95 protein-coding genes and 1 riboswitch (2 of these 96 cut by a window edge) are annotated in these 114,689 nt (G+C 64.3%); of the genes, 58 read left to right on the plus strand and 37 right to left on the minus strand.

Annotation, left to right across the window (positions count from 1 at the left end):
- The 6 genes from G5S35_RS27390 to G5S35_RS27415 form a co-directional block, all read left to right on the plus strand.
- Positions 1-262, plus strand: partial view of an FAD-dependent oxidoreductase gene (locus tag G5S35_RS27390; RefSeq protein WP_183039504.1) — the 3' end only. It extends 1,523 nt beyond the left edge of the window; 262 of the gene's 1,785 nt are visible here — the last part of the coding sequence; its start codon lies off the left edge, out of view; the stop codon is at positions 260-262.
- Positions 263-285: 23 nt separating this feature from the next.
- Positions 286-621: an NIPSNAP family protein gene (locus G5S35_RS27395; protein ID WP_074982156.1), complete on the plus strand. Its 336-nt coding sequence runs from the start codon at positions 286-288 to the stop codon at positions 619-621.
- 384 nt (positions 622-1,005) lie between these two features.
- Positions 1,006-1,554: an acyloxyacyl hydrolase gene (locus G5S35_RS27400; protein WP_065061482.1), complete on the plus strand. Its 549-nt coding sequence runs from the start codon at positions 1,006-1,008 to the stop codon at positions 1,552-1,554.
- A gap of 416 nt (positions 1,555-1,970) precedes the next feature.
- Positions 1,971-2,792 (plus strand): acetoacetate decarboxylase, encoded by an 822-nt coding sequence (locus tag G5S35_RS27405; RefSeq protein WP_080180891.1) that lies wholly within the window; start codon positions 1,971-1,973, stop codon positions 2,790-2,792.
- A 46-nt stretch (positions 2,793-2,838) separates the two neighbouring features.
- Complete coding sequence (locus G5S35_RS27410) at positions 2,839-3,621, plus strand: 3-hydroxybutyrate dehydrogenase (RefSeq protein WP_065061481.1); 783 nt, start codon at positions 2,839-2,841, stop codon at positions 3,619-3,621.
- An 18-nt stretch (positions 3,622-3,639) separates the two neighbouring features.
- Positions 3,640-4,911, plus strand: a complete 1,272-nt coding sequence (locus tag G5S35_RS27415) for a DUF3734 domain-containing protein (protein ID WP_183039505.1) — start codon at positions 3,640-3,642, stop codon at positions 4,909-4,911.
- 53 nt (positions 4,912-4,964) lie between these two features.
- Here G5S35_RS27415 and G5S35_RS27420 read toward each other — a convergent pair whose 3' ends face one another.
- From G5S35_RS27420 to G5S35_RS27440, 5 genes are all read right to left on the minus strand, one after another.
- Entirely contained in the window at positions 4,965-6,197 is a 1,233-nt protein-coding gene (locus tag G5S35_RS27420) for a mechanosensitive ion channel family protein (protein WP_183039506.1), read from the minus strand.
- Positions 6,198-6,376: 179 nt separating this feature from the next.
- Positions 6,377-7,255 (minus strand): crotonase/enoyl-CoA hydratase family protein, encoded by an 879-nt coding sequence (locus G5S35_RS27425; RefSeq protein WP_074981789.1) that lies wholly within the window; start codon positions 7,253-7,255, stop codon positions 6,377-6,379.
- A complete protein-coding gene (locus G5S35_RS27430; RefSeq protein ID WP_074981788.1) occupies positions 7,252-8,115 on the minus strand; it encodes a crotonase/enoyl-CoA hydratase family protein in 864 nt (287 codons plus the stop codon). Before G5S35_RS27430 ends, G5S35_RS27425 begins: the two co-directional genes overlap by 4 nt.
- A 31-nt stretch (positions 8,116-8,146) precedes the next feature.
- On the minus strand, positions 8,147-11,497 hold the full coding sequence (locus G5S35_RS27435; protein ID WP_237181480.1) for an acetyl-CoA carboxylase family protein: 3,351 nt from the start codon (positions 11,495-11,497) through the stop codon (positions 8,147-8,149).
- Positions 11,494-13,185: an AMP-binding protein gene (locus G5S35_RS27440; protein WP_183039507.1), complete on the minus strand. Its 1,692-nt coding sequence runs from the start codon at positions 13,183-13,185 to the stop codon at positions 11,494-11,496. The genes G5S35_RS27435 and G5S35_RS27440 overlap by 4 nt, the downstream gene beginning before the upstream one ends.
- A 284-nt stretch (positions 13,186-13,469) precedes the next feature.
- Between G5S35_RS27440 and G5S35_RS27445 the strand changes: the two genes are divergently transcribed.
- From G5S35_RS27445 to G5S35_RS27465, 5 genes are all read left to right on the plus strand, one after another.
- Positions 13,470-14,432, plus strand: coding sequence for a cyclase family protein (locus G5S35_RS27445; protein ID WP_074981784.1), 963 nt, complete (start codon positions 13,470-13,472; stop codon positions 14,430-14,432).
- 149 nt (positions 14,433-14,581) lie between these two features.
- On the plus strand, positions 14,582-16,285 hold the full coding sequence (locus G5S35_RS27450) for a class I adenylate-forming enzyme family protein (protein WP_183039508.1): 1,704 nt from the start codon (positions 14,582-14,584) through the stop codon (positions 16,283-16,285).
- Positions 16,286-16,416: 131 nt separating this feature from the next.
- A complete protein-coding gene (locus tag G5S35_RS27455) occupies positions 16,417-17,166 on the plus strand; it encodes an electron transfer flavoprotein subunit beta/FixA family protein (protein WP_183039509.1) in 750 nt (249 codons plus the stop codon).
- A 14-nt stretch (positions 17,167-17,180) separates the two neighbouring features.
- The gene (locus G5S35_RS27460; RefSeq protein ID WP_183039510.1) at positions 17,181-18,113 is read left to right on the plus strand and encodes an electron transfer flavoprotein subunit alpha/FixB family protein; all 933 of its coding nucleotides are present in this window, start codon (positions 17,181-17,183) and stop codon (positions 18,111-18,113) included.
- On the plus strand, positions 18,103-18,978 hold the full coding sequence (locus G5S35_RS27465; RefSeq protein ID WP_080180888.1) for an HpcH/HpaI aldolase/citrate lyase family protein: 876 nt from the start codon (positions 18,103-18,105) through the stop codon (positions 18,976-18,978). The genes G5S35_RS27460 and G5S35_RS27465 overlap by 11 nt, the downstream gene beginning before the upstream one ends.
- Before the next feature lie 460 nt (positions 18,979-19,438).
- Here the strand turns inward: G5S35_RS27465 and gstA are convergent, their stop codons facing one another.
- Positions 19,439-20,050 (minus strand): glutathione transferase GstA, encoded by a 612-nt coding sequence (gene gstA, locus G5S35_RS27470; RefSeq protein WP_183039511.1) that lies wholly within the window; start codon positions 20,048-20,050, stop codon positions 19,439-19,441.
- Between the two features lie 141 nt (positions 20,051-20,191).
- Here gstA and G5S35_RS27475 point away from each other — a divergent pair, with 141 nt between their 5' ends.
- A complete protein-coding gene (locus tag G5S35_RS27475) occupies positions 20,192-20,557 on the plus strand; it encodes a winged helix-turn-helix transcriptional regulator (RefSeq protein ID WP_065058621.1) in 366 nt (121 codons plus the stop codon).
- Between the two features lie 19 nt (positions 20,558-20,576).
- On the opposite strand, the gene G5S35_RS27480 is transcribed toward G5S35_RS27475, so the two are convergent.
- Both G5S35_RS27480 and G5S35_RS27485 read right to left on the minus strand, forming a co-directional pair.
- A complete protein-coding gene (locus tag G5S35_RS27480; RefSeq protein WP_183039512.1) occupies positions 20,577-23,330 on the minus strand; it encodes a cation-transporting P-type ATPase in 2,754 nt (917 codons plus the stop codon).
- Between the two features lie 311 nt (positions 23,331-23,641).
- Positions 23,642-25,153, minus strand: a complete 1,512-nt coding sequence (locus G5S35_RS27485; protein ID WP_110328809.1) for a CoA-acylating methylmalonate-semialdehyde dehydrogenase — start codon at positions 25,151-25,153, stop codon at positions 23,642-23,644.
- 219 nt (positions 25,154-25,372) lie between these two features.
- On the opposite strand from G5S35_RS27485, the gene G5S35_RS27490 reads away from it, so the two are divergent.
- The 4 genes from G5S35_RS27490 (at position 25,373) to G5S35_RS27505 (ending at position 30,196) form a co-directional block, all read left to right on the plus strand.
- The gene (locus G5S35_RS27490) at positions 25,373-26,314 is read left to right on the plus strand and encodes a LysR family transcriptional regulator (RefSeq protein ID WP_176082088.1); all 942 of its coding nucleotides are present in this window, start codon (positions 25,373-25,375) and stop codon (positions 26,312-26,314) included.
- 80 nt (positions 26,315-26,394) lie between these two features.
- Positions 26,395-26,592: riboswitch (cobalamin riboswitch) on the plus strand.
- A gap of 91 nt (positions 26,593-26,683) precedes the next feature.
- A complete protein-coding gene (locus tag G5S35_RS27495; protein WP_183039513.1) occupies positions 26,684-28,630 on the plus strand; it encodes a TonB-dependent receptor domain-containing protein in 1,947 nt (648 codons plus the stop codon).
- A gap of 241 nt (positions 28,631-28,871) precedes the next feature.
- Complete coding sequence (locus G5S35_RS27500) at positions 28,872-29,270, plus strand: DUF4148 domain-containing protein (protein WP_074986962.1); 399 nt, start codon at positions 28,872-28,874, stop codon at positions 29,268-29,270.
- A gap of 125 nt (positions 29,271-29,395) precedes the next feature.
- On the plus strand, positions 29,396-30,196 hold the full coding sequence (locus G5S35_RS27505) for an alpha/beta fold hydrolase (protein ID WP_110328807.1): 801 nt from the start codon (positions 29,396-29,398) through the stop codon (positions 30,194-30,196).
- Between the two features lie 86 nt (positions 30,197-30,282).
- Here the strand turns inward: G5S35_RS27505 and G5S35_RS27510 are convergent, their stop codons facing one another.
- Together G5S35_RS27510 and G5S35_RS27515 are read right to left on the minus strand one after the other, a co-directional pair.
- Positions 30,283-31,002 (minus strand): YceH family protein, encoded by a 720-nt coding sequence (locus G5S35_RS27510; protein WP_183039514.1) that lies wholly within the window; start codon positions 31,000-31,002, stop codon positions 30,283-30,285.
- 76 nt (positions 31,003-31,078) lie between these two features.
- Positions 31,079-32,131, minus strand: coding sequence for a histone deacetylase family protein (locus G5S35_RS27515; protein WP_183039515.1), 1,053 nt, complete (start codon positions 32,129-32,131; stop codon positions 31,079-31,081).
- Between the two features lie 284 nt (positions 32,132-32,415).
- Here G5S35_RS27515 and G5S35_RS27520 point away from each other — a divergent pair, with 284 nt between their 5' ends.
- The gene (locus tag G5S35_RS27520) at positions 32,416-33,825 is read left to right on the plus strand and encodes a purine-cytosine permease family protein (RefSeq protein ID WP_065058632.1); all 1,410 of its coding nucleotides are present in this window, start codon (positions 32,416-32,418) and stop codon (positions 33,823-33,825) included.
- A gap of 47 nt (positions 33,826-33,872) precedes the next feature.
- Positions 33,873-35,285 carry an aspartate aminotransferase family protein gene (locus G5S35_RS27525; RefSeq protein ID WP_183039516.1) on the plus strand — a complete coding sequence of 471 codons (1,413 nt, stop codon included), beginning with the start codon at positions 33,873-33,875 and terminating at the stop codon, positions 35,283-35,285.
- A 60-nt stretch (positions 35,286-35,345) separates the two neighbouring features.
- On the opposite strand, the gene G5S35_RS27530 is transcribed toward G5S35_RS27525, so the two are convergent.
- The gene (locus G5S35_RS27530) at positions 35,346-36,269 is read right to left on the minus strand and encodes a LysR family transcriptional regulator (protein WP_074986959.1); all 924 of its coding nucleotides are present in this window, start codon (positions 36,267-36,269) and stop codon (positions 35,346-35,348) included.
- A gap of 242 nt (positions 36,270-36,511) precedes the next feature.
- Between G5S35_RS27530 and G5S35_RS27535 the strand changes: the two genes are divergently transcribed.
- The 7 genes from G5S35_RS27535 (at position 36,512) to G5S35_RS27565 (ending at position 45,298) form a co-directional block, all read left to right on the plus strand.
- Positions 36,512-37,183 (plus strand): DUF1028 domain-containing protein, encoded by a 672-nt coding sequence (locus G5S35_RS27535; RefSeq protein WP_065058636.1) that lies wholly within the window; start codon positions 36,512-36,514, stop codon positions 37,181-37,183.
- A gap of 89 nt (positions 37,184-37,272) precedes the next feature.
- Positions 37,273-38,787, plus strand: a complete 1,515-nt coding sequence (locus G5S35_RS27540; protein WP_080180887.1) for an aldehyde dehydrogenase — start codon at positions 37,273-37,275, stop codon at positions 38,785-38,787.
- A 52-nt stretch (positions 38,788-38,839) separates the two neighbouring features.
- A complete protein-coding gene (locus tag G5S35_RS27545) occupies positions 38,840-40,513 on the plus strand; it encodes a GMC family oxidoreductase (RefSeq protein WP_183039517.1) in 1,674 nt (557 codons plus the stop codon).
- 190 nt (positions 40,514-40,703) lie between these two features.
- A complete protein-coding gene (locus G5S35_RS27550; protein WP_065058639.1) occupies positions 40,704-41,126 on the plus strand; it encodes a RidA family protein in 423 nt (140 codons plus the stop codon).
- 82 nt (positions 41,127-41,208) lie between these two features.
- The gene (gene argE / locus G5S35_RS27555; protein ID WP_183039518.1) at positions 41,209-42,402 is read left to right on the plus strand and encodes an acetylornithine deacetylase; all 1,194 of its coding nucleotides are present in this window, start codon (positions 41,209-41,211) and stop codon (positions 42,400-42,402) included.
- A 113-nt stretch (positions 42,403-42,515) separates the two neighbouring features.
- Positions 42,516-43,919, plus strand: a complete 1,404-nt coding sequence (locus tag G5S35_RS27560; RefSeq protein WP_065058642.1) for a purine-cytosine permease family protein — start codon at positions 42,516-42,518, stop codon at positions 43,917-43,919.
- A 29-nt stretch (positions 43,920-43,948) separates the two neighbouring features.
- Entirely contained in the window at positions 43,949-45,298 is a 1,350-nt protein-coding gene (locus tag G5S35_RS27565; protein WP_065058644.1) for a flavin-containing monooxygenase, read from the plus strand.
- Between the two features lie 73 nt (positions 45,299-45,371).
- On the opposite strand, the gene G5S35_RS27570 is transcribed toward G5S35_RS27565, so the two are convergent.
- From G5S35_RS27570 to frmR, 5 genes are all read right to left on the minus strand, one after another.
- The gene (locus tag G5S35_RS27570; protein WP_082991777.1) at positions 45,372-45,866 is read right to left on the minus strand and encodes a lytic transglycosylase domain-containing protein; all 495 of its coding nucleotides are present in this window, start codon (positions 45,864-45,866) and stop codon (positions 45,372-45,374) included.
- 22 nt (positions 45,867-45,888) lie between these two features.
- Positions 45,889-46,230, minus strand: a complete 342-nt coding sequence (locus tag G5S35_RS27575) for a hypothetical protein (protein ID WP_183039519.1) — start codon at positions 46,228-46,230, stop codon at positions 45,889-45,891.
- Between the two features lie 4 nt (positions 46,231-46,234).
- The gene (locus G5S35_RS27580; protein ID WP_065058858.1) at positions 46,235-46,612 is read right to left on the minus strand and encodes a hypothetical protein; all 378 of its coding nucleotides are present in this window, start codon (positions 46,610-46,612) and stop codon (positions 46,235-46,237) included.
- Between the two features lie 300 nt (positions 46,613-46,912).
- Positions 46,913-48,025 carry an S-(hydroxymethyl)glutathione dehydrogenase/class III alcohol dehydrogenase gene (locus G5S35_RS27585; protein ID WP_074986954.1) on the minus strand — a complete coding sequence of 371 codons (1,113 nt, stop codon included), beginning with the start codon at positions 48,023-48,025 and terminating at the stop codon, positions 46,913-46,915.
- A 128-nt stretch (positions 48,026-48,153) separates the two neighbouring features.
- Positions 48,154-48,429: a formaldehyde-responsive transcriptional repressor FrmR gene (frmR, locus tag G5S35_RS27590; protein WP_065058649.1), complete on the minus strand. Its 276-nt coding sequence runs from the start codon at positions 48,427-48,429 to the stop codon at positions 48,154-48,156.
- A 257-nt stretch (positions 48,430-48,686) separates the two neighbouring features.
- On the opposite strand from frmR, the gene G5S35_RS27595 reads away from it, so the two are divergent.
- The 7 genes from G5S35_RS27595 (at position 48,687) to G5S35_RS27625 (ending at position 59,575) form a co-directional block, all read left to right on the plus strand.
- Complete coding sequence (locus G5S35_RS27595) at positions 48,687-51,653, plus strand: type VI secretion system Vgr family protein (protein ID WP_080180885.1); 2,967 nt, start codon at positions 48,687-48,689, stop codon at positions 51,651-51,653.
- The gene (locus G5S35_RS27600; RefSeq protein ID WP_183039520.1) at positions 51,653-54,124 is read left to right on the plus strand and encodes a phospholipase D-like domain-containing protein; all 2,472 of its coding nucleotides are present in this window, start codon (positions 51,653-51,655) and stop codon (positions 54,122-54,124) included. Before G5S35_RS27595 ends, G5S35_RS27600 begins: the two co-directional genes overlap by 1 nt.
- Complete coding sequence (locus G5S35_RS27605) at positions 54,124-55,137, plus strand: T6SS immunity protein Tli4 family protein (protein WP_176081769.1); 1,014 nt, start codon at positions 54,124-54,126, stop codon at positions 55,135-55,137. Before G5S35_RS27600 ends, G5S35_RS27605 begins: the two co-directional genes overlap by 1 nt.
- Positions 55,138-55,276: 139 nt before the next feature.
- Entirely contained in the window at positions 55,277-56,431 is a 1,155-nt protein-coding gene (locus G5S35_RS27610) for a T6SS immunity protein Tli4 family protein (RefSeq protein WP_074986951.1), read from the plus strand.
- Positions 56,428-57,477: a T6SS immunity protein Tli4 family protein gene (locus G5S35_RS27615; protein WP_237181492.1), complete on the plus strand. Its 1,050-nt coding sequence runs from the start codon at positions 56,428-56,430 to the stop codon at positions 57,475-57,477. Before G5S35_RS27610 ends, G5S35_RS27615 begins: the two co-directional genes overlap by 4 nt.
- A complete protein-coding gene (locus G5S35_RS27620; RefSeq protein ID WP_124263267.1) occupies positions 57,474-58,526 on the plus strand; it encodes a T6SS immunity protein Tli4 family protein in 1,053 nt (350 codons plus the stop codon). Before G5S35_RS27615 ends, G5S35_RS27620 begins: the two co-directional genes overlap by 4 nt.
- The gene (locus G5S35_RS27625) at positions 58,523-59,575 is read left to right on the plus strand and encodes a T6SS immunity protein Tli4 family protein (protein WP_124263268.1); all 1,053 of its coding nucleotides are present in this window, start codon (positions 58,523-58,525) and stop codon (positions 59,573-59,575) included. Before G5S35_RS27620 ends, G5S35_RS27625 begins: the two co-directional genes overlap by 4 nt.
- Before the next feature lie 37 nt (positions 59,576-59,612).
- Here the strand turns inward: G5S35_RS27625 and G5S35_RS27630 are convergent, their stop codons facing one another.
- Positions 59,613-60,206: a putative pterin-binding protein gene (locus tag G5S35_RS27630; RefSeq protein ID WP_074986947.1), complete on the minus strand. Its 594-nt coding sequence runs from the start codon at positions 60,204-60,206 to the stop codon at positions 59,613-59,615.
- Between the two features lie 317 nt (positions 60,207-60,523).
- On the opposite strand from G5S35_RS27630, the gene G5S35_RS27635 reads away from it, so the two are divergent.
- A complete protein-coding gene (locus G5S35_RS27635) occupies positions 60,524-61,036 on the plus strand; it encodes a cytochrome P460 family protein (RefSeq protein ID WP_065058656.1) in 513 nt (170 codons plus the stop codon).
- 69 nt (positions 61,037-61,105) lie between these two features.
- Here G5S35_RS27635 and G5S35_RS27640 read toward each other — a convergent pair whose 3' ends face one another.
- The 3 genes from G5S35_RS27640 to G5S35_RS27650 form a co-directional block, all read right to left on the minus strand.
- Positions 61,106-62,311, minus strand: a complete 1,206-nt coding sequence (locus tag G5S35_RS27640) for a cytochrome P450 (RefSeq protein ID WP_065058658.1) — start codon at positions 62,309-62,311, stop codon at positions 61,106-61,108.
- Positions 62,312-62,374: 63 nt separating this feature from the next.
- Positions 62,375-63,268 (minus strand): ketopantoate reductase family protein, encoded by an 894-nt coding sequence (locus G5S35_RS27645; RefSeq protein ID WP_074986945.1) that lies wholly within the window; start codon positions 63,266-63,268, stop codon positions 62,375-62,377.
- A gap of 88 nt (positions 63,269-63,356) precedes the next feature.
- Positions 63,357-64,274 carry a LysR family transcriptional regulator gene (locus tag G5S35_RS27650; RefSeq protein WP_183039522.1) on the minus strand — a complete coding sequence of 306 codons (918 nt, stop codon included), beginning with the start codon at positions 64,272-64,274 and terminating at the stop codon, positions 63,357-63,359.
- A 169-nt stretch (positions 64,275-64,443) separates the two neighbouring features.
- Here G5S35_RS27650 and G5S35_RS27655 point away from each other — a divergent pair, with 169 nt between their 5' ends.
- Positions 64,444-65,226: a response regulator gene (locus tag G5S35_RS27655; protein WP_074986944.1), complete on the plus strand. Its 783-nt coding sequence runs from the start codon at positions 64,444-64,446 to the stop codon at positions 65,224-65,226.
- Positions 65,227-65,244: 18 nt separating this feature from the next.
- Here G5S35_RS27655 and G5S35_RS27660 read toward each other — a convergent pair whose 3' ends face one another.
- On the minus strand, positions 65,245-66,213 hold the full coding sequence (locus tag G5S35_RS27660) for a quinone oxidoreductase family protein (RefSeq protein ID WP_074986943.1): 969 nt from the start codon (positions 66,211-66,213) through the stop codon (positions 65,245-65,247).
- A 201-nt stretch (positions 66,214-66,414) separates the two neighbouring features.
- The gene (locus G5S35_RS27665) at positions 66,415-67,230 is read right to left on the minus strand and encodes a response regulator (protein ID WP_080180902.1); all 816 of its coding nucleotides are present in this window, start codon (positions 67,228-67,230) and stop codon (positions 66,415-66,417) included.
- A gap of 415 nt (positions 67,231-67,645) precedes the next feature.
- Here G5S35_RS27665 and G5S35_RS27670 point away from each other — a divergent pair, with 415 nt between their 5' ends.
- From G5S35_RS27670 to G5S35_RS27680, 3 genes are all read left to right on the plus strand, one after another.
- Positions 67,646-68,926: an epoxide hydrolase family protein gene (locus G5S35_RS27670; RefSeq protein ID WP_074986942.1), complete on the plus strand. Its 1,281-nt coding sequence runs from the start codon at positions 67,646-67,648 to the stop codon at positions 68,924-68,926.
- A 258-nt stretch (positions 68,927-69,184) separates the two neighbouring features.
- A complete protein-coding gene (locus G5S35_RS27675) occupies positions 69,185-69,844 on the plus strand; it encodes a response regulator transcription factor (RefSeq protein WP_065058664.1) in 660 nt (219 codons plus the stop codon).
- 268 nt (positions 69,845-70,112) lie between these two features.
- Entirely contained in the window at positions 70,113-71,078 is a 966-nt protein-coding gene (locus G5S35_RS27680; RefSeq protein WP_110328785.1) for a sensor histidine kinase, read from the plus strand.
- Between the two features lie 36 nt (positions 71,079-71,114).
- Here the strand turns inward: G5S35_RS27680 and G5S35_RS27685 are convergent, their stop codons facing one another.
- Positions 71,115-71,564: a universal stress protein gene (locus G5S35_RS27685; RefSeq protein ID WP_237181500.1), complete on the minus strand. Its 450-nt coding sequence runs from the start codon at positions 71,562-71,564 to the stop codon at positions 71,115-71,117.
- Between the two features lie 353 nt (positions 71,565-71,917).
- Between G5S35_RS27685 and G5S35_RS27690 the strand changes: the two genes are divergently transcribed.
- A complete protein-coding gene (locus G5S35_RS27690; protein ID WP_074986940.1) occupies positions 71,918-73,387 on the plus strand; it encodes an aldehyde dehydrogenase in 1,470 nt (489 codons plus the stop codon).
- Positions 73,388-73,423: 36 nt separating this feature from the next.
- The gene (locus G5S35_RS27695; protein WP_065058668.1) at positions 73,424-74,377 is read left to right on the plus strand and encodes an AraC family transcriptional regulator; all 954 of its coding nucleotides are present in this window, start codon (positions 73,424-73,426) and stop codon (positions 74,375-74,377) included.
- A gap of 8 nt (positions 74,378-74,385) precedes the next feature.
- On the opposite strand, the gene G5S35_RS27700 is transcribed toward G5S35_RS27695, so the two are convergent.
- The 3 genes from G5S35_RS27700 to G5S35_RS27710 all read right to left on the minus strand — a co-directional run bounded on the left by G5S35_RS27700 (position 74,386) and on the right by G5S35_RS27710 (position 76,596).
- A complete protein-coding gene (locus G5S35_RS27700) occupies positions 74,386-75,384 on the minus strand; it encodes an anti-sigma factor family protein (protein ID WP_183039523.1) in 999 nt (332 codons plus the stop codon).
- Between the two features lie 31 nt (positions 75,385-75,415).
- A complete protein-coding gene (locus G5S35_RS27705) occupies positions 75,416-75,931 on the minus strand; it encodes an RNA polymerase sigma factor (protein ID WP_074986938.1) in 516 nt (171 codons plus the stop codon).
- Positions 75,932-76,179: 248 nt separating this feature from the next.
- The gene (locus tag G5S35_RS27710; protein WP_065058673.1) at positions 76,180-76,596 is read right to left on the minus strand and encodes an organic hydroperoxide resistance protein; all 417 of its coding nucleotides are present in this window, start codon (positions 76,594-76,596) and stop codon (positions 76,180-76,182) included.
- A gap of 198 nt (positions 76,597-76,794) precedes the next feature.
- Here G5S35_RS27710 and G5S35_RS39595 point away from each other — a divergent pair, with 198 nt between their 5' ends.
- Both G5S35_RS39595 and G5S35_RS27715 read left to right on the plus strand, forming a co-directional pair.
- Complete coding sequence (locus tag G5S35_RS39595) at positions 76,795-76,995, plus strand: hypothetical protein (RefSeq protein ID WP_074986937.1); 201 nt, start codon at positions 76,795-76,797, stop codon at positions 76,993-76,995.
- Positions 76,992-77,195 (plus strand): hypothetical protein, encoded by a 204-nt coding sequence (locus tag G5S35_RS27715; protein ID WP_065058678.1) that lies wholly within the window; start codon positions 76,992-76,994, stop codon positions 77,193-77,195. The genes G5S35_RS39595 and G5S35_RS27715 overlap by 4 nt, the downstream gene beginning before the upstream one ends.
- 179 nt (positions 77,196-77,374) lie before the next feature.
- Here the strand turns inward: G5S35_RS27715 and G5S35_RS27720 are convergent, their stop codons facing one another.
- Positions 77,375-77,860: a BON domain-containing protein gene (locus tag G5S35_RS27720; RefSeq protein ID WP_237181503.1), complete on the minus strand. Its 486-nt coding sequence runs from the start codon at positions 77,858-77,860 to the stop codon at positions 77,375-77,377.
- A gap of 198 nt (positions 77,861-78,058) precedes the next feature.
- Entirely contained in the window at positions 78,059-78,427 is a 369-nt protein-coding gene (locus tag G5S35_RS27725) for a response regulator (protein WP_237181505.1), read from the minus strand.
- 357 nt (positions 78,428-78,784) lie between these two features.
- On the opposite strand from G5S35_RS27725, the gene G5S35_RS27730 reads away from it, so the two are divergent.
- The 8 genes from G5S35_RS27730 (at position 78,785) to G5S35_RS27765 (ending at position 95,184) form a co-directional block, all read left to right on the plus strand.
- On the plus strand, positions 78,785-79,480 hold the full coding sequence (locus G5S35_RS27730) for a helix-turn-helix domain-containing protein (protein WP_183039525.1): 696 nt from the start codon (positions 78,785-78,787) through the stop codon (positions 79,478-79,480).
- Positions 79,477-80,130, plus strand: coding sequence for a response regulator transcription factor (locus G5S35_RS27735; protein ID WP_183039526.1), 654 nt, complete (start codon positions 79,477-79,479; stop codon positions 80,128-80,130). Before G5S35_RS27730 ends, G5S35_RS27735 begins: the two co-directional genes overlap by 4 nt.
- 197 nt (positions 80,131-80,327) lie before the next feature.
- Positions 80,328-80,984, plus strand: coding sequence for a response regulator transcription factor (locus G5S35_RS27740; protein ID WP_065058684.1), 657 nt, complete (start codon positions 80,328-80,330; stop codon positions 80,982-80,984).
- An 11-nt stretch (positions 80,985-80,995) separates the two neighbouring features.
- Positions 80,996-87,037: a trifunctional serine/threonine-protein kinase/ATP-binding protein/sensor histidine kinase gene (locus tag G5S35_RS27745; protein WP_183039527.1), complete on the plus strand. Its 6,042-nt coding sequence runs from the start codon at positions 80,996-80,998 to the stop codon at positions 87,035-87,037.
- Positions 87,034-92,319 carry a trifunctional serine/threonine-protein kinase/ATP-binding protein/sensor histidine kinase gene (locus tag G5S35_RS27750; protein WP_183039528.1) on the plus strand — a complete coding sequence of 1,762 codons (5,286 nt, stop codon included), beginning with the start codon at positions 87,034-87,036 and terminating at the stop codon, positions 92,317-92,319. The genes G5S35_RS27745 and G5S35_RS27750 overlap by 4 nt, the downstream gene beginning before the upstream one ends.
- A 266-nt stretch (positions 92,320-92,585) precedes the next feature.
- Complete coding sequence (locus G5S35_RS27755; RefSeq protein WP_074986933.1) at positions 92,586-93,032, plus strand: DUF3331 domain-containing protein; 447 nt, start codon at positions 92,586-92,588, stop codon at positions 93,030-93,032.
- A gap of 288 nt (positions 93,033-93,320) precedes the next feature.
- Positions 93,321-94,088 carry a class II aldolase/adducin family protein gene (locus G5S35_RS27760; RefSeq protein WP_183039529.1) on the plus strand — a complete coding sequence of 256 codons (768 nt, stop codon included), beginning with the start codon at positions 93,321-93,323 and terminating at the stop codon, positions 94,086-94,088.
- Between the two features lie 76 nt (positions 94,089-94,164).
- Positions 94,165-95,184, plus strand: coding sequence for a 2-dehydropantoate 2-reductase (locus tag G5S35_RS27765; RefSeq protein ID WP_110328773.1), 1,020 nt, complete (start codon positions 94,165-94,167; stop codon positions 95,182-95,184).
- Between the two features lie 54 nt (positions 95,185-95,238).
- Here the strand turns inward: G5S35_RS27765 and G5S35_RS27770 are convergent, their stop codons facing one another.
- Entirely contained in the window at positions 95,239-96,387 is a 1,149-nt protein-coding gene (locus G5S35_RS27770) for a branched-chain amino acid ABC transporter substrate-binding protein (protein WP_065058863.1), read from the minus strand.
- Positions 96,388-96,908: 521 nt separating this feature from the next.
- Between G5S35_RS27770 and G5S35_RS27775 the strand changes: the two genes are divergently transcribed.
- The 3 genes from G5S35_RS27775 to G5S35_RS27785 all read left to right on the plus strand — a co-directional run bounded on the left by G5S35_RS27775 (position 96,909) and on the right by G5S35_RS27785 (position 99,777).
- On the plus strand, positions 96,909-97,706 hold the full coding sequence (locus G5S35_RS27775) for a PhzF family phenazine biosynthesis protein (RefSeq protein ID WP_065058691.1): 798 nt from the start codon (positions 96,909-96,911) through the stop codon (positions 97,704-97,706).
- A gap of 91 nt (positions 97,707-97,797) precedes the next feature.
- Positions 97,798-98,580 (plus strand): DeoR/GlpR family DNA-binding transcription regulator, encoded by a 783-nt coding sequence (locus G5S35_RS27780; protein ID WP_110328772.1) that lies wholly within the window; start codon positions 97,798-97,800, stop codon positions 98,578-98,580.
- A 51-nt stretch (positions 98,581-98,631) separates the two neighbouring features.
- The gene (locus tag G5S35_RS27785) at positions 98,632-99,777 is read left to right on the plus strand and encodes an MFS transporter (RefSeq protein WP_074986928.1); all 1,146 of its coding nucleotides are present in this window, start codon (positions 98,632-98,634) and stop codon (positions 99,775-99,777) included.
- Positions 99,778-99,807: 30 nt separating this feature from the next.
- Here the strand turns inward: G5S35_RS27785 and G5S35_RS27790 are convergent, their stop codons facing one another.
- The 4 genes from G5S35_RS27790 to G5S35_RS27805 all read right to left on the minus strand — a co-directional run bounded on the left by G5S35_RS27790 (position 99,808) and on the right by G5S35_RS27805 (position 105,207).
- Positions 99,808-101,547, minus strand: coding sequence for a hypothetical protein (locus tag G5S35_RS27790; protein ID WP_183039530.1), 1,740 nt, complete (start codon positions 101,545-101,547; stop codon positions 99,808-99,810).
- Positions 101,548-101,751: 204 nt separating this feature from the next.
- Positions 101,752-103,236 carry an aldehyde dehydrogenase family protein gene (locus tag G5S35_RS27795; protein ID WP_183039531.1) on the minus strand — a complete coding sequence of 495 codons (1,485 nt, stop codon included), beginning with the start codon at positions 103,234-103,236 and terminating at the stop codon, positions 101,752-101,754.
- Positions 103,237-103,297: 61 nt separating this feature from the next.
- Entirely contained in the window at positions 103,298-104,248 is a 951-nt protein-coding gene (gene speB / locus G5S35_RS27800; RefSeq protein ID WP_065058795.1) for an agmatinase, read from the minus strand.
- A gap of 116 nt (positions 104,249-104,364) precedes the next feature.
- Positions 104,365-105,207 carry a helix-turn-helix transcriptional regulator gene (locus tag G5S35_RS27805; protein ID WP_183039532.1) on the minus strand — a complete coding sequence of 281 codons (843 nt, stop codon included), beginning with the start codon at positions 105,205-105,207 and terminating at the stop codon, positions 104,365-104,367.
- Positions 105,208-105,456: 249 nt separating this feature from the next.
- Here G5S35_RS27805 and G5S35_RS27810 point away from each other — a divergent pair, with 249 nt between their 5' ends.
- From G5S35_RS27810 to G5S35_RS27830, 5 genes are all read left to right on the plus strand, one after another.
- Entirely contained in the window at positions 105,457-105,804 is a 348-nt protein-coding gene (locus tag G5S35_RS27810; protein WP_074986924.1) for a cupin domain-containing protein, read from the plus strand.
- Between the two features lie 282 nt (positions 105,805-106,086).
- Entirely contained in the window at positions 106,087-107,523 is a 1,437-nt protein-coding gene (locus tag G5S35_RS27815; RefSeq protein WP_237181758.1) for an NAD(P)/FAD-dependent oxidoreductase, read from the plus strand.
- 19 nt (positions 107,524-107,542) lie between these two features.
- Positions 107,543-108,466 carry a LysR family transcriptional regulator gene (locus tag G5S35_RS27820; RefSeq protein WP_183039534.1) on the plus strand — a complete coding sequence of 308 codons (924 nt, stop codon included), beginning with the start codon at positions 107,543-107,545 and terminating at the stop codon, positions 108,464-108,466.
- Between the two features lie 157 nt (positions 108,467-108,623).
- On the plus strand, positions 108,624-110,165 hold the full coding sequence (locus tag G5S35_RS27825) for a purine-cytosine permease family protein (RefSeq protein WP_080180882.1): 1,542 nt from the start codon (positions 108,624-108,626) through the stop codon (positions 110,163-110,165).
- 209 nt (positions 110,166-110,374) lie between these two features.
- Positions 110,375-111,235 (plus strand): mechanosensitive ion channel family protein, encoded by an 861-nt coding sequence (locus G5S35_RS27830; RefSeq protein ID WP_183039535.1) that lies wholly within the window; start codon positions 110,375-110,377, stop codon positions 111,233-111,235.
- Between the two features lie 4 nt (positions 111,236-111,239).
- On the opposite strand, the gene G5S35_RS27835 is transcribed toward G5S35_RS27830, so the two are convergent.
- Positions 111,240-112,634, minus strand: a complete 1,395-nt coding sequence (locus tag G5S35_RS27835) for a DHA2 family efflux MFS transporter permease subunit (RefSeq protein WP_183039536.1) — start codon at positions 112,632-112,634, stop codon at positions 111,240-111,242.
- Positions 112,635-112,789: 155 nt separating this feature from the next.
- Here G5S35_RS27835 and G5S35_RS27840 point away from each other — a divergent pair, with 155 nt between their 5' ends.
- Positions 112,790-113,185 (plus strand): hypothetical protein, encoded by a 396-nt coding sequence (locus tag G5S35_RS27840; protein ID WP_065058873.1) that lies wholly within the window; start codon positions 112,790-112,792, stop codon positions 113,183-113,185.
- 16 nt (positions 113,186-113,201) lie between these two features.
- On the opposite strand, the gene G5S35_RS27845 is transcribed toward G5S35_RS27840, so the two are convergent.
- The 3 genes in view from G5S35_RS27845 to G5S35_RS27855 are tightly spaced (at most 58 nt apart) and all read right to left on the minus strand, a layout consistent with a single transcriptional unit that may run on beyond the window.
- Positions 113,202-113,483 carry a DUF971 domain-containing protein gene (locus G5S35_RS27845; protein WP_074986921.1) on the minus strand — a complete coding sequence of 94 codons (282 nt, stop codon included), beginning with the start codon at positions 113,481-113,483 and terminating at the stop codon, positions 113,202-113,204.
- Positions 113,480-114,460 carry a HEAT repeat domain-containing protein gene (locus G5S35_RS27850; protein ID WP_183039537.1) on the minus strand — a complete coding sequence of 327 codons (981 nt, stop codon included), beginning with the start codon at positions 114,458-114,460 and terminating at the stop codon, positions 113,480-113,482. The genes G5S35_RS27845 and G5S35_RS27850 overlap by 4 nt, the downstream gene beginning before the upstream one ends.
- Positions 114,461-114,518: 58 nt before the next feature.
- On the minus strand, positions 114,519-114,689 hold the 3' portion of the coding sequence (locus G5S35_RS27855; RefSeq protein ID WP_065058806.1) for a 4Fe-4S dicluster domain-containing protein. Its footprint extends 75 nt past the window's final position; only the last 171 of its 246 coding nucleotides appear in the window; its start codon lies off the right edge, out of view — the gene reads right to left on this strand; the stop codon is at positions 114,519-114,521.

Genomic DNA, 114,689 nt, shown 5'->3' on the forward strand with positions numbered 1-114,689 from the left:
GATGGGCGACCTCGGCACCTTCGACGGTTTGCGCACGAGCGTGGAGGGCGCCGTACTCGCCGACGACGGCCGCGCCATCGCCGGCCTCTACGCGGTGGGCAACGACCGCGCGAGCATCATGGGCGGCAACTATCCGGGCGCGGGCATCACGCTCGGCCCGATCATGACCTTCGGCTACCTCACGGGCCGCCATCTCGCCGGACTCGACAACGCCGTCGATTCCTCCGCAGACGCTGCGCGCGCGACGCGCGTAGCGGCATGACTTTTCATCAGGCGGAGAGCCGCATGAGCAAGCCTTTTATCGATCACCGCACCTACACGATCCGTGCGCGCGGCATGGCCGAATTCATCGACGTATTCGACCGCCTCGCCATGCCGATCCAGCTGAAGTATCTGGGCGCGCCGGCCGGTTTCTATATGAGCGACATTGGCGCGCTGAATCAGGTCGTGCATCTCTGGGCGTACGAAAGCATCGCCGATTACGACGCGCGCCGTACCGCACGCGATGTCGATCCGCATTGGCCCGCGTATTTGCAGGCGTCCGCGCATTTGATCGTGGCGCAGGAAAGCCGCATCATCCGGCGCGTGGAATTCAAAAGTCTTACGCGTTTTGCGGACTGACTCGCGTAACGACCTGCTTAACAAAGCCGCATTGCTGCTGCATTCGAAAAGGATTGATGCGCGGTGCCGCGTTTATCGCAAGCGTTTCGCGCATTAAGATTGGCACGCGTCGTTCAGGCGATGAACGATGCTGGTCTCCAAACCGACTTGACCTCCGTTTGCGCAAAACGGAGGTCTTTTTTTATCGAATTTATTTCGCGAAACGCAATAGCGCATTGTGCTTTCCGGCGGTAAGGATTTTGCCTGTTTTGGTAATGCTTCATTGCATTGATGCAACGTTAACAAATGTGATTCAGCTCTTATAATCCGCGAGCATTCGATTCAGCGCACTCCTTATTCAAGGCATGCGCGGACCCACAATCGAATAACGAAAAGAGAGAAGAAATGCGAAAACGAAAGCTGCCGGTAGCGGTTCTCTTCGCAGGACTGCTCGCGGGCTCGACGGCGGCGCACGCCGATCAATGGGGCATTCAGTTCGCGGGCGGCGTTGCGGATCATGACGTGAAGAAAGCGGATCTTGGCATCGTGTGGGATCCGGGCTGGCAATGGTGGGCGATAGGCGGCTATCACTTCACCGTGGTAGGTGAAGGACACGTGGCGTACTGGGACACGCGGGAGAATCCGGCGTCGCATGCGAACATCTGGGAGTTCGGTTTTACGCCGGTTCTCCGCTTCGTGAAGAACTCAGGCTTCATTCGCCCGTTCATCGAAGCGGGCGTGGGCGTGCGTCTGCTGTCGCACGTCGACGAAACGCCGGACCGCAGCTTTTCGTCGTCGTTTCAATTCGCGGATATGGTGGGCGTGGGCGCAATCTTCGGCGAGCACCAGAACTATCAGGCGGGCTTTCGCTTCCAGCATCTGTCGAATGCGGGACTCAAGCATCCGAACCCCGGCATCAACTTCAGCCAGGTCTACGTACAGTACAACTTCTGACCGGGCAGGTCCGGTTCGATATCTCGCAGGCGCTTCGCCGCACGGTCGCTCGACTCGTTGCGCGACGCGCCTTTTTCATTGGAATTTCGCTACTCGCATTACCGCCGCGCGGGCGCATTGCAAACATTGCAAGCGCCGTGTTGTTGCGACGTTCGACATCAATCTATTGCGTCATTTGAATCGTAAGCAAAATGTGGGGTGCGCCGCTTACAGAAATGCCATGAAATGCCGATGAAGAAAGGCTTTCGGAATGACCGGTTCATCTCATAAAAACCCGAACTGTTAATTAATGCTTTCAGATGGCTTGTTAATTAACGGAATCGCAACGGTGTATATTCACCAAAAATGCGAACGCGCTACCGTTTGCCTCTATGATTAGTCGCGACGTTTTACCGCAGCTCAGCCATGAGGACAAAATGGATCTAGCCCAAATCCGCCGCGAAGCCTTCGCGATGCCTGTGCACAATCCCGCGTATCCGCGCCCGCCGTTCCGCTTCGTCAATCGCGAATACTTCATCATTTCCTACGAGACCGATTCCGACGCGCTGCGCGCGATCGTGCCGGAACCGCTCACGCCGGAAAACAATCTCGTCCATTACGAGTTCATTCGCATGCCGGACTCGTCGGGTTTCGGCGATTACACCGAAAGCGGCCAGGTCGTCTCGGTGCGCGACCCGCAAGGCCGCCTCGGCAACTACACGCACTCGATGTATCTCGACGACGAAGGCCCGATCGCGGGCGGTCGCGAAATCTGGGGTTTCCCGAAGAAGCTCGCGCGCCCGGTGCTCGCCGTGGACGGCAACGACACGCTGCTCGGCACGCTCGACTACGGCACGCAGCGCATCGCCACGGGCACGATGGGCTACAAGCATCACGTGCTGAACAACGAAGACGAGCGCCGCAAGCTCGCCGACACGCCCAACTATCTGCTCAAGGTGATTCCGCACGTGGACGGCAGCGCGCGCATCTGCGAACTCGTGCGTTTCTATCTGCGCGACGTGACGGTGCATGGCGCGTGGAGCGGTCCGGCCGCGATCGAACTGCATCCGCATGCGCTCGCGCCGGTCGCTGACCTGCCGGTGCGCCGCGTGGTGGGCGCGCGTCATGTGATCGCCGACCTCACGCTCGATATCGGCGAAGTGGCGTACGACTATCTCGCGGAACCGGCCGGCCATGCGAATGCCGCTGCGTCCACGCGCCAGACCGGTCTGGACGAACGCGAAGCCGAACTGGCCTGATGCACTGTGCATTTCTAACATTTGTCTAAACCAATAAGGATTACTTATGTCGTTGCAGAACAAGGTTGCAGTCATCACGGGGGCCGCGAGCGGCATCGGCGAACATTGCGCGCGGACGTTTGCCAGCCAGGGCGCGGCGGTCGTGATCGCCGACCTGAACCTCGCGGCGGCGGGCAAGGTGGCCGACAGCATCGTGTCGGCCGGCGGCAAGGCGCTTGCCGTGGCGATGGACGTGACCAATGAAGAAGCCGTGAACGCGGGCATCGAAGAAGCGGTGAAGGTGTTCGGCGGCATCGACGTGCTGGTGTCGAACGCGGGCATCCAGATCATCAGCCCGGTCGAGGACTTTCCGTTCGCCGACTGGAAGAAGATGCTCGCGATCCATCTGGACGGCGCGTTTCTCACCACCAAAGCGGTGCTCAAGCACATGTACGGCAGCGGCAAGGGCGGCTCGATCGTCTATATGGGTTCGGTGCATTCGCACGAGGCGTCGAAGCTGAAGTCGGCCTACGTGACCGCGAAGCACGGCCTGCTCGGCCTCGCGCGCGTGGTGGCGAAGGAAGGCGGCCCGCGCGGCGTGCGCGCGAACGTGGTGTGCCCGGGCTTCGTGCGCACGCCGCTCGTCGACAAGCAGATTCCCGAGCAGGCGAAGGCGCTCGGCATTTCGGAAGCCGACGTGGTCAGGAACGTCATGCTCAAAGACACCGTCGACGGTGAATTCACCACGCTCGACGACGTGGCGAACACGGTGGCGTTCCTCGCCGGATTCGGGTCGGCCGCGTTGACGGGGCAGTCGGTGCTCGTCACGCACGGCTGGTCGATGCACTAAATCACGCGAGGAGAACGTATGCGCAGCAGCACGAAAAAAGACGCAACCGCACGCAAGGAGCGCAAGCCGGTCGAGCTGCCGCGCTACGACGAAATCGCCCTTGTTTTGCAGGGCGGCGGCGCGCTCGGCTCGTATCAGGCCGGAGTGTTCGAAGGGCTCGCCCAGTCGGGCGTGGAACCGCATCGCATCGCGGGCGTGTCGATCGGCGCGCTCAACACGGCGATCATCGCGGGTAACGAACCGGGCAAGCGTGTCGCAGCGCTGCGCGGATTCTGGGAGTCGATCTGCCATCCGCTCGACTGGTTCGGCAACCTCGGCGCACTGGCGCTGCCGCTGTTCGGTCATCAGGCGCTGTCGCGCCGCTGGGCCAGCATGTGGGCCGCGAGCCGCGCGCTTACCGAAGGCCAGCCGGGCTTCTTCGCGCCGCGCCTGCCGCTGCCGGTGGCGGGCTGGCACAAGGCGCCGCCCACGGCCGTGAGCTATTACGACACGGCCGCGCTCAAGGCCACGCTGCAACGTTTCGCCGATTTCGACCGCATCAACGACGGCCCGATCCGCGTGTCGGTCGGCGCGGTGAATGTGCGCAGCGGCAATCTGATCTATTTCGACAATGCGAAGATGCGTCTCGAACCCGAGCACTTCATGGCCTCGGGCGCGCTGCCGCCGGGCTTTCCGGCCGTGGAGATCGACGGCGAGTTCTACTGGGACGGCGGACTCGTCTCGAACACGCCGCTCACCGAAGTGCTGCGCGACGCCGATCACAAGGACACGCTGGTGTTTCAGGTCGATCTATGGAGCGCGAACGGCAGCGTGCCCGCCGACTTTCTCGACGTGGCCGAACGCGCGAAGGACATCCAGTATTCGAGCCGCACGCGCGCGATCACGAACATGCTCGCCGATCGCCAGAAGCACGCGCGTTTCATCAAGGAACTGCTCGAGCATGTGCCGCCCGAAACGCGCCGCGGCGACCCGCTGTTCCGTCTCGCCGAGCGTGTGGCCGACGGTTCGTCGATCAACGTGGTGCATCTGATCTACAAGAACAAACCGTATGAAGGCCACTACAAGGATTACGAATTCAGCGTCGATACGATGGAAGAGCACTGGGCGAGCGGACTCGAAGATATCCGCGCGTCGTTTGCGCATCCAGACTGGTTCGCGGTGCCTAGCCGCGAACAGGGTTTTGTCACGCACGATATCCATCGCCGCGCAGGCGAAGTGCCGGAGTCGGACCGCGACGAACTGACGACCGGTGCGAGCGGCCAGACCGAAACGCCGCGCGTGACGGCTTGATCGTTCGAGGCAGGCAGCGGGCGCGCGAACTGTCGCGGGAACCGCTGCCTGCCTCACGCGGCGAGCGAAGTCTCGCGCGCCGCCTGCCAACCCTGCTGCATGTCGTAGCCCGACGGCTGCTGATAAACGCGCAAGCCGAACTCGGGCAGCACGGCAATCAGGTGATCGAACAGGTCGGCCTGAATCGCCTCGTAATCGCTCCACTTCGTGGTGTTGGTGAAGCAATAGAGTTCGAGCGGAATGCCGTCGGCGCCGCTCGCCAGTTGCCGCACCATGCAGGTCATCTCGTGATGAATCTGCGGATGGCGTTCGAGATACGCCTGCACGTAGGCGCGGAACGTGCCGAGATTGGTGAGCTGCCGACGGTTCGCCGCGCAGTCGGCCGCGCTGCCGAGCGCGCCGTTGAACTGCGTCAGTGCGTGGCGCTTGTCGTTCAGATAATTGGTGAGCAGCGTGAGGCGTTCGAGCCGCGCGATTTCGCCGGCGTCGAGAAAACGCACGCTCGTTGCGTCGAGCATGAGCGCGCGCTTGATCCGCCGCCCGCCCGATTCCGTCATGCCGCGCCAGTTCTGGTAGCTCTCGGTGATGAGTTTCCACGTCGGAATCGTGATGATGGTGTTGTCGAAATTCACCACTTTCACGGTGTTCAGCGTGATGTCGACGACGGTGCCGTCCGCGCCCGAGCTTGGCATCGTGATCCAGTCGCCGATGCGCAGCATGTCGTTCGACGAAAGCTGCACGCCCGCCACGAGCCCGAGCAGCGTGTCCTTGAAGATCAACATGAGCACCGCCGACATCGCGCCGATGCCCGAGAGCAGCAGGCCGATCTGCTTGCCGGTGGCGTCGCCGATCACGACCAGCGCCGCGGTGATGAACATCACGAGCTTGACGAGTTGCATCGCGCCCTTGAGCGAGAGGCGCGGCTGATCCTGGCGCGCAGTGCGATGACTGTGTTCGAGCGCGGAGAGCGTGGCGCTGATCGTCATCGTGACGAGGAAGACGATCAGCGCGAAGACGATCTTGTCGGCGAGTTGCAGCGCGTTGTCGGGCAGACCCGGCACCAAGCCGAGACCGAGCTTGATGACGACGAAGGGCGCGACGCGGCTGAGCCAGGTGAACGCGCCGAATTCGAACAGGGCGTCGTCGATGCGGGTGGTGGAGCGCCGCGCCAGACGCGCGACCACGCGGAACAGCAGGAAGTGAGCGATGGCGGCCACGGCGAAGGCGGCGGCCAGCAAGACGAGCGCGCCGACCAGCGGCGCAAACCAGATTTCATGCACGGTCATGGGGTAATGCGGGTTCCTTTTTCAAGCGTTGAAACAAGCGTTCAAACACGCGCCGCGCGCGGCGCCTGCCCTGCGGGCAGACCCGTAGGGTACTTGAAAGGGACATCGCGTGCGAGTCGGGGCTCCGCGCGCCGCGTGCGCCTCGCTCACAGGCGCAGGCGCACGGCAGGCCGCATCGATCAGATAAACGGCGGCTCGCTCTGCCAGTCGAAGAAGTCCGGCATGTCGGTGGAGACGCGGTTGGGGAACGCCGCCGCGCGCTTGTCGAGGAACGCGCTCACGCCTTCGGCCGCATCCGCCGAGCGCCCGCGCGACTGGATCGCGCGGCTGTCGAGGCGGTGCGCTTCCATCGGATGCTGCGCGCCCGCCATGCGCCAGATCATCTGCCGCGCAATGGCGGCGGACACCGGCGCGACGTTGTCGGCGATCTCGCGGGCGAGCGCGTAGGCCGCGGGCAGCAGGTCCTCCGCGGCGTGAACGGAGCGCACGAGCCCGCGCGCCAGCGCTTCCTGCGCGCTGAACACGCGTCCTGTGAAACACCATTCGAGCGCCGACGAGATGCCCACCACGCGCGACAGAAACCACGACGAAGCCGCTTCGGGCGTGATGCCGCGCCGCCCGAACACGAAGCCGAATTTCGCGTCGGCGGACGCGAGGCGGATGTCCATCGGCAACTGCATGGTCACGCCGATGCCGACCGCCGCGCCGTTGATCGCGCCGATCACCGGCTTGAGGCTGCGGAAGATGCGCAGCGCGACGCGGCCACCGCCGTCGCGATGCACGGTGTCCACGCTCGTGCCGAGGCGTTTCGCGTAGTCGAAGGTTTCGCCGCCCGAGGACAGGTCCGCGCCCGCGCAGAACGCGCGTCCCGACCCGGTGACGATCACGCAGCGCACGGCGTCGTCGGCGTCGGTAGCGTCGAAGGCGGCGATCAGCTCCTGCATCATCGTCGCGGTGAATGCGTTGAGTTTTTCCGGCCGATGCAGCGTGATCGTGGCGATGCCGTCCTCGACCGCGTAGCGCAGCGTTTCGAATTGCGGCAATTGCGGTGCGTTCATGACGGTTCCTCCACGCGATGCGGCGTGGCCGCGACGAAGCGCGGCGCGCGTTGCTCGACGTTCGCGAGCACGGCTTCACGCTGATTCGCGCCGCCGATCAGCGCATCCTGCTCGACCGATTCGGCGATCAGCGTGGCTGCCGCGTCGCCGCGCGAGGCCACGTGCAACAGACGCTTCGCGGCGCGGATCGCGTCGGGGCTTTTCTGCGCGATCTCGCGCGCCGTTTGCAAAGCGAGCGCAAGCGGATCGTCGCTCACGCGCGTGGCGAGACCGATCTCGACGGCCTCCGGTCCTGCCACCACACGCGCCGTATAGATCAGCTCGCGCAGACGGTCGTCGCGCACGAGGTCGCGCGTGAGCACCATGCCGCCCATATCGGGCACGAGGCCCCACTTCATTTCCATCACGGAGAGCCGCGCGTCGGGCGTCACGTAGCGCATGTCCGCGCCCAGCGCGAGTTGCAGCCCGCCGCCGAACGCCACGCCATGCACGGCCGCGATCACCGGCACCGGCAGCTCGCGCCAGAGCGTGCAGATGTACTGGAAGTCGTTGCTCAGCCCGCGCGTGCGCACGGCGATGGGCGTCGTGCGCGTGGTCTGCGCGAGCGCGGCCATGCTTTGCATGTCGAGGCCCGCGCAAAACGCCTTGCCGTTGCCCGAGAGCACGACGGCGCGCAGATCGGCTTCGCTCGCGAGCCGCTCGCCCGCGGCGATGAGCGCCGCGAACAGGCCGGGGTTCAGCGCGTTCATCTTTTCCGCGCGATTGAGCCGCACGTCGGCGACGCCGTCCGCGATGGCGATCTGCACGAGTCCTTCGCCGCTCTCTGCGCCTGCTGCGTCTACTTTACTGCCTGGATTCATTGCCCTTGCTCCTTGAGTGAAGATTCGCGCGTCACCACGTATCGACGAAACGCCGCTTCGCGTCGTGCGCCGCCGCCGTCGAACCGTTCGCGGGCGGCGGGCTCGCGTTGAGTCCGCGCATGAGCCAGCGGCGCGTGTCGGCGGGATCGATCACGCCGTCGATTTCGAGGAAACTCGCCATGTTGATGGCCTTGCCGTTGCGATACGCGTCGGCGACCATGCGTTCGAACAGCGCTTGCCGTTCGGCGGGATCGTCGATGGCCGCGAGTTCCTTGGCGTAGCCGAGCCGCACCGCGCCTTCGAGCCCCATCGCGCCGAACTCGCCGCTCGGCCACGCGATGGTGAACAGCGGCGCGTGGAAGCTGCCCGCCGCCATCGCCTGCGCGCCCAGCCCGTAGCCCTTGCGCAGCACGACGGTGAAAAACGGCACACGCAGGCTCGCGCCCGCGACGAACATGCGCGATACGTGGCGCACCGTGGCCTGCTTTTCCGAATCGGGGCCGACCATGAAACCGGGCGTGTCGCACAGCGAGACCAGCGGGATGCCGAAGGTGTCGCACAACTGCATGAAGCGCGCGGCCTTGTCGCCCGCCTGCGCGTCGATCGCGCCGCCCAGATGCATCGGATTGTTGGCGAGCAATCCGAACGGCTTGCCTTCGATGCGCACGAACGCGGTGATGAGGCCCGGCGCAAAGTCGCGACGCAGTTCGAGCACGGAGCCGGTGTCGGCGAGCGTGTCGATCACGCGGCGGATGTCGTAGACGCGCAGCCGGTTCTCCGGAATCGCCTCGCGCAGCAGCCGCTGATCGGCGCAATCGCCATCGCCTTCCTGTGCGAATGACGCAAACGGCCCCTGAAAATACGAGAGATACTGCTTCGCGACGCGCACGGCGGCTGCTTCGTCGTCGACCAGAATATCGATCACGCCGTTGGGCGACTGCACGCTGGTCGGGCCCACTTCCTCGGGCGAAAACTTGCCGAGGCCGCCGCCTTCGATCATCGCCGGACCGGCCATGCCGATGCTCGCGTTGCGCGTGGCGATGATCACATCGCAGCAGCCGAGCAGCGCCGCATTGCCCGCGAAGCAGCGTCCCGACACCACGCCGACGAGCGGCACCTGGCCCGAGAGCCGCGCCATGCTCGCGAAGGTGCGGCAGTCGAGGCCCGCGACGCCCACATGGTCGGTGTCGCCGGGACGCCCGCCGCCGCCCTCCGCGAACAGCACGAGCGGCAGCCGCCATTGCTCCGCGAGTTGCAGCATGCGGTCGGTTTTCTTGTGGCTCATCATGCCCTGCGTGCCCGCGAACACCGTGTAGTCATAGGCGATCGCCATGCAGCGCGCGGCCTGCGCGCCGAAGCGCGCGGCGTTCACGGTGCCGATGCCGGCGATCAGGCCGTCGGCGGGACTCTGCGCGATGAGATCGTCGAGCGGACGGCGGCCGCGTTGCGCCGCGAGCGCAAGCGCGCCGTATTCGACGAAGCTGTCGGCGTCGAGCAGATCGTCGAGATTTTCGCGCGCGGTGCGCTGGCCGGTCTTGCGCCGCTTCGCGACCGCGTGCGGACGGCGTTCGTCGCGCGTGAGCGCATGGCGTTCGAGCACTTCGGCGAGGTCGGCGCGAATGTGCGCGAGGTCGCGGCTCGCTTCGGTCTCGATGCCGGCCGCGGCCACCTCGGCGGGTTCGATGAACAGCAGCGGCGCGCCTTCGAACACGCTGCCGCCCGGTTCGAGCGCGAGCGCGCGCACGATGCCGCTTTGCGTGGCCTGCACGACGAACTCCATCTTCATCGCTTCGAGCACGGCGACTTGCTGGCCGACGGCGACAGCGTCGCCGGGCTGCACGTCGAGGCTCACCAGCACGCCCTGGCTCGGCGCGACGAGCGGCACGCAGCCTGGCGGCGCGCTATCTGCGCTTTGTGCATCGATGTTGGATGGCGAATGCGCGCCGCCCGGCTGATCGGCGCGGAAATGCAGCTGCGGGTGCGCCTGCCCGCCCGACGCGATCAGTTCGCCGATATGACGTTCGATGAAGCGCGTATCGATGTCATAGCCCGGCAGTTCGGGGCGCTGCAACACCGTCTGCAGAAACGGCAGCGTGTTCGCCACGCCTTCGAGCCGGAACTCGCACAGGCCGCGATACGCGCGGCGCAGCGCGCCCGCGAAGTCGTCGGCGTGCGCGATCACTTTCGCGAGCAGCGAGTCGTAGCTCGGGCTCGTCGTGTAGCCCGCATAGCCGTAGCCGTCCACGCGCAGTCCCGCGCCGCTCGGCGGCTCGTAGGCGCTCAGCGTGCCGCCCGCCGCGCGCGCGCTGCCGTCGGCCTGCATCGTTTCCAGATTGACGCGCGCCTGCACCGCGAAGCCGCGCACCGGCGGCGGATCTTGCAGCCGGAGGTCGGCGAGCGTCGCGCCTTCGGCGAGGCGCAACTGCGTGCGGACGAGATCGACGCCGGTGACGGCCTCCGTCACGCAATGCTCGACCTGCACGCGCGGATTCGCCTCCATGAACACGAAGTCGCCGCGCGCGGTATCGACGAGAAATTCGAACGTGCCGATGCCGCGATACTGCACGGCGCGCGCGAGCGTGAGCGCCGCGTCGATGATCTTGCGCCGCAGCGTGCCGTCCAGATGCGGCGCGGGCGCGATCTCGATCACCTTCTGATGACGCCGTTGCAGACTGCAATCGCGCTCCCAGAGATGGCTCGCGTGCGTGCCGTCGCCGACGATCTGCACTTCCACATGACGCGCGTGCTCGATCAACCGTTCGACGTACAGCGCGCCGTTGCCGAAGGCCGCGCGCGCTTCCGATTCGCAGCGCGCCCAGGCGTCGGCGAGACTGGCCGCGTCGCGCACGGCGCGCATGCCGCGTCCGCCGCCGCCCGCGAGGGCCTTCACCATGATCGCGCCGTGTTCGGCGAGCAGGGCGCGCGCTTCGTCGAGCGTGGCCGCGCGATTGCTGCCCGCCGCGAGCGGCACGCCGCAGCGCGTCGCGAGTTCGCGCGCGCGGGCTTTGTCGCCGAAAGTGTCCAGCACGAGCGGCGACGGCCCGACGAAGCGCAAACCGGTCGCCGCGCAGGCGCGTGCGAATTCGGCGCTTTCGCTCAGGAAACCGTAGCCGGGATGCACGGCGTCGCAGCCGTTCGCGCGCGCGGCCTCGACCAGTTGCGCGATGTCGAGATACGCGGCGGCGCCGCGTCCGGCGAGCGGCACGGCGAGGTCGGCGCGGCGCACGTGCAGCGACTGCGCGTCGTCTTCGGCATAGACCGCGACGCTGCGCAGATTCGCTTCGGCGGCGGCGCGCGCGATGCGCACGGCAATCTCGCCGCGATTGGCGATCAGCAGTGAGCGCAGCGCAGCGTGGGGAGCAGGGGAGGCGGAGTTCGTCACAGCAGCTTGTCCAGTTCCTGTTTTCTGACCTTGCCGGTCGCGGTCATCGGCAATGCGTCGATCACGCGGATTTCCGGCACCTTGTAGACGGCCATCGAGGCGCGGCACCACGCGGCGAGTTCGTCGCCGCTCGCTTCGCTGCCCGGTTTGAGCACGACGAAGGCAACCGGCTGCTGACCGCGCGCGGCGTCCGCCTTGCCGATCACCGCGCTGCCCGCAATCGCCGGATGCTGGCCGAGCAGCGCTTCGAGTTCGCTCGGAAATACGCTCATGCCGTTCACCTTGAGCATTTCCTTGCGCCGTCCGAGATAGCGGATGAAGCCTTCTTCGGTGATCGTGGCGAGGTCGCCGGTATGCAGCCAGCCGTCGTGCAGCGCGTCGGCGCTGGCCGCCTCGCGCTGCCAGTAGCCTTTGAACAGCGACGGCGAGCGCACGCACAGTTCGCCTTCGCCGCCCGGCGGCAGCAGCGCGCCGCTCGCGAAATCGCAGACCTTGAATTCGGTGCCCGGCACCGGCAGACCGACGAAGGTCGGCTGCGCGCGCAGGTCGCGGTCGTCGTCCTGAAGGCCGAGCGTGAAGGTGTCGCAGGTGTGCGTCTCGGTCATGCCGTACGCGAATTCGTAGAGCGTGCAGCCCGTGAGTTCGCGCCAGCGGCGGCGGTAATCGGGCGTGAGCTTCTTGATGAACGAGATCGCGCCCACGCGTTGCAGCGAGCCGTAATCGAAGTCGCGCACGGTCGGTTGATCGAGCACGTCGGCGACGCTGTCGACGAGCATGCCGCAATGCGTCACGCGATAGTGCTGCACGGCGCGCATCCAGGCGAGCGCGTCCCAGCGCGCGAGCAGCACGAGCGCGGCGCCCGCGAATACCGGAAACAGCAGGCCCGCGTTTTCGCCCGCGATCCAGAACTCGGGCAGGAAGTTGAGGAAGACGGTGTGCTCGTCGGCGTGCAGCGCGACCGGCGTGAAGCTCGCGCAGGTGTAGAGCATGTCGCCGTGCGTGTGGATGCAGCCCTTCGGCAAGCCCGTCGTGCCGCCCGTGTAGTTGAGTGCGGCGATGTCGTCGAGTTGCGGTTCGTCGTCGGGCACCGGGCCGTTGGCCGCTTCGAGCGCGGGCAGGAAGTCGATGGCGCGAGCGCTCGTCACCTTGGGCGCGAGCACGATATCGGGCAGCGGCACCGCCGATTGCGCGCCGCGCATCTCGCCCACGCTGGTCGCGATCACCTCGCGCAACGCGCACTCGTCGCGCACCTGATCGACCACGGACAGCAGCTGATCGGCGCAGATCACCACGCGCGCGCCGCTGTCCTTGAGCTGATAACCAAGTTCGAGCGCCTTCGAGAGCGGGCTCACGGGCGCATGCACGGCGCCGAGCTTGAGGATGCCGTAGAACGCCACGTGCATCTGCGGACAGTTGGGCATGAAGACGGCGACGCGGTCGCCGCGCTGCACGCCGAGCGACGCAAGCAGCGCCGCGCAACGGTCGCTCAGGCGGTCGAGTTCGCCGTAGCTGAGCGTGCGGCCATAGAAGTGCACGGCGGGACGTTGCGGCGCGCGACGCGCCCACTCGCGCAGATAGGCCGTCAAAGGCCGCTGGCCGAGCGGATACTGCGGCTCGCGCGGCGCATCGGCGGGCCAGGCGTGCGCCCACTTTCGATGCAGATCGTCCAGATACTCGCGTTCGTTCATGGAAAGCCTCGCGGAACGCACCCAGGTGCGCCGGTTTGCAATGCGCATTGAATCGCGGCGCGGAAACGACACAACCCTGAATCGGTGATTCAGCGCGCCGCGCGGGAGAGAGAGGTCGCCGACCGTCCATGATGTGCAGGAACGCACTTTTCTGCGCCTGCTGTTTTTCCCGGTTGACTTTACCGCACGGTCGTGCGATTTATTTCGATACCCCGAACGCGCACCGCGTTCGCGTCGTTCCATCTGCATCACCCATCAACGTGTGAGAGGAAAGGAGACAGCGCATGGAGTCGAAGAACGTTCCGGAAGTGGCCGAACTGCTGCAGGATTCGCCGAAGAATTGGGGCAAGTGGGGCAGCGACGACGAAGTGGGCTCGCTCAACTATCTGACGCAGGCCGAGGTGTTGCGTGGCGTGGCGTCGGTGCGATCGGGCAAGACCTTCACGCTGCAGATCCAGATGGGGCATCCGAAGGGCGATCCGGTCTGGCCGGGGCGTTCGCAGGCGCGCCGCATGAACGTGATGGACAAGGGCCATTACCTGTGCGGGAAAGGCCCGCTGTTTCCGGGGCTCGCCGAATACGCCGACGACATGATGATCATGTATCTGCAAGGCTCGACGCAGTACGACGCGCTCGGCCACGTCTGGTACGACGATCAGCTCTGGAACGGCTACGACGCGAAGTCGACCATCGGCGGGCTGGAAAAAGCGAGCGTGCTGCCGATCGCCGAGCGCGGCGTGGTGGGGCGCGGCGTGCTGATCGACATGGCGCGCCATCGCGGCAAGGCCGTGCTCGATCCGGGCGAAACCTTCACGCACGAAGACCTGCTCGCGGCTGCGAAGGCGCAGGGCGTACAGATCGAAAAGCGCGACATTCTGGTGATCCGCACGGGCTGGATCGGTTCGTTCTACGAGCGCGATCAGGCCGAGTTCTATCAGAACTTCGTCGAGCCGGGGCTCACGTACAGCCGTGAACTCGTCGAGTGGTTCCATCGCATGGAGATCCCGAATCTCGTCACCGACACGATTGCAAACGAAGTCACCGTCGATCCCGTTTCGGGCGTGGCGCTGCCGCTGCACAACGCGCTGATGCGCAATCTGGGCGTGACGCTCACCGAAATCGCGCAACTCGATCCGCTCGCCGCCGATTGCGCCGAAGACGGCCAGTGGAATTTCCTCTACACCGCCGCGCCGCTGAAAGTGGTGAACGGCAGCGGCGCGCCGGTGAATCCGGTGGTGGTGAAGTAGGCGTAGCATCGCCTGCATCGCTTCCGCTGCGGCATCTTTCGTCGATTGATTGAGAACCGGTCCGCCTGCGCGGCGCCGCGATGCCGTCGTGTCGCGTTGAAAAATCGCTGCACGGCGGCCGTTTTCTTGCTGGAATTGCTGGAGCGCTCATGACGCCCTATGAAAGCAAACCGTGGCTCGCGCATTACGCGGCGGGTCACGCGGCCACCATCGACCCGCAATACGGCGATGCCCTGAGTCTCTTTCGCGCGGCTGTGGCGCGCGCGCCCGAGCGGTCCGCGCTGCTGTATTTCGACGGCGCGCTCACCTACGCCGAACTCGATGCGCAATCGGACGCGCTCGCCTGCGCGTGGCGCGAACGCGGCGTCGCGCGCGGCGAGCGCGTGGCGATCTATCTGCAGAACGTGCCGCAATTCGTGATCGCGCTGGTGGCCGCGTGGAAACTCGGCGCGATTGCGGTGCCGGTCAATCCGATGAATCGTGCGCGCGAATTGCGCGTGCTGCTCGCGGATTCGGGCGCGCGTCTGCTCGTGTGTCATGGCACGCTGCACGACGAGGTGGTGCATCCGCTGCTGGCCGAAGAAGACGCGCGCGTGGCGAACGGCGAGATCGCGGCGAGTGCGCGCGTGCACCCGCAGGTGATGACGACTTCGGCGCTCGATTATCAGCAACGCCACGACGAGCGCCTGTTCGCGGGCATGGACCGCGCGCGCGAAACTCAACCGCGCGACGACGCCGAAGACTTCCGCACCGTCATCGACGCGTATCGCGGCCAGACGCCGCCCGCGATCGACCTCCACAGCGACGACGTCGCCATGCTCGTCTACACCTCGGGCACCACGGGCGTGCCGAAGGGCGCGATGAACACGCACGGCAACGTGGCCTTCAACGCGCAGGTCTATCGCGACTGGGTGGGCTTGCGCGAAGGCGCGCCGCTGCTCGGCGTCGCGCCGCTCTTTCATATCACCGGGCTGGTCGGCCATGTGGGCGCGGCCTTCATCTGCGCCGCGCCGCTCGTGCTGGCGTTCCGCTTCGAACCGGGTGTGCTGCTCGACGCCATCGCCGAACACAAGCCGGAGTTCACCATCGGCGCGATTACGGTGTTTATCGCGCTGATGAATCATCCGCGCGCAACGCGCGAACACTTCGCCTCGCTGCGCCGCATCTATTCGGGCGGCGCGCCGATTCCGCCGAGCGTGATCGAAGCGTTCCGTTCGCGCTTCGGCCACTACATCCACAACGGCTACGGTCTGACCGAAACGAATTCCCCCACGCACGTCGTGCCGGTCGGCAGCGAAGCGCCCGTCGATGCCGCGTCGGGCACGCTGGCCATCGGCGTGCCGGCGTTCAACGTGGAGTCGTATATCGGCGACGATGCGGGTCAGCCGCTGCCGGCGGGCGAAGTGGGCGAGATCATTTCGCGCGGGCCGATGATCGTGCCCGGCTACTGGAACAAGCCGCAGGAAAGCGCGAAGGCGATCGTCGACGGTTACTTCCGCACCGGCGACGTGGGCTTCATGGATGCGCAGGGCTGGTTCTATCTCGTGGATCGCAAGAAGGACATGATCAACGCGGGCGGTTACAAGGTCTGGCCGCGCGAAGTGGAGGACGTGCTGTACACGCATCCGGCCGTGCGCGAGGCGGCCGTGGTGGGCGTGCCGGACAGTTATCGCGGCGAGACCGTGAAGGCCGTGGTGAGTCTCAAGCCGGGCGCGAACGTGACGCCCGACGAGCTGGCCGCATACTGCAAGGAACGCATGGCGGCGTATAAATATCCGCGCATCGTGACGATCATCGACGAGTTGCCGAAGACCGTGACGGGCAAGATTCTGCGCCGCGAGTTGCGGGGTTGAAACCGCGTTGAGACCTCGCCAATAGGTCTGGGCTATGACCGGTAGAGTTAATCGATAGTGGCCGATTTCGCTGATCCCACGTGTAATGCGTCAATCGTGCAATTCGAATGATGCAATGGAGGAGATCGAAAGTGAAAATCGTGGTGCCGGTCAAACGCGTGGTCGATTACAACGTGAAGGTTCGTGTGAAGTCGGACGGCACGGGCGTGGATGTCGCGAACGTCAAGATGTCGATGAATCCGTTCGATGAAATCGCGGTCGAGGAAGCGGTGCGCCTGAAAGAAGCGGGCATCGCGACCGAAGTGATTGCGGTTTCGGCGGGCGTTTTGCAAGCGCAGGAGACGCTGCGCACGGCGCTGGCGATTGGTGCGGATCGTGCGGTGTTGATCGAGTCGAATGAGGAATTGCAACCGCTGGCTGTCGCGAAGCTTTTGAAAGCGCTCGTCGATAAAGAGCAGCCTTCGCTGGTGATTCTCGGCAAACAAGCTATCGACGACGATTCGAATCAGACCGGTCAGATGCTTGCCGCTTTGGCGGATCTGCCGCAAGCGACGTTTGCTTCGAAAATCACGGTTGCGGATGGCAAGGCGACGGTGGCGCGTGAAGTCGATGGCGGCGCGGAAACCTTGGCGTTGACATTGCCCGCTGTCGTGACGACGGATTTGCGTTTGAACGAGCCGCGCTACGTCACGCTGCCGAACATCATGAAGGCGAAGAAGAAGCCGCTCGAAACGATCACGCCGGAAGATCTCGGCGTGGATGTCGCTCCGCGTTTGAAGACGCTGAAAGTTTCGGAACCGCCCAAGCGCAGCGCAGGCGTGAAAGTGCCTGACGTGAAAACGCTGGTCGAAAAGCTGAAGACCGAAGCCACGGTGCTGTGAGGAGCGAATCGAAAATGACGAACCTGGTAATTGCAGAACACGACAATGAGTCGATTAAAGCCGCAACGCTGAACACGATTGCAGCGGCGCAGAAAATTGGCGGCGATGTGCATGTGCTGATTGCTGGCCACAACGCGAAAGCGGCTGCGGATGCAGCGGCGAAAATCGTCGGCGTTTCGAAGGTGCTCCTCGCCGATGCGCCGCAACTCGAACACAGTCTCGCGGAAAACGTCGAAGCGACGGTGCTTTCGATTGCGAAGAACTACTCGCATATTCTCGCGCCTGCTACTGCAAGCGGTAAAAACGTTACGCCGCGTATTGCCGCCAAGCTCGACGTTGCGCAGATCAGCGATATCACTGCGGTTGAAAACGCCGATACGTTCGAGCGTCCGATTTACGCTGGCAATGCGATTGCGACCGTGCAATCGGCTGATCCGGTGAAAGTCATCACCGTTCGCACCACCGCATTCGATGCCATCGCTGCGGAAGGCGGCAACGCATCGGTAGAAAAAATCGAAGCGGCAGCGGATAACGGCAAAGCGCAATTCGTCAATCGCGAAGTCACGAAACTTGATCGCCCCGAACTCACCAGCGCAAAGATTATCGTGTCAGGCGGTCGCGGTCTGGGCAGCGGCGAAAACTACACCAAAGTGCTTGAACCGCTCGCGGACAAACTCAACGCAGCACTCGGCGCATCGCGCGCGGCGGTGGACGCAGGCTACGTGCCGAACGATTATCAGGTCGGCCAAACCGGCAAGATCGTCGCGCCGCAGCTTTACGTCGCCATCGGCATTTCAGGCGCGATTCAACATCTCGCGGGCATGAAAGATTCGAAGGTGATCGTCGCGATCAACAAGGACGAGGAAGCGCCGATTTTCACCGTAGCCGATTACGGTCTCGTCGGCGATCTGTTCGCGGCCGTGCCGGAGCTTGCCGATGCACTTTGAGCCCAACACCGCGACGCCCGTCCGCGACGACGCCGCCAAAGCCGCGTTCTCGCCGCAATCGTTCCTGTTCGTGCCGGGCAGCCGCCCCGAGCGTTTCGAACGCGCGCTCGAGAGCGGCGCGGACGCGGTCATCATCGACCTCGAAGATGCAGTCGAGCCCGCCGCGAAGGACGCGGCGCGCGAGAACATCGCGAACTGGGTCTCGCGCCGCCATCCCGTGCTGGTGCGCATCAATGGCCGCGCCACGCCGTGGTTCGAGGCCGATGCGAAACTTGGCGCGCTCGACGGCGTCGCGGGCATCGTGCTGCCGAAAGCCGAACACGGCACCGACGTAAGCGCGACTGTCGCGCTCGCGCGCCGCCGCGTGCCGGTGTTTCCGCTGATCGAAAGCGCGCTCGGCATGTGGAACGCGATGGACGTCGCGCGCGCGCCGTTCGTGAAGCGCTTGATGTTCGGCACGCTCGACTTCATCGCCGAAATGGGCATGCCCGACGACGGCGAGCCGCTCAATCACTATCGCTCGCAACTGGCGCTGATCTCGCGCGTGGCGGGCATCGACGCGCCGGTCGATGGCGTGACGCCCGACATTCAGGATCTCGCGCGCATCGAGGCCGACGCGCTCAACGGCAAGCGGCTCGGCTTCGGCGCCAAGCTCTGCATTCATCCGAAGCAGATCGACGCCGTGCACCGCTGCTATCGCCCGAGCGAAGCGGAACTCGCGTGGGCCGCACGCGTGGCGCAAGCTGCGCGCGAGGCGCAGGCGGGCGCGATTACCGTCGACGGCAAGATGGTCGACCGCCCCGTGATCCTGCGCGCGCAGCAACTGCTCGCGCTGGCCGCGGCGGTGGCGCAGCAGGGCGCGTGAAATCAGCGCGCGCGGCGTCGGGCGTCGAGCCCGGCGCTTTCTGCCTGACGCTTTTATCCTGATGCAACCGCCGCGCCCCGCGCAGCTTCGCGACGAGTGGCGCGAACACTTCCATCAACTCGGTCGTGCCGGAGCGCCGCTCGGGCTGACCGAATTCCACGTCGATTTTCCCCGCGTTGTGCACGTCGTAGAGATCGGTGATCAGACGCGCGTGCGCGTCGCTGAGTCCGGCGAGCTTTAGCGCGGGCGTCCATGGCTCGTGCGGCAACTCGCGCGCGGCGATGTCGCGTACGCGCGTCTGCCGCATCTCGCCTGGGCGTTGATCGCGGAACTCGAAGCGCTGGCGGAACTCAGCACGCCGCATTTCAAGGCGCTGTTTCGTGCGACGGTCGGCTTGCCGGTGCATCACTACGTGGTGCGGCGGCGGGTGCGAACGCACGGCGTGCCGCGTGCAGCGTACTCACCCGCCCACGAGACCTTCGGCGACGAGCGCGGCGCGAACGTGCGGCCGGCTTGCGACGCGCTGCTGAAACGCCGTGAGCGCGGGCAGATGCGAAAGATCGACGCCGACGTGCGGCGCCCAGTTCGTCACCGTGAACAGATAGGCGTCGGCGGCCGAGAAGTGATTGCCGAGCAGCCAGGCCTGCGGCGTCAGGATCTCTTCGAGCCACGCATAATATTTGCCGAGCGCGGCTTGCCGTTCCGCGCGAACCTCGGCGGGCGTCGCCGGATTGAACAGCGGCGAATAACTCTTGTGCACATCGGAATTGATGAACGCGAGCCACTCCTGCAAGCGGTAGCGCGCCATCGATTCATGGGCCGGCGCGAGTTCGGCTTCGGGCGCACTGTCCGCGAGAAACTGGAGGATGGCGGGGCCTTCGGTCAGGATCGTCCCGTCGTCGAGTTCGAGTGTGGGCACGTTGCCCTTCGGATTGATGTTGAAGAAGTCGACGCCGCTTTGCGTGCGTTTCGTCGCCAGGTCGACTTTTTCGAGTGCGATGGGAATGCCGCATTCGCGCGCGACGATATGGGCGGCAAGCGAGCACGCACCCGGCGAGTAATAGAGCTTCATGTCGGTTCCTGACTGGAGTGAAAACGGTCGCGGGCCACACGGTCCGCGCTACGCATGGTAGCGGCACGGCGCGGCGATGTGGCAAGTGCGCCGATATAATCCGGTTACTCCGCAGTTACCGTTTGACGAGGACGATCGACGATGGGTTTGGCGGTCCGCAAGAACAGGGCACCCGCGCCGCCCGCGTGTCAGGTGACCGACGCGCTGGGTTTTTTGCGCGGCGCATGGGCATTGAACGTGATCTGGCAGTTGCGCGACCAGGCGCGCCGGTTCGGCGAATTGCGCCGCGATTTGCCGGGCATTTCGGCGCGCGTGCTCAGCGTGCGTCTGCGCGAACTGGAGACGCGCGGGCTCGTCGCGAAACACAAGCTCGACAGTTCGCCGCCGTCGGCCGAATACGTGCTGACCGATCTCGGGCGCGAATTGCTGCCGGCCATCGACATCTTCGCGGCCGTGGGGCAGAAGGTGCTGGCGGCGTGGCAAGCGTCGCCAGCGGCTATCGCGTAACCCAGGTAAGCCGCCCGGCTCATTCCTCACCGCCGAGCCGTCGCGCCAGCCCGCTCGTGCGCACGACCCACTTCTCCAGTTCCGCGCCGAGAAACACCACGAGCCCCGCGCCCAGCACCTTGAGCCATTCCTGCGGGACGAGCGCCGCCGAGCCGAACAGATGCTGCATGAAGGGCGCATACGTGAACGCGATCTGCATCAGCGCGCACGCGCCAATCGCGAGCAGCGCGTAACGGTTGCCGGTGAGCCCCTGCCAGCTCAGCACGGAGTGGAAGATCGAGCGGCTGTTGATGAGGTAGAGCATCTCGGACATCACCACCGCATTCACGGCGATCGTGCGTGCGCGCTCGATCCCGGTGCCCGCGCTCAACTCCCAGTAAAACAGGCCGAACGCGCCGATCATCATCAACACCGAGACCATCGCCACGCGCCACATAAAGAAGCCCGAGAGCAACGATTCGCCGGGCGCGCGCGGCTTGCGGCGCATGATACCCGGTTCGGCGCGCTCGAACGCGAGCGCGATGCCGAGCGTGCTCGCCGTCACCATGTTGACCCACAGCACCTGCGCGGGCGTGAGCGGAATGCCCAGACCCGTGAGCGCGCCCGCGAGCACGACGAGCGCTTCGCCGCCGTTGGTCGGCAGCGTGAACAGGATGAACTTCTTGAGGTTGTCGTAGACGGCGCGGCCTTCGCGCACGGCGCGCGCGATGGTGGCGAAGTTGTCGTCGGCGAGCACCATGTCGGCGGCTTCCTTGGCCGCTTCGGTGCCTTTCGCGCCCATCGCCACGCCCACGTCCGCGCGCTTGAGCGCGGGCGCGTCGTTCACGCCGTCGCCGGTCATCGCCACCACCTGGCCGTCCTGCTGCAAGGCTTCGACCAGACGCAGCTTGTGCTCGGGACTCGCGCGCGCGAACACGTCGATATCGAGCGCCACGCGGCGCAGTTCCGCATCGTCCATCAGCGCGACCTCCGCGCCCGTAACGGCCGGCTTGCCCACGCCGATCGCCAGTTGCGCGCCGATCGCGCGCGCGGTTTCCGCGTGATCGCCGGTGATCATCTTCACGCGGATGCCCGCGCGATGGCAGTCGGCCACGGCCTGGATCGCCTCGTCGCGCGGCGGGTCGATGATGCCCGCGAGCGCGAGCAGCGTGAAGCCCTGCGCGACAGCGTCGAAATCGAGCGTGTTGTGCGCGGGCGCGCCGCGCCGGTACGCGAGCGCGAGCACGCGCAAGCCCTGCGCGCCGAGGTCGGTCTGCATGCGCCGCCAGTAGTCGGGATCGATGCGTTCTTCCACGCCGTGCGCGAGTTGCGTCGCGCACATGTCGAAGAGGCGTTCGGGCGCGCCTTTCACGAAGATCCATGCGTGGCCTTCGGCGTCCGTGTTCCAGCTCGCCATGAAGCGATGCTGCGACTCGAACGGAATGCTGTCGCGGCGCGCCCACGGCGTGCCCGCGCGCGCCTGCGGTTCGTGCGCGATGCCCGCCTTCGCGCCGAGCACCAGCAGCGCGCCTTCGGTGGGATCGCCTTCGACGTGCCACAGGCCCGCTTCGTCGCGACGCATCTGCGCGTCGTTGCAGAGCACGCCCGCGCGCACCGCGAGCGCGAGTTCGGGGCAGCGCGCGGGCCATTGCGCGGCGTCGAACGCGTGTTGATCGATCGTGAAGGCGCCTTCGGGCGCGTAGCCCACGCCGCTCACGTCGATCACGTCGCGCGCGCACACTACGCGCTGCACGGTCATCTCGTTGCGCGTGAGCGTGCCGGTCTTGTCGGAGCAGACGACGTTGACTGCGCCGAGCGCTTCCGCGGCGGGCAGGCGACGCACGATGGCGTGGTGCCGCGCCATGCGCTGCACGCCGAGCGCGAGGATGATCGTCATGATCGCGGGCAGGCCTTCCGGAATGCCGGAGGCGACCAGCGCGACGACGATCAGGAACATGTCGCTCGCGCTTTCGCCGCGCCACAGCGTGCCGAGCGCGAAGGTGAGCGCGCCCAGCGCGAGGATCACGACGGCGAGCACGCGGCCGAAGCGGTCGATCTGGCGCAGCAGCGGCGTGGCCATCGTATCGACATCGGCGAGCATGCGGTTGATGTGGCCGATCTCGGTGTCCGCGCCCGTGGCCACGACCACGCCGCGCGCCTGGCCGTACACCACCAGCGTACCCGAATATGCCATGCCCCAGCGGTCGCCGAGCGGCGCGGCGGCGTCGACGCTCGCGGTCTGTTTATCGACGGGCAGCGACTCGCCGGTGAGCGCCGCTTCGTCCACGCGCAGTTCGCGCACGGCGATCAGCCGCAGGTCGGCGGGCACGCGGTCGCCCGATGCGAGCACGACGATGTCGCCAGGCAAGAGCTGCGTGGCGTCGACGGTCACGCGCTCGCCGTGGCGAATCGCGGTGGCGTGCGGCGAGAGCATCGAGCGGATCGCTTCGAGCGCCGATTCGGCCTTGCCTTCCTGAATGAAACCGATGGCCACGTTGACGAGCACCGCCGCGAGCAGCACGCAGGTGTCGAGCCAATGCCGCAGCACGGCCGTGACGAGCGCGCCCGCGAGCATGACGTAGATCAGCACGTTGTGGAATTGCAGCGCGAGGCGCAGCAGCGGGCCGCGGCGTTTGGGCGGCAGCAGACGGTTCTCGCCGTAGCGCGCGCGGCGGCGCGCCACTTCGGCGTCGTCGAGACCTTCGGGCGTGGTGCCGAGATCGGCGAGCGCCTGATCGGCATCGACGTTGTGCCACGCGCGCGGCGCGGCGGCGGCAGGCGGCTGATCGGGCATCGTGCGGTCCTCCGTCGTGCGGGTTCGCACGATGGCGGTCGATTGCAGGGGCAACGAAGCGCACCGTCGAACGTCTGCGGAAAAAATCAGTACGACGGTACCGGAATTGGCGTGCGCGTGCGCCGGACGTGCGTGCGGCGATGCGGCGCGCGACATGGGTGGATCGCGCGCGCGGCGAACGTGGTGAACGTGGAAATGCACGCACGCAAAAAAACCGCGCCGCCGTCCGCAAGAAGCGGAACGGCGGCGCGGCTGATAATTGATTCGATATCCGAATTATTTAAAAACGATATCGCGTTCGGATCAATGCATCACTTCGCGACCGGCATCGTGAATTCCGCACCCTTTTCGGTGCTTTCCGGCCAGCGCTGCATGATCGACTTCTGCTTGGTGTAGAAGCGCACGCCTTCCTCGCCATACGCGTGCATGTCGCCGAACAGGCTGCGTTTCCAGCCGCCGAAACCGTGCCACGCCATCGGCACCGGAATCGGCACGTTGATGCCCACCATGCCCACTTCGATCTGGCGGCCGAATTCGCGCGCCACGTTGCCGTCGCGCGTGAAGCAGGCCACGCCGTTGCCGAACTCGTGGTCGTTGATCAGCTGCACGGCTTCGGAGAAGTCCTTCACCCGCACGCAGGCGAGCACCGGGCCGAAAATCTCTTCCTTGTAGATGCGCATGTCAGGCGTGACGTCGTCGAACAGCGTGCCGCCGGTGAAGAAGCCGTTTTCGTGACCCGGCACCGTGAGGCCGCGGCCGTCCACGACGAGCTTCGCGCCTTCCTCGATGCCCGTGGCGATATAGCCTTCGATGCGTTCCAGCGCCTGTTTCGTGACGATCGGGCCCATTTCGGCGTCGGCTTCCATGCCGTTCTTCACCTTGAGCGTGCGTGCGCGCTCGGCCAGACGGGGCACGATCTTGTCGGCGACATCGCCGACCAGCACCGCCACCGAGATCGCCATGCAGCGCTCGCCCGCCGAACCGTAGGCCGCGCCGATCAGCGCATCGACGGCCTGGTCGAGATCGGCGTCGGGCATCACGACCATGTGGTTCTTCGCGCCGCCCAGCGCCTGCACGCGCTTGCCGTGCTTCGCGCCGGTTTCGTAGATGTAGTTCGCGATGGGCGTGCTGCCGACGAAGCTCACGGCCTTCACGTCGCGATGCGCGATCAGTGCGTCGACCACGATCTTGTCGCCCTGCACGACGTTGAACACGCCATCGGGCAGGCCCGCTTCGGTCAGCAGACGCGCCATGAACAGCGCGGCCGACGGATCGCGTTCGCTCGGCTTGAGCACGAAGGTGCAGCCCGCCGCGAGCGCGACCGGGAACATCCAGCACGGCACCATGCACGGGAAATTGAACGGCGTGATGCCCGCGACCACGCCCAGTGGTTGGCGCACGGTCCAGTTGTCCATGCCCGTGGAAACCTGCTCGGTGTAGTCGCCCTTGAGCAGTTGCGGAATGCCGCAGGCGAATTCGATCACGTCGATGCCGCGGGCGACTTCGCCTTGCGCGTCGGCGAACACCTTGCCGTGCTCGGCGGTGATGATCGCCGCGAGTTCGTCCTTGTGGCGGTTCATCAGTTCGAGGAAGCGCAGCATGACGCGCGCGCGGCGGATCGGCGGCGTGTCGCGCCAGGCCGGGAACGCGGCTTTCGCGCTCGCCACGGCGGCGTCGACGTCGGCGACTTCGCCCAGCACCAGACGGCGCGCGGCGGCGCCGGTCGCCGGATTGAAGACGGATTGCGTGCGGTCGCCCGCGCCGCGTTCGCGCTTGCCGCCGATGTAGTTGACTACGTCCGCGGAATCGGTAAAGGGCTGCATGTCATCTCCTCGAAGTTGGGTATCGATTGAGTATCGATTGAGCATCGGTTGATCATCACTATGACGGCCAGTGTACGGAGGCGGCAGGCGTCTGCACAGCCACGCAGGCTGAATTGATTGTTTTCCAGCGTGAACAATCGCCATGCGCAGCGCTGAAAGATACGCGGGCGCGGTGCTATCATCGGCGCATCTTTGAGGATTCGGGGCGGGAGTCATTTCGTGGATACGCAGAACGTCGAAGCGCTCTGGACCCATTTGCACTGGCTGAACGTGCTGGCGGCGCAGGGCAGTTATACGGCGGCCGCTGCGCGGCTCGGCGTGAGCAAAGCCGCGATGAGCCAGCGGATCGCCGAACTGGAACGCGTGGCGGGCGTCGCGCTGGTGCAGCGCACCACGCGCAGCGTGCGCTTCACGGAAGCGGGGCGGCGGCTCGTGGAGGACACGCGCGCGCAGTTCGAGCGCATCGCCACGAGTTTCGCGAGCGTGCGCGAAATGGCCGACGTCGCGCGCGGCACGGTGCGCGTGACCGCGCCCGTGGCCTTCGCGCGTCAGCAACTGGTGCCGCGTCTCGCGCAGTTCGCGCGCGCGAATCCCGAGGTGCGCGTGCAGCTCGAATTGTCCGACCGGCTCACGTCGATCGCGAGCGAGGGTTTCGATCTCGCGATCCGCCACAGCGCGCAGGTGCCGGAAACGCATGTGGCGTTCAAGCTCTGCGACACGCGTTCGGTGATCGTCGCCACGCGCGCGTATCTGAAGCTGCGCGGCACGCCGCAAACGCCCGCCGATCTCGCGCAGCACGACTGTCTTTACTATCCGCGCACGCTCGGGTCGGGCGCGTGGTCGTTCGAAAAAGCCGGGCGGCGCGCCGAGCAGTCGCGCGTGAACGTGACCGTGAACGGGCCGGTGTCGGCCAATAACAGCGAGGCGCTGCGCGACGCCGCGCTCGAAAATCTGGGCATTGCGCTGCTGCCCGATTTCAGCGCGCAGGCCGCGTTGCAGGCGGGCAAGCTCGTCGTGCTGCTGCCGGCGTGGCGGCCGGTGGGGGCGTTCGCGTCGCAGTTGCACGTGGTGCGGCCCTATGGCGCGCATGTGCCGCGCGCGGTGACGCTGTTCGCCGATTTTCTGCGTCAGACCTTCAGGCAGGGCTTTCCGCTCGAATGAGCGATGCGGGCGGCGAGTCGCATCTGACGTTTTTTCGCATCGCCCGGCGCGCCGGAGGTTGACGCGCGGAACGCGCCGCCTTTACGCTCGCGCGCTGATGGTTCCCGGCGACGGGATCAAAAGGGAACGCAGTAACGGCGCGCGCGCCGGAAGTCTGCGGCTGTCCCCGCAACTGTGAGCGGCGAGTCCATGCCAGCGAGGGCCACTGGGAAACCGGGAAGGCCGGCATCGGGCGACGACCCGCGAGCCAGGAGACCTGCCATCGACCGAGGTCCAAGCAGCCGCAAAGGGCGGGGTGTCCCGATGCGCGCGCGCCGCCCGCGCGGCCGCCCGTTGCAAGGACAGTTCGACCTCTGGATCTGTCTGCTCATGAAGTATCGTCAATTCGCTTCCACCGTTCTCGCGTCCGCCGTCGCGGCCTGCGCCTGGCAGGGCGCTTATGCGCAAACGTCACCGCAAAGTGCTGAAGAAAGCGCTGAACCAACCCAGGCCGACGCCACGTTGCCGAACATTCTCGTGGTTGGCGACACGCAGCATCTGCCGCAATCGTTCGATCAGCGTTACGCCAGCACGCAGGTGCTCACGCGCGCCGATCTCGACCGGCTCGACCCGATCGACCCGAGCATCACGCAGGCGCTCGCCACGCTGCCGGGCGTCAGCGTTTCGCAGAGCGGCGGTCCCGGCGCGACGGCGTCGGTCAGCATTCGCGGCTCGGCGGCCAATCAGGTGGCCGTGTTCATCGACGGCATCCGCGTGGGCTCGGCGACCACGGGCACGGCCGCGTGGGCCGATCTGCCGACCTCGGCGTTCGATCGCGTGGAAGTGATTTCCGGCCCGGCGGCGGCGTCGTTCGGCGCGGATGCGGTGGGCGGCGTCGTGCAGCTCTTCACGCGCCACGCCTCGAATCAGCCGAACCAGACCACGGTGTCATTCGGCGGCGGCTCGAACAAGACCTTCGACACGCAGCTGCGCACCTCGGGCACCGTGCCGTCGAGCGGGCCGCTCGCGGCGCTCGGCGGACTCACGTATTCGCTCGGTCTGCACGACTACAACACCGCGGGCATCGACGCGACCAAGCCGTGGGCCTACGGTCACGAGGACGGCCGCAATCCGTATCACGCGCAGGACGTGGACGCGCGTCTTGGCTACGCGCGCGAGAACTGGTCGATCTCGACCTTCGCGCTCTATCACCGCTCGGATCTCTCGTACGACAACGCGGGCTACGCGGATCGCCAGCGCGATCATCAGCTCACGACCGGCGTGGCGTTTCATCTCGACATCACGCCGACCACGCAGTTCGACCAGTCGTTCGGCTATGCGTACGACCGCCAGTTCCTCTACGCGAACGACCCCGGCATGCCGACCGACGAAATCGATTCGACGCGCCTGAGCACGTCGACGTCGATCACGCATCAGGAAACCGGTCACACGCTGTTCGGTCACGCGCTCTCGGGCGAGACCAAGCTCGCGTACGACTTCACGCGCGAGCAGGCGTATCTTCCCGTCGATGTGCCGGACGGCCTGCCCGCGCGCAACGATTCCGCCGTCTCGCTGCATCAGTCGGCGACGCTCGGCGACTGGACGCTGTTCCTCGCCGGGCGCCACGAGATCGTACAGGGGCAAAGCGTGAACACGGGCAACGCGGCGCTCGCGTGGGCGATCACGCCGGTCTATACCGCGCGCGTGTCGTACGGCAACGCGTTCCGTCTGCCGACCTTCAACGACCTCTACTATCCGGGCTACGCGAATCCGAATCTGCAACCCGAGCGCAGCGACACGGTGGAAGTGGCGCTCGACGCGGCGACGTCGATCGGCACCTTCACGGCGGCGCTCTACGACACGCGCGTGCACGACCTCATCACCTACGATTCGCAGACCTTCCTGCCCGTCAACGTGGGCCGAGCGCATATTCAGGGCATCGATCTCTCGTACAAGGGCACGCTTGGGGCGAACACGCTGGTCAGCGTCGCGGCGGGGCTGCTCAATCCGCAGGACGTGAGCGATCAGACCTGGTTGAACCGGCGTCCGCGTCAGACTGTGAATCTGAGCGTCGATCACACGTGGGACGCGTTTCATCTGCACGCGCTGAGCACGGGCATTTCGCTGCTCTACGGTGGCTCGACCTTCGACGACCAGTACAACACGACGTATCTGCCCTCGTACACGACGGTCAATCTGCGCGCCACGTACAAGATCAATGCGCATCTCGCGCTGTCGGCCACGCTCTCGAACCTGTTCAATCGCGACTACTCGACCGCATACGGCTACAACTCGCTGGGCCGCACGGCGTTCGGCAAGATCACGTACACGTTCTGAGCGCGTTCGAACGGCGATTCGTTAGCAATCGTTGAGCGGAGTTGAGCGGAAACGTCTCGCGGCGGCGCGCGGTTTTGTACCGCAATGTATCTGCGCCGCCGCGGGAAAAACTCGCTTGCAATAAAGGGGGACGACGGAAACAAGCCAGATACGTCCAGCGGTTCAAATATCTCCAACGCAAGGTTGAACACAGACAACAGTGCGCCGACCGACTCACTCACTCATCGACTGGAGATTGACCATGAACCTCGTTCGTACCCTCGTTGCTGCCGCCGTCGTCGCCGTTCCCGCGCTTTCGTTCGCCGCCCAGCCGGCCCAGCAAGGCCTCACCCGCGCCCAGGTGCGCGCGGAACTGGTCCAGCTTCAGCAAGCCGGCTATCGCCAGTCGAGCGATAACAACCAGTATCCGGTTCACCTCCAGGCCGCGCTGGCGCGCATCGCCGCGAGCCAGGACGTCGCGCACGTCAACGCGCCTTCGCATGACGCCGATGCCAACGCCGTGCAGACCTCGTTCGGCGGCGTGACGAGCGGCAGCTCGGCTTCGGGCTCGCACGTCAAGCCCGCGCATGCGACGCTGCACGACTTCTCCGGCGCGCAGGCGGATCAGGTCGGCCTCGAACCGATCTACGCCCACTCCTAATGCGCCGGCCGTCGCGAGGCGCGTGCTTGAAACAAGCCTGAATCACGCTTGAATCACGCGCGCCTTCGCCCGGCGTTCTGCCGACCATTCCTCTCTTTTCCACACTCATTCCACGGAGTCAGACGATGCTTCGTCTTCTTCGCAAGTCCCTCGCGTTCGCCGGTCTGCTGGGCGGACTCTTCGCCTTGCCCGCCGCGCATGCCGCACAACCGGCGGCTCAAGCCGCCGCATCCGCCGATCTGCAAGGCAAGAACGTCGTGCTCGTGCACGGTGCATTCGCCGACGGTTCGAGTTGGGACAAGGTGATCCCGCTGCTCGAAGCGCGCGGGCTGCATGTGGTGGCGGTGCAGAATCCGCTCAGTTCGCTCGCCGACGACGCGGCCGCAACGAAGCGCGTAATCGATCAGCAGACTGGGCCGGTGGTGCTGGTCGGCCATTCGTGGGCGGGCGTGGTGATCAGCGAAGCCGGTAACGACGACAAGGTGAAGGCGCTCGTCTACGTGGCCGCGTTCGCGCCCGACGACGGCCAGTCGATCAGCGACATCACGAAGGGACTGCCGCCGCCCGTGTGGGCGAATGCGCTGCGCAAGGATTCGGCGGGCTATCTGACGCTCTCGACCGAAGCGGTGCTCGACGACTTCGCGCAGGACTTGCCGCTCGCGCAGCGCCGCCTGATTGCGGCCACGCAGGCGCCGTGGTTCTCGGGCTGCATCGATCAAAAGGTGGATCAGGCCGCGTGGCGTGGCCGTCCGTCGTACTTCGTGATTCCCACGCACGACCGCATGATCGACCCGCAATTGCAGGCGAAGATGGCGGCGCATATCGGCGCGACGGTGACGCACGTGAACGCGAGCCACGTGGCGATGGCGGGTCAGCCGCAGCAAGTGGCCGACGTGATTATCGAGGCGGCGCGCAAGGCGCAGTGAGTGCCGCCTGAGGTTCATACGAGGTGGCACGATGCAGCACGGTGGATCCGGAAATCGAATCCATCGTGCGCGCTATCGTTGCCGCCTTACTCGGACGCTTCCAGCTTGTCGATTGCGATGCCGAGTTCGCCGGCCATGCGCTCGACGAGCTGTTGCAGACGCGCGACTTCATCGGCGAGACGCTGATGATCGGCGCGCAACGCCTCGAAATCCTCGGAGGAAACGCTGCCTTCCGCCACGCTGTCGCGCTCGCCCGCATAGGACGTGGGCACGCTCAGACTGACTTCGCCGCACAGCAGATGCATCCAGCGGCTCTCGCGCTCGCCGGGCGCGCGCGGCAGCTTGACGACGAGCGGCGGCTCGCGTTCGGCGAGTTCGCTGAGAAACGCTTCCACCGACGACACATCGGCGAAACCATGTAGACGCGCGGAGTTCAGCCGCAGTTCGGCGGCCGTCTGCGCGCCGCGCAGCAGCAGCACCGTGAGGAGCGCGCCGGCCTGCGTCGGCACGCCGAGCACGCGGTTCAGGTTGTGCTCGAAGCGCGGCACGCGGCTGCTGCTGCCTTCGAACACGAGGCTCAGGTGCTTGAGGTCTTCGATGGCGCTGAGCACCTCGGCTTCGCTCACGTTCATCACGGGCGCGCGCGCCGTCTTCTGGTTGCAGCCCGAGGTGAGCGAGTTCAGCGAGAGCGGATAGGTGTCGGGCACCGTATGCTGCTTCTCGACCAGCACGCCGACGATGCGCGCTTCGAGCGGCGTGAGCGCGCGCAACGCGCGCGGCGAGGAACCTTCGGCGGGAGAATTCATAGGCGGGTCAGGCAAGAGTTTTGCACGGGATTCGATCATACCCGCCCCGAGCCGCTTGCCGGAACCCTCGTGCGTGCTAGCGCGCCGCCCGCGCGAGCGCGTGCTCCTCGAAACCGGCCAGCACGTTGACCACGTTCACACCGATTTCTTCGACCGCATAGCCGCCTTCCATCACGAACAGCGTGGGCAGACCGAGCCCGGCGATACGCGCGCCGATACGCGAAAAATCCGCTGATTTCAGCTTGAAACGCGAGATCGGATCGCCCTCGAAGGTGTCGACGCCCAGCGAGACGACGAGCGCGTCGGGGCCGAAGCCCGCGATGCGCGCGCCCGCGTGATCGAGCGCCTGCGCGTAGCGGCTCCAATCCGTCCCCCACGGCAGCGGATAGTTCAGATTGAAGCCTTCGCCCGCGCCGCGTCCGGTTTCATCCGCGTGACCGAGCAGATACGGATAGTCGAGCAGCGGGTCGGCATGCAGCGAGGCAAACAGCACGTCGTCGCGATCGTAGAAGATCGACTGCGTGCCGTTGCCGTGGTGATAGTCGATGTCGAGAATCGCCACGCGCCGCGCGCCTTGCGCGAGCCAGTGCGCGGCGGCGAGCGCCGCGTTGTTGAGGTAGCAGTAGCCGCCCATCACGTCGCGGCCCGCGTGATGGCCGGGCGGGCGGCACAGCGCGAACGCGGCCTGTGCGCCGTCGTGCACGCGCTGCGCGCCCGTGAGCGCGAGATTCGCCGACTCCTCGACCGCGTCCCAGGTGCCCGCCGTGATCGGCGCGCCCGCGTCCATCGCATAGAAGCCGAGCTTGCCGTCGATGCTGTGCGGAGCGCGGTCGCGGCGCAGACCGCGCGCGGGCCAGATGGTCGGCAGCGCGTCGTGCGTGCGGCCCAGCGCGGTCCATTCTCCCCACGCGCCGTGCAGGAAGTCGAGATACGCATCGCTGTGCACGCGGCGCAGCGCGTCGACGCCGAACGCATCGGGCGCGATCGTCTCGTCGAAACCGGCTTCGGCCAGCCGCGCGCGCACGATATCGACGCGCTTCGGCATTTCGAAACAGGGCTTGAGTTCGCCGTCGATCAGTTCGCTACGGCCGTGATGCAGGCGATGGCGCTCGCCGAGGATGGTCAGCATGCAGGTCTCCCGTCGTGAATGTGTCGCGAACGTGAGGCGCTCATGCTGCGCACACGTTCGGTGCATGCAGCGACTATGGCCGCACGCCGATTTTCTTTCCAAGAAGAAATATCCGATTCACAAGCAAGCCCGCGGCTATGCAGGCGTGAGAACTGCATAAGAAAAAGCTATTCACTAGCAAAGAATTTCGTTCTTTTCCGCGCAATATTGGCGGTCGAAAGTGCGTCATCACAACGCACTTTCGTGCGTCTACGTCACGCACTTTCCTTTCGCAGGAGCCGCCGATGAGCCAATCCGATACCGTCGCTCGCCTCGAGCAGAGCACGATCCAGCCCATACCCGACGCCGAGCGTCACGGCCGCGCGAGCGACCTGTTCACGATCTGGTTCGGCTCGAACATCATGTTGCTGACCATCGTCACGGGCGCGCTGGCCGTGACCGTGTTCAAGCAGCCGTTCTGGTGGGGCGTGCTCGGCATCGTGATCGGCACGCTGGTGGGCGCGGTGTTCATGGCGCTGCATTCGGCGCAAGGTCCGCAACTCGGCGTCCCGCAGATGGTGCAGACGCGCGGCCAGTTCGGCTCGCTCGGCTCGCTGCTGGTGGTCGGCCTCGTCGTGGTGATGTATCTGGGCTTCTTCGCGTCGAACCTCGTGCTGGGCGGTCAGGCGCTGCACAGCCTCACCACGCACGTGAGCGTGAACGACGGCGTGCTCGTGGTGGGCGCGCTCAGTCTCGTGGCGACCATCTTCGGCTACAACCTGATCCATGCCTACACGCGCCTGATGACGTGGTGCTCGGGCGCGGTGCTGCTGCTCGCGTTCATCTGGATCGTGGGCGTGCACGGCCTGCCCGCCGACTTCTTCGCACGCAACACCGCGAACGCCACGGGCTTTCTCGGCACGATTTCGATCGCGGCACTCTGGCAGATCGCGTACGCGCCGTATGTCTCCGACTACTCGCGCTACATGCCGCGCGCAACCGGCGCACGCGTGGCGTTCTGGTCGAGCTACTGGGGCTGCTCGCTCGGCTCGATCTTCCCGATGGTGCTGGGCGCGATGGTCGGCCTGATGGTCGCCGACGGCGACGTGGTCAACGGCCTCACCACGCTCACGCACGGCATCAGCGGTCTGGTGGTGATCGTGCTCTCGGTGGGCATTGCCGCGACCAACGCGATGAACCTGTACTGCGGCGCGCTCTCGTCGATGACGATCGTGCAGACGCTGTTTCCCTCGTGGTCGGGCCAGGCGCGCGCACGCGCCGTGACGGCGGTGATCCTGTTCGCGATCTCGCTGGCCATCGCACTGTTCGGCCAGAGCAACTTCCTCGCCGAATACACCAACTTCATTCTGCTGCTGCTCTACGTGCTGGTGCCCTGGACGGCGGTGAACCTGATCGATTACTACCTCGTCTGCCACGGCGACTATCACATCGACTCGTTCTTCCGCCAGGACGGCGGCATCTACGGACGCTTCAACGGCGTGGCGATCTTCGCCTACCTGTTCGGCATCGCCGTGCAACTGCCGTTCGTCGCGACCGATCTGTACACCGGCCCGATCGCCAAACGCCTCGGCGGCGCCGATATCTCGTGGATCGTCGGGCTGATTCTCACTTCGGTCGTGTACTACGCGGGTTGCAAACGCTTCTCGCGCGCGGGCGCCGCGCAAAATCAGACCGACGTTGCCGTGGGCATCTGACACGCACGATTAAAGCAAACGCATTCCGTACAGAGGAGACACCGCGCATGAACGCACCTGAATTCGCCCACGCCAGCACGTCCGGCGGCAAAGCACGCAGCACCGAAGACTGGCAACGCAGCGACGCCGCCCATCACCTGCACGCTTTCGTCGATCAAAAGGCGCTCAACGCCGAAGGTCCGCGCGTGATGGTGCGCGGCGAAGGCGTGTATCTGTGGGACAACGACGGCAAGCGCTATATCGACGGCATGTCGGGCCTCTGGTGCACCAACGTCGGTTATGGCCGCGCCGAACTCGTCGAGGCCGCCGCGCGCCAGATGAGCACGCTGTCTTACTACAACATGTTCTTTCACACCACGCATCCGGCCGTGATCGAATTGTCGGAGCGGCTGTTTGCGTTGCTGGGCGATCGCTTCAGTCACGTGGTGTATACCAATTCGGGATCCGAATCAAATGAAGTGCTGATTCGCACGGTGCGCCGCTTCTGGGACGTAATGGGCCAGCCGAACAAGAAGATCATGATCGGCCGCGTGAACGGCTATCACGGTTCGACGGTCGGCAGCGCGTCGCTTGGCGGCATGGCGTTCATGCACGAAATGGGCGATCTGCCGATTCCGAATATCACGCACGTGGACGAGCCGTACTGGTACGCGAACGGCGGCGACCTTACGCCCGAGGCGTTCGGCTTGCAGGCCGCGCAATCGCTCGAACGCAAGATTCTCGAACTGGGCGCGGAAAACGTGGCGGCGTTCGTCGCCGAGCCGTTCCAGGGCGCGGGCGGCATGATCTTCCCGCCCGAAGGCTACTGGCCGGAAATCGAGCGCATCTGCCGAAAATACGACGTGCTGCTTTGCGCGGACGAAGTGATCGGCGGATTCGGCCGCACGGGCGAATGGTTCGCGCATCGCCATTTTGGCTTCGAGCCGGATCTCGTGTCGATCGCCAAGGGGCTCACGTCGGGTTATGTGCCGATGGGCGGTCTGGTCATGAGCCGCCGCATCGGCGAGGCGCTGGTGGAGCGCGGCGGCGTCTACGCGCATGGGCTCACGTATTCGGGCCATCCGGTGGCCGCGGCCGTGGCGCTCGCGAATCTCGACGTGCTCGAACGCGAGCAACTGGTCGCGCGCACGAAGGAAGACACCGGTCCGTATTTGCAGCGCGCGCTACGCGAGGCGTTCGCGGATCATCCGTTGATCGGCGAGATTCAAGGCGTGGGCGCGGTGGGGGCGATTCAGTTCGCGAAGGATAAGACCACGCGTGAACGCTACGCCAACGAGGCTGATCTCACGTGGCACAGCCGCACCGAAGGATTCGAGCGCGGGGCGATCGTGCGTTCGACCAATGGCCGTTTGATCGTTGCGCCGCCGCTCGTGATCGACCATGCGCAGATCGACGCGTTGATCGGCACGATGCGCGATGCCGTGGAGGCGACGTGGCGGCATATTCAACGCGCTGGCTGAAGCGCGCGCTCTACGCTGCGCGCCGCGCGCCCATTCGCGGCGCGCGGCGTGTCGACCCATTTACTTCGTCCACGCGCGCGAGACTTCGTCGTAGCAGAACGCGGTGAAGTCGCGAATCAGTTGCCGCGGATGCGAACGCGTCGAACGCGCGACGCCCAGCACCGTCGGCTTCACTTTCTCCTTGATGGCGCGCGCGACGAAGCGGCCGCCGTCCACCGTCTGCGAATTGCGCAGCGGAAAATTGTGAATGCTGTAGCCGAGTCCGTTGGCGACCATGCCGCGCACGACTTCCGGCTGCGAAGAACTGAACGCCGCCACCGGACGATTGCCATAGCGATCGAACAGCGACGCGAAATATTCCTTGCTGTGCGCGAGATCGAGCATCACGTAAGGCTCATCGAGCAGATCCTTGAGGCTCACCTGTTCACTGGCGGCGAGGCGATGCTTCGCGGGCAGCAGCACATAAGGTGGAAATTCGACGATGGGCGTGAAGTCGATCGTGTCGTCGATATCGATATCGTAAGTGAGCGCCACGTCGAGCGTGCCGTCGCGCAGGCCCACGAACAGCGTTTCCTGATCGCCTTCGCGCGTCTGGAATTCCACACCCGTACGCGCATTCAGAAAGCGGCTCATGAGCCACGGCATCAGCGGCGGCGCGACCGACGTCAGGCAGCCGAGCGAGATGGTACCCGCGATGCCGGTATCGGAATGGCGCGCGGCGATCTGCAATTCCTCCGCGCTTTTCAGCAGGTCGCGCGCGCGCCCGAGCAGATCGCGGCCCGCCTGTGTCAGCGAAAGTCCATGTGCGTGATGGCGGATGAACAGCTGCAGCCCGAACGCGTTCTCCAGCTCCGACAAGGCCGACGAAATCGACGGCTGCGAAACGTGCAGACGCTTGGCCGCCGCCGTAAACGACAGTGCTTCCGCCGTGGCGACGAAGTATCTCAACTGGCGCAGCGAATAGTGAAGAGGCGTGTTTTCCATGGCCAACCGAAGGGTCAGAGGCAAGAGTCGAATGCGACCGGGCGGGGAGTGCAAGCGCCTGCGCGAGCAACGATGAACAGCGGCGAGGCGCGTCGCTTGCATAGTCTAAGCCTTTTCAATACATAGACAAACAATGTTTTTCGAATGAATTTTGGCTCGATAGATTTTAGGCTCGACGCGCTGGCGGCCCATTTTGGCGCGCCGCGCGAGCATGAAAGCATTGAATCTACAGGAGTCCGTTCATGACCTTTTCGATTGCAGGCCGTTGCGCGCGTACCGGTGCCGTAGGCGGCATCGTGACGAGTTCGAGCATCGCCGTGCCGAGCCGCTGCCTCTGGGCGAGCCGCGACGGCGTGGTGCTGAGCCAGAACGTGACCGATCCGCGCCTGGGCCAGATCGGTCTGGGCGAACTCGCGCAAGGCTATGGCGCGCAGGCGGTGCTCGAACGCATCGCGGGCGCGCGTCCGTATACGGAGTGGCGTCAGCTGGCGGTGCTCGACGCGGCGGGTTTCTCCGCGTGGCGCACGGGTGAGCGCGGGCTCGGGCTGCATGCGGGTGCGAGCGGCACCGATTGCGTGGCGGTCGGCAATCTGCTCGCAAACGACAGCGTGCCCGCCGCGATGATCGAAGCCTTCGCGGAGCACGCCGCGCGCGCGTTGCCGGACCGCCTGTTGCGCGCGCTCGAAGCGGGACTCGCGGCGGGCGGCGAAGCCGGGCCGGTGCATTCGGCGGGGCTGTGCGTGTTCGACGGCGCGAGCTGGCCCGTGGCCGACTTGCGGGTGGACTGGAGCGATCAGCCGATTGCCGATCTGCGCGCGCTGTGGGAGCGCTACGAACCGCAAATGAAGGACTACGTGCTGCGCGCGACCGATCCCACGCGCGCGCCGTCGTACGGCGTGCCCGGCGACGAATAAGGCGGCGCGCCGCCATCGAGGCAAGACGAATCGCATTCACCCGAATCGACGCGAATTTATCCGAAACCACGCGAACCCAGGAGCCCACCTTGAGTGCCACCGACGCGAACCACGCGCAGCAACCCGATTACTCGCAATGGCGCGATCTGGCCGCGCGCGTGACGCCGCGCGCCCAGGCGTTCATCGACGGCCGCTTCGTGCCCGCGCGCAGCGGCAAGACGTTCACGGCGACCAATCCGGCGACGGAAGCCGCGATCGCTGAGGTCGCCGCCTGCGATGCGCAAGACGTCGACCTCGCCGTGCGTGCCGCGCGCGCCGCCTTCGAAGCCGGGACGTGGTCGCGCTGCGCGCCCGGCGAGCGCAAGAAAGTGCTGCAGCGTCTCGGCGCACTGATCGCCGCGCATCGCGAGGAATTCGCGCTGCTCGATTCGCTGAACATGGGCAAGCGCGTCGCCGACGCGTGGCAGTTCGACGTGCCCGCATCGGCGGAATTGTTCGCGTGGTACGGCGAGGCGATCGACAAGCTCTACGGCGAAGTCGCGCCCACGGGACCGGGCAATCTCTCGTTCGTGACGCGCGAAGCGCTGGGCGTGGTGGGCGCGGTCGTGCCGTGGAATTTCCCGCTCGACATGGTCGCGTGGAAAGTCGCGCCTGCGCTCGCGGCGGGCAACAGCGTCGTGCTCAAACCGGCCGAGCAGTCGCCGCTTTCGGCGCTGCGTCTCGCGGAACTCGCGCGCGAAGCGGGCGTGCCCGACGGCGTGTTCAACGTGGTGCCGGGTTATGGCGAAACGGCGGGCGCGGCGCTCGGCCTGCACGCCGACGTGGACGTGCTCGCGTTCACCGGATCGACGGCGATCGGCAAGCGCTTCATGGAATACGCCGCGCGCTCGAACATGAAGCAGGTGTGGCTCGAATGCGGCGGCAAGAGTCCGAACCTCGTGTTCGACGATGCCGACGATCTCGATCTGGCCGCGCAAAAAGCCTGCTTCGGCATCTTCTTCAACCAGGGCGAAGTGTGCTCGGCGAACTCGCGTCTGCTCGTGCAGCGTTCGATTTACGACACCTTCGTCGAAAAGCTCGCCGAACACGCGCGCGGCTGGTATCCGGGCGATCCGCTCGATCCCGCGAGCGGCATGGGCGCGATGGTCGATGCCACGCAGCACGCGCGCGTGATGGCGTTTATCGAACGCAGCCGCCGCAGCGCGTCGCTCGTCAGCGGCGGTCAAGCGGCGCGCGTGAACGGCAAAGGCTGGTTCATCGAGCCGACGATTTTCGCGGGCGTGCGTCCCGATGCGGAACTCGCGCGCGACGAAGTATTCGGCCCCGTGCTGGCGGTGATGCCGTTCGACACCGAAGACGAAGCCGTTCGCATCGCCAACGATTCGATCTATGGACTCGCGGCTTCGGTCTGGAGCGGCAGCCTCAAGCGCGCGCATCGCGTGGCAGCGAATCTGCGTGCGGGCACGGTCTCGGTGAACACGGTGGACGCGCTGAGTATGCAGACGCCGTTCGGCGGCTTTCGCCAATCGGGCTTTGGCCGCGATCTGTCGCTGCACGCGCTCGACAAATTCACGGGTCTGAAAACGACCTGGATTCAATACTGAGCGCCTTGAATCAGCGTTCCACAGTGTGCTTCAGAAGCACGGGGATACGAATATGCCGACTGCAACACAAGTGCTCGATTTCGATTATGTGATTGTCGGGGCGGGTTCGGCGGGCTGTGTGATGGCGAACCGCCTGAGCGCGGATCCGGCTGTGCGCGTCTGTCTCGTCGAAGGCGGCGGCGATGATCGCTCGGCGCGCATTCAGGTGCCGGCCGGCACGATCACGCTCTACAAAAGCCCTAAATACAGCTACAACTTCGAGTCGGCGCCGCAGACGCGCCTGAACGGCCGGCGGCTGCATTGTCCGCGCGGCAAGATGCTGGGCGGCTCCAGTTCGATGAACAGCATGATCTATATTCGCGGCATGCCCGCGGATTACGATCGCTGGGCCGAACTGGGCTGCGAGGGCTGGTCGTACGCGGACGTGCTGCCGTTCTTCCGCTGCTCCGAGCGCAATCTGCTCGGTCACGACACGCGCGTGCACGGCGAATCGGGCGAGTTGTGCGTGGATCAGCCGCGCGACCCGAATCCGCTTTCGCATCGTTTCATCGACGCGGCGAAACGCATCGGTCTGCCGCACAACACCGACTTCAATAGCGGCGACGCCTTCGGCGCGGGCATTTACGACGTCACGCAGAAAGACGCGCATCGGCTTTCGAGTTATCGCGCATTCGTGCATCCGGTGTTGTCGCGGCCGAATCTCACCTTGTTTACGGACACGCGCGCACTGTCGCTCGATATCGCGGATCAAACGGCGCGCGGTGTGTTTGTCGAGCGCGAAGGTCAGGTCGTGCTGTTGCGCGCGCATCGCGAGGTGGTGCTCAGTGCGGGCGCGATCGGCTCGCCGCATCTGCTGATGGTGTCCGGTATCGGCGACGAAGCCCAATTGCGCGCGGCGGGGATCGCGCTGCGTCATCACTTGCCAGGCGTGGGGCGCAATTTGCAGGATCATCTGGACGGTCTCGTCACGGTCCGTTCTTCGAGCGCGCAAACGCTGGGCTTTTCGCTGCGTTCCTTGCCGAGCGTGCTCGGTGCACCCGGCGCGTACTGGCTGAAAAAGAAAGGCTGGCTGACGACGAACTACGTGGAAGCGGGCGGATTCGCGCGCACGCGTTACGCGGGCGACGGCGACCCGGACGTGCAGTTTCATTTCGTGCCCGGCTATCGCAGCCATCGCGGCCGTCTGTTCGAATTCGGTCACGGTTATGCGATTCACACCTGCGTGCTGCGGCCCAAAAGCATCGGCCGCATTCTGCTCACCGACGACGGCCAGCGCGCGCCGCTCATCGACTACAACTTTCTCGAACGCGAAGAAGATGCACGCGTGCTGATCGAAGGCATCAAGCTCGCGCGCGCGATTCTCGCCGGGCCGGAATTCGAAACGATTCGCGGCAAGGAAATGCTGCCAGGCGCGCAGGTGCAATCGGACGACGCGCTGTTCGATTACGTGCGCGACTACGCGGCGACCGTGTTCCATCCGTCCGGCACCTGCAAGATGGGCGTGGACGACGCCAGCGTGGTGGACCCGCGTTTGCGCGTGCGCGGCCTACGCGGATTGCGCGTGGCCGACGCTTCGATCATGCCTTTGCTCGTAAGCGGAAACACCAACGCGCCCTCAATCATGATCGGCGAAAAAGCGGCGCAGATGATGCTCGAAGACGCCGCGCAAACGCATTCGAATCGCGCAACGAAGCACGAAACGAGTCGCGCAACACTGGCGGCCTGAAAGCGGAGCGACGGCCGTGCTTCCTTGCCGCTCGTTGCATAAGAAAAAGCTATGCAATGAATATGAAAACGATGTTTCGCAAATAATTCGAGCGAAGGTAAATTCGATTTCAGGCGATGCGCTAGCGCCTTTTCGCATCGATTTTCGCCGACCCCATTCAGTCATCACGCACACGCAAGCAGAGGCAACCATGAGCCACAAACGCATCCGCAAATTCAACACTCGCGAAACCTATCCCGAGCAGAAACTTGATAACGATCTGTGCCAGGCCGTGGTCGCCAACGACACGGTGTACGTGCGCGGCCAGATCGGTCAGGACCTCGACACGCGCGAATCGGTCGGTATCGGCGACGTGACGGCGCAGGCCGAAAAGGCGATGTCGAACATCGCGATGCTGCTGGAAGAATCGGGCAGCCGTCTTGAAGACATCTGCAAGATCACGATTTTCCTCGTGGACGTGCGCTATCGCGAAGCGGTCTATAACGTGGTCGGCAAATGGCTCAAGGGCGTGTTTCCGGTTTCGACGGGCCTCGTGGTGTCCGCGCTCGCGCGTCCCGAATGGCTGGTGGAAATCGACGTGATCGCCGTGATTCCGCGCGATCGCCAGCAATAAGACGGGGCATCCGCCTCAGCCACAAGCCGCCATGCGCGGCGCGCAACAACGCATGCGCCGCGCCGCTTCACAAGGAGACGCCATGTCCCACACACGACTCGATTCGACACTGTCGCTGCTGCAAACGCTGGTCGAATTCGACACGCGCAGCGCGCGCTCGAATCTGGAATTGATCACGTTCGTGCGAGAGTATCTCGCGGGCTTCGGCGTCGAGGCTTCGTTGAATTACAACGCGAGCGGCGACAAGGCGAATCTCTACGCGACGATTGGGCCGCGCGATCGTGCGGGACTGTGTCTGTCCGGTCACACGGACGTCGTGCCGGCAGACGGCCAACCGTGGACCGTGCCGCCGTTCGCGCTCACGCGCGAAAACGCTCGCGTGCTCGGCCGCGGCACCGCCGACATGAAGGGATTTCTCGCCTGTGTGCTCGCGAGCGTGCCGTACTTCGTCGAACATTGCCGCACGCTGCCGATCCATCTCGCGTTCAGCTACGACGAGGAAGTGGGGTGCCGTGGCGTGCGCGGCTTGCTCGACGAACTGGCGCGCGCGCCGTTCAAGCCGCTCGCGTGCATCATCGGCGAGCCGACCAGTATGCAGGTGGCGATCGCGCATAAGGGCAAGCGCGCGTATCGCTGCTGTTTCAAGGGCCTCGCGGGCCATTCGGCGCTCACACATCTCGGCGTGAACGCGGTGGATTTCGCGGCGGAATTCGCGGTGCATCTGCGCCGCACGAGCCGCGCGCTGCGCGAATCGGGCCAGCACGATGCGCGTTTCGAGCCGCCTTATACGACCGTGCACACGGGCAAACTCAATGGCGGCATTGCACTGAATGTGATTCCCGATCGCGCGGAACTCGAATTCGAAGTGCGCAATCTGCCAGGCGATTCGATCGATGCCATCGTGCAGGCGGCGCGCCGTTTCGCCGAAGACGAACTCGAAGGCGAGATGCAGGCAACGCACGCGGACACCGGCATCGAATGGCAGGAACTCGTCGATTACCCGGCGCTGGCCGCCGATTCCGACGCGAACTGGCTGCGCGATATGGCCTGTGAACTCACGGGCGACGAAACGCTGCGCACGCTGTCGTTCGGCACCGAAGGCGGTCTGTTTCAGCGCATCGGCATTCCGACCGTGGTGTGCGGGCCGGGTTCGATCGAGCAAGGTCACAAGGCCGATGAATACGTGGAAATCGCGCAGCTCGAACGCTGCCTCGGCTTCCTCGAAAGGCTAGCGATGAATTTGCCCACGCGCGTGCCCGGTTACGCGAACGCATAACGCGATAAACGCCGCACGCACAACACACACGCTTTTTCACAACAGACGGACGCCGCGAATCGCGAGCGCCCACGCACGATACGCGCGCACGCGCGCGGGATGGGAGAGTTGTCATGTCAGCAGAGCGCGGGACCGTCCCGCTTATCGAAAAGCACACGATCGGCTATGTGCCGCCCGAGGACCGCCACGGCAAGGTGCGCGATCTGTTCACGCTGTGGTTCGGCGGCAATATCGCGCCGCTGCCCATCGTCACGGGCGCGCTGGGCGTGCAGATCTATCACCTCAATCTGTTCTGGGGCATCGTCGCCATCGTGATCGGCCAGGCGGTGGGCGGCGTGCTGATGGCGCTGCATTCCGCGCAAGGTCCGCAGATGGGCATTCCGCAAATGATTCAGAGCCGCGCCCAGTTCGGTTCGTGGGGCGCGCTGCTCGTGACCGTGATCGCGGGCGTCATGTACGTGGGCTTCTTCGCCTCGAACATCGTGCTCGCGGGCAAGTCGCTGCACGGCATCGCGCCGACCGTGCCGGTGCCGGTCGGCATCGTGATCGGCGCGGTGGGCTCGGGTTGTATCGGCATCATCGGATATCGCTTCATACACGTGCTCAATCGCATCGGCACGTGGGTGCTCGGCATCGGCATCGTGGTGGGTTTCTGGATGATGCTCTCGCACGTGCAGAGCGCAGACTTTCTCACGCGCGGCGGCTTCAATCTCGCGGGCTGGCTCGCGACGGTGTCGCTTTCGGCGTTGTGGCAAATCGCGTTCGCGCCGTACGTTTCCGACTATTCGCGCTATCTGCCCGAGGACGTGGGCGTGGCGTCGACCTTCTGGGCCACGTATCTGGGTTGCGCGCTCGGTTCGACGCTCGCATTCGTGTTCGGCGCGGTCGCGGCGCTCGCCGTGCCGCCGGGCGTGGACACGATGGACGCCGTGAAGCAGGCCACCGGCGTGCTCGGCCCCGTGATGCTCGTGCTGTTCCTGCTGAGCGTGATCAGTCACAACGCGCTCAATCTCTACGGCGCGGTGCTCTCGGTGATCACCTCGCTGCAAACCTTCGCGTATCGCTGGATTCCCACCTCGAAAGCGCGCGCCGTGCTCTCCGTCGTGATTCTCGTGGCGTGCTGCTTCGCGGCGATTGGCGCGTCGAGCGATTTCGTCGGTCACTTCGTCGACCTGGTGCTCGCGCTGCTCGTGGTGCTGGTGCCGTGGACGGCCATCAACCTGATCGACTTCTATGTGATTCACGCGGGCCGTTACGACATCGATTCGATCTTTCGCGTGGATGGCGGCATTTACGGCCGCTTCAATCCGCAGGCGCTGATTGCGTACGCGGTGGGCATTGCGGTGCAGATTCCGTTCATGAATACGCCGATGTACGCGGGCCCGGTGGCGGCGCATATCGACGGTGCGGATCTGTCCTGGCTCGTCGGCCTCGTGGTGACGTCGCCGCTCTATTACTGGCTGGCTTCGCGCGACAGCGCGTACCGGCGTCGCCAGCACGCAGGCGTGCCGGTGTGAATGCAAACTTTTCGCAGAAGGAAACCGCAATGACTCTCGAAACGACAACCATCGATACGCTCGTGGTGGGCGCGGGCCAGGCCGGCGTGGCCATGAGCGAACATCTCGGCAAGCTCGGCGTGCCGCATCTCGTGCTGGAGCGCGACCGCATTGCCGAACGCTGGCGCACGGGCCGTTGGGACTCGCTGGTCGCGAACGGTCCCGTCTGGCACGACCGTTTTCCGGGCATGGCCTTCGACGATCTCGATCCCGATGCCTTCGCTTCGAAAGAACGCGTCGCCGACTATTTCGTCGATTACGCGAAGCAGATTAACGCGCCCATTCGCACCGGCGTGGAAGTGAAGAGCGTCGAGCGCAAAAGCGGCGAGGCGGGTTTCGTCATCGAAACGAGCGAAGGCACGATCGAAGCGCGCCGCGTGGTGGTGGCGACGGGACCGTTTCAGCGTCCGGTGATTCCGCCGATCGCGCCGCAAACAGAAGGGCTCCATCAAATCCATTCCGCCGATTACAAGAACCCGCAGCAGCTTCCCGCAGGCGCGGTGCTGGTGGTGGGCGCGGGCTCGTCGGGCGTGCAGATTGCCGACGAACTACAGCGCTCGGGGCGCCAGGTGTATCTCTCGGTGGGCGCGCACGATCGTCCGCCGCGTGCGTACCGGAATCGCGATTTCTGCTGGTGGCTGGGCGTGCTGGGCGAGTGGGACGCGGAGGTCGCGCGCCCCGGCCGCGAACACGTGACGATCGCGGTGAGCGGCGCGCGCGGCGGCCAGACGGTGGACTTCCGTCTGCTCGCGCAACAGGGCGTGACGCTGGTCGGTCTGACGAAGGCCTTCGATAACGGCGTGGCGACGTTCCAGGCGGATCTCGTGGAAAACATCGCGCGCGGCGACGAAAACTATCTCTCGCTGCTCGATGCCGCCGATGCGTATATCGAACGCAACGGGCTCGATCTGCCGGAAGAGCCGGAAGCGCGCCGCGTGTATCCGGACCCGGTGTGCATGACGCAACCGATTCTCGAACTCGATCTTGCGCAGGCAGGCGTCACGTCGATTATCTGGGCAACGGGCTATGCGGTCGATTACAACTGGCTGCACGTGAATGCGTTCGACGAGAAAGGCAAGCCGAAGCATCAGCGCGGCGTGTCGAGCGAGCCGGGCATTTATTTCCTGGGTTTGCCGTGGCTGTCGCGACGTGGATCGAGTTTTATCTGGGGCGTGTGGCACGACGCGAAACACGTCGCGGATCACATCGTCACGCAGCGCAAGTATCTGGCGTATCAGGACGCCACGCAGCGCGAAGCGCAAGTTCTGCGCGATGAAGCGACGCAACGTGAAGCGACGCAACGCGAAGCGCGCGCGCTCAGCGGCGTGGGCGTGAATTGATGAAGTGATTTGTCAATGCGCCGGTGTTCGCACTCAATTGATAACGCGAACACCGGCGCGTTGTATCGCGCATTCAATGCCCGCGCTGTAATTGACCCCAGCTGACCAGAATCGCCTGAATGCTGCGCGCGTAGGCATCGCGTTCGTGCGGCGATTCCGAGTGATAGGCGCCAATCGCGCGCCACGTATTGCCGTATCGCACCATCTTCTGTTTGAGCAGCCACGCGGCCACGAAGATATTCACGCACGGATCGATGAGCGCGCGATGCGGAATGCCCTGACGCGCCAGTTCCGAAAAATGTATGGAATTGATCTGCAATTGGCCGACGTCGATCGAGCCATTGGTGTTGTGATTGATGGCGGCGGCGTCGCCTTTCGATTCGCGCCATGCAACGGCGCGCAGCACCAGCGGATTGACGCCTTGATAGGCGCCGGCCTTTTCGAAACATTCATCGGCGGTTTCGGCCGCGCGCGCGACGCCCGGATTGCCGAGCGCGGTGCACAGCGCGAATGCGCACGCCAGCACGCATCGCACGCGACTGACCAATGAAGCGGGTGGCGTCTGCATTGTATGTTCTCCGCTGACGCGCTTAATGCGCAAGGGCGACATCGAGTTGCCGCTCGACATCCTTCAAATACGCGCGCGATGCGTCCGAGACCACCAGCCGCGGCGCGGGCATCGTGCAATGACAATCGCACACGCGCGATGCTTTCTTCTTGCGCGCGCTGTGCGTCGGCGCAGGCGATTCGTCGTCGTCATTGCTCGAAGGCGGCAGCATCGCGAGTGACGGCAACGGCGGATAAACGGCGGACGGCGAGGCCGAAGGCGCAGCCGATGCGAGCACGGTGGCGCCAGCCGATTCGGCACACGCCTCGGAGGCGAAGTGCGCGCAGAGCGCGAGCATGGCCGCCGCGAAAATCGTCGTACGCATGCGTTCAGCTCCCCGTCTTCGGCGGCTCGATCGCCACGCTGTACGTCTGGTTCGCGCCCGCGGTGAGATTCTCCAGCACCGGCTTTTGCGCCTGCCGTGCAGGCACGCCCTTCCAGATCGCTTCGTTGATATAGCGGAGATCCTGACCGAGCGCGGTCACGCGAATCACCGTGGGTTGCTTCTGCGCGGCGGCGAGTGCGCCCGCTTTCGCGAGCACGGCGCTCAATTGCGGATCGCGCGCGCCGAGTGCATCGGCGGGAATGTCGAAGCGCAGGACCGAAGCCGATGCCGGCGCGTTGCCGCTTTGAGCGGTATTGCCCTGGGGCAGTTGTGCGCAGCCAGTCACGGCAAGTACGGCGAGAAGGAAAGCGAAGCGCAACACGTCCAGCTCCAAAGTTTCGTGGCTATGTGCGCGTTGTCGGCCAATGGCGGATCGACTTGAGAGTCTGGCGGCAAACGTTTGCCAAAAAGAAAGAGTTTGCTCGCGAAAGGCGGCTTGCCGGAATGCGGCTGCGATGTCGCGCGCGTTCGCGCACGGAATTGCTTCGTCGATTTCGCGCGATTACATCTGAAGAATAAGGTAAATCGCGCGATTCGTATGATGGATGCGTTTAAATGAAAATGCCCGCGCGCCGTGATCGGACGCGCGGGCATTCGCGTCATGGCATCAGATTAATTCACATCATGCATAGTGAACGACGGTGCGGATCGACTTGCCTTCGTGCATCAGATCGAAAGCCTCGTTGATGCCCGCGAGATCCTTCGTATGCGTGACGAACGGCGCGAGCTGGATCTTGCCTGCCATCGCGTCCTGCACCATGCCAGGCAGTTCCGAGCGGCCCTTCACGCCGCCGAACGCGGTGCCGAGCCAGCGGCGGCCCGTGACGAGCTGGAACGGACGCGTGGAGATTTCCTGACCCGCGCCCGCCACGCCGATGACCACCGACTGACCCCAGCCGCGATGCGCGCATTCGAGCGCCGCGCGCATGACGTTGACGTTGCCGATGCACTCGAAGCTGTGGTCCACGCCCCAGCCCGTCATCTCGACGATCACTTGCTGGATGGGCTTTTCATGATCCTTGGGATTCACGCAGTCGGTCGCGCCGAACGCCTTCGCGAGCTCGAACTTGCCCGGATTCGTGTCGATGGCGATGATGCGGCCTGCCTTCGCGAGCTTCGCGCCTTGAATGACCGCGAGGCCGATGCCGCCGAGACCGAACACGGCGACCGTATCGCCTTCCTGCACCTTGGCCGTGTTCTTCACCGCGCCGAGGCCGGTGGTCACGCCGCAACCGAGCAGGCAGACCTGTTCCGGATTGGCTTGCGGATCGATCTTCGCGAGCGAGACTTCGGCCACGACCGTGTATTCGCTGAACGTCGAGCAGCCCATGTAGTGATAGACCGGCTGGCCGTTGTAGCTGAAGCGCGTGGTGCCGTCGGGCATCACGCCCTTGCCTTGGGTGGCGCGCACGGCCACGCACAGATTGGTCTTGCCGCTCTTGCAGAACAGACATTCGCCGCATTCGGCCGTGTAAAGCGGAATGACGTGATCGCCGGGCTTCACGCTCGTCACGCCTTCGCCGACTTCCACGACGATGCCCGCGCCTTCATGGCCCAGCACGGCGGGGAACAGGCCTTCCGGATCGTCGCCGGACAGCGTGAAGGCGTCGGTGTGGCAGACGCCCGTGTGGGTGATCTTCACCAGCACTTCGCCCTTGCGAGGCGGTTCGACGTCGATCTCGACGATTTCCAGGGGCTTGCCCGGGCCGAATGCAACAGCAGCACGTGATTTCATAGCAATCTCGGTATCGGTTAGGAAAGGAGTCGACCAGTCGACCTTGGGGCCGCGCGGGCGGCCGGATGTTGAAACGGATTGAACGCGCGCTCATGCGCGTGTTTAGCGTACGGGTTTAGCGCGGCTGTTCAACGTAAATACGAACGCACAAGAGAAACCACCTCTTCGATGGGTTTGTCGGGCGTGCCGTTCGCTGCCGCGAGATGGGAAAACTCCTCGCGCAGATGACTCTCCAGTACCCCGGCCATCAGCCCGTTGATCGCGCCGCGCACCGCCGCGATCTGCTGCAGGACCGGACCGCAATCCGCGCCTTCCTCGAGGGCGCGCTCGAGCGCGTCGATCTGCCCGCGCACGCGGCGTACGCGGGCGAGAACGCGCTTCTTCTCTTCGGGGCTATGGGGCATAACGAGTCCAGGTGGGATACTGCACGGGAGTATCCTAGCATACTCGGTGGGAGTATGTTGGACAAACCCGTGCTTTAGCTGCCGACGCCTCGGCGCTAAGCCAAGCATAGTCAATGCGCATGGAGCGCGCTTATTCGACACGTCTGCTTACATTTAAAGCGCCGGACTGCGCGTCGATTATTCATACAAAGCGTGACCGGAAATCGACATAACAGTAAGATTACGCATTCAAGAAATAACGAATAACAGAGGCGAAGATGGGGGTGGGGAATATAAGCAGTCTGATAAGCGGGGCCGCATTGCTGCAGGACGGCCGCCTGCTCAAACTCGATACACCGCTCGGCGATAATGTATTGCTGCCGCAGCGTGCCATCGGCCATACCCGTATTGGCCGCGATTACGGCTTTACGATTGACGCCGTCGCTACGGACGAAAACGTCGATCTGAGCAAGCTGATCGCGCAGCCCGTCACGCTGTGGCTGCAGCAGGCCGACCAGACGTATCTGCCGTATCACGGCTACGTCCACACGGCCCGCCGGCTGGGCGCGGACGGCAGTTTGACGAGCTATCAGCTGGAATTCGCCTCGTGGCAGCACTTCCTCAAATTCCGCTCGGACGCCCGCATCTGGCAGGACAAAACCGCCGACGCCATTCTCACCGACGTCTTCAATGCGCATCCGCAAGCGCAGGGCGCATTCCGCTTTGTTATTCAAAATGCATTGCCTTCGCGCTCGTTTTGCGTGCAATACGAGAGTGACTGGAATTTCTGCCAGCGGATTATGGAATCCGAAGGCCTGTTCAGCTATTTCGAACAAGCCACTGATGGGAAATCGCACACGGTCGTAATTACCGACAATATCGGCGCATTGCCCGCTTTAAATCCGCAATCGGTTAATTTTTACCGATCGGGCGTGAATAGCGAAACCCATGCGCTGGTGCAATGGAGCGGTACGCGCACATTGCAAAGCGTGACGCTGGCTACGCGCACATTCGACTACAAGTCGCCTTCTACGTCGGTGAATCCCAAAGGCACGTCGGTGCCGACGCTGGCCACGCAGGGCAATCTGCCGCAGCAGGCCGAAGTCTACGAATACACGGGCGCGTACACCTACGGCGAGCAGTCGCGCGGCGACACGCTCAGCGAAATCCGCATGCAGGAGTGGGAGTCGCGCGCGAAACGCTTCGAAGGCGCGGGCGCCGTGCGCAATCTCGACGCCGGGCGCTGGTTCGAACTCGACGGCCATCCGGTGCACGATGCGGACAGCCAGCAGGATCGCCAGTTTGCGGTGATCGACGCGCGCTGGTTCATCGAAAACAATCTGCCTGCAACGACCACGCAGACGCAATCGTTTCCGCACAGTCTGCAAAGCGAACTGGCCGCGATCAAGAGCGCGAATCAGGGCGACAGCGACGCGCTGATGGTGAAAGCCTCGGACGGCAGTGAAGGTTTTCTTTTGGTGAAGATCGAGGCGCAGCGCAAGGCGGTGCCGTATCGCAGTCCGCTTGACCATCACAAGCCGGAAATGCGCATGCAGACGGCTATCGTGGTCGGGCCGTCGAACGAAGAGGCGTATACCGATTCGCTCAATCGCATCAAGGTGCATTTCCATTGGGACCGCCTCAATGCGGGCGATGAAAACGCGTCGTGCTGGATACGCGTGGCGATGTCCGATTCGGGCAGCAGTTATGGCGGCGTGCATGTGCCACGTGTGGGCGAGGAAGTGATCGTGAACTGGCTCGACGGCGATTGCGATCGACCGTTGGTGACGGCGCGCGTCTATAACGGCGCGACCACGCCAAACTGGCACTCGAACGGCATTCTCTCGGGCTACAAGTCGAAGGAATACGGTGGCAGCGGCTATAACCAGCTCGTGATGGATGACGCCACCGGCCAGAATCGCGCGCAACTGTACAGCACAAGCGCGAATTCGCAACTGCATCTGGGTTATCTGGTCGCGCAAAACGCGAATTCGCGCGGCGCGTATCTGGGCAGCGGCTTCGATCTGAAGTCGGATGCGTTCGGTGCGATCAACGCGGGCCAGGGCCTGTATGTGAGCACGTACGCGAAAAGCACGACGAGTCAGCAACTCGATGTTGCCGAAGCGCACTCGCAATTGACGAACGCGCAGGAGACGATCGACGCGCTTTCGCAGGCGAGCGAATCGCACCAGGCCGAGACCTTGCAGGACGGCACGAATGCGCTCAAGACCTTTGCGAGCGCCACGCAATCGACGAAACAAGGTGCGAGTGCGAGCGGCGGCAATACGGCTGGCGGCGGCACCGGTAGCGCGAACGCATTCACCGATCCGGTGATGCTGATGGCGAGCCCTTCGGGGATTGCGCTGTCTACGCAGCAGTCCGCGCATGTGACCGCCGCACAGCAAATATCGGTTATTAGCGGACAGAGCGTGCAAATCGCGAGCGGTAAATCGCTGATTGGCGGCGCGGTGGAAAAGATCAGTCTCTTCGCGCAGCGCTCCGGCATCAAACTGTTCGCGGGTAAAGGCAAAGTCGAAGTGCAGGCGCAATCAGATAACGTCGAACTCGTTTCGCAGAAAGCCACACGTCTGATTTCGGCGACTGAAAACGTCGAGATCGCGGCGAAGAAAGAAATCGTGTTGACGTCCGGCGGCGCGTATATCCGCATCAAGGACGGCAACATTGAAATTCACGCGCCCGGCACGATCGACGTAAAAGGCACGCAACATAGTTTCGCCGGCCCGGCGCAGCAGAATTATCCGCTGCCGGTATTCGCTCAGGCCGAAACGCAAGGACCGGTCGCCTTCAATATGGTGCTCGCGGATATGCCGGGACCGAACGGCCATCCGTACATCAATATGCCGTGGCGCATCGTCTCCGCGCGGAGCGCGAACGACGCGCACATGTCATCCGATTTCATACTCAGCGGCAAGAGCGATTCGACGGGCAAAGTCGCGTTGTCCGCCGCCGATCAGAAGACGCTGCACGACGCCTGGAACGCCACGCCCGGACAGATCTGGCTCGCCTACGGTGGACAGGTGCATTCGCTCGCATTGAGCCGCCAGACCGCGGACTGGACGGAGAGCGACCGCTTCTACGAAGCACTCGACGCAATGGGCTATAGCCAGCGCATGTACGTCACGGAACAGGGCGATGTCGATCAGGGCTTTGCGAAACTCGCGCGCCAGGAATGGCAGACCGAAAGCGATGGCACGTTGTTGGACAAGTTGAAAGGAGAGGCTTGATGGAGGCCACATCGCTCGAGGGAAGCACGGGGTTGCTTTTCGACGCGTCGCCGATTAAAACGCTGCGCCAGATTATCGATGAAGCCGGGAACGCGTTGACGTCCAACGCAGCGGACAACCGTTGGGTGCTCTCCGATCAGTCGTTCTCCTGGCCGCGCGCGGGCAACACCGTCACACCGTTTACGACCGGCAAGAGCTATTTCAAGAAACTGGCGGAGGAGCTCGAAGGCGCGCAGAAGTCGATTTATATCGGCGGCTGGCAGGTGAACTGGGACGCGCAATTCGCTCCTGGCGGCCTGCGCCTTTTCGACGTGTTGCTGAAAGCCGCGCGCGCCAATGCCGGGCTGAAAATCTACGTGATGCCGTGGAAGCATTCGCCGCCGATCCAGACGTACGACAAGCAGACCGTGCCGGTGCTCGAGGCGATCAACGAACTGGTTGGGCGCAAATGCGTGACGGTCACGCTCGCTGCCTCGTTAGCCGATGAGGATCCGGGTTTCTTCAGCCATCACCAGAAGTTCGTGGTGATTGACGAGCACAAGGCGTTTATCGGCGGCATGGATGTGTGTTACGGCCGTTTCGATGACGAAACCTACGATCTGCACGCGGATGCGGAAGGACGCGAGGGCCTGAATCGCTACAACGGCTGCATACCGCATTTGGGACATGTGAAGCCGGAGAAGCTTGTCGATCCGGATTTGCTCACCGGCGCCTATGACAATCACCCTACGTTTGGTGGACTCTGGACGTCGAATCGCACCGAGATTCTGAAGAAAATCGAAAATGGCGCGGTGCAGACGGACTATAGCGGCGAGACGCCCTACTGGTCGGCGATGTCGCGTCCCACCGGTCTTTCCCCCAGCGACGCCACGCTCGACGCCACGCGGCAGCCGCGCATGCCGTGGCAGGACGTGCACGTGCTCATTGAAGGACCGTCCGCTGCGGATATTGCGCGCAATTTCGTCTATCGCTGGAACAGCGAGGGCGGAGAGAAGACGCCGCTCGATTTGCCGGCGGAGCCTGAGTTCGTTTCGGGGGGCTGCACGGTGCAGGTCCTGCGCAGTGCGCCGTTCAAGATGCGCAAGGCTGAATATGCCGCCTTGAAGGACGATGCGAAGAAAGACGTTACGCAGCCGACTGGAAAACAGTGCGAAATCGCGCTGGCCATGAAGAACCTCATCGAAGGTGCAACGTCGTTTATTTATATCGAGAATCAGTTTTTTGTTTCGGCGTTTGGGGTGGAGCATACCGACCCGAGCAAGACTGCGGCGGATTTGAAGTCGACGGATCCTTTGTCCGGTCCGGCCGCCAAGGTCAAAGCAAGTGGTTTCCAGGAATGGGCAACGCATCTTGTCTCGGACAAACCCAACGAAGCGCCGAAGAATTTCATCTGCGAGGCGCTGGGGGAGAGGATCGGCAAGGCGATCATGTCGGGCGCGAAGGAGAATTTCCACGTCATCATTACGCTGCCGGTTCACCCGGAAGGGAAACTGAGCGACGGCAATATCATGGCGCAGGTCCACTGGACCATGCAGACGCTGGTGTTCGGCCCGTTCAGCTTGCTGAATCGCGTGCGACGCTATATCAAAGCCAGGGAGTTGCGCGACAAGAAGGTCGCCGACTGGAAGAAGGTGACGACGGATGCGAACGATCGTCGGTACGAAGACGTGGATATGGAGCGCTGCAATGACTATGTCACGCTGCTCAATTTGCGCAATTGGGCAAAGTTGGGTGATCGCTATGTGACGGAGCAGATCTACATCCACACCAAGATGATGATCGTCGATGACCTGTTTGCGCTTCTGGGCAGCGCGAATATCAATGACCGCAGTATGCTGGGATCGCGCGATTCGGAAATCGCCGTGCTCATCTCGGATTCGGCGAAAGAAAAGCACGATATCAGTGGGAATGGGGACGTCCGGATCACCCGCAATTTCGCGCGCGAATTGCGCAAAGGCGTGTGGAGCAAGATATTCGGTCTCACGGGGAAAGTGAGGCCGGCTGAAGCGCTGAGGAGCGCGGTGGATCAGCCCGCGAATCCGGAGAACTGGAAGAAGATTCAGCAGGTGGCGGACGCGAACCGGCTGATTTACGAGGCGGCGTTTGATTTTATTCCGCGGAATACGGCGGCGGATGCAGTTGGTGGCGCCGAGCCTGTGTATGCCTCGATTTGGCCGACGTGGGAAGCGGGCAAAAAATCAACTGGCGGTAGAATGCCATTCGACGAAGAATTCTGGTCAAAACCGCAACATACTAATGCCGCGAGCCAGTTGACTGGAGTGCTGGGTTTCATGGTGGCATTGCCGATTTATTGGACCAGAAACGAAAACAATAACCTCGGTTATGCCATTTCTCTTGTGGCAGATAACAACGCGGTGCCCGTGAATCCGGTCGATTTTTCGTCGGATCGACATACGGAACTATCACAGGCCTCGCAGGCCACGGATCAGTCTGCTGGGGAGCAAGTTTAATGACGAAAGTAAGTCGAGGTAGGTTTGTCGCGTTGGCTATCGCAATAGCGTTGAACCCATCGCAGGCCTTTTCAGCTCCGCAACAAGAGTGTGTAGGTCGATACCGCTTGACGTTACCTGGCGAAGCTGACACCGCTCTAACAACGGCAAAGGCGTTTCGCGAACCGCAGGCTGCGAATATTCGATTCTCCGATGGGTTGGCGGCACCGTTATCCTCGTTTATCTACAACGGGACGTTCTATATCACGGATGCCATCACGCACGATGGCTATGAGGCGCTCGTCAATACGATGAAGAGTCGTGTCGCGGCGAGTCGGGACAGGCCGTTTCAGGATCAGCGGCTCTCGGTGTTGCCGGTGCAGGATACTGCGTCGTTTGCCTGGTCTGGACGTGGTGGTGCGGCTTTCTACGCCTTCAAGGACGGCAGAACCATCACGTTTCTCACAAAATCGGAGGACGTACAGCAGGCGAGTAACGACGCGCTCGAAGTTCTGGCTCATTTGGAACCACGTAGCGCAGGAGATGTTCCAGTTGAGCCGGGCGTTTGTCTTCCCAGTCTGTTCGTCCAAACGAGTCAGGCAGACAAGAGCCGCATAGTTGGCTCAACCTACCGGTTGAAAAGCCACCCGGATGTGCTGATTTTCTTCCGGGATTCCAAAGCGTTAAAGGACCAACCGAAGCTAACTTCGCGTCAGGAAAACGAATTCGTGTGGACCAGCGAGTTCGGCGTGGGCAAAGCCGTCAAACTGCACGGTGCGCGCCCGTGGCGCACAGTCAAGCTCGATGGCCGAGAAGGCGTGGGATCATTCGGTACAATCACGAGAAACGACGATTCGACCGATTACGGCTATCTCGTGACGGTGCAAGGCGATCCAGAGGCCTCAACCGACACACCCGACTTGCTCTTGTACGTCGAACGCAACGCCTCCGCATCCCAAGGAAAAACTCCCGTCACCGCCGACGAACTCGAAAAAATCGGCGAAGAAATTGCCGCTTCGATCAGGCGTCGTTAGCGCGATCTGCCTGCAATGCGGCCACGACACACGACTACCCGTCATTCGCCTGCACGTGATAAACCGCCCACGGCAGATCACAAACCGCTCCTTCAGTGGTTTGCTGGCCTGCTCGCGAACAAAGTCATCGAATGGCGCAATGCCATTCGATGACGAGTTTTGGTCTAAACCCCGTCAATGCGAAGACGCCGACAAACTCAAAAATCTGACTGGATTTACTGTGTCATCGCCAATCTATTCTGATGCAGACGACAAGTTCGCGAAGTGGGTCGATCGGGTGAAGAATATTATGGTGGAGAACTTCAGGATGATGTGTCGAAGTGCTGTTTTGCTTATGGTCGCCATGCAATTTTCGCAAGCACAGGGCGCACAGCAGCAAGAATGTGTAGGGCGTTATAGTTTGACTTTGCCCTCAGAAACCGACGTTGCCATGACCACCAGGACAGCATTCATCGGCCAACAGATTTCGCCTATACGGTTCGGGGATGACAAGACTGCGCGATTGTCGTCCTTTATATACAACGGCACCTTTTCGATCAGTAGGAGCGTGTCTCGAAGCGAATTCGACCAATTTATCAAGGAGGCGAAAGCAAACGCGGCGGCAAGCGCCACCAAGCCTTACGCCAGTCAGAGGTTTAGTATCGTCGTTAGAAGCGACCCAAATAGTCTGGTGTGGAAGGGGCCAAAGACGTCTGGTTTCTATACGTATATTGACGGAACGGCAATCGAATTTGTAGGAATATCGTCTTCCGGGCAAAGCGCTGTCGAAACACTTGAGCACAGCAAGGCGCGCGGCGATGGCGAAGCGCCTCACGTTCCGGGAGTATGTTTGCCTGGTATATTTGTGATGAGCGATCAACCCGATTATGTGCGCGACGTTGGCGTGACATTTCGCCTGAAGTCGCATCCTGATGTGTTGATCTTCGTTCGAGACTCGAAAGCCTTCCCGAATCAACCTAGGCTCACATCGCGTCAACAGCGTGAGTTGCTTTGGACGGGCGGCTTGGGCGTTGGCAAAAAAGTGAAACTACATGGCGTATTGCCGTGGAGTGGCGTCAAGCTCGATGGACGAGAAGGCGTGGGCTCGTTTGGCACGATAACGAGAAGTGACGATTCGATGGACTACGGCTATCTCGTTGCTGTACAGGGCGATTCCGATGCAATTACCGACACCCCCGACCTGGTGCAGTACGTCGAGCGCAACCCCTCCGCATCTCAGGGAAAACCGCCTGTCAGCGCCGATGAGCTCGAAAAGATTGGCGAAGAAGTAGCCGCTTCGATCAGGCGTCGATGAGCATGCCGGCCCCATTCTCACTTGCGAGCGCGGCAAGCACCAAGACAGCAAAGTTCGGCGCGATGCGAGGATTATCAATCTTGCTTCTCTTCATGCTGAAGACAACGCACGCGCTAGCCGTGCCGCAAGAAGAATGCGTAGGCCGGTATCGTTTGGAGTTGCCTTCTGAGGCCGAGGCCGCGATGACCACGGAAAAAGCATTCATCAGCGGGCAGGACGTGCCGATTCGGTTCTCGGACAAATTGGTCGCACCACTGTCCTCGTTTGCGTATGACGGAGCGTTCAAGATCAGTAAAGACGTTTCGCAGAGTGATTTTGACGCGAAGCTAAAGCGCGCCAAAGAGAAGGTGTTGGCGAGTGAAAAGGATCCTGCTGCGGCTCAGCATTTCACCCTATTGCCCGTGAGTGATGAGCGAAGCGTCGCATGGAGTAGCGAAAAGGGCGCAGGTTTTTACACCTACAAGATTGGAACCGCAGTTTCATTCACGATCGATTCGATGTCGCCACAGCGAGCGCTCGATATTCTGGCAAATGTCAGCACGCGTAAAGATGGACAAATACCTGCTTCACCCGGTGTATGCATGCCGGGCTTATTTGTCGCTAGCAGTCAACCTGACGACGTGCGCAACATAGGCGTCACCTTCAGATTGAAGGCACATCCGGATGTGCTGATTTTCTTCCACGACTTGAAAGTGCTGAAAGATCAACCCAAGTTGACCTCACGCCAGAAGAACGAATTCGTCTGGACCAGCGAGTTCGGTGTGGGTAAGGCCGTCAAATTGCACGGCGTGTTCCCGTGGCGCACCGTCAAGCTCGATGGCCGCGAGGGTGTGGGGTCATTCGCCACGATCACACGCAATGACGATTCGACGGATTATGGCTATCTCGTGACAGTGCAGGGCGACTTTAACGCCTCAACCGACACACCCGACTTGCTCTTGTACGTCGAACGGAACGCATCCGCAGCGCAGGATAAAACGCCCGTCACCGCCGACGAGCTAGAGAAAATCGGCGAAGAGATAGCCGCCTTAATCAGACGCCGATGACCACGTTGAATGTCCTTTCCCCAGGCAGCGGTGCGAGATACGGGAAGACCGTTATGCCGCCAAAGATGCGTCGATCAGCAGCGTTGCTTCTCTTCATGCTGTGGGTAGCGCAAGCGCTGGCGGCACCACAGGAGGAATGCGTCGGCCGGTATCGGTTGACCTTGCCTTCCGAAGCCGAAGCCGCAATGACCACCGAAAAGGCCTTCACAGGTCGACAAAGCTCGCCGATTCGCTTTTCGGACGATGCGATTGCGCCACTTTCTTCGTTTTTATACAACGGCACGTTTTTAATCAGCAGAAACGTTTCTCAGGACGAGTTCGATGTCGTTGTCGCGCAAGCCAGAAGCAATTCTGCCGCGAGCGCCCAGAGCCCATACGCAGACCAGCGGTTTAGCGTTGTGAAGGTAAGCGGTAAACAGAGTTGGGTTTGGAAAGCGGCCACGACGTCTGGTTTCTTCACCTATATCGACGGAACGGCCATTTCGTTTTTGGCAAGATCTGGTGCGGAGCAGCGCGCCGTCGACGCACTCGATCATATCAAGGTGAGGGCTGACGGTGAGGTGCCTACGACGCCTGGAGTGTGTTTGCCTGGTGTGTTCATATCGAGCAGCCAGCCTGACTATTCACGTGAAGTTGGGGTGACATTTAGACTGAAAGAGCATCCAGACGTGTTGATCTACTTTCGTGACGCAATAGCTTTGACGGGGCAGCCGAATTTTACCTCACGCCAGAAGAACGAGTTTGTCTGGACCAGCGAGTTTGGCGTGGGCAAGGCGGTCAAACTACACGGCGCGTTTCCGTGGCGCACTGTCAAGCTCGATGGTCGCGAAGGCGTGGGCTCGTTCGCCACCATCACGCGTAGAGACGACTCGACAGACTACGGTTATCTCGTGACCGTGCAAGGCGATCCCGATGCTGCGACCGATACGCCCGACCTGCTGCTCTATGTCGAGCGTAACGACGCCGCCTCCCAAGGCAAAACCCCCGTCACCGCCGACGAGTTAGAGAAAATCGGTGAAGAAGTGGCGGCTTCGATAAGGCGTCGATGAGCGTGCCGAACCCTTTCTCGTCACTTGCGAGCGCGGCAAGCAAGACAACATCAAAGCCGGTGGTGCCGCTTCGATCAGTGTTGTTGTTGATCTTCATGCTGAAGACAATGCACGCGCTGGCTGCACCGCAAGAGGAGTGTGTAGGGCGATATCGTTTGACTTTGCCTTCGCGGGCCGAAGTCGCCATGACCACGGCGAAGGCGTTTACCGATGGTCAGGTGGCACCTATCAGATTCGCCGACGGAATGGGTGCACCTCTTTCTTCGTTCGCCTACGACGGCACATTTAAAATCACCACAGGCCTTCCACCGAGCGACTTTGACGCGCGAGTGAAACGGGCCAAAGATCAGGTCGCAGCGAGCGCAAAGGAGCCTTACGCAGATCAGCGGTTTGCCGCGCTTCCGGTAAATGACGCCAGGAGCTTTGCGTGGCGAAGCACAAAGGCGGTGGGTTTCTATACCTATAAGGATGGGACTGCAGTCTCATTTCTCACGAGGTCCGTCTCCGAACAACGCGCACTTGAAGTTTTAGCGCACGTCAACACGCGAGCCGAGGGCGAGGTGCCTGCGAAGCCCGGCGTCTGTTTGCCGGGACTCTTCATTTTCAGTGACCAACCTGACGATGTACGCAACATCGGCGTGACATTTCGGCTCAAGGAACATCCTGATGTGCTGATTTTCTTCCACGACTTGAAAGTGCTGAAAGATCAACCCACGCTGACCTCACGCCAGAAGAACGAGTTTGTCTGGACCAGCGAGTTCGGCGTGGGTAAGGCCGTCAAATTGCACGGCGTGTTCCCGTGGCAAACCGTCAAGCTCGACGGCCGCGAAGGGGTGGGATCATTTGGCACGATCACACGCAATGACGATTCGACGGATTACGGCTATCTCGTGACCGTGCAGGGCGACCTTAACGCCTCAACCGACACACCCGATTTGCTCTTGTATGTCGAACGCAACGCCGCCGCATCCCAAGGCAAAACCCCCGTCACCGCCGACGAACTCGAAAAAATTGGCGAAGAAGTCGCCGCATCGATCAAGCGTCGCTAACGCGATCCGCTAACAACTTAGCCGCCGCCGCGCCCGACTAACCCGCATTCACCTGCACGTGATAAACCGCCCATGGGCAGGTCACAAACCGCTCCTTCAGCGGCTTGCTGGCCTGCTCCGGAACGCGGTCGGCGTCGTACACGGCCCATAGCGGCCCCAGCCCACCCAGCGGCATGGGCTTGCCATCCAGATGCGTGGCGACGATATAACGCCACGCGCGCAGATTCTCCAGCGACACCATCACCGCATAACCATCGATCGCACGCAGCATGACCTGCGCCGTCCCCGCGCCGGTTACGCCCGCAACTTGCAGCACGTCGGCGAGCAGCGGACCGGAGAGGGTATGCGGCTGCTGATCGTATTCGAGCGTAGGGCGGATCGTGACTGCGGGCAAGCGCATCAGCGCGGGAAAGTCGAAAGCATAGGCTTTATCGAACTTCACGAGCTGTTTCTCGAACAAACGATCGAATACATCCACGCCACCGCGATTATGCCGACCGATATCGCCGGAGATCGTCAGCACGGCGGGTGAGGTCGCATGCGCGGCGCCACTCGTTTCGTGCTTTGCGGCGAAGGCCGCGGGTGCGACGCTGAACGCGGCTGCGCCGCTCAAGAATTGCCGCTTGTTCATTTCGGATGGTCCTTTCTTTGACGCTAGCTGGCCGGGGTTGAGAAACTGGGTGTCGGTATCGACATAAGGCGGTTGCAGTATATATCGGCAAGCCGCAGCGTCCGGACTGACTAAACGTCCACCGAGATCAAGCTATTATTTCGGATAGCGAACGAAATTTATGGATGATAACGCGTAGCCTATATACGTCGGTATAACTCTAATAAACCGATTGCCGTATCGTCTGCGCGAAGCGCCGATGCTAGGCTACGGAGCAATATAGGCCGCTCTTTCTGCGCGGCGCAACATCAAGCAATCGATTTATCGGAGCGTACCGAATGAAAATCCCTCGCATCAAGGCCTTGCTGAGTGGCGCGACGCTGGCGCTTGCCATATCGGGGAACCAGCCTGTCATGGCGGAGCAGACGTCGCCCGACGCATCGCCCATTTATGGCGTGACGATTCCGCCAGGCTATCGCGAGTGGCAGATGATCGCGCCCGCAGCCGAAGCCGCGCCGCTCGACGAATTGCGCGTCGTGCTCGGCAATCCCGCTGCGATCAAGGCGATCAAGAACGCCACGCTGCCGTTCCCGGACGGCGCGGTGCTCGTCAAGCTGGCCTACAAGAAAAAGCAATCCGATGATTTCGCGCCCGCCACGGTGCCGGGCCAACCCACCACGGTGCAGGTCATGGTGAAGGATTCGAAGCGCTATGCGTCGACGGGCGGTTGGGGTTTCGGTCGCTTCATCGACGGCAAGCCGGCCGATCTGAAACAGCACCAAACCTGCTTCGCGTGTCACGCCGAACGCGTGAAAGACCGCGACTATGTCTTCACGCGTTTCGCGCCTTGAGAAAAAAATTCGCCGCTCAAAGCAAAGCGCGCCGCTGCAACGAGCGGCGCGCACCGAAGCAACAACCAATCAAATCCCCGTTCGCACGGGCAATGCCGTCACCCCGCGCAGATTATTGCGGTGCTGCCAGACCAGTGCATCGAGATTCTCGGCCTGCAGCGCGGGAAAGCGATCGAGTAAATGTCCGATCGCGACTTCCATTTCGAGCATGGCGAGCCGCGCGCCAAGACAATAATGAATGCCCGCGCCGAAGGACAGCGATTTAGCCGTATCGTCGCGCGCGAAGTCGAGTTGGTCGGGGTGCGTGAACGCCTGCGGGTCGCGATTTGCCGCGCCAATCAGCATGAAAACGACGGACCCGCGCGCGAGCTTCGAATCGCCCACGTCGATATCGTCGAATGCCGTGCGCACGACCATTTGCACGGCGCCGTCGTAACGCAGGCATTCCGCAATCGCGCGCGGCAACAGCGTGCGGTCGTCTTGTAGCGCCTGATACCGATCGCGATGCCGAAACAGCGCGAGCATCGTATTGCCGATCATATTCGACGTCGTTTCGTGTCCGGCGATGAATAGCAGGACCGCGTTCGACACCACTTCTTCGTCGGTGAGCTTCGCGCCATCCACCTCCACGTGCAGCAGCGCGCTGATCAGATCGTCGGCATGCTGTGAGCGCCGTTGCTCGATTACGTTCTGGAAATAGCGTTCGAGCGTGAGCGCCGCTTCGTCAGCGGCGCTCAGCGCTTGCGCGTCGAGCGGCGCAAGGTCGAACGCGGCGACTAGTCGACCGGCGGCGCCTGCGAGCGCGTGGGCGTCTTCGAGCGGCACATCGAGCAACTGGCAGATGATGCGAACCGGCAACGGCAGTGCGAAGTCGCTCATCAAATCGAAGCCGGCATTCGTGCCGATTGCATCGAGCAGCGCGCGCGTAGTGGCTTCGACCGTGTCACGCAGTTTCTCCATTTGCCGCGCGTTGAAGGTCTTCATCAGCAGCGCGCGCAATCGCGTGTGCGTGGGGGGATTCATCATCAGCAAGGTACGGTTCAGCGACTGAAACACCGGCCGCGCCGTTGCCGCTTCGCCGTAGCGCGCGGCCACGCTTTGCAGATATGTTTTGCCCATACGCGGATCGCGCAGCAGCGCGTCGATCACATCGAAGCGGCCCGTGACGAAAACTTGCGGCGCGATGGGCAGCAGCGCACCCGCTGCGCGAATCTTTTCATACGCGGGATACGGATTCGCGAAGAACGCGGGTGAGGTGAAGTCGGAGAATTGCATGAGTTTGGGCGATGAATGTGGGCGGATCGTAGTGTAGCGAAGGGCGCGTTGTGAAGCGAACGTTCACGCGCGCGCTTCGAGCATCTTGACGAGCGTAAGCAGCGTGCGATTCGCAGGCGTGGCGATACCTGAATTCAATCCGCGGCGCACGATCGCGCCGTTGAGATAATCGATTTCGCTGGGCTTGCGGCGTGCAAGGTCTTGTGCGGTCGACGAATATTGACCGCCGGGAATGGCGGCTTCAATGCGTTCGACAATTTGCGCGGGTGTGTCGTCGAAGTGGACGCCTTCCGCGGCTGCAACGGCGAGGCATTCGGTCACCACGTCGCGCATGGTCTCGCGCAAGGCGTCGCGTTGCGGCATGGCGTCGAGCGGCAATTGAACGATGGCCGACACCGCGTTGTATGCGCAATTGAGCACGAGTTTTTGCCAGAGCGTGGCGCGCACGTCGCGGGCGATGCGCGTGGGAATGTCGGCGTCGAGCAGCGTGCGCGCGAGCGCTTCGCTCGAAGGCGTGTCTTCGATCTCCAGGTCGCCGCGTCCGTGATGCAGCAAATGGCCTGGCCCCGCCATTTCGCTTGCCACGTACACGGCGGCGCTGATCACGGGTTGTGTCAGTTCGGCGCGCAGCATCGCGGCATTGTCCACGCCATTTTGCAGACTCACGACCATGGCATGCGATGCCAGTGAATGTCGCAGCGCGCGTGCTGCGCCCTGCGTATCTGGCGATTTCACGCAGACAAACACGGCGTCGGCAGACGCTGCCGCCTCGATGGCGGTCGAGGCTTGCACGGGCAGGCGCAGGTCGACCGTTCGCGACTGAAAGCGTAATCCCCGCGCGCGAATCGCATCCACATGCGTCGATCGGCCGATCAACATCACCTCATGACCGTGCCGCGCGAGCATGCCGCCAAAATAGCAGCCGACCGCGCCGGCGCCCAGAACCGCAAACCGCATACTATCCTCCGTGAAGCGAAGCTGGCCGTATGCACTGGCCCGTTGGACATCGATAACACCTGGCGCGTCAGCTTTATTCCCGCCATCGTCAATGCACGGGTGCAAATACCGGTAAACGCTCGCGAATCCAGTCGAGCAGCGCCGCCGGTCCGGGCGCGAGTGCGCGACTCGACTTCACGAGCAAGCGCGCGCGCGTACTTTGAAAAATGCTGTGCTCGATTGGCACGGTTGTCATCTCGCCGCGTGCGACTTCGGCTTGCGCGGCGAATTCACCAATCAGCGTGACGAAGTTCTCGACAGTCACCATACGCTTGAGCGCCGCCACGGAATTGCTCGTTATCGCGGCGGGAATTTCGATGCCTTCCGCGAGCTCGACCATTCTCACCGCATGGCCGATACCGAACGATTCGGGCATCAGCGCGAGCGGATACGCACGCAGGTCGTGAACATGCGCGACCGTGTGCGCCTTCGCCAACGGGTGTTCGTTGCGCAATAACAGCACGACTGGCTGATTCGAACTCGCGAGGCTGTGAATCAGCGGATGCGGTGGCGGATTGTAGGCGAGGCCGATATGAGCGCGGCTCGACGCCACCTCCTCGATCACGCCGTCGCGGCCCAGCACGCTCAGCTCGATCGTCAGCGACGGATAGCGAGCGCAGAACGGCCGGAGCACGGCATCGGTGAGCGTATCGACGAAACCTTCGCTCACGGCAAGCCGGATACGCCCCTGTTGCAAACCGCGCAGCGCGCTGAGTTGTGCTTCGAGTTTTTCCTGCTGCGAGCGGCAGCTTTCCACAAAATCGAGCAGATGCGCCGCGGCGTCGGTTGGGCGCACGCCTTTCGCGGAGCGGTCGAACAGCGTCGCGCCCAGTTCGTCTTCCAGAATGCGGATTTGCCGCGTGATGACGGAGGGCGACGTATTGAGGTTGTCGGCGGCGCCGCGAATCGAGCCGTGGTCGAGGACCGCGTGAAAGTAGCGCAGGCGTTGATGATTGAGTTGACGCATGGTGATCACCGGATCGAATGTCGTGCGTTGCTTGTGAGGCAACAGGGGTGGGGCGCGATTGCTGTTGTCCAGATCGCGCCTTCCTGACACCATCGCTAAACCGGATGCGCCACGAAGTTAATCAGCGATCCGAACTAATTGAAGAGTTGGAACGAAGAAGCGCTAAGTCATGTTTTCAGATACTCATCAAACGCCAGGCCACATCCTGATCGTCGACGACGATGGGGCGCTACGCGAGCGTATCGCGACGTATTTGCAGGCCCGCGGCATGCGCGTCTCGCAGCTTTCGCGAGCGCGTGATCTACGAGCACGGTTAAGCCAGTCCGAGCCCGATCTCGTCGTGCTGGACACCCGTCTTCCCGACGCGGATGGCCTCGCGCTGTGCGGCGAATTGCGTGCTAACCGCCGCTTTCATGCTTTGCCGATCGTGCTGCTATCCACGCGTCACGGCGTGGAGGACCGCATTGTCGGCCTTGAAATGGGCGCCGACGATTACCTCGCGAAGCCGCTTGCGACTCGCGAACTGTTCATGCGCATTCGTGCGATCCTGCGCCGCGCGCGTCTGCCGCCGCCCGGACTCGCCGTCGCGCACATGCCGAGCGTGCTGCGTTTTGGCGAATGGCGGCTCGACACGCTGGCGCGTCATCTTGTGGACGAGAGCGGGGCAACCGTTGCGCTGAGCAGCGCTGAATATCGTTTGCTGCGCGTGCTGCTCGATTATCCGAATCGCGTGCTCACGCGCGATCAACTTCTCGACCTCACACAAGGCCGCGAAGCCGATCTGCTCGACCGTTCGATCGACCTGCTCGTGAGCCGCGTGCGTCAGCGCTTGCGCGACGGCGTGCGGCAAGGCCGCTACATCAAGACGATACGCAACGAGGGCTATCTGTTCTCGGCGACGGTTGTCGAAGCCACCGGCCCGTGCGCATCGGCGTGTTGCGCGGCGGCCTGAGATCCCACATCGGGCGCATCACGGAATCAGCAGCAGCTTGCCGGTCGATCGACGGCTTTCCATGTCGTCATGCGCCTGCGCCGCCTGTTCGAGCGGATACACCCCGCCGATACGCACGTCGATTGCCCCGGCGACGATCCAGTCGAACAACTGCTTCGCGCGCGCCCGCAACAAGGCGGGCGTGGCGATGTGATCGGCAAACACCGCGTAACCGATCTTGATGCTGCGCGGCAGGCTCATGATGTGCAGCGGTCCCGCGTCGCCGAGCACCGGGCCGTACCAGCAGAACGTGCCGCTGCGGCGCAGCGAGGCCATCGACGCGTGAAAGGTCGTGGGACCGGAGCCGTCGTAGACCACGTGTACGCCTTCGCCGCCCGAGAGCCGCACGGTTTCTTCGGCGAAGGCGCCGTCCGCGTCGACGATGACGTGGTCCGCGCCCGCTTCGCGTGCGATCTCCGCTTTCACCGCGCTCGACACGCGGCCGATCACCGTGCCGCCGCGCAACTTGATGATCTGCGTGAGCAACAGGCCCAGGCCGCCCGCGGCCGCATGCACGAGCGCGATATCGCCGCGCTGCACCGGATAAAAGTCGGTCGCGAAGTGGCTGGCCGTGAGGCCCTGCATCATCAGTGCGGCGGCGGTGCGATGGTCGATTTCGTCGGGCACCGGCACGAGCGCGGCGGACGGAATGACGACGCGCTGCGCGTAGCTGCCCGGCGCATAGACCCACGCGACGCGCTGACCGGGGCGCACATCCGTGACGTTTTCGCCCACGGCGAGCACGCGGCCCGCGCCTTCGACGCCCAGCGGCTTCGGATCCGGCATCGACTCCCAGAAACCACCGCGACGCACGCCGATATCCATGAAGTTGACGCCCGCAGCATCGACTTCGACGAGCGCTTCGCCCGGACCCGCGACGGGCTCGCTCGCATCGACGAGGCGCAGCTTGTCGATGCCGCCCGGGCCTTCCATGACGATCTGTTTCATGCTCGCGCGCTCCTTGTATGGCGTGGTTTGCGTGGTGTTGTCATCGTGCGTTCCTTGAATGAGGGCGTGACGCTATTGGAACGCCGCTACGTATCCCGGTTGTTTCCGCCGATGCGTGGAAATGTAAGCGCGTGTTGCGAAGCGGGCCGCCGATACAGTGGGCTACAAATGCGCGTCACTCGATCCCAACCCGCGACGCCGTCACGCGGCGCTCGGTTGCAGGCAACGAGCACGCGAGAGTGGCGCGGTCGTGCGGCGCATGTCGTCGCGTTCGGCGATGCGGTGCTCGTCGAGCGTGGTGACGGCCGCCGAAAACACGTAGCCTTCGTTGCGCAGCGTCTTGATGTAGCGGGCCATGCGCGCCGTGTCGTTGAGGCGCTGCCGCAATCGGCTCACGAGCAGATCAATCGAGCGGTCGAACGGATCGGCGCTGCGCCGCTGCGTGAGATTGAGCAACTGGTCGCGCGTGAGTACGCGCTGCGGATGATCGAGAAACACGCGCAGCAGACGATATTCTGCGCCGCTGAGCGCGACCGGCGTGTCGTGCGGATCGAGCAGACGGCGCGCGGTGGTGTCGAGTCGCCAGTTGCCGAAGCCGAGTGTAGCGGGGCCTTCTTCGGCATGCAGATCGGGCGGCAGCATCCGCGTGCGCCGCAGCACGGCGCGGATGCGCGCGAGCAGTTCACGCGGCGGGAAGGGCTTGGTCAGATAGTCGTCGGCGCCCATTTCGAGGCCGACGATGCGGTCCATCACATCGTTGCGAGCGGTGACCATCAGCACCGGCATGAGACGATGGCGGCTCTCGCGCAGCGCGCGATAAAGCGTGAGTCCGTCTTCGCCGGGCAGGATGAGGTCGAGCAGGATCAGGTCCGGCGGGCTGCGTTCGAGCGCATCGTGCATCTCGCGCCCGTTGGCGGCTCGCGTGGTCCGCATGCCGTTTTTCTCAAGATAGTTGCCGACCAGTTCGCGCAGGTCGCGGTCGTCGTCGACGATCAGCACATGGTCGATTTTGTCCATGATGGTCATAAGCGACGCGGTGCGCCGCGTCCGGTTTGCGTGGAGCGCCGGCCGCGCTTTCGTGCGCGTAGCCGCCTGACTCCGATTCAAACAGATTAGCCGCTGCGCGCTGTGTATTCCATCCGGATCTGGATTGAGTCTATAGACGAAAAAGGATAGGGGACCCTATACGTCCGTATAAGGGTGGGGGGTGCAGTATTCAAATCCCGCTCAGACGCATTTTCAGTCAATTGATAATTCGATGACGTGATATTTGAAGGCGGCAGGGGAAATAAAAAAACTACACACCGGACATAATCGGGATACATGCGCTGACTTTAATGAGGGCCGGCGTTTCGGAATCGACCGCGCGTCAAAGCAGTCGCGCGGTCGCGTTTCCGAATCGACTCTTCTCTCATGAACAGGACGATCCAGCATGCCTTCGAATGAATTTTCCCCGATGCGGCGCAGTCTGCTGACCGCCACTGCGGCGGCCGGTGTGCTCTCGCTGTTTCCTGAAGCGATTTACGCCAGTGCCGCCACGCCCGATATCCGTCCGTTCAAGGCGAATATTCCCGACTCCGCACTCGACGATCTGCGCCGCCGCCTGGCGAATACCCGCTGGCCGGGAAAAGAAACCGTCGCCGACGAATCGCAGGGTGTGAAACTCGCGCGCATGCAGCAACTGGTTCAATACTGGGGAACGGGTTACGACTGGCGTAAAGGCGAAGCGAAGCTCAATGCTTTTCCGATGTTCATCACGGAAATCGACGGGCTCGATATTCAGTTCATTCACGTCCGCTCGCGCCATGCCAATGCGCTGCCGCTGATCATGACGCACGGCTGGCCCGGCTCGATTTTCGAATTGATCAAGGCAATTGGACCGCTGACCGATCCGACCGCTTATGGCGCGAGTGCCGACGACGCGTTCCACGTCGTAGTGCCCTCGCTGCCAGGCTTTGGCTTTTCGGGCAAACCTGCGCAGCCGGGCTGGGGCTCGGACCATATCGCGCGCGCGTGGGGCGTGTTGATGGCGCGGCTCGGTTACGAGCGCTTCGTTTCGCAGGGCGGCGACTGCGGCTCGGTGATCTCGCAACGCATGGCGATGCAGCACGTGAAGGGCTTGATCGGCATACACGTGAACATGCCGGCCACAGTGCCGCCCGATATCGCGCGGCATCTCGCGCTGGACGATCCCGCGCCTGCCGGACTTTCGGCGGACGAAAAGCGCGCATACGAGAAGCTGAGCGTGTTCTATCGCGACAATTGCGGCTATTCCGCCATGATGGTGACACGTCCGCAAACCGTGGGCTATGCGCTCGCCGATTCGCCGGTGGGACAGGCGGCGTGGATGTACGACAAGATTTCGCAATGGACCTATAGCGGCGGCATTCCCGAGCATTCGCTGACGCGCGATGAAATACTCGACGATATCTCGCTCTACTGGCTGACCAATAGCGCGACGTCGTCGGCGCAAATCTATTGGGAAGATCATTCCAACAATTTCAACGCGGTCGATATCGGCTTGCCCACGGCAATTACGGTATTCCCCGGCGAGATTTATCAGGCGCCGCGCAGTTGGGCCGAGCGCGCCTATCACAACCTCGTCTACTTCAACACGGTGGAGAAGGGCGGCCATTTCGCCGCGTGGGAGGAGCCGCTGCTGTTCGCACAGGAAGTGCGCGCCGGCTTTCGGCCCATGCGCAAGCTGGCGTGATCGCTGGACTAAAATGCAGAGAAAAGGCAATGCGGTCGTTGAATGAAGTACCTAATGATCGCGAATGGCCGCCGAATTGGCGCGGGAATGGAGGCAGCAAATGATCCGGTGAGTGGCAATCAATCGCTGCCATAGGCATCGAATGGCGGTTATTGGCGGGTGATTGCGTGGACCGGCGAGAGGGCTTTTGTTACCATCGGTTATTCGCCCTTCATAACAATCGATGCGCTTTTCTCGCCAGCGGCCCATTTGCCCACGATGTCCAACTCCACGCCCGCACCGCTCTCGACGGACCCAGACGGCACTATCGTCTATATCGTCGACGACGACGCGTTGTTTCGCCGCGCGTTGACCGGGCTGTTGCGCTCCGCCGGGCTGGCGGTGCGGGCGTTCGATTCCACCGAGGCCTTTCTCGCCGCGCCGCGACCTGCCACGCCGTCGTGCCTGCTGCTCGACGTGCGTCTGCAAGGCCGCAGCGGTCTCGCGTTTCAGGCCGAGCTGAGCGAAGGCGGGCGCGCGCATCTGCCGATCATCTTCATGACCGGCTACGGCGACATCGCCATGTCGGTGAAAGCGATGAAGGCGGGCGCGGTGGACTTTCTTGCGAAGCCGTTTCGCGATCAGGACATCATCGACGCCGTGCTCGCGGCGCTCGAGAAAGACGCCAACCGCCTCGCAGCCGATCGCGCGCTGCACACGTTGCGCGCGGGCTGGGACTCGCTCACGCCGCGCGAGCGCGAAGTGCTCCAGCATGTTGCGGCCGGCCTCATGAACAAGCAGATCGCCGCGAATATGGGCATTGCCGAAATCACCGCGAAGATTCATCGCGGCCAGGCCATGAAAAAAATGAACGCTCGTTCCGTGGCGGAGTTGATGCGAAAGATGGAAGCCCTTGGCATTGCGCATCTGCGTGCCTGAGTTCGCGCGACTACACGGTCGTGCAGGCCTGCTGCGCGATATCTATACCATCAGATGATGGCGGCGCGGCACGGCGTCCCGTATTCTGACGCTGCCGCGCGAATGCCTCGTTGCCCGCGCGTTAGTTAACGTCCGCGTGCCTTTGCGGCGCACGGTTCAGAACAACGACGGGAGAACGACTATGCGAGCGTATCCGGCAGCTTCGTGCGATACGCCCGCGCGTGCGTGCGAGTCTGCGCCGCGTCGCCCGGTCGCCGGATCCGCCGGAATGATGCCGCGCGTGCTTTCGGCGTTGTTGGCGGCACTACTGGCGGCGGCGTGCGGTTACGCCGCCTTTGCGATGTACGCCACGCCGTCGTCCGTCGCGCATGAGCCCTATCGTTTCGTCGCGCCGCTGGTGCTGCCCGCGCTTGCGGCGCTCGCTTTCATCACGTTCCAGTATGGCGCGTTGCGCGCGCAACTACGTCGCCATGCTCAGGCATTCGAAGCCGAAGCCGAAGCGGGCGAAGGCGTGGGCCTCGCCTTACCCGAATCCGGCCCCGCGCCGATGGCACGGCTCGCGCGTGCCGCCAATCGTTGCGCGCGTCAACGCGCGGGTCGCCAGGCTGAATTGCTGCATGTGCTGGCCGCTTACGCGCACGATCTGCGCACGCCGCTCACGCGCATGGGCATGCGTTGCGAACTGCTCGACGACGACGCGACGCGTGACGCGCTGCAACGCGATCTCGCCGAAATGGCGGAGCTGGTTGAAGGCAGTTTGTCGTGCGCGCGCATGCAGTGCAGCGCCGATGAGCCGATGCGTTCCGTCGATGCGGATAGCCTGCTCGACCTGCTGATCGCCGACTATCGCGACGCAGGCCGCATCGTCACGCTCGACGGTCGGGTGGGCCGCCCTCTCGTTACCTGCCCTCACGCGTTGCGCCGCGTGCTCGTGAACCTGATCGACAATGCACTGCGTTATGGCGACGACGTGTGCCTGAGCGTGCGTGTGGAAACGCGGCGGCTCGTGATTGCGGTGCTCGATACGGGTCCGGGCATCGTGCCCGCGCAACTCGAAGCGGTGTTTCTGCCGTGGTATCGCGCGCCCGGCACGGCGGCGGCGACGCCGGGTTCGGGATTGGGACTCGCCATCGCGCGACGTCTGACGCACGCGATGCGTGGCGAACTACATCTGGAGAATCGCTGCACGGGCGGGCTGGAAGCGCGCCTGACGTTGCCGCTAAACGCGCCTTGACGGGTCAATTCACGCGTGTGATGCGCATGATGCGCTTCAGGTGCCGGGCAGCGTCACGGTCACGATTGTCGTGCCGCCCAAACGCTCGGTGAGTTCGTGATGCGCGCTACGTGACCCCCACCAGCGCGAACGGCGCGCCTGCGCACGATGCCCAACCACGACGAGATCGGGATTGAACGCCTGCGTATGGCGCAAGACGACATCGTTCAAGCGACCGAAGCTCACATAGCCGCTCGCGACAATGCCATCGCCGGTCAACTGGCGCACCGCATGATCGAGCGTGCTGCGCGCGAGTTCCTCCAGACGATGAAACGCGAGGTCGCTCAGCAGGCCAGCGCAATGCGCATTGGCGCTTTCGGCATCGACGACGAAAATGACATCCACCTGCGCCGATAACGCGAGCGAGAGTTGCGCGCAGCGTTCGAGCGCGGCCTGGGCTTCGGCGCTGCCGTCGTACACGAGCAGCAATTTCGCAAAGGGAGACATGACGTCGAAGACCGTGAATTTGGTCGTGATTTTGAATTTAAGTGGCACGAACAAAACAGCCCATGCGGGGTGTTTATTCCGCAAGCCTCTTTTACAACCCGATCTTTTCAGTGGCGCGAACGCGGACATATTCCGACATAAATTTCAGCCAGCGTTGCGCTATAACGATGCAAACCGAACACCGCGAAATGCGCGTCACAGACAACCACGCGCAATGTGCCGGACAAGCCTCACGCGAATGCGATCGATACACTCGTTTGCCATGAATCGACACACCGTACGCTCGATTCATCGCGAGGTTTCGCCGCCGTGCGAGGCCGCTACTCCTTTCGAAGTTCATCTGGCAAACGATCATGTCCGAGTCCTGCACCGCACTTTCGTCGAATGTCCGCCAACGATTCTTTATCGATGGCGATTGGGTATCGAGTCATTCCGATCAACGTCACACGATCATTTCTCCGGCAACCGAAACGCCGTTCATGTCCGTGCCGCTCGCAGATGCCGTCGACATCGGGCGCGCAGTATCGGCGGCGCGGCGCGCGTTCGATCACGGGCCGTGGCCGCGTCTGTCCGGACCGGAACGCGCCGGCTATCTGAAGCGGCTGACGCAGGCGTTGCGCGAGCGCCTGCCGTTGCTCGCGCAACTCTGGACCGATCAGGTCGGCGCGCCCGCGTCGTTCGCGCAGAAGCTCACGCCGTTTGGCGCGAGCCGCTTCGATTTTTTCGCCACGCTCGCCGAGCACTATGCGTTCGACGACTGGCGGCCGACGCAGCGCGGGCGCGCCTGCGTGCGCCGCGTGCCGGTGGGCGTCGCGGCGCTGATTGCGCCGTGGAATGCGACCTTTCCCATCGTCTCGCAGAAGATCGCCGCGGCGCTGGCGGCCGGCTGCACGATGGTCGTGAAGTCGCCGCCCGAGTGTCCGTTCGACGCGCTCATCATCGCGGAATGCGCGGCGGCCGCGGGCATTCCGCCCGGGGTGCTCAACGTGGTCACGGCGGGACGCGAAGCGGGCGCGCAACTCGTGCAGTCGCGCGATATCGACAAGATCAGCTTTACCGGCAGCGTGGCGACGGGCCAATGGATTCAGCGCGCGGCGACTGACCGGCTCGCGCGCGTGACGCTCGAACTCGGCGGCAAGTCGGCAGCGATTCTGCTCGACGATGTCGATCTGCCCGCCGCGCTGGCGGCGCTCGTGCCGTTCACGATGCCGTTCTCGGGGCAGATCTGCTTCGCGCAGACGCGCGTGCTCGTGCCTCGTCATCGTCACGACGAAATCGCCGAGGCGTATGCAAGTGTCGTCGCGCGCATGAAGGTGGGTGATCCGCATGACGCCAATACGGCCATCGGTCCCGTGCTCAATGCTACGCAGCGCGAGCGTGTACGCGGCTATATCGAACGCGGCATCGCCGAAGGCGCGGCGCTCGTGACGGGCGGCTCCGGAAATGCGGGATTCGAGCGCGGCTTTTACGTTGCGCCCACGGTGTTCAGCCGCGTGACGTCGACCATGGCGATCGCGCGCGAGGAAATCTTCGGCCCGGTCGTGTCGATCCTGCCGTACGACAGCGTCGATCAGGCAGTCGAGATCGCCAATGACTCGGACTACGGTTTGAGCGGTTCGGTGTTCGGCGCGGATGGCGAGCGCGCATTCGAGGTGGCGTGCCGCTTACGTACGGGCAACGTCGGTATCAACGGCGTGGAGATTGCGCCCAACGTGCCGTTCGGCGGCATGAAGCGTTCGGGCATCGGTCGGGAAGGCGGACGCGAAGGGCTCGAAGCGTACCTCGAAACGCAGGCGATATTCGTTCCGGGCGCGGCGGCGTAACGCCGAACGCGGAATTCGACAACAAGGAAGCCAGCCATGAACTTCGAGAAGCACGAGATGACGCTCGACGGCGATCCGCACGCGAGCGAAATCTGGTCGGACGTCATGCTCAACGTTCACGGCTTGCATTGCGAGTTCGATGCACGCCGGCCGGCGATGTCGCGCGTGAAGGGCTGGCGGCTCGGCGCAGTCGGTTTCTCGCTGGCCGATCTCGCGGTGCTCACGCTCACGCCGGTCGGCACGGAACGCGCGTCGTGGCAAGGCGACTGGCTGTTCGTGAAGCTCGTGACGGCGGGTCATGTTCACGTGCGCAGCCGCGACGCGATCCGGCGTTTCGATGCGGGCAGCCTGTTCGTGATCGATCCCGCGTGGCCGTTCACCGAAATCTTCGACGAGCGCGCGCGCCTCACCGTGCTACGCATTCCGAAAGCGGCGCTGCGCGAGCGCGGCGTGCAGTATTCGAAGCCCGCGCCGCTGACGGTCGACGCGCGCTGCGCGGACGTACAGGCGACGCGCGACATTATCCAGTGCATGGCCGCGCAGACCGTCGCGCCCAGCCGCCATACGCAAACCATGATGGGCGAGCAATTGATCGAATTGATTCAACACGCCGTACTCGACCCCGATGCACGGGCGGCACGACGCAGTTCCGACGCGCTGATCTGGCAGGCGAAGCGCTTTATCGAGCAACACATCGGCGATACGGGACTCGACACGGCGGCGATTGCCGGCGCGGTTCACGTCTCGCCGCAGCATCTGCAACGCGTGTTTCGCGCGCAAGGCGGCACGCCGATGCGTTACGTCTGGCAAGCGCGGCTCGCACGCGCCGCGCACCTGCTGCGCAGCGATCCGGCGGCGGGCGTGTCGATTCAGGAGATTGCGTGGCAATGCGGCTTCGCCACGGCCGCGCACTTCAGCCGCTTGTTCAAGCAGCAATACGGCGAGCCGCCTTCGGACTTTCGTCACTCGGGCTCGCCGCTGGCGGTGTGACCGCCGGATTAACTCGCGGTGATTTCGGGCGGCGCGGATCGCTGGCCGAGTACTTCGTCGTCGCGGCCTTCGGCGATCTGCTTGCCGATGGCCGAGAGCGCGTTGTCGTCGAGCGCGGCGATCAGCGCGTAACTCAGATTGGCGCGCCGCCACGTGAGCACGTTGAGGCTGTCCACGTGCTGACGCTTCATCGCCGTATCGGGCCTGTCGTCCTTCATCACGCAGAGCGCAACCGGCAAGCCGGTTTTCGGCAGATAGACGATCTGCACGAGCGGCTTGGTGTTGAAGCGCAGGCGTTGAATGCGTTTGAACGTGAGGCCCGCCGCGCGCAGATCGGGCACGCGCAGCGGCACGCCGTCGTCGCTGTGAATCTGCTCGATCACGCGCGCCGCCACCGTCATGTCGGGCATGTCGCTGGAAACCGTGTCGCGCGTATAGAGGCGCTGATAGTTGACCGCTGCGGCGACCCACGGCATGACGCCGGGCGCGGACGTGGCCACGGCAACAGGATGCGCGCCGTCGCCCGGCAGCCATCCCGGCGCCAGGCTGAGCACGAGCGCGCCGCACGCGGCGCACGTGAACGCACCGGCGAGGAACGGCCAGGCAAAGCGCGGCCACGCGAAGCGCGTGCGTTGCGCGTTGCGTGCTCGCGTTGAAATTTGCATTGCAGCGTTCGCATGATGTTGCGCGTTGGCCGCCGGATTGCGCTTTAGCGCGCCGATGGGCGTGATGTCCGCCGTCGACGCGAGCGCGACGTCATCTGCGCCGTTCTGCGTGCCGCCATATGCGCGGCTCAGTTCCGCGACGCGTTGCGCGAGCCGCTCGGGCACGGGCGGCAGCCGCTGATGCGCGAACGCATGCCGATACCGCAGCGCCGACGCCTGGAGGCAGGCCACGCGCCGCGCGACGTCGGGCGACACGCTCATCGTCTTCTCCACGTTCTCGCGCTCGCGCGGCGTGAGTTCGCCGTCCACGTACGCCATGAGCAGGACGTCATCCATATTCATGCCCCAGGTTCCTCACTATTGGCCACGCCGGTTATGCGCTTTTCTTCTTCTGTCCTTCGATCAGGGCGCCGATCGCCTGGCGAGCCCGTGAAAGCCGGCTCATGATCGTGCCGATGGGCACGCCGAGCACCTCGGCCGCTTCGCTGTAACTGAGTCCTTCTACGGCAACGAGCAGCATCACCACGCGCTGCACTTCGGGCAACTGCTGCACGGCCGCGATGATCTGTCCGTTCATCGCCTGTTCCTCGGGCGTGCGCGCGGACGGGTCCGGCACCGTCTCCAGAAAGCCATCGTCCCAGTCCATGCCCGAACGGTTGCGCACGTTGCGCGCGCGCAGCTCGTTGATCCACGTGGATTGCACGATCGAGAACATCCAGCTCAGCGGCGCGGTGCCCGGCTGCAATTGATGTGCGCGTTCGAGCCCGCGTACGCAGGCGCGCTGCACGAGGTCTTCGGCGTCGTGCTGATCGCCGGAGATGCGCAGCGCGAACGACCATAAACGCGGCAGCATGGCGGGCAGAAGGGCGGACAGGTCGGCGACGGTCATCAGCGTGACGTCCCGTCCTGAACGGCGCGGCCACGGCTCGGCGTGCGCGCGGCGCGCACAAGACTCATGCGGCGCACGCGCTCGTGCATCGGAGCCGATTCGAGATTCTCGCTGGATTCCATGGGGCGACGCTTGTGTTGGCTGAAATTCGCCTGAATAGAACACCGGCGGGGCGGCCGATATTCCCTCTTTGTTTCATGTCGGCGAGCGCGCGCTTTTTCGTGCTTGCGCGCGGCTCGCCTGCTGCTTCAGACGACCGTGATCGTCGTTTCGATGTTGCCGCGCGTGGCCTTCGAGTACGGGCAGGTTTGATGCGCGGCGTGCGCGAGCGCTTGCGCGGTCTCGGCGTCGAGGCCGGGCAACGAGACATTCAGACGTGCCTGTAGCGAATACGAGCCGTCGTTCACGACGAGATCGATTTCCGTATCGACGGCCGCGTCTTTCGGCAGTGCCACTTTGAGCTTGCTCGCAGCGAGACCCATCGCGCCGATGAAGCAGGCCGACCAGCCCGCTGCCAGCAGTTGTTCCGGATTCGTGCCCGGCGCGGACGAGCCGGGTGCGGAGAGCTTGATGTCCAGTCGGCCGTCGCTGCTGCGCGCGGCGCCGTCGCGGCCGCCGGTGGTGTGAGTCTTGCCCGTGTAGAGCACTTTTGCGGTGTTTTCCATGATGGGTTCCCTGGTGGGTAATGATTCGGAATTGAGGACTGAATTGACGACAGGACGCATTAGACCGGGTCAACTTATCTGGCATGTGTCCCGTCATGCGCGAATTGCAAGGCTATGTATCTGCCACGCGGTTTCGACACACTGAGATACATAAGCGCGACGTGCGCGATCGAATCGACGCCTGAAAACAGGCGTGAAATGCGCGTCGAACTGAAATATGCGAGATACAAACGCGTGCTGAAATGCAAGGCCGTTTCTTTCAGGCGCGTTCGTCATCTGGCGATTCGCGTTCAGCTCATGACGCTCATGCAGAACGAACCTCATGAATTTGCCGACGAACCGGCTGTGTCGAACGTGTCCAACGTTTCGATCGTGCGCAAGCGCGCGAAAACGTCGTGAAGGAATTGAAGGGCCTCGATGCGGTGATGGCGACGCAACCCTCGGTCGAGCACGCGGCGGGCTTCCTCGGCCATGTGCTTGCATTCGACGTGCTGCTGTCGAATCTCGGCGATGCGCCGATTCCGTCGAGCTATGCGGGGCTGAAGCTCGAAGCGTTATGGGGACCGCTCGTGTCGTCGGGCTTCGCCGACGACAGGTGATCGGCGTTTGCGCGCTCGACGGCGTCCTGCGGATCACGCACGCGAGTTATGGCGCGCTGCCGGAACTGCTTGTGCAGATGGAGGCGGTATTGCGCGAGGCCGTCGCGCCATGAAGACAGCGACGGCCTCGTCACCACGATAAGGCGCGGCGCGTGTGGCGCGCGCCGCTCGTCACGCGATCAGGGTGCTTCGTACGTCATCAGCTTGCTGGCGACCGTTTGCACGCCAGCGACCTTCGATGCGGTGTCCTGAGCAATCTGGTCCTGCGACTCGTCGAGGATCGTGCCGGCCAGCACGACCTTGCCGGTGCGCGCCTTCGCGAACACGGCGATGTCGGTGTCGTTGAGCGCCTTCGTGCTGTAGATCGCCTGACGCACCTTCTTGGCCAGCGCCACGTTGGCGGCGTGATCGGCCTTCATTTGGGCGCGGATCTGTTCCTTGGTGAGCGCCGGGGCATCGGCGTTGGCGGCGGTCTGGGCGAACGCGGCGGAAGAAAGCAGCGCGGCGGCGGCTGCCGCAAGAAGTTTGGAGCGAAGCGTCATGGCATCACCTGTTGACGTTTGAAGGAAGAACGTGGTGCCAGGGCAGTGCGTGCAGCGTTGCCCGGGTTGCAAAAAAGCATAGCCCGCGGCCTGACGCGCAGCCATCAGACCTTCGGTGTTCATCCCCTATACGAAAGGAAACTGCGGTGCATACCTCGGGTTATCCGGCATCGCGCTTTGTGATGCGCAAAGCGCGACGTACGCGAACATCGGCACGCGCGCAAACACCGCTGCGCGTGCGTCGTCCCACAGTGTGAGCCGCGTATGAAAATGGAAAGCACCGTGAAGTGCGAGAGGCACCGCGCGCGTCGCGCGCACGAGTCAATGCGAAAGCGCCGCGTGCAGTGCGCTGGTCAGATCGGCTACGCTGACCGGCTTGATGAGGAAGGCGTTCGCGCCCAGCGCCAGCGCGCGCTGGCGCAGTTCGGGCATCGGATACGCGGTGATGAAAAGCGTGGGGATGGGCTGTGTCGCGTCGATCAGGCGCGCGAACATGTCCACGCCGCTCATGCCCGGCATCTGCACGTCGGAGATAATGCAGGCGGGGCGCGCGCGCGCAACGGCGGCCAACAACTCCGCGCCGGATTCGAAAGTCACGACTTCGTAATCGAGCGACCTCAAGAGGCTCGACAAGCCCGAGCGGACCGACGCGTCGTCGTCGACCACCCAGATCACTGTTGGCGTACACAAAACTGTCTCTCCCATGGCGTGCCGGAGGGCGGAACGGCTGATCCGTCGCGTGTACGCGGTTCAAGCTTACCTGACGGCAAAAAGCCCCGAAACCATACGGACGTATATGTAGGGTTCACCTCGGTGAGCAGCTATCATTCCAGGCGGGTCACGAGCCGGGTCAAGAGCCGGGCTGGGCGCACATCGGCACGACAGTCGTTCGGGCCGCTCGCTCACGCCGGATCGGCGCGATCGGGCAACATCCGGTTGCGACTCAAACATTACAAAATCAATTCGAATCTATTTCATAGGCATTTCTCCGTGCCGTGCCGCGAGGGGTTTCATCGCGCGGGGCCAGGCATCGCGGTGGAGTGGGATATGGTCCAAATCGGTAGCGAACGTGACGAGCGCAGCCTCGCGACGGCGAGCAGCGCGACGACGCACGTTCGCGACATCGGCGCGTCTGACGATGCGATCGCTCAGGAAGAAGCCAAAATCTGCGCGCGCCTCAAGGCATTGCGGCTCGCGCGGCGTATCGATCTGAAAACGCTGGCGGCGTTGTCGGGCTTTACCGAAGAACAATTGCGCAGCATGGAAAGCGGCGTGCGCGCGCCGCCGTTCGCGTCGCTGGCGCGGCTCGGGCGCTGCCTTGGCGAAGACCTCAGCTATTTCTTCGTCGACCGCTCGCCCGCGCAGGCCGAGCAAGCCGACCGGCGCGTCTCGATCGTGCGCAATGGCGAGCGCAAGCCGGTGGCCAAAGACGATGCCGCGCTCGGTTTCGAATACGCGACGCTCGCGCATCATATGGCGCGCAAGCGCATGGAGCCGCTGTATTTCACGTTTTCCGCGCACGCGCAGCACGATTATTTTTTCGAGCATCCGGGCGAGGAATTCGTGTTCGTGCTCGAAGGACAACTCGATTTCGAAATCGTGATCGATAAAGAAGACAGGATGATCCGTCTCGAACAGGGAGACAGCTTCTATTTCGATTCGGCGCTGCCGCATCGCTGCTTTGCGGCGGGCGCGGACGCGAGGGCGCTGATGGTGGTGGTGAATCAGGAGGACAAGTCGTGAGCGACACGCCGACCGGCGCGGCAACCGACGCGGCCACCGTCTACGTGATCGACGACGACGACCGGCTGCGCGAAGCGCTCAAGAGCCTGCTGGAATCGGTGGGATTTCGCGTGGCCGCGTTTGCATCGACGAGTGCGTTTCGCGCGTATGCAAGAGCCGAGGTGCCGAGCTGCCTGATTCTCGACGTGCGCCTCAAAGGCGAAAGCGGGCTGGAATTCCAGCAGTGGGCGGCGGCAAACGCGATTTTCATGCCGATCATTTTCATGACCGGTTATGGCGACGTGGAAATGTCGGTGCGCGCGATGAAGGGCGGTGCGGTGAATTTCCTCGCGAAGCCGTTTCGCGAGCAGGACATGATCGAGGCGGTAACCGAGGCACTGGCGCGCGACGCGGCGCGCCTGAAGGCGCAAACGTTGGCGAGCACGCTGCGCGAGCAGTTCTCGACGCTGACGCCGCGCGAACGCGACATCGCCGTGCTGGTGGCGGCGGGCAACATGAACAAGGCGACGGCGAGCCAGCTCGAACTCAGCGAAATGACCGTGAAGATTTATCGCGCGCGGGTGATGAAGAAGCTTGCGGCGCGCACGACCGCCGAACTGGTGCGCAAGGTCCGCGCGCTGCAGACGGATGGCGCGACATGGCCGCCTTAACGAGTTCGATAACGCGTTCGATAACGAGCACGACAGCGGGCATAACAGCGGGCCTAACAGCGGGCACGCTGTCAAACGCGCTTCGGCAAGCGGCATCGTCATAACAAGAACAGAACACCGGTAACAGAATTGGCCAACCTGCGCTGGCGTCGGGGCGTCGGGGTCAGGCATCGTGCAGAGCTGCATGGGGAACATCGATGGAGAACAATGCATATCACGCTGCGCCGAAGGTCGACGACGCGATGGTCTACGTGATCGACGACGACGAGTCGATCTGCGCGGCGCTTTCGAGTCTGCTGCGCTCGTCGGGCTTCAGCGTGCAGACTTTCACGCGGATCGAGGAATTTCTTTCGGCGCCGCGACCGGCCGCGCCGAGCTGCCTGCTGCTCGACGTGCGTCTGCGCGGCGAGAGCGGGCTCACGTTTCAGCAGAGCGCGCGCCAGCATCAGGTAGACATGCCGATCATCTTCATGACGGCGCACGGCGACATCGAAATGTCGGTGCGTGCGATGAAGGCCGGCGCGCTCGATTTCCTGACCAAGCCGGTGCGCGACCAGCGCGTGATCGACGCGGTCTCGAGCGCCATCGGCCGTCACGCGGCGTGGCTCGAACGCAACCGCTCCGAGGCGTCGCTGCGCGCGCGTTACGACCTGCTGACGGCGCGCGAGCGCGAAGTGGTGTCGTACGTCGTCGAAGGGCTGCTGAACAAGCAGATCGCCGGTGAGCTGAACCTTAGCGAAATCACCATCAAGATCCATCGCAGTTCGGCGATGCGCAAGCTCGAAGCGCAGTCGGTCGCCGATCTGGTGCGCAAGATGGAAGTCATCAGCGCGGCGGCGCAGGCACGCTTTTGACGGAGACTTTTATGGCCGTACTGGCGCAGCGGCTGGCCAGCAACGAGATTCCGGGCTGGGAAGCGACCGGCGCGGCGGATATCTATGGACGCGTGATCGGCGCGGAGCTGCTGCAGCGCGACGACGACCAGACGCTCTGGCGCGCCATTGCCGAAGGCTGTGAACAGCCGCTGTTCGTGAAGGTGCCGTCCGCGGCCGCCGACACGCGCGCCCTGCTCGCCTCGTTCGAAAAAGAATACAGCCTGCGCGAAGCGATCGATCCGGAATGGGGGCTGTGCCCGCGCGAGCTGTTTCGCAACGGCGGCCAGTTTCTGCTGACGCTCCAGCATTGCGAGGCCACGCCGCTGAGCCGCGAGATCGCGAACGCCCGCTCGCTGCGGCAGTTTCTATCGCTGGCCGTGTCGCTGTCCGCCGCGCTCAAGGGCATGCACGCGCAAGGTCTCGTGCACAACACGCTGTGTCCCGCCAATCTGTTCGCGGGCAGCGATTCGCGCGTGTGGATCACGGGTTTCGGCAACGCGTCGAGCGCCTTCGGCAACGGCGTGGCGTGCGGCGAGGGCGGCGTGATCGCCATGAGCCGGCTGCCCTATCTCGCGCCCGAACGCACCAGCACGGCGAGCCAGCATGGCGATCCGCGCAGCGATCTTTACGCGCTCGGCGTGCTGCTCTATCAACTGCTGTCCGGGCACATGCCCTACGAGGCGCGCGAGCGGGAGGAGTGGGTGTATTCGCACCTCGTCAGCACGCCGCGGCCGTTGCGCAACAGCGTGCCCGACCTGCGCCCGCAGATCGAATTCGTCATCAGCAAGCTGCTCGCGAAGGCCGCCGACGACCGCTATCAGACGGCGGCGGGCGTCGAAGCCGATCTGCAATTGTGCCTCGAAGAACTCACACAGGGCGTCGAGATTTCGCCGGCATCGCTTGGGCGCGGCGACCGCAAATCGCGCGCGGTGTTTCCGGTGCGCACCTATGGGCGCCAGCGCGAACTGGAGCAATTGCACGGGGCGCTCGAACGCGTGCGCAAAACCGGCGACGCGATGGCGGTGATCGTGGAAGGCGAGCCGGGCGTCGGCAAGACCTTTTTCATCGATGAATTCAAGCGCAATATCGGCGCGGCGGGCGTGCATTTCACGCTGGGCAAATTCGATCAATACAACGACAGCATTCCCTATGCGGCTTTCGTGCAGGTGCTGCGCGGTCTCGTGCGGCCGCTGCTGCGCAAGACGGGGCCGGAAATCGCGCTGTGGCGCGCGCGGTTCGAGGAGGCGGTCGGCAAGAGCGGACAACTGATCGTCAATCTGGTGCCGGAGATCGGCGCGATTGTCGGGCCGCAGCCGGCGTGTGCGGCCTTGCCGCCGCAGGAAGCCACCAATCGTTTTCTGCTGGTGGTGAAGCGTTTTCTCATGCTGTTCTCGGACAAGCAGCGCCCGCTCGTGCTGTTTCTCGACGACGTGCAATGGCTCGATTCCGGCACGCTCGAAATCATCGACGGTTTGTCGTCGGATGCGGAGTTGCGCAATCTGCTGCTGGTGCTCGCGCACCGAAGCATCGAACTCGGCCGTTCGCGCGTGGCGAGCGAGCGCCTGAACAGCATTCTGTTCGGCCGCAAGGTGACCGAGCGCATCGGTCTGCGGCCGCTCGCGCTGCCCGACATCGTGAGCCTGATTGCCGAAGCGCTCGACGAAGGGCCGGGCGTGGTCGCGCCGCTGGCTTCGGTGATCTTCGAGAAGAGCGGCGGCAATCCGTTCTTCACGATCGAGTTCCTGCGCGAGCTGATTCAGGAGCGCCTGATTGTCTCCGACGTGTTCCGCGTGGGCTGGACGTGGGACCTCGACCGCATTCGCGACAAGGGCTATACGGGCAACGTGGTCGATCTGCTGACGATCCGCCTCACGCGCCTGCACGAAGACACCAAGCGCGTGCTGTCGATCTTCGCCTGCCTCGGCGGCACGGCGCGCGTGGGCTCGCTCGCGCGGGTGCTCGGGCTGGAGAGCGGCCAGGTGCTCGCGACGATGCGCGAGGCGGAATCGGCGGGACTCGTCTCGCGCAAGGGCGACGCGTATCGCTTCGTGCACGACCGCGTGCAGGAGGCGTCGTACGCCATGCTCGGCGAGGCCGAACGCGAAGCGGCGCATGCGCAGATCGGCACGCGTCTGCTCTCGGCCATGCCCGTGGCGCCCGCGACCGCCGAAGTGTTCGAGGCCGTGGGTCACTTGAACCGCTCGCAACGCCGGCTGTCGTGCGCCGACCGCGCGCGCCTCGCGGAACTCGACGTGATCGCGGGCAACGCCGCGAAGGCGGCCGCCGCGTGGAGTTCGGCGCGCGAGTATTTCGCCCAGGCCGAGAAGCTCATCGTGCAGTACGGCGTGGGCGGCGCGAGCCTCGACGTGTTCAAGCTGCATCTCGATCTCGCGGAGTGCGAGTATCTGACCGGTGATTTTCATCGCGCCATCGACACGGCGCGCACGGCGCGCGGCTATGCCGCGAATCTGCTCGAACGCGCGAGCGCGATGCGCATGGAGATCCGCATTCATCAGGCGGCGGGCGATTACCGGCTGGCGGTGGAAACGACCTTCCATGCGCTCGCGCTGCTTGATGTGGACGTACGCAACGAAGCGTTCGACGACGCGACCGTGCAGCAGCAACTCGCTGCGTTGCGCGCGCAGTGCCGCGTGCGTCCGATGCGCGATCTGCTCACGCGCGGCTGCGTGCAGGACCCGATGCACGAAGCGGTGATCGGTCTCATCATCGATGCGATTCCGAGCGCGTATATCGGCGTCTCGAATCTGTTTCCGATGCTCGTGCTCAAGGCCACCGAGCTGAGTCTCGCGCACGGCAACACGCGTTTGTCGGGCTACGTATACGCCATTTTCGCGCTGCTGCTGGTGGGCAGCGCGCGCGATTTCGATCTCGCGCTGCAGTTCTCCGAGCTCTCGCTGGAGGTCAACGAGCGCTATGGCGAGGCGCGTCTGAACGGCACGCTGCTGCATCTGCATGCGGATCACGTGCTGATCTGGCGGCGACCGTTTCGCACCGCGATTCCCGTGCTCAGCCGCGCGATGAGCCAGTGCGTGGAAGCCGGTGATTTCATCTACGCGGGCTATATCGCCTTCGAAGGCATCTGGCTCGCGTACGAGCGGGGCGAGCATTTGAGCGAAGTGATCGCGCTGGGCCGCGAGAACGCGCGCTTCGCGAACGAGCTGCGCAACAAGGCCATCTGCGTCACCATCGAACTCGAATTGATGTTCCTGCTGCGTTTGCAGGGCATCGAGCCGGGCGGCGCGGGCATTACGTCGACGCATCGCGAACTCGTCGATAGCGTGCGCGAAGCGCAGTTCGGTTGCGGCATTGCGTTCGCCGCGATCATGGAGATGAAGGAAGACTTTCTGCACAACCGTTTCGCGACGGTGCTGGAGCGGGCCCACGAGATCGAGCCGATGCTGGGCGCGGTCATGGCGATGCCGATCGAAGTCACGTATCACTTCATTCGCGCGCTGTCGATTCTGCGCGTGCTCGACGAGCGCGTGGAAGGCCTGACCGAAAGCGCGCAAGCCGATCTGGTCGGCTCGATGGATCGGCTCAAGGCATGGGCCGACAGTTCGCCGGAGAACTACGGCAGCCGCCATGCGCTGGTGATGGCCGAATACGCGCGTCTGGTCGGCGATGTCGAGCAGGCCGGTCAGGCGTACGAGCGCGCGATTGCGCTCGCGCGCGAGAACGGCCAGCCGCATTGCGAGGCGATCGCGCATGAGTTTTCCGCGCACTTCTACGCGCGGCGCGAATTGCGTTCGCTGGCGCAGGCGTGTCTGCGTTCGGCGCGCGACGCTTACGCGCGTTGGGGCGCCGACGCCAAGGTGCGCAATCTCGAACAAGCGTTCCAGCATCTGCGCGAACCGGCGGTCTCGGTGCGCGGCGCGGCGGCGCAGATCGCGCCGCTCGGCACGGTCGACGTGGCGGCGATGGTGCAGCTTTCGCAGGCCGTATCGAGCGAGATCGATCTCGACAAGCTCGTGCAGGCGTTCATGCGCATCGCCGTGCGCCATAGCGGCGCGCAGCGCGCATTGCTGATCCTCTGGTCGGGCGAGAGTTTTCGCATCGCGGCCGAAGCGGGTTTCGACAAAAGCGGCATTACGGTACGCGCGAACGATCTCGGCCTGTGCGAAAGCGTGCTGCCGCTCACGGTGGTGCGCCATGTGATGCGCGTGCGCGAGAACGTCGTGATCGAAGACGGTGCGGAGCCGAACGACTTCCGCGACGACCGTTATCTGATTGCAGGACGCTGCCGTTCGCTGTTGTGCCTGCCGCTGTTGCGGCACGGCGAACTCGTCGGCGTGCTGTATATGGAAAACGGCATCACGCCCTATGTGTTCGATGTCGCGCGCGTGAATCTGATGAACATGCTGGCTTCGCAGGCGGCTATTTCGATCGAGAACGCGCGCCTGTATTCGGCGCTCAAGCGCGAGAATATCGAGCGACGTCACACCGAAGAACGGCTGCGGCGCAGCGAGGCGTTTCTGGAAGAAGGCCAGCGCATCAGCAAGACCGGCACGTGGATCTGGAACGCGACGACGGGCGAGATGCTGTGGTCGCGCGAGAACTATGAACTGTGGGGCGTGGAAGTGGCGTGCGCGAGCCCGACGCTCGAAATGTGTCTGGAGCGCGTACAGATCGAGGACCGGCTGCGTTTCAAGGAAGTATTTGCGAATGCGATCTGCGAAGACGGCATGCACAGCTTCGAATTTTCGACGGTGCAGGGCAATGGCGCGGTGCGTCGCTTGCAGGTGATTTTCCGGCCGTGGTCGAGCCGCGAAGGCGGCGAGGGTGCCGTCGCGAACGATACTGTCGCGGCGGCGCAAACGCAGGGCAACGGCGAAATCGCCGCGCGCGAATATATCGGCTCGACCACTGACGTGACCGAGCGGCGCGCCTCCGAAGACGCATTGCGGCGCAGCGAGATGTATCTCTCGGAAGCGCAGCGCCTGAGCAATATCGGCAGCGTGGGCTGGAACGTGGAGTCGCGCGACATGACGTGTTCCGCGCAGACGTGGCGCATTCTCGAAGTGAGCGAGCCACGCCAGCCGCATATGGACTTCATGCTGGAGCGCATTCATCCCGACGATGTCGAGCAGGTCCGGCGCGCGCTGCGCGAGGCCGAGGCGCGCGCGTCGATCGTCGAAGTCGAGTACCGCGTGTGCGTGGCGCGCGGCGCGATCAAGTATCTGCGCATGGTCGCGCGGCCGGTCGGCAACGCGCAGTCGAAAGCGGTCGAGTACGTGGGCGCGCTCGCCGACATGACCGAGATCCATCAGGCGCAGAACGCGTTGCTGCGCGCGCAGGCGGAACTCACGCACGTGACGCGCGTGTCCACGCTCGGCGAGCTGACCGCTTCGATCGCGCACGATCTCAAGCAGCCGCTGATGGCGATCATCACGCACGGCGAAGCGGGCATGCGCTGGCTGAACCGCGCGGTGCCGTCGCTCGACGAGGCGCGCACGAATCTCGCGCGCATCGTCAGCGATGCGGATCGCGCGAGCGAGGTCATCAACCGGCTGCGCGCGCTGGCGCGCAAGGAGCGCTCGAACCGCGCCGCCATCGACATGACGCAGACGGTGGCCGAAGTGGTCGCGCTGGTGCGTCAGGAACTGGAGAAGAACGACATTCGCCTGCGCGTGGTGACCGGCGGCGAACTGCCGAGGGTGGCCGCCGACAAGATCCAGATTCAGCAGGTCCTGATGAACCTCGTCTTCAACGGCATGCATTCGATCCTGCGTTCGGCGGGCGGCGCGCGCGTGCTGCGGATCTCGGCGGAATTGTCGGGCACGCACGCGGTGCGCGTGTCGGTGAGCGATTCCGGCACCGGCATTCCCGCCGATATCATCGACCGGCTGTTCGAGCCGTTCTTCACGACGAAGTCGGACGGCATGGGCCTCGGGCTCTCGATTTGCCGCTCGATCGTGGACGAGCATCGCGGCACGATCTGGGCCTTCAACAACGACGACGCCGGCGCGACCTTCTGCTTCGAACTCTCGGCGCTCGACGCCGCCGCCGTATGAGCCACCCCGACGCGAGCCTCCAGCAACTCGCCGACTATCAGGTCACGCTGCTGCGTGCGGGGCCGATTGCGCTGTATCGCGGCGTCGATCGCGAAGGCAGCCGCCTGCTGTTCGCGGTCGCGCAGGACGAGTTCGCGCAGCGCGCGCAGGTGGCGCAACTCGAGCACGAATATGCGTTGCGCGGGGGTCTGGCCGCGCCCTGGGCCGCGCGTCCGCTCGCGCAGTTGCGCGAGAACGGCCGCTTCGCGCTGGCGCTTGAGGATACGGGCGGCACGCCGCTGCGGCAGCGCTGGGGCGCGCCGCAGAAGACCGGGCGCTTCCTGCGCGTGTCGATGGCGATGGCTGCGGCGGTGGCGTCGCTGCATCGGGCCGGGCTCGTGCATGGCGATCTGAACCCCGACAACATTCTGCTCGACGCGGACGAACGCTCGGCCTGTCTCACGGGCTTCGGTTGCGCGCAGCGTGCCGATGCCGACGTCGCGCATGAGGCGCTGCCGGGCTGGCGCGGGGCGATGGAGTACATGTCGCCGGAGCGCTGCGCGCGCGCCGACCGCGCGCCGGATGGCCGCGCGGACCTCTATTCGCTCGGCTGCCTCTTCTACGAAATGCTGACCGGCGTGCTGCCGCTCACGGGCGCGGACCGTATCGCGCTCGCGCATGCGCATCTCGCGAAGCCGCCGATCCGGCCATCGGCGTATGCGCTCGGGCTGCCGCGTCAGGTCGAGGCGATCGTCATGAAGCTGCTCGCGAAGAATCCCGACGAGCGCTATCAATCCGCGACGGGCTTGCTCGCCGATCTCGCACGCTGCGCGCGAACCGTTGCGGGCGTTGAATCCGCTGAACCATCCGAACCCGTCGAATCCGCCGATGCCGCCGATGCCGCCGCGAATCCGCCCGCAAACCGGCCCGCAAACCGGCCCGCGAATCCCCCGGCTTTTCCGCTCGATCTGCACGCGACGGTGGCGGTCGGCCGCCGCGCGGGCGCGCTGTACGGACGACGCGCGCAACTCGACGCGCTCGACGCGACCTTGCGCCGCGTGAGCGAAAGCGGCGGTGTGGAACTTGTGTTCGTGAGCGGCTATTCGGGCAGCGGCAAGTCGGCGCTGGTCGCGCAATGGGCCAACGCGACCGGCGCGGCGGCGATCGCCTTTGCGCGCGGCGTCTGCGAACAGCTCGATTCGACCTTGCCATACGGCGCGCTGGCCCGCGCGCTCGAACGCCTGATCCATCCGATTCTCGGTCAGGACGACGCCGGCTTCGCGGCCACGCGCGCGCGTCTCGCCGCACGCCTCGGCGCGCGCGCGAGCCTGCTCTATGCGCTGCTGCCCGACCTGAAGCTGATTCTGGGCGATCCGGCGCACGGCGACGATGCCACGTTCAACGTGGACCGCGCGCGTTATCTGCGCACGCTCGCCGATCTGCTCAAGGGACTCGCGCAGCCCGGGCGCAGCGTCGTACTGTTCCTCGACGACCTGCAATGGGCGGACGAAGGCACGCTCACGGTGCTCGACCATCTGACGCGCGACGACGAACTGGCGCACGTCATGCTGATCGCGGCGTATCGCAGCAACGAAGTCGGCGCCGAGCACGCGGTCGCGCGTCTGATCGGCGAGGCGCGCGGCCGCCATCAGGTGCTGGCGGTGGAGCCGCTCGACCGCGGCGACGTGGTGCAACTGATCGGCGACACGCTCGGCTGCGAACTGGATGCCGCGCATCCGGTGATCGATCTGATCCGCGAAAAGACCGGCGGCAATCCGTTTTTCACGCTGCAATTCGCGGCCGAACTGTCGAGCGAAGGACTGATCGAGTTCGAGCAGAAAGGCACGCTGCGGCTGCGCGATGTCGACGGCATCCGCGCGAAGCTCTATTCGGACAATGTCGCGGACCTCATGCTGCTGCGTTTCGCGCGGCTGGGCGCGGCGGCGCGGCGCGCGCTTCAGGTGATGGCGTGTCTGGGCGCGGCCGTGAAGCTCGACGATCTCGCCGCCGCCGCGGGCCTGAGCGTGGACGCGGCGCAGGCGAGCCTGCACGAAGCGCTGCACGCGTCGCTGATCGACCGCGATGCGCAGGTGCTGCGTTTCGCGCACGATCGCATTCGCGAGGCCGCCTATGCGTCGATGAGCGACGCCGCGCGCGTGAGCACGCATCTCGACGCGGGCCGCCGCCTCGCGATGCGTCTGCGCGAGGACGCGCCCACCGACGAGCTGTTCGTGGTCGCCAACCAGATCAATCGCGGCGCGGCGCACATCGAGGACGCCGACGAACGCGCCCGCTTCGCGCGCCTCAATCTGCTGGCGGGCGAACGGGCGAAGGCGGCGACCGCGTACACCTCGGCGCTCGTCTATTTCGAAACGGCCGCCGCGCTGATCGACGCCCACGCCGACGCCGAAATCGCGCAATGGACCGAGTTCTATCGCGCCGACGTCGAATGCCTGATCGGCACGCTGGCGCCCGCCGAGGCGCGTCTGAGCACGCTCGCGCGCAAGCCCATCGGCATGACGCTGCGCGCCGAACTCACGCGGTTGACGGCCAGTCTGCAAACGGCGCAGAGCCGCCAGACCCAGGCGCTCGCGACGGGGCTCGATTTTCTCGCGCGCCTCGGCGTGCGTATCGACGAGCGGCCCGGCGACGAGGTGGTCCACGCACTGCATGCGCAATTGCGCGACGCGCTCGGCGAGCGGCCCGTGGCGCAGCTCGCAACGCTCGGCTGGGTGGACGATCCGCTCTGGCGCGCGGCGCTCGACGTGCTCGCGGACCTGATTCCGCCCGCGCTGTTCATCGACGTCAATCTGCTCGACGTGATCCTGCTGAACATGGCGCTGCTGAGCGTGCGGCACGGTTTGTCCGATTCGGCGGCTTATGGTTTCGTCTGCCTGAATCTGGTGTTCGCGGAGCGTTACGGCGATCACCAGACCGGCTATGAATTCGCGCAGCTGGCCGTCGATATCGTCGATCGCTGCGGGCAGTCGCGCTACAGGTCGCGCATCTACATGCGCTTCGGCAGCCTCGTGATTCCGTGGACGCGGCCCGCGCAAGACGGCATGCCCTATATCGAGCAGGCCACGAAGGTCGCGCGCGAAAGCGGCGATCTGGTGTTCGACGTCTCGGGCGCGCGCAACGTGACGAGCGTGCTGCTGCTGGCTGGCCGTCCGCTCGACGAGGTGCTCGTGCAGGCGCAGAACGGCCTGAACGTGGCGCGGCTGTCCAAGTTCTTTCTGTACTCGGGAATCTTCCGCGCGCAGATTGCGTTGATCGAGCAGGTGCGTGATGGGCGTGATGGACGTGATGGACGTGATGGACGCGACATGCACGCCGTCGACGAAGAAGCGCAGCGCGACCTCGAACTCGTGAAGTCGAACGCGACGAGCGTGGGCTTCGCGTACTGGACCTGCAGGTTGCAGGCGAGCGTGATCGGCGGCGATCTGGCGGCGGCGCTCGAAGCGGAGGCGGCGGCGCAGCGCGCGATCGGCGCCTCGCGCATGTTCCTCGAATTGATCGAATATCGCTTCTTCGGCGCGCTCGCGCGGGCGAAGGCGTACATGCTCGCGGCCGCGCCCGCCGAAGCGGCGGCGCATCGCGCGGCGCTCGATGCGCATCATGCGCAACTGGCCGGGTGGGCGCGTGTGGGGCCCGCGAATCTCACGGGCCGCGCCGCGCTGGTCGAAGCCGAGATCGCGCGCATCGATGGCCGCGCGGGCGATGCGGAGCGGCTCTACAACAAGGCGATTCGCCACGCGCACGAACGGCGCATCCTGCATGTCGAGGCCATTGCCTGCGAACTCGCGGCGGATTTTCATCGGCAACAGGGACTCGCCACGGTTGCCGACGCGTACCTGCGCGACGCCTCGCACGCCTACGCGTGGTGGGGCGCGAACGCGAAGGTGCGCGCGCTTACGGAGCGCGGCGCGAAACCGGAAAGCGCTGCGGGCGCGCTGGCGGCGAGCGCGGACTATCCGGCGCAGCAACTCGATGTGGCGGCGGTGATCAAGGCGTCGAGCGCGCTGTCGAGCGAGATCGTGCTGAGCCGCCTGATCGAAACGCTGGTGCTCGTCACGCTCGAACACGCCGGGGCGCAGCGCTGTGTGCTGGCATTGCAGCACGAAGCGCCGCCGGGCGATGCATCGCGCGAGACACGCTGGCAGATCCACGCCGAAGCAGTGACGCTCGCCGAACTCGCGGAAGTCAACGTCGTGCGGCGCGCGGTGTCGAGCGAGGATTTGCCGCTCACGGTACTGCGCACGGTGATGCGCACGGGTCAGCCGCTCGCGCTGGGCGACGCGGCCGGCGACGGTGCTTACACGCGCGACGACTACGTGCGCCGCACGCGCGTGAAGTCGCTGCTGTGCATGCCGCTGCTGCGTCAGGGCGGGCTGGTCGGCCTGCTATTTCTGGAGAACCGCCTCAGCCAAAACGCCTTCACCGACGACAAAATCGCCGTGCTCTCGGTACTCGGCGCGCAGGCGGCGATCGCGCTCGAAAACGCGCGGCTTTATCACGACATGGTCGAGCAGAATCAGCGGATCGCGCACACCGAGGAAGCGTTGCGCAACGCGATGGCGGAACTGGCGCGCGTGACGCGGCTTACGACGATGGGCCAGTTCGTGGCGTCCATCGCGCACGAAATCAGCCAGCCGGTGAGCGCGATTCATTCGTCGGCATCGGCGGGCGTGCATTGGCTCAATCGCGAGCCGCCCGCCGTCGACGAGGCGCGCAAGCTGTTCGAACTCGTCGCGAACGAAAGCCAGCGCGCCTCGGACGTGATTCACGGCATGCGCGAACTCGCGCGCAACGTGCCGCCGCGCCTCACGGTGTTCGACTTGCGCGGCGCGGTGTCGGAAGCGCTGCTGCTCGCGGGCGCCGAAGTCGATCATCACGACGTGGAGGTGCGCAACCGCATCGCGTCGGGTTGCTTCGTGAAGGGCGATCGCATCCAGATCCAGCAGGTCGCGCTCAATCTGATCGTCAATGCGGTGGAGGCGATGGGCGGCGCGGCGTCGCCCGAGCGGCTGCTCGACCTGTCGAGTACGATCGACGACGACGGCCGCGCGCGCATCACGGTCGCCGATACGGGACCGGGACTCGACGCCACGGTCGCCCATTCGCTGTTCGAACCGTTCGTGACGACCAAGGCGACGGGCATGGGACTCGGGCTGTCGATCTGCCGCTCGATCGTCGAGCGTCATGGCGGCACGCTCGACGTCGAACCGAATACGCCGTGCGGTACGCGCTTCGTGTTCTCGCTGGCCGCCGCGTTCGGCCCAGGCGACGCCGCTCCGGGATGAGCCGGTTCGCCTTTTTGTGCATACGCACAGATTCGGGGCGCGAGAGCGGCGCGATCGGGCGAATCGGCGCCCGGCGCATACCTCGCGCGCGCCCGGCTTATGCCTTGGTATAAGGCGCCCTACGCCAATGTATGGCGGCGGAAACCGATCGTGCAATGGACCGCGGCGATGCTCAACGGATAACGTTACGCTTGCGTGCGTGAGCACGCGTTGGCCCGGCGCGATGCCGGCGATGCCGAACAACGGAGCCCGAGGGAGCCACAGCGATGGACGTTTCCGCCATGCAATCCGATCCGTGGGCGCATACGCTCTCGGTGCTGTCGCGGCTCGCGTGCGCGCCCGGCGAGGCGCCGCGCGCGGCGCGTACGCGCAAGACGGCGTCGCCGCGTCTTGCGGCCGCTTCGCGTCCGCAGGGGGCGCTGGGTGCGAGAAGTAGCGCCGCCGTGCGCATCGTGGAGCGCCCGACGCCCATGACCGCTTCGATCATCTGGATGGACCCCACGGCGTGCCGTTACGGCGAGCAGATCTGGCGCTGCACGAAGGCGCGGCGCAACGGCGTGTGCGTGCTGAGCGGCGAGTCGATCCGGCGCGGCGACGAAATCTATCGGCCATTCGGGCGGCGGCCTGCGCCGGCGAATGCGGAGTCGATGATGCTCGCGACGCGCGTGCGCCTCGCTCCGATCAACGAACTGCTGGCGGCCGTGGCGATCTGAGCATTTTCGCGGACGGTTATCTCGCGCGTCCGCTCGGTGGCGTGATCATGGCGCATTTCGGCGATCGCGACGGACGCAAGCGCATGGCGTGGTCGGTGCGCTCGCGGCGCTCAAAATCGGAATGATGAATAGGCATCCGAATTAATTTCAGGTTGACGAGTTCGGTGCTGCGATGTCGACCGCGCCCGGCGCCCCAGGCCCGATCGCATCGAGATGTCGCCTGGCCGACAAATGGCGGGCGCGTTCGCGCGCATGATAGCGCTTTCGAACCTCGATCAAGGAGCGACCGTGACTTCGTCCAATGCCAGCCTCAAGCACGACATTTCCCCCGCCGAGTGGGACGCGCGCGTCAATCTCGCGGCGGCTTACCGGCTCACCGCGCTGTTCGGTTGGGACGACTTGGTGTTTACCCACATCTCCGCGCGCGTGCCCGGCCCCGAGCATCATTTTCTGATCAACCCGTACGGCATGATGTTCGACGAGATCACCGCGTCGTCGCTGGTGAAGATCGATCTCGACGGCCGCAAGGTCAGCGACTCGCCTTACGACATCAATCCGGCCGGATTCACGATTCACAGCGCCATTCACCAGGCGCGCGAGGACGCGCTGTGCGTCATGCATACGCATTCGGTCAATGGCGTGGCCGTGTCGGCGCAAGCGGCGGGGCTGCTGCCGCTCTCGCAGCAGTCGCTCGGCGTGCTGGCCTCGCTCGGCTATCACGACTACGAGGGCATCGCGCTCAACGAAGCCGAAAAGCCGAGCCTCGTCAGCGACCTCGGTAAGAAGACCTACCTCATGCTGCGCAATCACGGCTTGCTGACCGTGGGCGCGACGGCGGCGGACGCCTTCGTGGCGATGTACTTCTTCGAAGCGTCCTGCATGATCCAGGTGCGCGCGCAGTCGGGCGGCGGCAAGCTCACGTGCATCGGCCAGCCGATTCTCGACGGCATCAAGCAGCAGATCGCGCAGGTCACGCGCGGCATCTCGCCGGGCGCGCTCGTGTGGCCCGGTTTGCTGCGCCGTCTCGACCGGCTCAACTCCGGTTACGCGCAATAAGCTTGCAGCACCGGGAATAACGCGCGCGGCCAAACGTTATTCCTCGGGCGGGACCTTTCGACACACGAGTCACGGCATGGCAAAAATATTCATCTACGGGGCGGGATCGGTCGGCTGCTACCTCGGCGGGCGGCTGCTGGCGGCGGGCGGCGACGTCGCCTTCATCGGGCGCGCGCGGATCGCGGACGCCTTGCGCGCCGAAGGGCTCACGCTCTCGCGTCACGACGCGCGCCGCTGGCAGGTGCCGCCCGAACGCGTGGACGTCGCGACGCACGCGGCGCGCGCCATCGCCGCCGATCTCGTGCTGGTCACCGTGAAGTCGGCCGCGACGCCTGTCGCCGCGGCGGAACTCGCAGGCGTGCTGCGTCCCGGCGCGGTCGTCGTGAGCTTCCAGAACGGCGTGGGCAATGCGGACGTGCTGCGCGCCGCGCTGCCGCATCAGACGGTGCTCGAAGGGATGGTGCCGTTCAACGTCGTCGAGCGCGGGCCGGGCGCGTTTCATCAGGGATCGGCGGGCGAACTGGTGATCCGTCACGCCCCCGCCATGCAGCCTTTCGTCGATGCGTTCAGGCAGGCGGAACTGCCGCTCGTCGAGCACGCCGACATGCTGCCGGTGCAATGGGCCAAGTTACTGCTCAATCTGAACAACGCGATCAACGCGCTGGCGAACCGGCCGCTCAAGGAAGAACTGTCGCAGCGCGCGTACCGCTTGTGTCTCGCGATGGCGCAAAAGGAAGCGCTCGCGCTGCTCGGGCTGGCGGGCATCCGGCCGGCGAAGGTGACGCCGCTGCCCGCGACGTGGATTCCGCGTCTGCTGACGGTGTCCGATACGTGGTTCGAACGCCTCGGCCGCGCGATGCTGACGATCGATCCGCATGCGCGCTCGTCCATGTCCGACGATCTGGCGGCGGGCCGCAGCACGGAAATCGACTGGATCAACGGCGAAGTGGTGCGCCTCGCGGGGCATCTGGGCCGCAAGGCGCCAGTGAACGGGCGGCTGGTCGAACTCGTACGCGAAGCCGAGCGCAGCGCAGCGCGGCCTTCGTGGACGGGCGACGCGCTGCTGGCGCAGTTGCGCGCGGCGCGACCCGCATAAAAAAGCCGCGAAAGCGCGCACGCCTTCGCGGCTTCGTGCGTACACGTGCGCGGCTTAGTCCTTCACGCCCACGGTTTGCAGCGGCTTCCACTCGCCGCCCACGACCTTGTAGACCGTCACGCCGCCGTACTTCAGGTCGCCGTACTGGTCATACGAGAGTTCGCTGGTCGTCACGCCCTTCATGTTGGTGGCTTTCAGCGCGCTCAGGAACACGTGCGGATCGGTCGAATCGGCCTTCTTCATCGCGTTGAACACGGCCATCGTGCCGTCGTAGGCATACGGCGCGTACAGCTCGACCGGCTGGCTGAAACGCTTCTGATAGTGATCCGCGAACGCCTTGCCGCCGGGCATCTGCGCGAGCGGGCTGCCTTCCGACGCGGCCAGCGTGCCGTCCGACGCCTCGCCCGCCACCTTGATGAGGTTGGCCGACTGCACCATGTCCGGGCCGATCAGCGGCGCCTTGATGGCGAGCGAGCGCATCTGCTTGAGCATCGGCGCGGCCTGCGTGTCGGCGCCGCCGTAGAACACGGCATCGACGTTCGCCGCCTTGATCTTGGTGAGAATCGCGCGGAAGTCCACGGCCTTGTCGCTCGTGTATTCCTGATCGACGATGGTCGCGCCCGCCGCCTTCGCGGCCTTGCTGAACTCCTCGGCGACGCCCTGGCCGTAAGCCGTGCGGTCGTCGACGATGGCCAGACGCTTGAACTTGAGGCCCTTCACCGCGTAGTCGCCGAGCACGCTGCCGAGCTGCGTGTCCGAGGTCAGCAGGCGGAAGGTGGTCGGCAGACCGAGGCGCGTGTAGGTCGGCGCGGTGGCCATGGCGATTTCCGGAATGCCGGCCTTCGCGTAGATCGGCGCGGCCGGAATGCTGGTGCCCGAGTTGTAATGGCCGATCACGGCGACCACGCCGTCGTCGACGAGCTTCTGCGCGACGGTCGTGCCGGTGCGCGGATCGGCCTGGTCGTCCTGGGCGTCGAGCACGAAATGCACCGGCTTGCCGCCGATGACCGGATTGGCGGCGTTCATGTCGTCGATGGCGAGCTGTACGCCGCTCTTGAAGTCGGCGCCATAGTGGGCCTGGCCGCCGGTCAGCGGCGCGGCGAAACCGATCTTGACCTCGACGGGCGCGGCTGCGAAAACGCAGGGCGCGATGCTCAGGGTTGCGCCCAGAACGCATGCGGCGGAAACGAACGACTTCTGCATTTTCATTGTTGTTGGACTCCTCGATGGTGGATCGTGCGGGAACCTGCACCCTTGACGGTCTTGCAGGCGCGTGCCCCTCGCATTGCGGCATTGCGCTGGTTGGCTGCGAGCAATATAGAAGTCCAAAAGTGGTCGAGTCTTGCAGGAATTAAACAGCTTCGATGCAGAAATCGGCATAGCGGCGCATTTCGGGCCGGAGCTGTCGTAATTCGCCGGGCATGCCAATTATCAGAAACACTGACAAGTCCGAACATTTCTGGCAGGCTGATCGTCGCCAGACGCTCGATGCGAAAGGCGGTGATCGGGCATTGATCTGGTTTACCCCATCATGGCGGCGATTGCTTTCGTTCGGCATTCGGGGCCACTGTCGGCCGACCGGAAGCGAACAGTCGAGGTGAGTTTGCGCAGCGGTCAATTTTTATCGAGCTAAGTCTCAAGGCGTATCTGTCCGAAGCGAATAGCGGCCGATAGCATAAGGACGACTTTCGGAAGCAATTTATCGTTCAGGATAACCACGCGCCATGAAGCTGCCTCTCTACCAAATCGATGCGTTTACCAGCGAAATCTTCAAAGGCAATTACGCAGCGGTCGTATTGCTGGAACGCTGGCTTCCCGTTTCGCTGATGCAAGCGGTGGCGACGGAAAACAACCTGTCCGAAACGGCTTTCGTCGCGCCCGATGCGAATGGGCGATTCGCCATTCGCTGGTTTTCGCCGATCACCGAAATTGCCTTTTGCGGACACGCGACACTGGCAAGCGCATTCGTGTTGTTCAAACGTTTTCCCGAACGCGAGCAGATTGAATTTCATGCCGATGCAGTGGGCGCATTTAGCGTTCGACGCGGCGCGCACGGCATGATTGAAATGGATTTTCCTCAGCGCGAAATCGAACCGGTCAGCGAATTGCCGGATGAACTGGCACGGGGTTTGTCGATTCGTCCGCGAGAAGTTTTTGTTTGTCAGCAAGCCTATATTGCCGTGTATGAAAACGAGGCGCAGGTGCGCGCCGTCGTGCCCGATCTCGCCTTGATTGCGCGCCTCGGGCCGCGTGATGTGGTGGTGACGGCGCCGGGCGATGGCGTCGATTTCGCGTCGCGCTACTTCTGGCCCGCAAATGGTGGCGATGAAGATCCCGTGACCGGCTCGATTCATACCGCGCTCACGCCGCTGTGGGCGAAACGGCTTGGGAAAACGCAGTTGCTCGCGTTGCAGGCTTCGCGGCGCAGTGGGCTGCTGCATTGCAGGCTCGATGCGGGCCGCGTGCGGATCGCCGGGCAGGCCGTGCAGTATCTGGAAGGGGTGATTGAGGTGCCGGAATGAGGAAGGACGCGATCAATCAGACCGATGGATAGGAATAACCGTGCACGTTTGTGCACGTTTACATTCTCGTTTATGCACGATATCATCGGGCATGACCGATGACATTCCGCTTGCCCGCCGCGAACTGATCTCCAGCCGCCTCACCGCCGGCGAGTCCGTCGTGGCCGTCGCACTCGCTGCCGAATTCGGCGTGTCCGAAGACGCGATCCGCCGCGACCTGCGCGCGCTCGCCGCCGAAGGGCGCTGCCGCCGCGTCTACGGCGGCGCGCTGCCCGTCTCGTCCGCGTCCGCGCCCATGTCCGCGCGCATGGACGCCGCGCGCGAACGCAAGGCCGCGCTCGCGCGCGCCGCCGTCGCGCAGATCGAACGCGGCGAACTGCTGTTTCTCGACAGCGGCAGCACGCACCTCGCGCTCGCCGACGCGCTGCCCGAAGACCACGATCTCACCGTCGCCACCAATTCCATCGACGTCGCCGCCGCGCTGCTGCGGCGCGCCGACATCGCGCTCATCATGGTGGGCGGCGCGGTGGACCCGGTGGTGGGCGGCAGCGTCGACGCCGCGGCGCTCGCCTGCATCGCGAACATGAATATCGACCGCTGTTTTCTCGGCGCGTGCGCCGTCGCGCCGCAAGACGGCGTGAGCGCGTTCGAATTCGCGGATGCCGGTTTCAAACGCGCGCTGCTCGCGCGCAGCCGCCGCGTTGCCATATTGAGCACCACGGACAAACTCGGCGCGAGCGCCGCGCATCGCGTCGCGTCGATCGACGACATCGCGAGCGTGATCGTCGAGCACGACGCACCGCCTGCGCACATCAAGGCGCTCACGAAAGCGGGCACGGTGGTCATCAAGGCCGAACGTCCCGACGCACGCTGACGCGTCTGCCGCTTTCCCGCCATTCAACCTCACCGCACGGAGCCGAACCCGATGGATTTCGCCGATCGTCCCGCCACGCGTCTCGCGACGCGTCTGGCTTTTCTCGTCGCCGGCTTCGGCATTGCGTGCTGGGCGCCGCTGGTGCCGTTCGCGAAGCATCGGCTCGACGTGGACGACGGTCTGCTCGGCATGCTGCTGCTGTGCATCGGCCTCGGCTCGGTCGCGGCGATGATGCTAACCGGCGCGCTGAGCGCGCGTTATGGCAGCAAGCCGATTATCGTGGCGAGCGGTATCGGGCTCGCGATCGTTCTGCCGCTGCTGACGATCGCGGCCACGCCGCTTGCGCTCGGCATCACGCTGCTGGCGTTCGGCGCGGCGCTCGGTTCGCTCGACGTCGCCATGAACGTGCATGCCGTCGAGGTCGAGCGTGCGGCGCAACGTCCGCTGATGTCGGGCTTTCATGCGCTGTTCAGCGTGGGCGGCTTCGCGGGATCGACGTTCATGACCTTCCTGCTTTCGATGCAGGTGGGCGCGCTCGAAAGCACGCTGCTGTGCTCGGTGCTGATGCTGGCGGCGATGCTCGTGGCGCGTCCGCGTCTGCTGCGCGCGAAGCAGGCGGGCGGCGGTCCGTTGTTCGTCACGCCGCGCGGCATCGTGCTGCTGATCGCGGCGCTCACGGGCATCACGTTTCTCGCCGAAGGCGCGTTGCTCGACTGGAGCGCGCTACTCATCACGGGCAAGGGGCTCGTGAGCGCCGCGCAGGGCGGCCTCGGCTACATGCTGTTCGCGATCGCGATGACGGCGGGCCGCCTGACCGGCGACGCCGTGACCGCGCGCATCGGCGACCGCGCGACGCTGATCTGGGGCGGCGCGGTGGCGGTGGCGGGGTTCGCGGTCGTGCTGCTGTCGCCGCTCGCGACGCTGGCGCTGGCGGGCTTTCTGCTGATCGGCCTTGGCGCGGCGAACATCGTGCCGGTGCTGTTCCGGCGCGCGGGTTCGCAACAGGCGATGCCCGCCGCCATGGCGATCGCCGCGATCACGACGACGGGTTATGCGGGGATTCTGGTCGGCCCGGCTGGGGTGGGCTTCGTCGCGAAGGCGGTGGGGCTGGAGACGGCGTTCTGGGTGCTGCTGGGGTTGCTGTGCATCGTGCCGTGCTGCGCGACGCTGGTGACGGCGAATTCCGCGAAAGCGTGAGGCGCGCCGCGTCGATGGCGCGCGTGGTGCTCAGTTTGCCGGTGTGGTTTCCGGCCCGCGCGTGAGGCAGTCGCAGGGGCGCGGCGCGGGATGCGGATGCGGGTGGGGTTTCGGTGCCGGCTTCGGCTGGGGTGCCGGCGTCGGCACGGGTGCAGGCCGCTTGATGGCATCGACATAGTGCGAGTAGCCGTGGAGGTAGGTGCGTGCGCCGTCCGGCGTGAATCCGACCAGTTGATCCTTGGGGACGCTGAGGTGCACGCAGGTCAGATGCGCGGGATCGAGGTGCGTCGGATACCGCAAGCGTTCCATCAGCAGCGAATCACAGCCGGTGTCCCGCTGTTGCTGCTGGGGAACGCCATGACAGAGCGTCAGTTCACGCAGACGGATTTCGCCGTGTGCGTCGCTTGACGGCAATTGCCGGGACGCGCTGCCTCCGAGGCCACAGACCTGCGTGTCGTCCACCATCAGTTCCATGAGCACCGAATTGCCGAGGCGGTTCAGGATGTTCACGTTGGTCATCGTGATGCTCTCGTCTTTCTTCGCTTCACAATCCACGCCATAGGGACGCAGCGTCGCGCATTGCTGCGATGAGAGCGTGACGCTCGATGCGTAGATATTCCCGAGTCCCAGCATGCGTACGACCATCTGCGGATAGAACGTTGGGTTCTGCATCAGCAAAGGCACGAAGGCCACGCAGAAGAACAGCGCGCCTGCCATGGTCAGTAACCGCACTGTCGTCCTGTGGGCCGCGAAGCTCAGCCAGTTCAGCATGGCGAGCATCACGCAGCCGGCGACGGCCACGTATGTTTGCAGTTCCGTTTTACCGTTGACGACGATCGCCCAGAGGAACAGCACCGGCAACACCATCGCGAATCCAAAGAGCGCGGTGGTGAATATTTTCGCGTTGCGCAATCGCATTTCCTGGTCGGACACCAGCCGCTGGAACAGTGTTTTGATCTCCTTGAACCATCGCGTCAGGATGTAGATGGCGATCGCTACGGCTGCGATCGCTGCCACGCAATACAAGGGATTGAACGAAGACAGGCGATGAATGGCCAGGGTGAGCCAGTCGCCGCTTGATGGATCATGCGCGGCGGCGCTTGCTGTGGCAGCAGCAGGTTGCGCGGTAACGGGCGGGACCGGGCCGGGCGCATAGATTCGCCAGCCGAGCCACACGCTCCACGTCAGCAACATTGCTCCGCCCAATGCGAACTTCGGCCATGGGTGTAGCTGCTTGCGTTGCCGTTTGCGCCAGTCCGCCAGCGTGAGCGCAATCGCGCAGAGAAGCGAAGCGGCGTAGAAGGTCCAATTGACGAATGACGCGCGTCCCGCCGCATGCCAATCGACCACGACCGGGACAATGACACCGGACCATACGATGGAACAGATCACGGTTGCGCCGATGATGAATCGGCCCTTCATCAGATAGTCCACGATGCCGGTCTGCTCGATCTGCTCGACGAGCCTGGCCGGATTCGCCGCGCTCCAGTAACTGGCGAGCGGATAAAACGAGCGTACGCTCCAGCGTGCGGCAAAGCCCGCGGCCACCAGATAGACCGCGAGCAAAACACCAACGAACACTTCGGTGATGAACGTCGCGATCAGCGCGCCGGTCAGGTCGGTCAGCGAGAAGTCCGGCAACTGGTCGATGTGTAGCGCATAGGCCAGCAACGGAATGCCGCCCAGCGTGAGAATGCTGACGGAGGCGACAAAGGTGGGATTCGCCTTGGCGAATTCGCCAAACCATGTGAGCAGTTTTTGTGGTGTCATCGTGCCTGCGAAAATCGACGGTGCGAAGAATGTCCCTGAAGCAGGACAGCCAATGAAGTAACGGCTGAAATCTCCAAACCTTGAACGCGGCATTCACCTGCCACGGCACTGCGCGCGCACAAAAAAACGGCGCCGCCCCACCCGGGCAAGCGCCACAAACACGCATACAACACTGGAGAAAATCGCCGCGGTAAATCGCTTCGATTAGCCCGCAGCGGCCACCGTGTGCCGCAATTCCTGATAGCTGCGCAAACCCGCGAGCCCCAGTTCGCGCCCGATGCCGCTCAAGCCCATTCCGCCCCAGCACACCTGCGGAAAGATCAATTGCGGCGTGTTGATCCAGACGAGGCCCGCGCGCAGTTCCGCCTTGTAGCGGCGTTGCGCCCCGGCGTCCTGCGTCACGACCGTCGCCACGAGTCCATAGCGCGTAGCGTTGGCCAGCGCGATGGCTTCATCGTCGGTGCGGAACGACTTCACGCACGCAACCGGCCCGAACACCTCATCGGTCCACAACACGTTGTCGGCGTCGGGCTCGGCCACCACCACGGGCGCCATGAAAAAGCCCGCGCCGCGCGCGCGGTCCGCGTTGCCGCTGAAGGCGATCTGCGCGCCCGCCGCCACGCCCTGTTCAACCAGCGCCTGCACGCGCGCGCGCTGCGCCGGCGAAATCAGCGGCCCCATCGAGACCTGCTCGACACCCGGCGCGCCCACATTGACCGCACGCACCGCCGTCTCGAACGCGGCCATGAATTTGCGGTAGATGTCGTCCTGCACGAGAATGCGCGCCGTCGCCGAGCACATCTGTCCGGCGTTCGCGAACGCGCCGCTCACCGCGAGCGAAACCGCATGATCGATGTCCGCATCGGCGCGCACGATCAGCGCGGATTTGCCGCCCAGTTCGAGCGTCACGCGCTTCATGTCCAGCGCGGCCGTCTGCATCACCTTGCGGCCCACGGCCGTGCTGCCCGTGAATGAAATCTTGTCGACGAGCGGATGCGCCGTGAGCTGCGCGCCCACTTCGCCGCCGCCGTTGACGAGATTGACCACGCCATCGGGCACACCCGCTTCGCTGACGATCTGCGCCAGCAGATGTTCGACCGGCGAGGTCAGCTCGGACGGTTTCAGCACCACGGTGCAGCCCGCCGCGAGCGCGGGCGCGAGCTTCCACGCGGTCGTCACCATCGGGAAATTCCACGGCACGATCAGCGCGGCCACGCCGACCGCTTCGTAATAGCGCTCGCCTGTGACGGTCTCGTCGGGCAGCGCGATCGTTTCGGGTGCGAACGCGCCGGTTTCCGCGCACAGGTCGCCGTAATACGTGAAGGTCGCGACGGCGTCGCTCACGTCGAGATCGGCTTCGAACGGCGGCTTGCCGCTCACCTGCATCTGCATTGCGGCGAGGCGCGCGCGGTCCGCTTCGATCAGTTCGGCGATCTTGCGCAGCAGCTTGCCGCGCGCGGCGGGCGGGGTCGCGCGCCATGCGCCGAGTGCGTCATGCGCGGCGCGCACGGCGGCGTCGATCTGAGCGGCGCTCGCCGGTTCCTGCCAGCCGATCGTTTCGCCGGTCGAGGCGTTGTGGATGGCGGTGGCATGTCTGGCGTCGTCGGCGTGCATCGTTGCGCCCGCAACGAAGGCGGCGGGCAGCACGAACGGGCCGCCGTCGCGGCGAAGAGGAGTGACGGTGGTCATGATGAGTGTCCGTTGAGAATCGAGCCGGAGTTGGGCGTAATCGTGCGCATCGACGCGCGTATCAGCGGTACGCGACGCCCGGCATCACGCAGAGCATTTCGAACGCGAGGTTCGCGCCCACCAGCGCGGTCGTGCCGGCCTGGTCATACGGCGGCGAGACTTCCACGAGGTCGGCGCCCACCACGTTGAGGCCCTTCATGCCGCGCACGATTTCGAGGCCCTGCTGCACGGTGAGCCCGCCCACTTCCGGCGTGCCGGTGCCGGGCGCGAACGACGGATCGAGACCGTCGATGTCGAAGCTCAGATACACGGGCGTGTCGCCCACGCGTTCGCGCACCTGCGCCATCAGCGGCGCGAGCGACTTGTTCCAGCATTCCTCGGCTTGTACGACGGTGAAGCCTTGCTGACGGCACCAGTCGAAGTCGTCGGCGTGATAGCCGGTGCCGCGCAGACCGATCTGCGTGACCTTGTCGCATTGGAGCAGGCCGTCTTCCACCGCGCGGCGGAACGGCGTGCCGTGCGCGATCTTCTCGCCGAACATGGTGTCGTTGACGTCGGCGTGCGCATCGATGTGCACGACCGCGACCTTGCCGTACTTCTTGTGCAGCGCGCGCAGAATCGGCCACGCGATCGTGTGGTCGCCGCCGAGCGTGATCGGCCGGCAGCCGGTCGCGACGATCTCGTCGTAGGCCGCTTCGATCAGGCGGATCGAGTCCTTCAAATCGTACGGATTCGTGGCGACGTCGCCGATATCGGCCACTTGCAGCGAGTCGAACGGCGCGGCGCGCGTCGCCATGTTGTAGGGACGCAGCAGCACCGATTCCGAGCGGATCTGACGCGGCCCGAAGCGCGCGCCCGAGCGGTTCGAGGTGCCGAGGTCGAGCGGCACGCCGACGAAACACGCGTCGAGGCCTTCGGTGCGGGTCGCTTGCGGCAGCCGCATCATGGTGGCGATGCCGCCGAAACGCGGCATGTCGTTGCCGCCGAGCGGCTGGTTGAGTTCGCGCTGCATGTCCTGTGTCTCCGATCTTGAAGTGATGACGATCGGGCGATGGTAGGCGAGACGCGCGGCGCGCGAATTACGAAGTGGAGATGTTTACATCGACGTCGATCGATGCAAAAGCCGCGTTACGCGCCCTGCAAACGGGGGCAAGCCTGGCCCCAGGCCACCAGTTCGCGCTTGGTGCGCACGCCGAGTTTGGCGAAGGCGCGCTTCACATAGGACTCGGCCGTGGCGGTGCGCACGCCGAGAATTTCTGCGGCTTCGGGCACGGTGCGGCCCGTGATGAGGTGCGCGCAGATTTCGTATTCGCGCTTCGAGAGGCGAATGGCGTCGGCCGCGATGCGCGCATCGAATTGCGCGAGCGGATGCAGAAACGAAGTCGGATGCGCGACGCGCCGCGCGGCGCTGGTGGTCGCGTGCAATTCGAGCAGCGGAAACAGGAAGTCGCTGACGTTGCGAAAGCGGTTCATCTCGGCGAGCGTGAACGGCGGCGCATTGAGGGCGCGTTCGAGCGCGATCGAATGCTGGCCGTGGCGCGTGCCGCGCGCGAGCACGCATTCGTGCGCGATGAGCGCCTCGTCGAAAAGACGCTGGCGGAATTCGCCCGGCGGAATCGCGCCGATGTCGCGCACCACGAGCAGCGTGCCCACCTTGCCGCGAATGCCCGCGAACAGCGGATCGCTTTCGTAGAAGCGGTCGTAGTAGAGCGTCATCACGTCGGAAATCGTGCCGCTGTCCACGCCCACGCCGCTGCTGCCGATCCATTCGCAGCGAAAGCCCGTGGGCATGCTGCTGTCGACGCGCGAGCGTTCGATATGCACGACGTTGAGCGGCACGATTTCGTTGAGCAGCAGCGTGAGGCGCGGCACGAAATCGGGCGTGCCGACGGCTTCGATCACCTGACCGAGCGTCTTGAACGAGAGTGGGAAATTTGCGGAATCGAGGTGCGGGGGGACGTTGAGCAGCATGGCGCGCACCGGAAAACAAGGCGAATCGATTATAGCCGAAGGGCTGAACGGCCCGCGAGGCGGGGTTTTGCACGCATCGATCGCCGTTGCGGCAACAGGCAAGCGCGAGCAAGGGAAAACCCTGGAAACATGACGAAAATGCCGCAAAAGGCATATTGCCCCCCCTGAGGGGGGCATACCGTCGCCTCGCGAGTCGGTAACTTTGGCGCCACCGAATCATTTGAAACCGACACATCGAAGGAAACCAACATGAGCAAGCTGATTCACGACGTCAAGGAACTGGGCGCAGGTCTGGGCGATTACACCAAGCTCGACTACGGCATGGACGAAGGCGACTGGCGTGGCGCCGAAGGCAAGAGCGGCAATTACGTGGTGGGCTGGTGGGAAGGCAAGGTCGGCGCGGTCGAATTCCCGGCCACGGGCGCCGACGAAGCCGTGTGGCTCGTCGAAGGCAAGATCGCGCTGACCGACGTGAACGGCGGCCGCAAGGAATTCACCGCGGGCCAGGGCTATCTGCTGCCCGCCGGTTTCGCCGGCCGCTGGGAAACGGTCGAGGACGCGAAGAAGTTCTACGTCCTGCTCGAACCGCAGCAGTAATTCAGCAAGCCGCGCCGTCCTCGTGTGGGCGGCGCGGCTTGATTCGAATGTCGCTTTACGTATCGCTTCAGTTCCACCTCAACCCGCCTCAACCCGCCTCAAGCAGCGAAGCCATCATGAGCCCCACCGCGAATCGCCCTGTCTCGCCCGCCGCCTGCGGCGCGCGGGCTTCCGTCCCCGTCACGAACAGCCGCTTTTACCGCGACGCACTGCATGGCGCCGCCCCGGCACTGGAATAGGAGACGCATCATGAATGACCGCGCCCAACTCTTCGAAGCGGGCATGCCTGCCGATGCAATCGACGCGCGCCCCGCCGCGCGCCAACCGGTCGCGCTGGGCGTGGAAGAAGCGCTCGCCCGCACCCGGCTGTTTCCGTACTGGCTCGACAATCCCGCCGAACCGCCCGCCGAGCCGAAGCTCACGAGCGACACGCGCGCCGATCTGCTGATCGTCGGCGGCGGCTTCACGGGTTTGTGGGCCGCGGTGCAGGCGAAGGAGCAGATGCCGGAACTCGACGTGGTGCTGATCGAAGCGGGCCAGGTCGCGCATGGCGCATCGGGCCGCGCGGGCGGCATCATCTCGACTTCGGTGATGCACGGCCTGCCGAACGCAGTGCGCGTATTCCCCGACGACATCGCCGAACTCGAAGAATTCGGCCAGCGCAATCTCGACGGTTTTGAAGAGACGCTCAAGCGCTACGACATCGACGCGGATATCGAATGGAACGGCGAAATGACCGTAGCCGTCGATCCCGAGCATGTCGCGCATCTGCAGGCCGATTACGATCTGCACACCGAATACGGCCACAACGTCGTGATGCTCGACGAGCAGGCCACGCGCGAGCAACTGAATTCGCCGCTGTTCGCGGGCGCGCTCTGGTCGCGCAATCGCAGCGGCATCGTGCATCCGGCGAAGCTCGCGTGGGGACTCAAGCGCGCGGCGCTCAAACTCGGCGTGCGGCTCTACGAACACAGCCCGCTCACGAGCGTGACCGACGAAGGCGAGAGCGTGTTCGTGAAGACGCCCGAAGGCAGCGTGCGCGCGAAGCGCGTGCTGTTCGGCAGCGGCACCGCGAAGGTGGGCATCGCCGACATCAATCGCCGCGTGCTGCAGGTGCGCGATCACGTGCTCGCCACCGAGCCGCTCACCGACGAACAACTCGCGCGCATCGGCTGGAAGAATCGTCAGGGCATTTACGACACGCGCACGCAGCTCAATTATTTCCGCCTCACGAAGAACAACAACATCATTTTCGGCGGCCTGGTGAGCTATCACTTCGACGGCAATCCGGATCCGCAGCAGGACCAGCAGCGCGAAACCTATTACCGTCTCGCGCAGGCGTTCTACAAGACCTTTCCGCAACTCGGCGACGTGCGTTTCTCGCACGCGTGGGGCGGTCCGATCGATTACTGCTCACGCGGCTCGGTGTTCGCCAAGCGTTATCTCGGCGACAAGGCGGTGTTCGTCGCGGGCTACACGGGTTTCGGCGTGGCCGCGAGCCGCTTCGGCGCGTTCATGGGCCTGAACATTCTGTTCGATCGCCAGAGCCCCGAGCGCACGCTCGACATCGCCAATCAGAGCCCCACGTATATCCCGCCGGAGCCGGTGCGCTGGCTCGCCGCGAAAGTGACCTTCCATGCGTTCGACGGCGCCGATGCCGAAGGCGGCTGGAAGCGCGCCTGGATCAAGGGCATCAAGGCGATGGGTTTCCCCATGTAAGTGACGGCGGCGCAGCGGCATGTTCTCCAATACTTCCGATCTCGACCTGCGACTCGTGCGGGTCTTCCTGGCCGTCGTGGACGCGCGCGGCATCACCGCCGCCGAAGCCACACTCGGCGTGCGGCAGTCCACCATCAGCTCGCAGCTCTCGGCGCTCGAAGCGCGCGTGGGCTTTACGCTATGCGAGCGCGGTCGCGGCGGCTTTCGTCTCACGTCGAAAGGCGAGCGCTTCGTGGCGTCGGCGCGCGCGCTGCTTTCGGCGACCTCGCAATTCGTCGCGCAGGTGCGTGACATCGATCGCAAGCTGGTCGGCACGCTGTCGATCGGCTTGATCGGCCAGGCCTCGCATGTGGAGAACGCGCGTCTCGCGGAAGCGATCGGCGCGTTTCGCAAGCGCGATCAGGCCGTGCGTTTCGCCATGCGCGTCGCGCCGCCGCAAGAGCTTGAAGAAAGCCTCGTCAATCATCAGCTCGATCTGGCGATTGGTTACTTCTGGCATCGCGTGCCGGGGCTCGATTACACCGAACTCTTCAGCGAGCGCCAGGTGATCTGCTGCGGGCGCGGGCATCCGCTCTTTCACGAAGCGCCCAACGCGACGCTCGACGATCTGCGCACGCATGACTGGATCTGGCGCAGCTATCCGGTGCCCGAGGAACTCGCGAGCATCGGCGAGCGCCAGGTCACGGCCATCGCGGACAGCATCGACGCGGCCACGGTGCTGATTCTCTCGGGCAGTCATCTCGGCTATCTGCCCGAGCATCACGCGGAGCCGTTCGAACAGCGCGGCCTGATACGCGTGCTCGGACGCGCGGCCTTCGGCTTCGACGTGCCGCTGCATCTCGCGACCAAACGCGGCACCGTCGACAAGCCCATCGTGCGCGCGTTTTGCGAGGACTTGCTCAACGTTTATGGCGCGCACGGAGGGGAGCGCGCGGCGGCCTGAGAAGCACCGCGTGGCCGCTGTATCGCGCCCGCATCGATACATTGGCCACGCGTGATGTGAACGTTTCGAATACGCAATATGGCGCGCACTCGCGTGATTTAGAGTGACCGTCAAGGTGAAGACAGCGCATCGCATCGATGCGCAAGGAGTGAGACACATGGCTGACAACACGAGCATTACGCAGATCGAAACATTCGGTTTCGAACGCATTCCCGACGTTTCGCGCTACGCGCGTCCCATCGATCTTTTCCGGCTGCTGTTCGGCGGCTGCAATACCTTTTCGACTTCCGTGCTGGGCGCGTTTCCGGTGCTCGTCGGGCTGTCGTTTCAGGCGAGCCTCTGGTCGATCGTGATCGGCGTCCTGGCGGGCACCTTCATGCTCGCGCCGATGAGTTCGTTCGGTCCGCGTAACGGCACCAGCGATCCGGTTTCGTCGGGCGCGCACTTCGGCATTCATGGCCGGATCGTCGGCTCGTTTCTCGCGCTGCTCACCTCGATTGCGTTCTTCTCGCTCGCGGTGTGGAGTTCGGGCGATGCGCTCGTCGGCGGCGCGCACAACATGGTGGGCGTGCCCGTGAACGGCTGGACGCTCGGCTCGGCTTACATGGTGTTCGCCGTGCTCGTGCTGGTCGTGTGCATCTACGGTTTCCGCTTCATGCTGTGGGTGAACAAGATCGCCGTGTGGGCCGCGAGTTTGATGTTCATTCTCGGCGCCTTCGCCTTCGCGAAGACTTTCGATTTTCACTACGCGGGTACGCTGCAACAAGGCAGCGCGGGATTCTGGGCGGCTTTCATCGGCGCGACGCTGGTGGCGCTGAGCAATCCGGTGTCGTTCGCTTCGACGCTCGGCGACTGGGCGCGCTACATTCCCGAGACCATTCCGCGTCGCCGCGTGATGGGCGCCGTCTATGCCGCGCAGATCGCGACCTTCGTGCCGTTCTTCTTCGGCCTGGCGACGGCGACTATCATCGCCACGCACGCACCGAGCTACATCACGTCGAACGATTATGTGGGCGGGCTGCTGGCCGTGTCGCCGCGCTGGTTCCTGTTGCCGATGTGCCTGATCGCGATTATCGGCGGCATGTCGACGGGCACGACCGCGCTGTACGGCACGGGCCTCGACATGTCGAGCATGTTCCCGAAGTTCCTCAACCGCGTGCGCGCCACGCTGCTGATCGGCACGCTGGCGATTGCGTTCATCTTCATCGGCCGCTTCGCGTTCAATCTGGTGGAAAGCGTGTCGACGTTCTCGACGCTCATCTGCACGTTCAGCTGCCCGTGGATGGCGATCATGGTGATCGGCTTCATGCAGCGACGCGGCTTCTATCTCGCCGACGATCTGCAGGTCTTCAATCGCGGCGGTCGCGGCGGTCATTACTGGTTCACGCGCGGCTGGAATCTGCGTGCGATGGGTGCGTGGCTGCCTGCTGCATTCATTGGCCTCTCGTTTGTGAATCTGCCGGGTCAGTTCGTCGGGCCGCTCGGCTCGCTGGCGGGCGGCTGCGATCTGAGCGTGCCGATTTCGTTCGCGGTCGGCGGCCTGCTGTATCTCGCGATGCTGTCGCTCTTTCCGGAACCGGAAGCGGTGTATGGCCCGCACGGCCGACGCTTCGTGCGCGGCACGCGTGTTGTGCGCGAAGAACGCAAAGAACACGAAAGCGTGCCCAATTTCGCGGCCAATCGTGAATACGCAGAGTAAGGATCTGAAGGCTGTTCACGAAACGCGTGTGCGGCGCGTGTATCGAATGATGTAACCGCATCGAAAGACGCAGGCATGGGACCTGCTCCGATATCACCAGTGCGAGCTTGCAGACTGGCCCCGTTTGATCGCCGCGTTACGCGGCGTGGGGTGCAGTGCAGGCTCGCGTCCTTTTTGCGCAATTTTTTGCAACGGGCTGGTGATCGACCATGGAAGATTTTTTCAATCGACTGTTTCATTTGCAGCCTACGCTGCTCGATTCGGCGACGCACGATGTCGTGCATCTGGTCGTGGCGGCGCTGATCCTCGCAGTGGGCTGGTGGATTTCGAATCGCGTGGCGCAACTGTCCGAGCACATGCTGGCGCGCTCGCACGCGGACCCGACGCTCGCACCGATGCTCGCCGGCATCATGGCGTGGGCCGTGCGCGTGATCGCGATCGTGGCCGCGCTGAGCGAAGTGGGCATTGCAACGGCGAGCGTGCTCGCGGCGCTCGGCGCGGCGGGTCTGGCCATCGGGCTCGCGCTGCAAGGCACGCTGCAGAACATCGCGGCGGGCATCATGCTGCTTTTTTTGCGGCCGTTTCGCGCGGGCGACGTGATCGAAGGCAGCGGCGCGGCGGCGGGTATCGTGCGCGAAGTGGGGCTGTTCACGACGCGTATCGAGCGCGGCGACGGCAACGCCGTGTTCGTGCCGAACAGTCAGATCTGGAGCAATCCGGTCATCAACTACAGCAGCGGCGGCACGCAGCGCGTAGACGTGACGATCGATCTCGCGCGGCGCGAACAGGTCGATGCGGCGATTGGCGCGCTCAAGAAAATGATCGCCGACGAACCGCGCGTGCTGGCGGGCACGACGCTCGCGCCGGCGATCGTCGTCGATCGTTATCCGGACGATGGCGGCGTGCGGCTGCGCATGAGCGTGTGGGTGCGCGATCCCGACGCGGCGTTTGCGACCGACGATCTGCGTGAACATGCGGGCGACGCGCTGGCGGCTGCGGGGATTGCGGTGAAGGGCGCGACGAAGCCGCTTGAGCACGAAGAGGCGGACGCGGCGCTGTCGCATTCATAAGCGCTTATTGCCGAATCACACGCACCGGCAGGCCCAGCGTCGCGAGCAGACACAGGCCGTGCAGCGCGGCGAGCAACACGAACGCGGGCACGAAATGCTGTGACTGCGCGACCGACGTGTCGCGCATCGCGAGCGCAACGGTCAGCGAAATCATCGTCGTCGCGAGCGGGCCGCCGATGCGCTGCGCGATGTTCAACGCAGTGTTGGCGGTCGGCAAATTCGCTTTCGGCAACGAGGCGTAAGCTGCCGAAATCGACGGCACGCTAATCGTGCCCTGGCCGAATCCGGCGAGCACCAGACTCGCGAACGCCCACGCCGTGGAATACGTGTGCGCGGCCATCCACGCGAACACGAGCGTGGCCGCGCATGCGAGCAGCGCGCCGCCGGCAGCCAGCGCGCGGCAGCCGAACTTCTGCGTCAATGGCCCGAGCACCGCGAACGCGGCCATCATGCCGACGCCCGTCGCTGCGAGCAGCGTGCCCGCCTGCGCCGCGCTCAGTCCGCACGCCAGCATCAGATACAGTGGCACGACGAGCTGGCGTCCGAACAGCATGCCGTTCGCGCAGCATTGCGTGACGGCGGCAATCGAAAAGACCCGCGTGGAGAAAATACGCACGTCGATGAGCGCGGCGTCGCGCTTGCGCAGCGAGTACGCGATGAATGCCGCGAGCAACAGCGCACCCGCGAGCACGCAGCGTTGTCCCTCGCCGCGCGCGGCGTTCTGCAAGCCATACACGAGCGCGACGAGGCCCGGCGAAATCAGCGCGAAGCCGAGGAAATCGAAGTTGCGCCGCGCGTGCGTATCCGCATCGCGCGGCAGCAGACGCCAGGCCATCGCCACACCCAACGCGCCAATCGGTACATTGACGAAAAAGAGCCACGGCCATTCGGCGCGCGCGAGAATCGCACCGGCCAGCATCGGACCGAGTATCGGCCCGAGCAGAATCGGCAGCGTGGCGTAACCCATCACGCGTTCGAGATGTTTACCCGCGACGCGTCCGATCATCATCTGCGCCATCGGCACGAGGATGCCCGCGATCAGCCCCTGAAAGAGCCGCGCCGCGATCAGCGCGCTCATGCTGTGCGCGAGGCCGCACAGCGCCGAAGCGAACGTGAAGGTGGAAAAGCAGAACACGTACAGGCGTTTTGCGCCGACACGGTCGACGAGCCAGCCGTTGAGCGGCAGCGTGAGCGCCATCGCCAGCAGGTAGCCGGTCACGATCCATTGCGCGGTGGCGAGATGCGCGTCGAGTGCGTGGCCGATGGTGGACAGCGACACGTTCACGAGCGTCGAGTCCATCTGCGACATGAACGAGCCGAGTGACACCACCGCCGCGACTTTCCAGACGGCGGGGGCGATGCGGTCCGCCGCAGTGGGGCGTGAATGCGGATCGGTCATGAAGGCGTTTGGCGGGCGTGGGTTCGGATCAGCCGCAAGCATGACCATTCGCCGCGCGGCTGGCAAGTCCATGTGCGCCTGCGGGCCGCGCCTGCGCGATGCCATTACAATGCCTCACTTCGACTCACTTCCGGTATTGCAACCGCATGCGCGCCATGAAATTCTTTCCCGCCTTCGCTCTCGCCACGCTTTCGATGACTGGCGCCACGCTCGCCTACGCGCAAGGCGCCGGTAACGCGGCGCAACAATCGTGCTCGATCGGCACCGTCAGCGGCGTGGGCGGCGCGGCGTCGAGCATGAGCGAGTACCTCGCGCTGCCCGAGCGCGATCGCTACAAATACTTCTCGGACCACCAGATCCAGTGCGACGTCACCGACGATAGCCGCGCGAAGAATTGCGTGGGTCTCACGAATCTGCGCAAGGATAAAGTCAGCATTTATGACGACAGCGACAGCGTGACGACCACCGTGGTCGCGAAGATCGAGCTGGAACACGGCACGTTTCCGGCGATCATCGTCGTGCGCAAGCAGGATATCAAGTGCGAAGACTGAAGAACGGCAACCGCGTTTAGCCGTTTGCGCTGAACGCTTCGAACCAGGGCCACGGAAAAATGCCGCGATCGTGGCCGTCGCTGAATACGAGTTGCACGCCGTAACCCATCGGCGCAATGTCGCGCACCGTGACATCGTCGGCGACGTCGATTACGCCGCCTGCGAGGCGCGTGCTTCTGCACGCCGAGCACGGGCAGGCGCGCCGCAACGCGGCGTGCGCGATGCGCTGCACGTCGCCGTTCGGCCAGACCAGCGAGAGCGCGTCGCGCGCCTGGCGTAGTTCGACCGGCGCGTTCACGGCGTCCGTCCTTCGCGCTGCTGCAACGCGATGCGCACCGCTTTGCGCACTTCCGGATCGCGGTCTTCGAGCGCCGCGCGCAACGGCGCGATGACCTCGGACGTATCGAGTTCGCCGAGCGCCAGCGCCGCTTCCTTGCGCAAATTGCTGATCGAGTGGTCGAGCAGCGCGATCAGGGCGGACGCAGCCTGCACGTCTCCCATGCGACCGAGCGCCCGCGCGGCACGCAGGCGCACTTGCCAGTAATCGTCCGCGAGCGCTGCGATCAGCGGATCGCGCGCGCGCGCCACGGGCAGCTTGCCGAGCGTGGTGGCCGCTTCCTCGCGCACCTGCCAGTCGGCGTCACGCAGCGCATGCAGCAGGGCGTCGCCGAGCGTGGCGTCGTCGATCGGGCCGAAACCCAGCGCGCCGGTGGCGGCGCGGCGCACGACCGCTTGCGTGTCGTGTGCGGCGACGTTGGCGAGCGGTCGCAGCGCGCGCGCATCCTTGAGCCAGCCGAGCACGGCTACCGCTTCGAGGCGCACGTCGGCATGAGTGTCGGCGAGTGCGTCGAGCGCCGGTTCGAAGGCGCTTGCGTCACGCAACTCGCGCAGGCCGCGCAACGCCGCGCGTCGCACGAACGGTTCGGCGCGCTGCGCCCAGCGGCGCAGCACCGGCGCGGACGTCGCGTCCTTGAGTTCAGAAAGCGCTTGCGCCGCCGCGTCGCGCACGTTGTCGTCGGCGTCGAGCAGCGCAGCGCAGAGCGCTTCGGTCACGGTTTCGCTTTCCCACGACGCCAGCACGGTGGCCGCTTCGCGGCGCACCTCCGGCGCGGCGTCGTCGCGCAACGTGCCGACGAGCATGCCGACAAGCTCGGGCGCTTCGAGGTCGCCAATATCGAGCACCGCAATCCGGCGCACGGTTGCGTCTTCGCTGGCGAGCCGCGCGAGCACGGCGGCGGCTTCGGGCGGCAAATCGGTGAGAGTCGGATCAATCATTGAACAGGATGGCTAATTAATGGCGATGGGCGGGCGATCGTCGAATGCGTCTCCATCGCTATCGAAGCAGATAGGGAATGTCGACTTTCACCGCGCCGGTCGGGCAATCGCGCTCGCAGGGCATGCAATACCAGCATTCGTCGAACTGCATGTATGCCTTGCCTTTCGAGGTGTCGATGGCGAGTAGATCGAGCGGGCAGACGTCGACGCAAACCGTGCAGCCTTTATC

The organism is Paraburkholderia tropica (assembly GCF_014171495.1).
GTDB lineage: Bacteria > Pseudomonadota > Gammaproteobacteria > Burkholderiales > Burkholderiaceae > Paraburkholderia > Paraburkholderia tropica.

What these genes read in the sequence shown, in the direction of transcription:
- G5S35_RS27395 (WP_074982156.1), top strand. Translation starts at nt 286, where the DNA reads ATGAGCAAGCCTTTTATCGATCACCGCACCTACACGATCCGTGCGCGC.
- G5S35_RS27400 (WP_065061482.1), top strand. Translation starts at nt 1,006, where the DNA reads ATGCGAAAACGAAAGCTGCCGGTAGCGGTTCTCTTCGCAGGACTGCTC.
- G5S35_RS27405 (WP_080180891.1), top strand. Translation starts at nt 1,971, where the DNA reads ATGGATCTAGCCCAAATCCGCCGCGAAGCCTTCGCGATGCCTGTGCAC.
- G5S35_RS27410 (WP_065061481.1), top strand. Translation starts at nt 2,839, where the DNA reads ATGTCGTTGCAGAACAAGGTTGCAGTCATCACGGGGGCCGCGAGCGGC.
- G5S35_RS27415 (WP_183039505.1), top strand. Translation starts at nt 3,640, where the DNA reads ATGCGCAGCAGCACGAAAAAAGACGCAACCGCACGCAAGGAGCGCAAG.
- G5S35_RS27420 (WP_183039506.1), bottom strand. Translation starts at nt 6,197, where the DNA reads ATGACCGTGCATGAAATCTGGTTTGCGCCGCTGGTCGGCGCGCTCGTC.
- G5S35_RS27425 (WP_074981789.1), bottom strand. Translation starts at nt 7,255, where the DNA reads ATGAACGCACCGCAATTGCCGCAATTCGAAACGCTGCGCTACGCGGTC.
- G5S35_RS27430 (WP_074981788.1), bottom strand. Translation starts at nt 8,115, where the DNA reads ATGAATCCAGGCAGTAAAGTAGACGCAGCAGGCGCAGAGAGCGGCGAA.
- G5S35_RS27440 (WP_183039507.1), bottom strand. Translation starts at nt 13,185, where the DNA reads ATGAACGAACGCGAGTATCTGGACGATCTGCATCGAAAGTGGGCGCAC.
- G5S35_RS27445 (WP_074981784.1), top strand. Translation starts at nt 13,470, where the DNA reads ATGGAGTCGAAGAACGTTCCGGAAGTGGCCGAACTGCTGCAGGATTCG.
- G5S35_RS27450 (WP_183039508.1), top strand. Translation starts at nt 14,582, where the DNA reads ATGACGCCCTATGAAAGCAAACCGTGGCTCGCGCATTACGCGGCGGGT.
- G5S35_RS27460 (WP_183039510.1), top strand. Translation starts at nt 17,181, where the DNA reads ATGACGAACCTGGTAATTGCAGAACACGACAATGAGTCGATTAAAGCC.
- G5S35_RS27465 (WP_080180888.1), top strand. Translation starts at nt 18,103, where the DNA reads ATGCACTTTGAGCCCAACACCGCGACGCCCGTCCGCGACGACGCCGCC.
- gstA (WP_183039511.1), bottom strand. Translation starts at nt 20,050, where the DNA reads ATGAAGCTCTATTACTCGCCGGGTGCGTGCTCGCTTGCCGCCCATATC.
- G5S35_RS27475 (WP_065058621.1), top strand. Translation starts at nt 20,192, where the DNA reads ATGGGTTTGGCGGTCCGCAAGAACAGGGCACCCGCGCCGCCCGCGTGT.
- G5S35_RS27480 (WP_183039512.1), bottom strand. Translation starts at nt 23,330, where the DNA reads ATGCCCGATCAGCCGCCTGCCGCCGCCGCGCCGCGCGCGTGGCACAAC.
- G5S35_RS27485 (WP_110328809.1), bottom strand. Translation starts at nt 25,153, where the DNA reads ATGCAGCCCTTTACCGATTCCGCGGACGTAGTCAACTACATCGGCGGC.
- G5S35_RS27495 (WP_183039513.1), top strand. Translation starts at nt 26,684, where the DNA reads ATGAAGTATCGTCAATTCGCTTCCACCGTTCTCGCGTCCGCCGTCGCG.
- G5S35_RS27500 (WP_074986962.1), top strand. Translation starts at nt 28,872, where the DNA reads ATGAACCTCGTTCGTACCCTCGTTGCTGCCGCCGTCGTCGCCGTTCCC.
- G5S35_RS27505 (WP_110328807.1), top strand. Translation starts at nt 29,396, where the DNA reads ATGCTTCGTCTTCTTCGCAAGTCCCTCGCGTTCGCCGGTCTGCTGGGC.
- G5S35_RS27510 (WP_183039514.1), bottom strand. Translation starts at nt 31,002, where the DNA reads ATGAATTCTCCCGCCGAAGGTTCCTCGCCGCGCGCGTTGCGCGCGCTC.
- G5S35_RS27515 (WP_183039515.1), bottom strand. Translation starts at nt 32,131, where the DNA reads ATGCTGACCATCCTCGGCGAGCGCCATCGCCTGCATCACGGCCGTAGC.
- G5S35_RS27520 (WP_065058632.1), top strand. Translation starts at nt 32,416, where the DNA reads ATGAGCCAATCCGATACCGTCGCTCGCCTCGAGCAGAGCACGATCCAG.
- G5S35_RS27525 (WP_183039516.1), top strand. Translation starts at nt 33,873, where the DNA reads ATGAACGCACCTGAATTCGCCCACGCCAGCACGTCCGGCGGCAAAGCA.
- G5S35_RS27530 (WP_074986959.1), bottom strand. Translation starts at nt 36,269, where the DNA reads ATGGAAAACACGCCTCTTCACTATTCGCTGCGCCAGTTGAGATACTTC.
- G5S35_RS27535 (WP_065058636.1), top strand. Translation starts at nt 36,512, where the DNA reads ATGACCTTTTCGATTGCAGGCCGTTGCGCGCGTACCGGTGCCGTAGGC.
- G5S35_RS27545 (WP_183039517.1), top strand. Translation starts at nt 38,840, where the DNA reads ATGCCGACTGCAACACAAGTGCTCGATTTCGATTATGTGATTGTCGGG.
- G5S35_RS27550 (WP_065058639.1), top strand. Translation starts at nt 40,704, where the DNA reads ATGAGCCACAAACGCATCCGCAAATTCAACACTCGCGAAACCTATCCC.
- argE (WP_183039518.1), top strand. Translation starts at nt 41,209, where the DNA reads ATGTCCCACACACGACTCGATTCGACACTGTCGCTGCTGCAAACGCTG.
- G5S35_RS27560 (WP_065058642.1), top strand. Translation starts at nt 42,516, where the DNA reads ATGTCAGCAGAGCGCGGGACCGTCCCGCTTATCGAAAAGCACACGATC.
- G5S35_RS27565 (WP_065058644.1), top strand. Translation starts at nt 43,949, where the DNA reads ATGACTCTCGAAACGACAACCATCGATACGCTCGTGGTGGGCGCGGGC.
- G5S35_RS27570 (WP_082991777.1), bottom strand. Translation starts at nt 45,866, where the DNA reads ATGCAGACGCCACCCGCTTCATTGGTCAGTCGCGTGCGATGCGTGCTG.
- G5S35_RS27575 (WP_183039519.1), bottom strand. Translation starts at nt 46,230, where the DNA reads ATGCGTACGACGATTTTCGCGGCGGCCATGCTCGCGCTCTGCGCGCAC.
- G5S35_RS27585 (WP_074986954.1), bottom strand. Translation starts at nt 48,025, where the DNA reads ATGAAATCACGTGCTGCTGTTGCATTCGGCCCGGGCAAGCCCCTGGAA.
- frmR (WP_065058649.1), bottom strand. Translation starts at nt 48,429, where the DNA reads ATGCCCCATAGCCCCGAAGAGAAGAAGCGCGTTCTCGCCCGCGTACGC.
- G5S35_RS27595 (WP_080180885.1), top strand. Translation starts at nt 48,687, where the DNA reads ATGGGGGTGGGGAATATAAGCAGTCTGATAAGCGGGGCCGCATTGCTG.
- G5S35_RS27600 (WP_183039520.1), top strand. Translation starts at nt 51,653, where the DNA reads ATGGAGGCCACATCGCTCGAGGGAAGCACGGGGTTGCTTTTCGACGCG.
- G5S35_RS27605 (WP_176081769.1), top strand. Translation starts at nt 54,124, where the DNA reads ATGACGAAAGTAAGTCGAGGTAGGTTTGTCGCGTTGGCTATCGCAATA.
- G5S35_RS27610 (WP_074986951.1), top strand. Translation starts at nt 55,277, where the DNA reads ATGCCATTCGATGACGAGTTTTGGTCTAAACCCCGTCAATGCGAAGAC.
- G5S35_RS27615 (WP_237181492.1), top strand. Translation starts at nt 56,428, where the DNA reads ATGAGCATGCCGGCCCCATTCTCACTTGCGAGCGCGGCAAGCACCAAG.
- G5S35_RS27620 (WP_124263267.1), top strand. Translation starts at nt 57,474, where the DNA reads ATGACCACGTTGAATGTCCTTTCCCCAGGCAGCGGTGCGAGATACGGG.
- G5S35_RS27625 (WP_124263268.1), top strand. Translation starts at nt 58,523, where the DNA reads ATGAGCGTGCCGAACCCTTTCTCGTCACTTGCGAGCGCGGCAAGCAAG.
- G5S35_RS27630 (WP_074986947.1), bottom strand. Translation starts at nt 60,206, where the DNA reads ATGAACAAGCGGCAATTCTTGAGCGGCGCAGCCGCGTTCAGCGTCGCA.
- G5S35_RS27635 (WP_065058656.1), top strand. Translation starts at nt 60,524, where the DNA reads ATGAAAATCCCTCGCATCAAGGCCTTGCTGAGTGGCGCGACGCTGGCG.
- G5S35_RS27640 (WP_065058658.1), bottom strand. Translation starts at nt 62,311, where the DNA reads ATGCAATTCTCCGACTTCACCTCACCCGCGTTCTTCGCGAATCCGTAT.
- G5S35_RS27645 (WP_074986945.1), bottom strand. Translation starts at nt 63,268, where the DNA reads ATGCGGTTTGCGGTTCTGGGCGCCGGCGCGGTCGGCTGCTATTTTGGC.
- G5S35_RS27650 (WP_183039522.1), bottom strand. Translation starts at nt 64,274, where the DNA reads ATGCGTCAACTCAATCATCAACGCCTGCGCTACTTTCACGCGGTCCTC.
- G5S35_RS27655 (WP_074986944.1), top strand. Translation starts at nt 64,444, where the DNA reads ATGTTTTCAGATACTCATCAAACGCCAGGCCACATCCTGATCGTCGAC.
- G5S35_RS27660 (WP_074986943.1), bottom strand. Translation starts at nt 66,213, where the DNA reads ATGAAACAGATCGTCATGGAAGGCCCGGGCGGCATCGACAAGCTGCGC.
- G5S35_RS27665 (WP_080180902.1), bottom strand. Translation starts at nt 67,230, where the DNA reads ATGGACAAAATCGACCATGTGCTGATCGTCGACGACGACCGCGACCTG.
- G5S35_RS27670 (WP_074986942.1), top strand. Translation starts at nt 67,646, where the DNA reads ATGCCTTCGAATGAATTTTCCCCGATGCGGCGCAGTCTGCTGACCGCC.
- G5S35_RS27675 (WP_065058664.1), top strand. Translation starts at nt 69,185, where the DNA reads ATGTCCAACTCCACGCCCGCACCGCTCTCGACGGACCCAGACGGCACT.
- G5S35_RS27680 (WP_110328785.1), top strand. Translation starts at nt 70,113, where the DNA reads ATGATGCCGCGCGTGCTTTCGGCGTTGTTGGCGGCACTACTGGCGGCG.
- G5S35_RS27685 (WP_237181500.1), bottom strand. Translation starts at nt 71,564, where the DNA reads ATGTCTCCCTTTGCGAAATTGCTGCTCGTGTACGACGGCAGCGCCGAA.
- G5S35_RS27690 (WP_074986940.1), top strand. Translation starts at nt 71,918, where the DNA reads ATGTCCGAGTCCTGCACCGCACTTTCGTCGAATGTCCGCCAACGATTC.
- G5S35_RS27695 (WP_065058668.1), top strand. Translation starts at nt 73,424, where the DNA reads ATGAACTTCGAGAAGCACGAGATGACGCTCGACGGCGATCCGCACGCG.
- G5S35_RS27700 (WP_183039523.1), bottom strand. Translation starts at nt 75,384, where the DNA reads ATGAATATGGATGACGTCCTGCTCATGGCGTACGTGGACGGCGAACTC.
- G5S35_RS27705 (WP_074986938.1), bottom strand. Translation starts at nt 75,931, where the DNA reads ATGACCGTCGCCGACCTGTCCGCCCTTCTGCCCGCCATGCTGCCGCGT.
- G5S35_RS27710 (WP_065058673.1), bottom strand. Translation starts at nt 76,596, where the DNA reads ATGGAAAACACCGCAAAAGTGCTCTACACGGGCAAGACTCACACCACC.
- G5S35_RS39595 (WP_074986937.1), top strand. Translation starts at nt 76,795, where the DNA reads ATGCGCGTCGAACTGAAATATGCGAGATACAAACGCGTGCTGAAATGC.
- G5S35_RS27720 (WP_237181503.1), bottom strand. Translation starts at nt 77,860, where the DNA reads ATGAACACCGAAGGTCTGATGGCTGCGCGTCAGGCCGCGGGCTATGCT.
- G5S35_RS27730 (WP_183039525.1), top strand. Translation starts at nt 78,785, where the DNA reads ATGGTCCAAATCGGTAGCGAACGTGACGAGCGCAGCCTCGCGACGGCG.
- G5S35_RS27740 (WP_065058684.1), top strand. Translation starts at nt 80,328, where the DNA reads ATGGAGAACAATGCATATCACGCTGCGCCGAAGGTCGACGACGCGATG.
- G5S35_RS27745 (WP_183039527.1), top strand. Translation starts at nt 80,996, where the DNA reads ATGGCCGTACTGGCGCAGCGGCTGGCCAGCAACGAGATTCCGGGCTGG.
- G5S35_RS27750 (WP_183039528.1), top strand. Translation starts at nt 87,034, where the DNA reads ATGAGCCACCCCGACGCGAGCCTCCAGCAACTCGCCGACTATCAGGTC.
- G5S35_RS27755 (WP_074986933.1), top strand. Translation starts at nt 92,586, where the DNA reads ATGGACGTTTCCGCCATGCAATCCGATCCGTGGGCGCATACGCTCTCG.
- G5S35_RS27765 (WP_110328773.1), top strand. Translation starts at nt 94,165, where the DNA reads ATGGCAAAAATATTCATCTACGGGGCGGGATCGGTCGGCTGCTACCTC.
- G5S35_RS27770 (WP_065058863.1), bottom strand. Translation starts at nt 96,387, where the DNA reads ATGCAGAAGTCGTTCGTTTCCGCCGCATGCGTTCTGGGCGCAACCCTG.
- G5S35_RS27775 (WP_065058691.1), top strand. Translation starts at nt 96,909, where the DNA reads ATGAAGCTGCCTCTCTACCAAATCGATGCGTTTACCAGCGAAATCTTC.
- G5S35_RS27780 (WP_110328772.1), top strand. Translation starts at nt 97,798, where the DNA reads ATGACCGATGACATTCCGCTTGCCCGCCGCGAACTGATCTCCAGCCGC.
- G5S35_RS27785 (WP_074986928.1), top strand. Translation starts at nt 98,632, where the DNA reads ATGGATTTCGCCGATCGTCCCGCCACGCGTCTCGCGACGCGTCTGGCT.
- G5S35_RS27790 (WP_183039530.1), bottom strand. Translation starts at nt 101,547, where the DNA reads ATGACACCACAAAAACTGCTCACATGGTTTGGCGAATTCGCCAAGGCG.
- G5S35_RS27795 (WP_183039531.1), bottom strand. Translation starts at nt 103,236, where the DNA reads ATGACCACCGTCACTCCTCTTCGCCGCGACGGCGGCCCGTTCGTGCTG.
- speB (WP_065058795.1), bottom strand. Translation starts at nt 104,248, where the DNA reads ATGCAGCGCGAACTCAACCAGCCGCTCGGCGGCAACGACATGCCGCGT.
- G5S35_RS27805 (WP_183039532.1), bottom strand. Translation starts at nt 105,207, where the DNA reads ATGCTGCTCAACGTCCCCCCGCACCTCGATTCCGCAAATTTCCCACTC.
- G5S35_RS27810 (WP_074986924.1), top strand. Translation starts at nt 105,457, where the DNA reads ATGAGCAAGCTGATTCACGACGTCAAGGAACTGGGCGCAGGTCTGGGC.
- G5S35_RS27815 (WP_237181758.1), top strand. Translation starts at nt 106,087, where the DNA reads ATGCCTGCCGATGCAATCGACGCGCGCCCCGCCGCGCGCCAACCGGTC.
- G5S35_RS27820 (WP_183039534.1), top strand. Translation starts at nt 107,543, where the DNA reads ATGTTCTCCAATACTTCCGATCTCGACCTGCGACTCGTGCGGGTCTTC.
- G5S35_RS27825 (WP_080180882.1), top strand. Translation starts at nt 108,624, where the DNA reads ATGGCTGACAACACGAGCATTACGCAGATCGAAACATTCGGTTTCGAA.
- G5S35_RS27830 (WP_183039535.1), top strand. Translation starts at nt 110,375, where the DNA reads ATGGAAGATTTTTTCAATCGACTGTTTCATTTGCAGCCTACGCTGCTC.
- G5S35_RS27835 (WP_183039536.1), bottom strand. Translation starts at nt 112,634, where the DNA reads ATGACCGATCCGCATTCACGCCCCACTGCGGCGGACCGCATCGCCCCC.
- G5S35_RS27840 (WP_065058873.1), top strand. Translation starts at nt 112,790, where the DNA reads ATGAAATTCTTTCCCGCCTTCGCTCTCGCCACGCTTTCGATGACTGGC.
- G5S35_RS27850 (WP_183039537.1), bottom strand. Translation starts at nt 114,460, where the DNA reads ATGATTGATCCGACTCTCACCGATTTGCCGCCCGAAGCCGCCGCCGTG.